The sequence below is a fragment of the Geodermatophilus sp. SYSU D00708 genome (assembly GCF_054050115.1).
Window position 1 is genome coordinate 225,658 of record NZ_JBJGYS010000002.1, and the last position, 107,868, is coordinate 333,525.

A 107,868-nucleotide genomic window follows, 5' to 3' on the forward strand; every position below is an offset into this window, starting at 1 on the left:
CGCAGCGGGGAACCGGGCCGACCACCCGGACCGTCGCCCCGCCCAGCCGGACCCGCCGGCCCACCCAGGTGTCCTCCTCGTGCACCGCGCACCCGTCCACCTCGACGAGCATCCGGAAGCGCCGGTGGTCCAACCGCTCGCCCCCGGGCGTGACGCTGCGCAGGTGCTCGATGGTGGCCGAGGAGACCAGCGTCACCGGGTGCACGTCGACCGCGTCGCCGGGGGTGTCGGCGGCGACCAGGTGGACCGGCTCGCCGACGAACTCGGTGAGGGCCGCCGACCAGGGGCCGGTCACCAGGTGACCGGCCACGTCGCGGCCGTAAAAGTCGGTGACGACCGGATCGCCGAGATCGGTCGTCGTCCCCCGTACCGGCTCGCGGCCGGGGACCTGCAGGGACAGGTGTCCCCGCTGCCGGTCGTACTGCGCGGTGAGCCGCACCAGTGGCCCGTGCTGTTTGCCGTTGACCAGCCGGTGCCGGGCATCGACGAGGTAGAACCGCCGGTTGTCCTCGACGCCGTTCCGGGTGAGCGTCAGTCCGGTCGGGTGGTGGAGGGCGCTGCCCTTGACGGGGGTCGTCGAGAAGCGCGAGACGACGGGCATGGGTCTCCATCCGGTCAGGCGTGGCTGGGGCGAGCGTAGGGAGCAGCGGCGCGCGCCACGCGGGCCACCGGGAGCTGCCGTGGCCGAACCGGCGGGGACACGCGGCCGGCGGCGGACCGGATCGGGTCAGCGCAGGTGGGCGAGCACGTTGACCACCGTGCCGCTGGGGTCCTCCACGAAGAAGCGACGCACGCCCCACGGCTCGGTGCGGAGTGGGTACACGACGCGCAGTCCGCGGCGCACCGCCTCGGCGTGCGCGGCGTCCACCGCCTCCGGGTCGCCGACGTCGACCCCGAAGCGTGGTGGAGGGTCCTCCATGCCCCGCGGGGGGATGAGGACCTGAGCGGAGGGGTTCGTCGGCGAGGACAGGCCGAGGACGGGATCCTCCATCGCGACCCTGAAGCCCAGGACCTCGACGTAGAAGTCCCGGGACGCAACAGGGTCGTCTCCGTCCGCGTAGGCAACGACTCGATCGACCACGGGGACACGATCGCAGCCACCTGGACCGGACGGCTTGGACGAATGGGAACCCCAGGTGCCGCGGTGCTCAGTCGCCGTGGGAGGCGGCCCGGTAGGCGCCGGCCGTGCCGCGCTCGCCGGCCGGGCGGTGCGCCCGGGCCCGTGCCAGCTTCTCCTGGCGCCGCGCGAAGAGCACCGTCCCGATCAGGAAGAGCCCGGAGAGGATGAGCACGACGGCGGTGAACGCGTTCATGAACGGCAGGTCCACCCCGATGAGGGCGAGCACGCCCAGCGCGACGAGCACCAGCGCGGCCAGCACCGCCCCGGCCGCCCGCCACGGGCTCTTCGCGACCTCCTCGACACCCTGCTGCGCCTTGTCCTTGGCGTAGTCCAACGGCTTCTGCGCCCAGGAGAACCGGGTGGCCAGCACGGCCAGGCCGGCGGCGACCAGCACGAAGCCCGGACCGGGGAGGACGAGCAGAGCGATGCCGGCGAGGGTCAGCACGCCGCCGAGGACGGCGACCACAGCGGTCTTCACCCCCGGGTGATGCCCGACCGGCCCGGTCGGCATGCGACACACCTGCCTCGGTGCACACGCACCCGGCCGGCACCGCACCTGCTTGCCGGGACACGGGTCCGCTGAGAGGTTGGCCCCATGCCGCCCGACGCCGTGGGCCCACCGCTCGACCAGCCGCCCGCAGCCGCCGGGGCAGTCGCTCGTCTGCGGGCCGAGGCGTCCCCGGACCCAGCGCGCCGGTTGCTCGACCGGGTCACGCACGCCCTCCCACACGAGCGACTGCGCGAGGTGCGCATGTTCGGTGTCACCGCGGTCATGGCGGACGACGCGATGGCGGTTGCCGTGCACCGCGACGGCAGCCTGCTCGTCCGGGTCGACCCGGCAGAGGACGCCACACTGCTCGAGCGTCCCCATGCCTCCCGTGCCGAGATGGGAGCAGGACGCTCCATGGGTGAGGGGTGGATCCGGGTGGGGGCGAGCGCAGTGGAGACCGATCAGGGGCTCAGCAACTGGCTGCAGCCGGTGATCCGCTTCCTCGGATCACCCGGCCGCTGAGCCCTCCGTCGGTTCCGCGACCGGCAGCCGGTCGGACGTTCCCCGCTGCGCCGGTGCGGCCGGGGACCGTACCCACCGGCGCGGAGGCCGGCGCTCAGGGCAGCAGGTCACGCAGCGGTGGCCTGGCCCGCCAGGCCTCCACCAGCGGGGCCAGGCCGTCGAGCAGGCCGGGCAGCTCGACGTCCAGCGGCAGGACGGCGAGCAGTTGCAGGTCACGGCCCCGCTCGGCCACGGCGGTGAGCGCCTCGTCCAGCGGCGGCAGCCCCAGCCGCTCGGCCTCGGCGACGTACCCCGTGCGCACGGCCGGGGGCGCCCCGGTGAGGTCCCACTCGCGCAGCCCGAGGTGCACGTGCTCGAGGTCGGCGGCCACCGGTCCGCCGGCCGTGGGCAGGAGGTTGTAGAACGGCGCGTCCCCGTGCACCGGCTGGAGGTGCGCAGCCGGGAAGGCGGCCGAGAACGCGGCCCGGTCCTCGGCCAGGGGGCGGAGCAACGCCCACTCGGCGCGAGCCCGCTCGACGTCCTCCTGCGGCAGGAAGGCGTCGAGCTGGTCGATCCCGTCGGCGACGGACGCGTCCAGCGGGAACCACCAGGCCAGCCGCAACGGGCAGTCGGCCAGCTCCGCGTGCAGCCGCGCAGTCGCGGACCCCTGCTGCTCCGCGGGCACCGGCTCGGCGACCACCTCCACGAACTGCCACGCGGTCATCGCCTGCCCCTCGTGCACCCACGGCCGGGCCGCTGCCGGGCGCACCACCGGGAAGCCCCGCGCGGCCAGCCAACCGGCGACGGCGAGCTCGGTGGCCATCTGCGTCACCTGACCGGCAGGGTCGGCGCGGACGGTGCGGGGCAGCACGGTGGGCACCCGCACGACCACTGGTGCCGGTGCGAGGTGCACGACGACGGAGAAGACGTCGTAGAGGACCCGCGGCTCGATGACGTCGAGGCCTGACTCGCGCCCGGCGGCGACCGCGGCCGCGACCGCCTGCGCCCGGCGGGCGGCCACGTGTCCGGAGCTCACGTCCCGACCCTGGCACGGGCCCGCCGGCGTCCCGACACCCCTCACGGATCGCGCCGCGGCGTCCCGACCGGTAGGACGGGGGAGCGGGACGCCGCGGGCGGCCTGACCCATCTCCAACGAAGGGAGGGCCTCGGTGACCGCCCCGAGACTGGACACCGCTCCATGGCTGGTCCGCGAGCCGCGCGTGGATCCCGGGACGCTCGCCGTCACCGAGTCCCTCTTCAGCCTCTGCAACGGCTACCTCGGGATCCGGGGGACGCTCGACGAGGTCGAGCCCTCCGGCATGCGCGGCACCTACCTGTCCGGGGTGCACGAGACCCATCCGCTGTCCTATCCCGAGGGTGGCTACGGGCACCCCCAGGAGGGGCAGGCGCTGCTCACCGTCGCCGACGGCACGCCGCTGCGCCTGCTGGTCGACGGCCTGCCGCTCGACGTCCGCGAGGTCCGGCCGCAGGTCCACGACCGCACACTCGACCTGCGCGCCGGCACGCTCGACCGCCGCGTGCGCTGGACCGCGCTGTCGGGCACGACGATGGAGGTGTCCTCGCAGCGGCTCGTCTCCCTCGTCGAGCGGTCGGTGTGCGCGGTGCGGTACGAGGTCCGCGCGGTGGACGGGCCCGCACACGTCGTCGTGCGGTCCGAGCTCGCCGCGGGGGAGGTCACCCCCACGGGCGTGGAGAACGACGACCCGCGCGTCGCGGAGTGCCTGGACGACGCCTTCGAGCCGCGCGCCCAGATCCGCTCCGAGCACGGTGGCGCCCTGGTGGAACGGACGCGCCGGTCGGGCATCACGATCGCCACCGCGGTCGGCCACGAGGTCGACGGCGGGCGGGTCACGACGCAGGTCGACGAGCAGCACGTCGTCGTCACGGCCGCGGCCGACCTGCTCCCCGGGCAGAGCCTCACGATCGTCAAGGCCCTCGGGTACAGCTGGTCCTACGACGCCGGGTCCGACTCCGTGCTCGCGGAGGCCTCGGCCGCCGTGAGCTCCGCCCTCGACCTGGGGTGGGACGGTCTGCTCGCGGCTCAGCGTGCCGCGCTCGACGAGCTGTGGACGACGGCGGACGTGGAGGTCGACGGCGATCCCGAGCTCCAGCAGGCGCTACGCTACGCCGTCTTCCAGCTGTTCTGCTCCGCCGCCTGCATCTCGCAGGCCCCCATCGGCGCCAAGGGCCTGACCGGCATGGGCTACAGCGGCCACACCTTCTGGGACGTCGAGGGGTTCGTCCTGCCCGCCCTGACGCTGCTGCGCCCGGACGCGGCGGCCCGTCTCCTGCGGTGGCGCTCCGGCACGCTCGACCACGCCCGGGAGCGCGCCGCGACGCTGGGACTGACGGGGGCCGCCTTCGCGTGGCGCACCATCAGCGGGCCCGAGGTCTCCGCGTACTGGCCCGCCAGCACGGCGGCGATGCATGTCAACGCCGACATCTCCCGCGCCTTCTGGCTCTACCAGAACGTCACGGGCCGGGACCTCGCCTCCGTGGGAGGTCTGGCGGTGCTCGTCGAGACGGCCCGGTTGTGGATGTCGATCGGCCACGAGGACGCGGCCGGCGGCTGGCACCTGTTCGGCATGACCGGGCCGGACGAGTACACCGGGGTGGTCGACGACAACGTCTTCACCAACCTCATGGCCCGGGCCAACCTCCGGCGCGCCGCCGACGCGTGCCGGCGACACCAGGAGCGCGCCGCGGAGCTCGGGGTGGACTCCACCGAGACCTCCGCCTGGCGGGCCGCGGCGGACGCCGTGCACGTGCCGTGGGACGAGGGCCTGCGAGTGCACCCGTCGAACGCGAACTTCACCACCTACCGGGAGTGGCCGTTCGAGGACCAGCGCGACGCCTACCCGGTCCAGGAGCACCAGCACTACGCCACGTTCTACCGGCGGCAGGTGCTCAAGCAGGCCGACCTCGTGCAGGCGCTGTGGTGGTGCCGGGACGAGTTCACCGCCGAGGAGGTGGCCCGCGACCTCGAGTACTACGAGGCCCGCACCGTCCGGGACTCCTCGCTCTCGGCCGCCGTCCAGGCGGTCGTGTGCGCCCAGGCGCAGCACCCCGACCTCGCCCTGCGCTACCTGCGCGAGGCCGCCCTCGTGGACCTGCGCAACGTCACCGGCGGGACCGCCGACGGGCTGCACATGGCCTCCGTGGCCGGCAGCTGGCTGGCGTTCGTCGCCGGTCTGGGCGGACTGCGTGAGGACCACGAGGACCTCGAGCTGGCGCCGCTGCTGCCGGCCTCGCTCTCGCGCACCGCCTACCGGGTCACCTGGCGCGGGAGGCTGCTGCGCGTCGAGACGACCCAGGAGGGCACCACGGTCACGATGCTCCGCGGCGAGGAGCCGGTGACCGTCGTCGTGGACGGCGAACGGCTGTCGGTCACGGCCGCCGCACCCGTCTGCGTGCCGCTGCGCGCGCCCACCCCGTTGCTGGACGAGCCGAGGCAGCCGGTCGGGCGTGAGCCGCGCACGTGAGGGGCCTCCCGTCCGTCAGCAACGACGCGGCGCCGAGTGCGAGGACCGCGGCACCTGCCAGCACGGGCAGGCGCGCCCCGGGCAGGAGGGGAGCGCTCAGCAGCGGTCCGACCACCCCTCCGACGCCCGTGGCCGCGGCCAGGCGCCCCAGCGCGCGGCCGAGCTGCTGCGGAGGGCACGTGGCGGCCAGCACCGCCGGTCCGAGGGACAGCCAGGCGCCGTAGCCCGCGCCGAACAGCACGGCGAAGCCGAGCAGCATCGGGAAGGTCCCCACCCCATCGGTGACGGCCCAGACGGCCAACCCGGCGGCCATCAGGAGGTGGCTGCCGCGGTACAGCGCGGGCAGACGCCGCGGTGTGGCCAACCAGCCACCGCCCAGTCGTGCCAGCGCGCTGGTTATGCTGATGACGGCCAGCACGGCGGCACCCCGGCCGGCGGAGAGCCCGAGGTCCACGGCGCTGCCGACGACGTGCACCACGGGGAGGAAGACCACCAGGCTCATCACCAGGGCCGCTGCGTAGAAGCGGCGCAGGCCCGGCGCGGCGGATCGCGACGTGCGGTCGGAGGCCGAGGCGGTACGTGCCCCCCGCCCCGGCGGGCGGTCGGGCAGGAGCACGGTCGCGACCGCGCAGACCCCTGCCCCGAGGGCGGCGAGGACCGCGCACGTCACCCGCGGTCCCTGGGCCTGGATCAGCGCGGTCAGCGCCGGAGCGAGCAGGGTGCCACCCGCTGCAGGTCCCGCCAGGAGGAGCCCGAGCGCGGCGGATCGGCGTCGGTCGAACGCCGCGCTGACGCTGACCGTGGTGGCGACCCAGGTGGCAGCCGCGGCCAGACCCAGCCCGAGCTCGTAGCCGACGACGGCTACCTCCAGCTCCGAGGCGATGGCCGGCGCCAGGAGCCCGATCGCCGTGCCCAGCCCGGCCACGGCCAGCAGGGGCCGTGGTCCCCAGCGGTCCACCGCGGCACCGGCCACCGGTGCGGTGACCGCGTGCACGAGCAGCGCCAGGGGGAAGAGCAGGACCAGGTGGGCGCGTGGCGCACCGAACTCGTCGGCCAGCGGGTCGATGAGCACGCCGACCGTGCCGAAGACGCCGAGCACGACGGCCAGGGCGGTGGTGGCGGCCACGGCGACCAGCCACGGCGCCGCGCCGGCGCCGGGAGGGGCGTGGTCGGGCGAGGTCGCCGGGTGCGCCGGATCGGTGTCTGCCGGCGAGCGGACGGCGGTCATCGGGAGTCCCTCTCCAGGCCCGGGACGCGGCCCGTGGATGCGGTCGAGCCCGAGCGTGGACCCCGGCTGTCCCACCGCGCTGTCAGGCTCCTGCTCGACCGTCGGCCCCCGTGCCCGTGCCGTGACAGCGCGGTGGCAGGGCCGGTTGGCAGTCTCCGATCCCTCCCGCTGAACAGGAGACGACGATGTCCGACCCGACCCTGCGCAACCGGCGTCCCCGAGCCGCCGACGGCCCGTCCGTCGAACCCCGGCCGGCCACCTCTCCCGCGATCCGTCGGCCCGCCGACGTCTCCATGCTGGGGACGGTGCTCGGGGTGTGGGCCCACCCGGACGACGAGGCCTATCTCTCCGGGGGGTTGATGGCCCTCGCCGCCGGGTTCGGGCAGCGCGTGGTGTGCGTGACCGCGACCCGCGGAGAGCTCGGTACCCCCGACCCGGAGACGTGGCCGCCGGACCGGCTGGCCGCCGAGCGCACCGCCGAGCTGGCGCGCTGCCTGGCGGTCCTCGGAGTTCCCGAGCACCACTGGCTCGGCTACCGGGACGGGGAGTGCGCGGCCGTGCCCCTGCCGGAGGCCGTCGGGCGGCTGTGCGACGTCATCGACGCCGTCCGCCCGGACACGGTCCTGACGTTCGGCCCGGACGGCATCACCGGTCACCCCGACCACCGAACGGTGTCGGCCTGGACCACCGCGGCCTTCGAGCGGGCGGCCCCGGAGGGGGCCCGGCTGCTGTACTCCGCGGTCCCCGACTGGCGGGTGCCCCGGTGGAAGGACCTGGACGACAGCCTCGGCGTGTACCTCCCCGGCTACCCGGTCACCACGCCTCGCGAGTGCCTGGCGGTCGAGCTGGAGCTGCCCCCGGACGTGCTCGCGCGGAAGGTCCGTGCGTTGAGCGCCCAGACGACCCAGACCGCCGGGCTCATCGCCGCCATGGGCATCGACCGGTACACCGCGTGGGTCGCGGACGAGTCCTTCGTGGCGGGTGGGCGGTCGGCGCCCGTGGTCGAGCGGCCGGCCGCGGCGGTCATGCGCGGTTGAGGTGGCGCTCGATGGCCCGCCGGGCCAGGTCGAGGACGGCGGCCCGGCCGGGGACCTCCTCGGGGGACGGCCTCGGCGGGGAACCCCGGGCGGGGGCGTCCGGGGCCCGGTCGGCGGCGGCGTCGAGCACGTCGGCGGTCTGCTCGTCGCCGAGTCGCCGCAGGAGGTCGGCGAGGTTGCGCAGCGTCGTCCACTGGTGGGTCCAGTTGCCGGTCCGCGCGAAGTAGTCCACCACCTCCCGGTAGCCGAGGAACGCCTCACGCACCCGGCCGGCGTCGGCGCGCGCCGCGAGCAGCCCCACCGACGCGACGCCGACGAGGAACGTCGCCCCCGCCGTCCGGGCCAGCTCGACGGCCCGGACGTAGTGCGGCTCGGCGAGGTCCCGGCGGCCGACGGCGGTCTCGATCTCCCCCGTGACGTAGGCGTGCCAGGCGCGCATCGAGGGTGAGACCGCGCCGGCGGATCCTCGCTCGTCGAGCGCCCGCGCCCGGTCCGGGTCGCCCGAGTAGGCCAGTGCCAGCGCGGCGATCCCGAGGTTCTCGCGGGCCCCGGGAGCCACCGCGGCTGCGGCCAGGGAGTGCTCCACGCACTCGGCGTACGCGCCGCGGGCCAGCGCGACCACCGACAGCGGCGACAGGCACACCCAGGTCCCGGCCGTGTCGGTCGCGTGTGCGAGCCCGGCGCGGGCGAGCTGCTCGGACCGGTCCAGGTCGCCGCGGTGGTAGGCGGCCTCGGCGGCGGTGCCGAGCACCCGCGCCTCGTGCGGGTGGCCGGCCAGGGCGGGGTCGCCGGCCAGCTCCTCGGCCCAGGTGCGGATCTCGACGAGGTCGCGGTAGGTCATCGCGTCGTAGAGCGCCGTGACCATCGCGGCGGCCTCGTCGAGGGCTCCCCGGCTCCGGGCCGACCGCCAGGCGACCCGGAGGTTGGCGCGCTCCCGGCGGAGCTTCGCGTCCGCCTCCGGCTCCCGCTCGGTGGTCAGGACGGCGGCGATCTCCGCGGTCACCTCCACCGCCCAGCGCAGCATGCGCTCGGTGGCAGCCGCCAGCTCGCCGGCCGCGGCCAGCCGGTCGAGCCCGTAGGCCCGCAGAGTCTCCAGCATGCGGTACCGGGTGCCGTGTCCGAGGTCGGCCTCGACCATCGAGGCGTCGACCAGGCGGGCGAGGACGCTCCCGGGGTCGCCGGCCAGGCCCAGGTCGGCGGCGAGCCGCTCGGCGTCCTCCAGGTCGACGCCGTCGACGAAGACCGACAGGTGCCGGAAGAGGCGTTGCTCGTCGTCGGCGAGCAGCCGGTAGGACCACTCGACCGTCGCCCGCAGCGTCCGGTGCCGGGCGTCCCCGCTGGGCCGGCCGCCGCCCAGCAGGTCCAGCGAGCGGGCCAACCGGCTGCGCAGGTCGGCCAGGGAGAAGGTCGACAGCCGCCCGGCGGCGAGCTCGATGGCCAGCGGCATCCCGTCGAGCCGGTGCACGATGTCGGCGATCGTGCGCAGCTCCCCGGCGGTAGGCGCGCACCCGGGCCGGACCCGACCGGCCCGGTCGAGGAAGACCGCCACGGAGGGGACCCGGGCGAGGTCCCGCTCGCCGGCCGGCAGCGGCAGGGGAGGCAGCCGGACGACGCACTCGGCGGCCACGCCGAGCGGTTCGCGGCTCGTGGCGAGGACGGTCAGCCGCGGGCAGGCGGAGAGGACGGCGTCCACCAGTTCGCGGGCCGCGTCGAGCAGGTGCTCGCAGTTGTCGACCACCAGCAGGCCCGGGCGGTCGCCCAGGACGGCGAGGCAGGCCGCGAGGACGTCGCCCTGGACCGCCTCCAGGCCGAGGGCTGCCGCGAGCGCGTGCGGGACCGCGGTGGGGTCGGTGACCGGGGCCAGCAGCAGCACCGCTGCCGTCTCGGCGCGCTGCGCGACCTCCAGGGCGACCCGGGTCTTGCCGATCCCCCCGGGTCCGGCGAGCGTGACCAGACGCTCGCGCTCCAGCTGCCCGTGCAGCGCCGCGACCTCCGCTTCCCGGCCGATCAACCGGGTGGTGGGCCGTGCGGTTCCCCTGGGGCCGCGCCCGGGACGAGGGGCCGGGCCGGCGACGCCCCCGGCGATGTCCCGTTCGAGCCGGCCCAGCTCGGCGGACGGGTCGAGGCCGGTCTCCTCGGCCAGCCGGTGCCGGTACTCGCGCGCCCTGCGCAGCGCCTCGGGTGCCTGCCCGGTGGCCGCCAGCGCGCCCATCAGCTGCAGGACCGCGGGCTCGCGCAGCGGGTCGTCAGCCAGGGACGCCGCGGCCAGGCCGAGGACCTGGTCCGCCTCTCCCGCGGCGACCGCGGCGCCGATCAACGCGTCGGTCACCTCGCGGTGCAGGCGGACGCACCCCTCGGCCGCGGTCGCGATCGGCGCGACGTCGGCGAGGTCGGCCAGCACCGGCCCCCGCCAGAGCGACCGGGCCTCGCGCAGCAGCCCGAGAGCACCGGCCGGGTCCTGCGGCAGGCGGGTCCGCGCCGCCGCCAGCAGCGTCCGCGCCCGCGCCACGTCCAGACCGCCGTCCCCGAGCAGGAGGCGGTAGCCGTCCGGGACGGTCTCCAGCCGATCCGCGGCCGGGCCGAGGTGTCCGCGCAGCCGGGACACGTGGCTGTGCAGGGCCTGGCGGCCCGACTCCGGCACCTCCGCCGGCCACAGCGCGCCGACCAGCGAGTCCACCGGCACGGTCCGCCCCTCGGCCAGCGCCAGGAGGGCGAGCACCGCCCGACGCTTGGGGCCCCGGACGTCGACCGCCGCGCCGTCGACGAGCAGCCGCAGGGGGCCGAGCACCTCCACCCGCACCGGCGCCTGTCCGACCGCCATCGCCACCTCCCGCGGCCAGCGTGCTCGCGTCCGTGCCGGGACGGGAAGCCCCGCTGCCCTGCCAGCGCGCTGCTCGGGCGTGCCAGCGCCGTGACAGCGCCCCCGTCGACAGTCCGTCGGGACCGGCAGGAGCCGGGAGGACAGCGGAGGAGAGCAGAGATGGACCAGAGCAAGGTGGAGGCGTTCCTGGGGCAGTTCGTCACGGATGCCGGGGCGACCGGCGCGGCCGGACTGGTGGTGATCGGCCACCGGCTCGGCTTGTACCGCGCCCTGGCCGAGGGCCCGGCGACCGACGAGCAGTTCGCCGAGCGCACCGGGTACGCCCGCAGGTACCTCACCGAGTGGTTGCGCGGTCAGGCCGCCGGGGGCTACGTGAGCTACGACGCTGCGACGGGGGAGTTCTCGCTCACGGAGGAGCAGGCGTTCTGCCTGGCCGATCCGAACGGGCCGAACCTCCCGGCCGCGTTCCTCACCGTGCTCGGGTACCTGCGGGCCGAGCGGCAGATCACCGAGGCCTTCCGCACCGGTGAGGGCTTCGGCTGGCATCGACACGACGACGACGTCTTCGTGGGGGTCGACGCGTTCTTCCGCCCCGGCTATGTCGCCGCCCTGGTGCCGGAGTGGATCCCGGCGCTGGAGGGGGTGGAGGCGAAGCTGACCGCCGGGGCGCGGGTCGCCGACCTGGGCTGTGGGCTGGGCTCGACGTCGGTGCTGATGGCCCAGGCCTTTCCGCGTAGCAGCATCGTCGGCTCGGACTACCACGCCCAGTCGATCGAGCTGGCGCGCAAGAACGCTGCCGAGGCCGGGGTCGGCGACCGGGTCACCTTCGAGGTGGCCACCGCGCAGACCTTCGGCGGCACGGACTACGACCTGGTGACGATGTTCGACGCCCTGCACGACATGGGCGACCCGGTGGGGGCCGCCCGGCGGATCCACGAGGCGCTCGCGCCCGACGGCACGTGGCTGCTCGTCGAGCCCTTCGCCTCCGACCGGGTCGAGGACAACCTCAACCCGGTGGGCCGGCTGTACTACGCCGGCTCGACGTTCCTCTGCGTGCCGAACGGGCTCTCGCAGTCGGGTGGGCACGCGCTGGGAGCGCAGGCCGGTGAGGCCGCGGTCCGGGAGGTCGTGGCCGAGGCGGGCTTCACCCACCTCCGCCGGGCCGCGCAGACCCCCTTCAACCTCGTCTACGAGATCAAGCCGTAGCCGTCCAGGAGGGTTACGCCTCGGGCCGCCGCTGGCGGACACGCAGGCACAGGACCGAGGCCCCGCGGTCGACGACCGCGGGGCCTCGGTCACGGGTGCCGGGGAGCCGCCTCGCTGCCGGACGGGTCGGGGCCGTTCCCAGTAGACCTCCACCCGCCAGCCGTCGGGGTCCAGGCACTCGAACGAGACCAGGTCCGGCACGACGTCCGCTGCGACGTCGCGGGACAACTCCTGGCCTGGTCGACGATCCCCTCGCGACTGTGCGGCACCGGGATCGCGCTCTCGCGTCCTCCCGAGGGAACCGCAGGGAGTGGAGCAGGACCAGGCGAGGTCCTCACTCAGGAGGTCGCCGACGTCCGCCATGGTCGCCCCGGTCGCCATGGTCGCCATGGTCGCCCCGGTCGGGGTGGTCGGAGACGGTGGTGCGAGCCCGTCTCGTGATGCGGTGGACGCGACCACGGGTGTGGGGCAGCGCGTGGACCGAGGGGCCGGCGAAGCCGCGGGGGTTGAAGTCGGTGTCCGAGGGGCGACTTGCCACACACGCACACGGCTGCGGCCGGGATGCGTGTCCGGTCAAGGGCCTCAGGCAACGCCGACTGACCGATGCTTCAGGCAACGCCGACTGACCGATGAGGTGTCGCCGGTCGAGGAGGCCGAGGCGAGCGTCGCCTCGTAGCCAGCGACGTCACCCAGGACCGGGGAGCGACTGGTCCCGTGTGTGACCGTGGTGTCGCGGTCGTCGAGGCTCCGCTCGAGACGGGCGAACGCTCTTCCCGGCGTCACGCTCCTGTCGGTTGGGATCCAGTCGGGTGACTTCCTGTTCGAGCGCCGTTGTCCGCCGGCGCCGGTCAGCGCGGGAGTCGTGCGGCCTTCCCGGACCAGGGACAGCCGTTCTACCGTGGACCACCCACCGTTTCGCGCTGTCCCGCAGGCGGGGCTCGGCGACCCGGGTTCGCAGGGTGGTGGCTGATGGGAGCAGAGGCGGCCCTCGGGGACTTGCTGCGAGCGGCTCGTCGCGATGTGGAGTCGATTCAGGTGAATGGCGCCGAGCGCGCCGTTTCGAGCGCCCGATCGGTCGGGGACCTCGAACCGAGAACCGATGTCGCGCTCGTCCACGACCGGGCGGCCTCCGGCGCGTACGCCGTCCTCGAGGCGGTGGGACGAGCCTCGTGCCGCCAGGACGCCGACAGCGCGGACGTGACGCGCGTTCGAGTTGAGCGTCTCCTGCGAAGGCGACTGTCGAGGCACGGGAGGGAGTTGACGGTCGGCTGCCCCTGGTTGGTGTTCGGTGAGGTAGACCCGGTCGCAGGCACGAAGATCGAGGAGGCGAGTTCCTCGTTCCCCGAGAGGTGCCGACCAGATCCGGGCCCCTCGGGATGACGGGCGCCTCGGTCCCGCCCGGAACCGAGGTGGGGCCCTACGTGGTGGACGCGCTCATCGGCCGAGGCGGGATGGGAGAGGTCTACCGCGCCACCCATCACCGCCTCGGTCGCCCAGTGGCCCTGAAGCTGCTCCGACCGGCCCTGGCGCTGCAGGACGCGTTCGTGGCTCGGTTCGTCCGGGAGGCACGGGTGCTGCGGAGTCTCGAGCACCCCGGTATCGCCACGGTCTACGACGCGGGGGAGTGCGACGGACACCTGTACCTCGCCATGCGTCTGGTCACGGGCGCGACCTTGAAGGAGCACCTGGCCCAGGGGCCGTACCCGCCCCAGCGAGCGCTCGCGCTGCTGGCGCCCCTGGCGGAGGCGCTGGACTACGCCCACAGTCGCGGTGTCATCCACCGGGACCTCAAGCCGTCCAACATCCTCGTCGACGAGCAGGATCGCCCGGTCCTCGCCGACTTCGGGCTCGCCAAGGCGCTGGACGACACGTCCGTCACCGCCAGCAGCCAGTACCTGGGCACCCCGAGGTACATGGCCCCGGAGCAGGCCACCGGCCAACCGGTCGGTCACCGCGCCGACCTCTACGCCTTCGCCTGCCTGGCCTTCGAGGTGCTCACCGGCACCCCGCCGTACACCCAGGACACCTCCATGGCGCTGTTCCTGGCGCACGGGCACGGCGAGATCCCGCGCGCCAGGGACCGGAACCCCTCGTTGCCACTGTCCGTGGAGGCCGTCTTCGAGCGGGGACTCGCCAAGGCCCCGACACAGCGCCATCCTTCCGCCGGCGCGTTCGTGGAGGCACTCACCGACGCACTGGAGAAGGGGGACGGTCGAGGTCGTGCCACTCGCCGGCGCATCCAGGTCCTCGTCGCCGCGGCGGTGGCCGTGGTCGCCATCGCGGGTGGCGTCGCGGCCGCGTGGGGGACCGACCCTCCGGAGGCGACCCGGGAGCCCGAACGGACCTCCGCTCCCGCGGACGTGGCCCGTGGGCAGCTGGTCTACCGAGCCGCTCTCGACGAGGACGGGGCGAGCTTCGTCGACCTGGTGGGACGCGGCACCGATCCCGCGGCCGGGGTGGTCCGGCACCTGCCGGATCGGCTGGAGCTGGCCGCGCTGGCACCTCGGACCGCCGTCGGTACGGACCTGAACCTGGCCGAGGGCGTCACCACGTTCGTCGGGGACATCGACCTGTCGGTCACGCCCGGGTCCGACGCGCTGTTCTGCTGGGGCCTGCGGTGGGCGGTGCAGGGGCGCCTGGCGTACGAGATGTGCATGGACACCAAGGCCGAGTTCGCGCAACTGGACGTGTGGAACGGCGAGCACCACGTGCCCCTGGCCCCGCGGGTGGATGTGCCGGGGCTCGACACCGGCCGGACGGTGAGCCTCACGGTCGTCGTCCTCGAGAACCGGCTCGGCCTGTGGGTCGACGGGGAGGCGGCCGTGGACGTCGAGGACCACCAGGTGCCGCCGGCCCCCACCTACCCCGGGCTCGACGTCTACAGCCGCCAGGCGGGTGGGACCGTGGTGGTCCACGGGCTGAGTCTCTATGAGGTCGCCTAGCCTCGTCACTCGGTCACGGCCGCGCAGCCGGCCCTGCATCCCCGTTCGTACCGGCGTCGGTCACGAGCCCGACCGCGGGAACCGCCGGGCGGTCCGGACGCCGACGAGGCATCGTGGTCAGGATCCCCTGGTGGGTCAGGCGGCCTGCAGGTGCCGCGGTCGCGTGTCAGGAGCGGTGTCCACGACGCGGGTGCCGGCACGGCGGGCCATCTGCCGGGACAGGTGCCAGGCGGTGCAGATCTCGCAGTTCGCGATCCAGGCTCGCCGGGAGTGGCGGTAGCAAGGCTCGGTCATGGCACCGCTCCTGCAATTGGTGATGAAGAGGATCTCGAGGGGCCGGACGACTTCTTGCCTTCCGCCCGAGTTCCTCAGGGACGTCCACCAAACTCCTCTTCCCGTCCATTCATTCGTATACATGTCGAAGGGAGAGTTGCTTCTCCCCGAGGTGAGAGTTTGCTTTCCCTTCCGTAAGACGCCGCGTCGCCGTTGAAGGGGCATCGCGAGACCTGGCTCAGGCAGAGAGAACGCCGCGCGTGGCCGACCTCCGACGGCGGCTGTGTGCGGCGCCGACCGCCGGGGACCGTGACGGTCACCCAGGCCGTCCGCCGCACTCCTGGGACCCGGTGTGGGGACCCGGCCGACTCATCGACCCTTGACCGGCAGGCCCGACGGCACCACCGTGGACGCGGGCAGGGCGCTCCCATCCGTCGGCCAGGTCACCCGAGGGGGGATGCAGCGTGATGCCGGCCTATCTGGAGATCTGGAGACCTTGCGGCCCCGAACTGGTTGCGTTGACCGGCCCGCGGGTCACCATCGGCAAGGCCGACTCGAACACGGTCGTCCTCACCCACGACCGGACGGTGTCCCGGCTGCACGCGATCCTCGAGGACTACGGGGCAGGCTGGTCGGTACGGGATCTGGGCAGCCGGAACGGCACCTTCGTCAACGGCGAGCAGATCCACACCGAGCACGCCCTGCATTCGGCGGACGAGGTGCGCGTCGGGCACTCACGCATGGTCTTCCGAGGCGAGCAGTTCACCGGGGATGCGCTGAGCGTGACCGCGGCCCCCGAACCCGCCCCGGAACTCACTCGGCGTGAGCGTGATGTGCTCGACGCACTGTGCCGACCGCTGTTCTGCGGCGAGGCGTTCCCCCAGCCGGCGTCCACTCGGCGGATCGCCTCGGAGTTGGTGATCACGGATGCTGCGGTCAAGCAGCACCTGCTGAACCTCTATGACAAGTTCGGGATCTTCGCGCAGGACGAGCGGCGGGTCGCCCTGGCGAAGGAGGCCATCCAGCGGGGCGCCGTCAATCCGGCCAACCTCAGGCGGCAGTCGGCCGCACGTTGACAGGGCGTGCACGCGGAGCGTCGCGGTGGGGGTGGTGTCGGTGCAGCGGGCAGGCGACCGCCTTTCGGCAACAAGGCGTCGGCCAGGGCTATCCGGCGTCCGCCAGGAGGGTCCTGGTGCGAGGCCCGGCCGGTGTCCCCGGGGAGGCTGCGGCGCGTTCGGCCGGCGGATGCCCCGGATGCCACGCCGGCAGGCCCGAGATCTCTCCCCGCCGGGCCGCCCGGTGCCAGCGGTGCACCGTGGTGGTGCCGGCGTGCAGGCGCCGCAGTACCGGCGACTGCAGGAGCCGGGGGTGGTCCCGCGGAGGCCGGGACGAGCAGCGGCCGACCATGGCGGAGGCCGCCTCGATCGGATCGGAGCCGTTGAGGTGTTCGTCGGCGTGCTCGTACCAGTCCATGCTCCTGCGCGCCATGGCCTGGATCCGCTGCAGATTCGGCCGGGCCCGGTCGTCGAAGTCCTTCAGTGCCGCGGTGAGGTCTCCCGAGAAGTCGTCGAGGCTGCGGACCAGCTCCGCGGCGTCGATGACCGCCAGCCTGGTGCCCGATCCCAGGGTGTAGTGCGTGGTGTGGGCGGCATCGCCGATGAGCACCACGTTCTGGTGCCACCACGTCCGGTTGCTGATTTCCTTGAACCGCAGCCAGCGGGCCGAGTCCCCGCGCGCGCGGCTGATCAGCGAGTGGCCCTCGAGCGGCCCGGCGAAGATCTTCTCCAGCAGCCGGAGGCCGTCGCCCTCGTCGCACCGGTCCAGGCCGAGGCCATGCCAGGTCGCCTCCGAGCACTCGACGACGCAGGTGCTCACGATGTCGCTCGATGGATAGGCGTAGAGCCAGATCCAGCCGGCGGGGGTCTCCTCGAAGGCGAAGACGAAGCTGTCGAAGACCTTGTCCGTCCCCAGCCAGATGTAGGGGTTCGCGCCGGTGCGCACGTGCGTGCCGAAGCGGTCCTCGAGCAGCTGCCGGATGCTGCTGCCCGCGCCGTCGGCTGCCACGATCAGATCGGCGTCGGGGAGTTCGGACAGGTCCTCGATCGGATGGTCGTATTCCACCTGCACGCCCAGGTCCGCCGCCCGTTCGGCGAGCACCTCCAGGAGCGCCGGGCGCTGGGCGGCGAAGCCATAGCGGCTGAGGTAGACCGCCGTGCTGCCGATCCGGATCTGCTGGTCCTTCCACAGTGTCGAGGCCTGACGCACCGCCCGGGCGCTCACCGGGTCGGTGAGGTGGAGCAGGTCCAACATGTCGTCCCAGTAGCCGACACCCCAGCCGTAGGTCGCACCCCGTGGATCCCGTTCGACGACGGTGATCTCGCGGCCGGGGTCTCGCAGCTTGGCTGCGATGGCGAAGTACAAGCCGGCGGGACCACCACCGACGCAGGTGATCTTCATCGACGTCCTCCGGGGACGAGCGTGTGCGTTTCGGTCGCGCATGCCCTGCGGGGCACCGACAGAACGAGGTCCGGGCGCAGCCGCGCTGCGCCGCTCTGACCTGCGGCGGGACAGCTGCGCGGCGGGGGCGCCCGAGGGCCTCGTGGCAGGCACGCAGCCGAGCCAGGTGGGTCACCGGATGTCTGCGGGCGGTCCCGAGGCCACGGGTCAACGGCCGGTCCAGTCTCCGCTCGCAGCGACCGCGGGTCGTGGGCCAGGTCGGGAGGGGGCCGCTTCGGAGCCCCCTCCCGACCGCCTGTTCGATGCAGGTGTCCTGCGGACGGGTAGGTCAATGCCTTCGGCTGGGCGGCGTGGGAACTGGACCGCACTCCCGTCCGCCCAGCGCTGCGCCGCTGTCCCGTTCCTGTCCGAGAGGGTCAGTCACCAGCAGTCGTAGGTGTACCCGTAGTCCCACCACCCGCAGCTGTCGGACGGCTGCAGGGAGGACGCCGACCCGGTGGTACCGGGAGACGCCAGCGCCGCCGACGCGGTGGTGCCGTGGCTGGCTGCGGTGACGCTGTCCGCGGGCGCGGTGGCCGCCATCGCGCCCCCGCCCGGCAGCAGCACGCCACCGAGACCCAGGGCGCTGGCGACGGTGGCCAGAGCGATACGTCGCTTGGAAAGGCCCATGACATTCTCCTGATCGTCCGTGGCATGGCCGAAATGGTCTGCCGATGGTGGTGGATGAGCTGTGCCGGCCAAGACCTGCTGTGCATTTCCTGTTGTGTGTTCAGGACCAGGTCTTGACTGATGACGATCGTGCTCTGTTAGGCAGGCCCCCACCATGTCCCGACCGGCCCGCTTCTGCTCACCCAGGGGTCAGCATTTCCTTACCCGCGGGTGAGGCGGACGAGGGATCAGTGGCCCGGTACACAATTGGCGACGCCTCGGTCGGGCTCCCTCTCCTGTCCGTCCGGCAAAGGGGAGGCCCCAGCTTTCGCCCCGCGCGGACATGGGTGCAGGAGTTGCTCCGGTGTATGGCGTGAGAGGCCCTTGAAGGCCACGGTGCCGCGAGGAACGGGTGTTGAGGGCCGGGCAGCCGGGATCTCCACCGTGTGCGGCGCGGTGGCAGTGACGAGCAGCCGCGGCCGGGGGCGAGCTCATCGGCCCACTGGTGGAGCACGAAGCGGGTGCAGTCCCCGGGGCAGGGGCGCCTCCACGTCGTCGGTGACCTGACGTGCACGCGCGTCTTCCGCCCCGAGGTCGCGGTAGGCGGCCCGAGTCCGTCCGGCACCGAGGGACGGCGTCCCCGGAGTGCCAGAAAGCCGGCGCGTCAGGAGCGTGGAAGTGGCGTGCCAGGGAGCTTGTCGTCCCCTGACAGAGGAATACCCGCTCTCGAACAGCCCGCTCGGGGGACCGGTCGGCTCCCTCACCACGGCGTCCAGCTCGGCCATGGCGCCGACGTACCAGTCCACGCCGTGGTCGTGCGCCACGTCCTCGACCACGGCCACCGTGGTCGCCGGCGCGCCACGCAGCTGGACGGGCCAGCGGGGCCGGCTCGGCCGCAGCAGCCGGCGCAGGAACGCGGCGGCCCCGCGGGTGTGGTGGAGCTCGGACTCCAGCCGCTGCAGGTGGTCGGCGACGAGGGCGGCACGGGTTCCCGGGTGGGGGGAGCGCCGGACGCGGACGGGCCCGTCCACGGGTGGTCCCGGCTCCCGGAGGCCACGGCTCGGGAAGTGCGTCGGCCGGCGCCGAGCGGCCGAGGCTGCTCGACGTCGTCAGCCGCTGAGTCCGCCGTCGATCGTGAACGTCGTGGCGGTGACCATGGCGCTGGCGTCCGAGGCGAGATACAGCGCGGCCTGTGCCATCTCCTCCGGGGTCGTGTGCCGGCCCAGCGGGATCATGCCGTTGAAGACCTCAGCGGCCCGGGCCTGCGGCAGACCGGTCGCCTCCATCTCGATGGCGTCCTGGAACGCCGTCGAGGTCGGCCCCGGATGGAGGGTGTTGACCCGGATCCTGCGGTCGGCGACCTCCTTCGCCGCCGCCCGCATGAGCCCCACCTGGCCGTGCTTGGCCGCGACGTACGCGCTGATGTTGGCGAATCCGACCAGGCCCACGACGCTGGACGTGATGATCACACTGCCGCCGTCGGTGAGCCGAGGGAGCCCGTGCTTGAGCACGTGGAAGGCGCCGCTGACGTGTACCGCCAGGGTCCGCGTGAAGACGTCCCCGGGATAGTCGACGATCGGCCGCACTGCGCCGCTGATGCCGGCGTTGCTGAACAGCACGTCGAGGCGGCCGAAGCGCTGGTACCCGGATTCGATGGCATCGTGGACCGCCTGCTCGTCGGTCACATCAGCGACCGAGGCGAAAGCACGGTCAGATTCGAGTTGATCGACTGCCTCCTTGAGGCCGCCTTCTTGGATGCCGATCAGGTGCACCCGGGCTCCCTCGCGGCTGAAGAGCCGTGCGCAGGCGAGTCCGATGCCGCTCTCTCCTCCGGTGATCACAGCGACCTTGTCGTCCAGCTGGCCCACAACAGTCGCCTCCTCGCGTGGTGCCGGGAGTCGCGCCCACGGGGCGTGGGAAGGCGAGTATTCGCGGCTGGACCGGCTCAGGGAACCGTGAGGCGCCCTCGATCCTCGAGAGGCTGCGGGGGCGCGTCGGGCGTCGGCGGCTGACCTGCGTGTGCCGTGGAGGTGCGAGGCCAGGACGTGCGGGAGAGAGCGCGACTGGCATGTGACGGCCAGACGCCAACGTGGCCGCCGCCATGGCTGCGGCCGCCGCGACCTGGTTGGCGGCCCTGGACGACGACCAGCGGGCGCTGGCCTCCCGGCCGGCACCGGGGAGTGACGCGCAGACCGAGGACGAGCGGTTGCGCTGGTGCTACGTACTACTGACCACGGCGGGCTGCCGCTCGCCCAGCAGCGGCCGCCCCAGCAGTCGCTGGCCATGCAGCTGCTCGCCAGCGAGCTGTCGACGGCCGGCTACGTCACCGTGGCGACGATCCTGGGCTGGCAGAACGTCCTCGACCAGCTCGAGGGCTTCACAGTCGACTGCAGCCGCGAACGTGACCGCGACCCGGGGTTGTACTACCTGCACTACCTGCGCGTCTTCGGCGAACCGGGGGCACCGGGCCGCGGGGGGCTGGCGCTTCGGCGGCACCACGTCTGGCTGAACAACCTCGTGGTCGACAACGAGGTCCGCTCGGTCACCCCGTGCTTCCTCGGCGCCGAGCCGGCGACTGCGCCCGGCCTGGGCGGTGGCACCCTGCGCCGCTGGAGCGGGTCGAGGACCTCGCCCACGAGGTGGTGCCCTCGCTGTCACCGGAGCTGCGGGACGTGGCCGTGCTCCTGGACCGGCCGCCGTCAGGCATCGTCGGCGGCAACCGCACGCGCGTCGCCGACGGCGACCATGCTCCTGCTGCCCGACATCTGGAACGGGCGTGTCACCGAGCCGCGGCTGCGCGACCGGGTCGAGGCCATGACCGCCGCGGCGGAGGCGGCCACCGGGTACGGCCCCGAGGAGCACCGTCGGCTGGCCCTGACCTCGCGGCCCCGCGGCGTTCCGGGCTCGCGCTGGACCAGGCCAGCGGGAGCTGCTGGCGGCGCTGCTGTCGGCCCACCGGGGACGGGTCCCCGACGGGCCGGCCGCTCCGGTCGACCGGGAGCAGGTGCACCTGGCCTGGGCCGGGTCGCTCGAGCCGGGGGAGCCGCACTACCGGCTCCAGGGCCCCGGCTGCTGACCGAGTGGGACGACACCGCCCGCGACGCCGACCACGCGCACTCGGCCTGGCGGGACCCGGAGGCCGACTTCGGCACGGACGTCCTGGTGGAGCACCGGCACGTACACCACGGCGGCTGAGCAGCCCGTCCCTCGTCGCCGCGGAGGCCTGTTCGGTCGATCCGGACCGGCTCCGTTCGACACCTCGAGTGGGGACGTCCGAGCCCGTTGACAGGGGATGGCCGCTCGTGGAGGGTCGTGGCCCGCACGTGATCCAGGTCACTCTCACGGCACGGGCCAGGTGGGCCGCGTCGTATCCGGAGCCGACAGCCGTCGCGCCCGCCGTCGCCACGAGACGGGTGGCGGCGGACGACGTCCGGCGCGCTGGCACCCGGCCGGGACGCCGTCCGCCCGCACCTCTCGGAGACAGCGATGAAACCCGCACCGTTCCGATACCTCGCCGCGAGGACGACGGACGAGGTGGTCGAGCAGTTCGCCGAGCACGGGCCGGATGCCCGGATCCTCGCCGGCGGCCAGAGCCTCGTCCGCCTGATGAACACCCGGCTCGCCGAGCCCTCGCTGCTCGTCGACATCAACGGGGTCGAGGAGCTGGACCGCATCGACCGCCGCGACGGCACCGTCGTGATCGGCGCCCTGACGCGGCAGCGGACGTCGGAGCTGTCGGACACGGTCCGCGCCGCAGTGCCCCTCCTCGCCGAGGCCGGAGCGCTGGTGGCCCACCCCTCCGTGCGCTCGCGCGGCACCGTGGTCGGGAGCGTGTGCTTCGCCGACCCGGCCGCGGAGCTGCCCACGGCGCTGCTGGCGCTCGACGGGGAGGTCGTCGCCCGGAGCGCCCGCGGTGAGCGCGTCATCGCGGCGGAGGACTTCTTCGTCGCCGCTCACGAGACCAGCCTGGAACCGGACGAGTTCGCCGTCGAGGTCCGCGTCCCGGTGTCGCCCGGGACCCGCACCGGATCGGCCTTCCTCGAGCTGTCCCGCCGCCACGGCGAGCTGCCCGTGTGCGGCGTCGCCGTCACGGTGGCGCTCGACCCGTCCGGCCACCTGTCCGACGTCCGCATCGCGCTGGGCTCGGTCGCCGGGCGGCCGGTCCGCGCCCGCCGGGCCGAGGCCGCGCTGGGCAACGCCCAGCCCTCGGCGGAGGCCATCGCGGAGGCCGCGGACCTCGCCGCCGCCGATCTCTCCCCGGTGAGCGACTGCCACGGTTCGGCCGCGTTCCGCAGGCACCTCGCGGTCGCGCTCACGAAGCGCGCCCTGACCCGAGCCATCGCCCGAGCCGACGGAGAGCAGACGGATGCCTGAGAAGGTCCACCTCACCCTCACGGTCAACGGGGCCGAGCACGAGGCCCTGGTGGAGCCGCGCACCCTGCTGACCGACTTCCTCCGCGACACGCTGGGGCTGAAGGGCACCCACGTCGGGTGCGAGCAGGGCGTCTGCGGCTCGTGCACGGTCCTGGTCGACGGGCAGAGCACCCGGGCCTGCCTGTTCTTCGCCGTGCAGGCGAACGGCCGCAGCGTGCAGACCGTCGAATCACTCGCGCGGGCCGACGGCACGCTGCACCCCCTCCAGCAGGCGTTCAGCGAGCGCCACGGGCTGCAGTGCGGCTTCTGCACTCCCGGGATGCTCATGGCCGCCACCGAACTGCTCGCCGGCAACCCGACGCCCGGGCCCGAGGACGTGCGCCTCGCGATGTCGGGCAACCTGTGCCGTTGCACCGGCTACCAGAACATCGTCGAGTCGGTGTGCCGCGCCGGAGAGCTCATCAGCCAGGCCCACACGTACGCGGTGCCGCAGCAGGAGGTCCGGGCATGACCGCCACCGAGGACGTCACCCACCCCGCCACCGGCGACGGGAACTACCGGTGGGTCGGGCGCAGCGTTCCCCGCAAGGAGGACCGGAAGCTGCTCACCGGGCGCGCGACGTACGTCGCCGACGTCGTCGTCCCCGGGATGCTGCACGCCGCGGTCCTGCGTAGCCCGCACGCCCACGCGCGGATCGTCTCCATCGACACCTCCCGCGCCCGCGCCCTCCCCGGCGTGTTCGCCGTGCTGACCGGCGAGGAGGCCCAGCAGCACGTCGGCCCGATGACGGCGTTCTGCGCCGAGCCGGTCCCCCAGCACGCGATCGCCGTGGAGAAGGTGCGCTTCCCGGGCGAGGCCGTCGCGGCCGTCGCGGCCGAGAGCCGCTACATCGCCGAGGACGCCCTCGCACTGATCGACGTCCGCTACGAGCTGCTCGATCCCGTCGTGGATCCCGTGGCCGCCATGGCCCCCGGGGCCCCCCGGGTGCACGACACGCTCGACAGCAACGTCGTCTTCCACCGGGCGATCGACTTCGGCGACGTGGACGGTGCCTTCGCCGGCGCGCACCGGGTGATCCGCCGGCGCGCGCGGTGGCACCGCATGGGCGCCCAGCCGATCGAGACCGCCGGTGCCGTGTGCTCCTTCGAGCCCTACACCGGCGAGATGACGGTGTGGTCCAACACCAACTTCCACAACTTCCTGCCGTGGGCGTTCGCCGGCATGCTCGGGGTGCCGACCAGCAGGCTCCGGCTCATCCCGTGCACCGTCGGTGGCAGCTTCGGCAGCAAGCACCTGCTGACCAAGGTCATCTCCATCGCCGGGAGCCTCAGCAAGGCGACCGGACGACCGGTCCAGTTCCTCGAGGACCGCCTCGACTGCCTGGCCGCCAACGACAACGTCGGCTGCGACCGCATCTACGACGGCGAGCTGGCGGTCGCCGAGGACGGCACCTTCCTCGGCCTGCGGCTGACGATCGTCGACGACTACGGCGCGTACTTCCAGTTCGCCCACGGCCAGCACGGCAACGCCATGGCCCAGCCCACCGGCCCCTACACGATCCCGGCCCTGGGCTACGACGTCTCCTGCGTGCTGACCAACAAGGTCCAGCAGGGCTTCTTCCGCGGCGCAGGGGCGGACCCGGGCAACTTCGTCCTCGAGCGGCTCGTGGACGCGGCCGCCCTCGAACTGGGCATCGACCGGGTGCAGATCCGGCGGCAGAACTTCATCCGGCCCGAGGACTTCCCGTACAAGATCCCGACCGGCAACGAGTACGACTCGGGCAACTACGACCGGGTGCTCACGCGCGCGCTCGAGGTCTCCGACTACGACTTCTGGATGCGCGAGAAGGAGCGGCTGCGGAAGGAGGAGGGCCGCTACATCGGCGTGGGTCTGGCCAGCTGCCAGGAGCGCAGTGGGTACAACGCCAGCGAGTGGTGGTTCCTCTACGACCAGCCCCCGCTCGGCGCGACGAGCACCCCGGAGTCGGTGAAGCTCGACGTCGACGCCACGGGCGGCATCCGGGTCGAGGTCGGCTGCCCGCTGTGGGGCAACAGCCCGGAGACGGTCATCGGCCAGGTCGTCGCCGAGGAGTTCGGCGTGCAGCCGGACGACGTGACGGTCGTCTACGCCGACTCCACCTCCGGGAGGTTGTCGGCGGGCCCCGGCGGCAGCCGGCTGACCATCATGCTGTCCGGGGCCTCCCGCACGGCCGCGCGGCGGATCAAGGAGAAGATGACGCGGATCGCGGCGCACATGATGGAGTCGGACCCGGACGACGTCGAGTGCATCGACGGCACCTTCCGGGTCCGCGGCGTGCCCGGCAGCGAGGTCGGCATGGCGGCGGTCGCGATGCGGGCCCACCTGTTCAAGCACGACAACCCGGAGGGCGAATCCAGCGGCCTGGTCGAGAGCTGCACCTACGACCACCCGCACTCGACGCCGCCGGCGAGCGACCGCAGCGACATGGGGATCTTCTACCCGATGGTCAGCCACGGCTGTCACATCCCGATCGTCGAGGTCGACCCCGAGACGGGCTCCGTGGAGGTCCTGCAGTACTACGCGGTCAACGACTGCGGCACCGTGATGAACCCCAAGCTCGTCGAGGGTCAGGTCATGGGCGGCATCGTCCAGGGCATCGGTGCGGCGACGATGGAGGAGTACGTCTACGACGCGGACGGGCGCCTGGGCACGCCGACCTTCCGGGAGTACCTCATCCCGTCAATGAACGAGGCGCCGCCCATGCACGTGGTGCACGAGCAGACCCCGTCACCCTGGACCGAGTACGGCGTCAAGGGCGCCGGCGAGGGGGGCCGGCTGATCGCGCCGACGGCGATGGCCAGCGCGATCAACGACGCCCTGTCCCCGTTCGAGGTGTGGGTCGACGAGCTCCCGATGACCCCCGAGCGGGTCGTCGGCCTGCTCGCGGCGGCCGACCGGACGGGGCCGGCGGACCGCACCGGGTGAGCGCCGGAGGCTGCTCCTCCCCGCCGCCGGTATCGGTGACGAGGTGCGCGTCGTCACCGAGCCCGACCTGGGCCGCCGCATGCTGCAGCGCGCGCCATCGATGCCGGAGTGCCGCCCGACTGACCGCCGGCGAGGTCTACGGGCAGGACGACGACGAGAGGGACGTCCCGTCCCGGGAGGCGTCCCCTGACCGGCACCACATCGCCGCCGTGTGCCCCGCCGCGGAGGCCTCTGTGGGTGGCCTGGCTTCGGCGGGGAGCCGCCTCAGCCGCGGACCGGCTCTGAGACCGGTCCGCCGGCGGATCAGGCGGTCGCTTCCTCGGGCTCGTCGTCGCCCGTGGCGGTCGCCTGCGCCTCCTGCGTCAGCTGGGTCCAGAACCGCAGGGCCGCGTGCTCCATCTCCAGTCCGAGGCGCAGGGTCACCAGCCGCCCGGCCACGCCTTCCACGTCGGAGTAGCGCCGCTGCATGTTCTCGTAGACCTTGATCCGCTCCTCGTGCTGGGCGATCTGTTCCCGGGCCAGCCGCTGGACGTTGCCCGGCTCGCCGAGCTCGTTGAAGAAGAGTTTCAGCTCGGCGATGTCGCGCAACTGGAAGTGCTCGTTGGTCGGCGCGGCGAGCCAGGCGCGCAGCTCCCGCAGTCCCTCCTCGGTGATCGAGTAGGTGCGCCGGCGGCGGCCGTCCTGCTCGCTGGACGCGGCGAGCAGGCCCATCGTCACCAGTCGCTGCGGCTCGGAGTACAGGCCGGCGTGCGGGAACACCCAGAAGTAGCCGATCGACCGGCTGATCGCACGCTTGAGGTCGTAGGAGGTCGAGGGCCCGCGCAGGCCCACCATCCCGAGCACCACATAGGAGGTCGGGGACAACCGCTCTGACGCCACCCTTGCCACCTTAATAATCGGCTCTGTATGGTCCAGTTCAGATCATCCAGGTCACCCAACGGAGGGCGCAATGGATCTGGCCACGGCGTTGGCGTGGACAGCGGATCGGCATCCGAATCGCCGAGCCGTCGGTGGTGCCCGGCCCCTGACCTACCGCGAGTGGGATGCGCGGACCAACCAGCTCGCCCGCCTGCTGGCGGAGCAGGGCGTCGGTCCCGGCGACCGGCTGGCCCTCTTCCTCGCCGGCGGGGAGCCCCTGGCCACCCTCCACCTCGCGGCCCAGAAACTCGGTGCGGTCTCGGTGCCCCTCTCCACGCGACTGAGCCCGGAGGAACTGGCCTACTGCCTCGGCGACGCGGACCCCGCGCTGCTCGTCACCGACGAGACGACGGCATCCATCGCGGAGAAGGCCGGCAGCGCGGCGCCCCATCGCGACGTGGGCGAGCTGACGCCCGACGGGCAACCCGACGGGCCCCTCGGTTCGACGCCGTCCGAGGACGCCACCAGCGTCATGCTCTACACGTCCGGCACGACGGGCCGGCCCAAGGGCGTGCCGCGTTCGCACCGTGCCGAGCACAGCGCGGCGGTGGCGCACCTGGTGCAGGCGCAGCTGCGCCAGGGCGAGGTCGTGCTCGGGGTCATGCCGATGTTCCACACCATGGGTCTTCGCTCGCTGATCGCCAGCGTCGTGTGCGGTGGCACCTGGGTACCCCAGGCGCGGTTCGACGCCGCGGAGTCCGTGCGGCTGCTGCGCGAGGAGGGAGTGACCTCGCTGTACCTGGTCCCCACCATCTACTGGTCGCTGCTCCGCGAGGAGGGGTTCGCCGAATCCGGCGTGCAGCGACTGGCCTACGCCGGTGCCGCGATGACGCCGGCCCTGGCCGAGCAGCTGGCCGACGCCCTGCGACCGCAGGTGCTGGTCAACCACTACGGCAGCACCGAGATCTACACCTTCACCATCGGCCCCGACGGGATGCGCAAGCCCGGTTGTGCCGGCCGCGCGGGGGTCTTCTCCCGCGTCCGGCTCGTGGCGCCCGAGATCGGTGCCCCGCCGGACGCGCTCGTCCGCCCCGGCGAACAGGGGCAGGTCATCGCCTCCCTGGCCAGCCCCGAGGCGTTCGCCGGCTACTGGAAGCGGCCCGACGCGGACGAGAGGTCCATCCGCGACGGCTGGTACTACACCGGTGACCTGGCCACCGAGGACGAGGACGGCGACCTGTGGGTCGCCGGCCGCGTCGACGACATGATCAACTCCGGCGGCGAGAACATCTACCCGGACGAGATCGAGGCCGCCCTCGTGCGGTGCCCGGCCGTCGCCGACGTCTGCGTCGTCGGGTTGCCGCACGAGCGTTGGGGGAGTGCGGTCACCGCGTTCGTCGTCCCCGCCGACGGCGTCGCGCCGGACGCCGCGCTCCGCGAGCTGCAGGGCTACATCTCCGGGCCGAGCGGCCTGCCCTCCCTCAAGCGGCCGAAGCGGGTCGTCGCCGTCTCGGCGATCCCGCGCTCGGCCGTCGGCAAGACCCTGCGGCGCGCGCTGACCGCGGGGGACTACCAGCCTCTCGCCGAGTTCGACCTCGGAGGTCCCCGTGCATGACCAGTCCACCGTCGCCGACGCGCCCGTCGTCCCCGAGGAGGCCGCGCCGACCGATGCCGCGACCCCCAGCGAGCACACCGGGGGGACCGGCGCACCGCGCTGGACCCCGAGCCGGGTCGAGGACGCGCCGCTGGTGACCGGGGAAGGTCGGTTCCTCGACGACATGGACCCCCTGCCGGGAACGCTGACCGCCGCCATCGTCCGGAGCCCCCACCCGCACGCCCGGATCCGCAGCGTCGACCTCAGCCGCGCTCGCCGGCACCCCGGGGTCGCCGCGGTCATCGGCCCCGAGGAGGTGCTCGCCACGCTGCGACCGTTCCCGCTGTCCGTCAGCACCCAGATGCCGTACTTCCCCACGGGTACCGACAAGGTCCGTTACGTGGGGGAGCCGGTGGCCGTCGTGGTCGCCACGGACCGGTACGTGGCCGAGGACGCCGCCGAGCTGGTGGACGTCGACTACGAGCTGCTCGACCCCGTCGTCGGCATCCGCACCGCCCTGGCCGCGGACGCGCCACTCCTGCACGAGGGCCAGGGGTCGAACGTCGCCACCGACCGGACGTTCACGTTCGGGGAGGTGGACCAGGCCTTCGTCGAGGCCGCCCACGTGGTCAGCGGCGAGTACGACTTCCCGCGGTACTCCGGCGCACCCATGGAGTGCTTCTCGGTCATCGCCAACTGGACCGAGGACTCCGCCGGCCCGGCGGTCGAGGCCTGGGCGAACTTCCACGGCCCGTTCACGATGGTCCCGGTCATGTCCGGCGCGCTCGGCATCCCGACGTCGCGGGTGCGGCTGCACGTGCCGGCCGACATCGGCGGCAGCTTCGGCATCAAGGCCGGCATCTACCCCTACGTCGTCCTGCTGGCGCTGGCCTCCAAGCACGCCCGGACGCCGGTCCGCTGGTCCGAGGACCGTGTCGAGCACCTGCTGGCCAGCTCCTCGGGCGCGGATCGGATGATGCGGTTCGAGGCCGCCGTGGACGCCGACGGCGTGATCACGGCCCTGCGGACCGATCTCGTCGACAACGTCGGCGCCTACATGCGCCCGCCGGAGCCGAGCACCCTGTACCGCTGCTACGGCAACATCACCGGCGCCTACCGGATCCCGGCCGTGCAGATCCGGGCGCGGGCGGTCGTCACCAACACCATGCCCACCGGTCTCATCCGCGGGTTCGGCGGCCAGCAGCTGTACTTCGGCCTGGAGCGGCTGATGGACGACATCGCGGCGCAGACGGGGCTGGACGTGGTGGATCTCCGCTGCCGGAACCTCGTGCCGCCGGACGCGTTCCCCTACGAGACCCCGACCGGCGGTGTCTACGACTCCGGCAACTACGAGGAGGCCGTCCGCCTCGCGGTGGAGAACGCCGACCTCGCGGAGCTGCGCCGGCGCCAGGCGGAGGCCCGCGCGCGCGGCGAGCTGTACGGGATCGGCATGGCCGTCGTGGTGGACCCCTCGGGCACCAACATCGGGTACGTGGGTCTGGCGACGCCTCCCGAGGCGCGCAAGGCCGGCCGCGACAAGTCCGGCTCCACCGAGCACGTCCGGGTCAGCGTGGACGTGCAGGGCGTCGTGACGGTGATGCTGGGCAGCGTGCCGCAGGGGCAGGGCCATGCCACGATCGCCCGGCAGATCGCGGCCGCCCGGCTCGGGCTGCCCGAGGAGTCGGTGCGTGCCGTCATCGACATGGACACGGCGACGACACCGTGGACGGTGACCACCGGCAGCTACTCCTCCCGCTTCGCCCCGCTCGTCACCAGCGCGGTGATCGAGGGCTGCGACCGCATCGCCCGGACCATCCGGGCTGCCGCCAGCGTGCTCCTCGGGGCCGAACCGGACGAGCTGGAGCTGGCCGAGGGCCGGGTGCGGGTGGAGAGCGACCCCAGCCGGTCCGTCGAGTTCCGGCATGCCGCGGGAGTCGTGCACTGGGACCCGGGTTCCCTCCCCGAGGGCACGTCGGCCCGGCTCTACGAGGAGGCTGCGTTCACCCCGGCCGCCCGCGCCGCCACCCGCGACGAGCGGATCAACTCCAGCCTCTGCTACGGCCTGGTGGTGGAGTTGATCGCCGTCCGGATCGACCCCGACACCCTGGAGATCGACATCGACCGGGTGTCGAGCGTCCACGACGCCGGCACGGTTCTCAACCAGACCCTCCTCGACGGCCAGGTGTACGGCGCACTGACCCAGGCGCTCGGCGGGGCGATGTACGAGGAGTTCACCTACACCCCGGGTGGCCAGCCGACCGCGGCGACGTTCCTGGACTACCTCTGCCCGACCACGGCCGAAGCCGGCTTCCCGCTGGTGACCGACCACGTGGTCACCCCGTCACCGCTCACCCCGCTCGGTGCCAAGGGCAGCGGGGAGGGCAGCTCGATGAGCTTCCCCGTGGCGCTGGCCAACGCCGTCACCGACGCCCTCTCCCCGTACGGCTTGAAGATCGACCAGTTGCCCGTTCACGGCAACGTCCTCCACGACATGCTCGACGGCGTCCGCCGTCCGGCCTGACCCCACCCCCTCTGACAAGGAGCTGGCGCATGCCCACCACCGGTGGAGACGTCCTTCTCGACTACGGCCACGACGGCCAGGTCGCGTACCTGACGCTGACCCATGGCGGCTACACCATCGTCACGATGGAGATGCGGGCCAAGATGGCCCAGCGCTTCGCCGAGATCGACAGGGACGACAAGGTCCGCGCGGTGGTCGTGCGGTCGGACGGCAAGCACTTCACCTCGGGCGGGGACATCGCCGGCTTCATGGAGATCGACCCGATCGACTTCACCGACCTCGGCCACGACATCACCGCGGCTTCCCGCAGCACCAAGCCGGTCGTGGCCGCGATCGACGGCTACTGCTTCGGCGTGGGCCTGGAGCTCGCGCTGTCCTGCGACATCCGGCTGGCCACGAACCGCAGCGAGTTCGCGCTCCCGGAGATGAACCTCGGGATGATCCCCGGCAGCGGCGGCACGCAGCGGCTGGCCCGGCTCATCGGGCTCTCCCGCGCCAAGTTCCACATCATGACGGCCACGCGGATCCAGGCGCAGCAGGCGCTGGACTGGGGCCTGGTCGCCGGGTTGTACGAGGACCGCGACAGCCTCTACGCGGGCACCGAGGAGCTGGTCGCCAAGCTGGTCGACTTCAGCCCGGCGGCGCTGCGGACCGCCAAGGAGGTGCTCGACCGGGGGATCGACGGGCCGCTCTACACCGGCATCGAGCTCGAGCGGAAGGCCTACTCGATGCTGCGGGCGACGCAGGACTTCGCCGAGGGCGTCAAGGCCTTCGGCGAGAAGCGCAAGCCCGTCTTCACGGGGCGCTGATCGGCGATGAAGGCAGCCCCGTTCGCCTACGTGCGCCCGGCGACCCTGGACGACGCCGTCGGCGAGCTCGCCGCCACCGCCGGGGACGGCAAGGTGCTCGCCGGCGGGCAGTCCCTGGTCCCGGTGCTGGCCATGCGCCTGGGCCGCCCCGGAACGCTGGTCGACATCAACGGCGTCGCGGGGCTCGACACCATCGAGCGACAGGGCGCGGTCCTGCGAGTGGGCGCCACTGCCCGGCAGCGCTCGCTGGAGCGCAGCCCGGAGGCGGCCGGCGTGCCGCTGGTCCGGCTCGCCCTGCCCTTCGTCGGGCACCGGGAGCTCCGCAGCCGCGGCACGGTGTGCGGCAGCCTGGCCCACGCCGACCCCGGCGCGGAGCTCCCGGCCGTCGCCTCCTGCCTGGGGGCGGCGCTCGAGGTCCGTGGTCCGTCCGGCACGCGGAGAGTGCCCGCCGCACACTTCTTCCAGGGCGCCATGACCACCGCGATCGGCGCCGACGAGATCCTCACCGCCGTCGAGTTCCCCGTGGCCGGTCCGGGAGAGGGCTTCGGGTTCGCCGAGCTGGCCCGCCGCCACGGCGACTTCGCCCTGGCCGGGGTCGTCACGCGGGTCCGCTCGGCCGACGGTGCCGTTGCCGAGGCGGTCATCAGCGGCTTCGGCGTCTCCGACCGCGCCGTCACCCGCGACGTCACCGACCTGGTGCGCTCGGTGGCCGACCGCGACGACCTGGAGGCGGCGCTGCGGCCGGGGACCGAGGAGCTCGCCCGCGACGTCGTCGACACCTCCGGTGACCAGCACGGCTCCCAGGGCTACCGCCGCCGTCTCTTCGCCGTCCTGGCCGCCCGCGAGCTGGCCCGCGCGTACCGCCGATCCACGGGAGGCACACCATGACCACCACCACGCCGACCGGGGCCGCCGGTTCCCGTCCCGCCGACCGACCGCCCCAGCGGCCGGTGCGAGCGGCCGCCGACGAGCTGGTCGAGGTCTCGTTCACCGTCAACGGGACACCGGTCAGCATCCGCGTGCCCGCCCGCATGCACCTGGCCGACGCGCTGCGCACCAACCTGGGGCTCACCGGCACACACCTGGGGTGCGAGCACGGGGTGTGCGGCATGTGCACCGTGCTCATCGACGGCGACGCCGCGCGGGCCTGCCTGGTCTTCGCCGTGCAGGCCGAGGGCACCGACGTCGTCACCGTCGAGGGGCTGGGCACCCGCGACCGGCAGCACCCGCTGCAGCAGGCATTCAGCCACCACCACGGCCTGCAGTGCGGCTTCTGCACGCCCGGCTTCCTGCTCAGCTCCTACGACCTGCTGGCCCACAACGAGGGGCCGCTCGACCCGGAGACCCTGCCGGAGGAGATGTCCGGCGTCATCTGCCGCTGCACCGGCTACCGCGGCATCCTCGCCGCGGTCTCGGACGTCGCCGAGGCCCATCCCGACGGCGTCCCCGAGCCGATGAACTGCGCCCCCCGCACGCTGGTGGGCCGTGGCGGCGGCATGTCGGCGTCCGCGGTCGCAGAGGAGGCGCCCGCCGAGGATGCCGCACTCGAGGTGCCGGCCGCGCTCACCCGGCCGACGGGGACGCCGACGATCACCGTGACCGTGACGCGGCAGCTGACCAGCCCGGTCGAGGACGTGTGGGCGGTCATGGACGACGTCGACCGGCTGGCCCGCTGCCTGCCCGGCGCGGAGATGACCGCCGACCTCGGTGACGACCGGTACCGCGGCCGGGCCAAGGTCGCGCTGGGCCCGGTGCGGCTGGCCTTCGAGGGCCTGGCCCAGATCACCGAACGTGACGCCGCAGACCACCGGCTCGCCCTGCTGGCCCAGGGCGCCGACACCGGCGGCAACCGCACCGCGGCCGACATCGGGCTGCGTGCGGTCGCCGTGCCCGACGGCGGCACCGAGCTGCGGGCCGACGCCGCGGTGTTCCTCTCCGGCCGGATCGCCCAGTTCGGCCGGGCGCTGGCGGGGGACGTGAGCCAGCGGCTGTTCGAGCAGTTCGCCGACGCGGTGGACGAGACCGCCCGCACCGGGACCGCGCCGGACGTCGGCGCCGGTCCCAGCGCGCTGGCGATCGGCGTCCAGGCGGTGCTCGGTGCCCTCCGGCGCCGGGCCAGGGCGGCGCGGACCGCGCTGAAGGCCCGGCTGTCCCGCCGCCGGCGGGACTGACCGCCGCGCGGACCGGGGCGGCCATCGCGATCCGCCCACACGACGACGGCCGCCGACCCACACCTGTGGGTCGGCGGCCGCAGTCGTCGTGCCGGTCGGAGCTCAGGCCGGTGCCGGCCCGCCCTCGTCCGTGGCGAGCTGCCGCTGCCAGTCGGCGGGCGCCGGGGCGGTCATGGCGTCGAGGTCGAGCTCACGCTCCCCGGGCACCCGGATGCGGGTGAACTTCCCGGGCGGTGCGCCGCGCGGGACCGTGGCGTCGAGCCCCATCTTCGAGCCGACCCCCTGGTCGTCGGTCGAGGGATCCAGCTTCGAGCCCTGGCTCTCGTGCACGAGGACGAGGTCGCGATCGGCCTGGAACCGCGTGGCGACCGCCCACTCGACCTCGGTCGGGTCGTGGACGTCGACGTCGGAGTCGACGACCGTCACGTGCTTGATGTCGTAGTGGGTTCCCAGCGCACCCAGGATGACGTTCTTCGCCTCGCCAGGAGCCGGGTTCTCCACCTGGACGTACAGGTGGTAGCGGCAGGTCCCGCCCCGGGGCAGGTGCACGTCACGGACGCAGGGGAAGCTGCGCCGCAGGTGGTTGAGGAAGGATGCCTCGCGCGGGATGCCGCCGAGGAGCAGGTGCTCGAGCGCCCCCCCGACGATGGTGTGGTACAGCGGGGACTCGCGATGGGTGATCGCGTCGATCTGGATGACGTGCCGTTCGGCCCGCTCGCCGTAGTACTGCGGGAACTCGCCGAACGGTCCCTCGGCCTCGCGGACCTCGGCCAGCAGGCGCCCCTCGAGCACGATCTCGGCGTCGGCCGGCACCCGGACCTCGTTGGTGAGGCAGCGGGTCACCGGCAGGGGCGACCCGCGCAGGGCCCCGGAGATCTCCAGCTCGTCGTGGTCGATGGGGACGATCGCCTGCGAGGCCATGAGGGTGAGGGGGTCCACGCCGATGACGACGGCGACCTCGAGGTCCTCGCCCACGGCCTCACGCTCGGCGAAGAACGCCAGCGCGTGGCGGGGGAGCAGCAGGGCGCCCAGCCGGTCGGGACCGTTGACCTGGAGCCGGTGGATCGACACGTTCTGCACGCCGGTGCCGGGCCGCCGGGTGATCAGCAGACCCGCGGTGATGTACGCGCCGCTGTCGAGCTCGTTGTGGGTCGGGATGGGCAGCATCGACGTGAGGTCGGGGTCCTTGTGCACGACCTGCTGGCAGGCCGCGCCGGTCACCTCCGTGCTGGGCACGGGCTCGGAGCAGGCGGCCTCGAAGCGGGCCAGGAGCTCGTCCTGCCGCACGCCCATCGCCTCGGCCATCCATGCGCGGTCCGACAGCAGCCCCGAGACGACGGGGACGGGATGGCCGCCCGGCCGGGGGAAGATCGTCGCGCTCCGGCCGTCGAGCCGGTTGGCCACGCCCGCGACCCCGAACCGCAGGTCCACGCCGGGACGGGAGACCGTCAGGCGCCGGGTCTCCTGCAGGCGGTCCAGCCAGCCGCGCAGGGTCGCCCCCACCGGTGCGGGGAACTGCTCCATCGTTCCTCCTGTCTCTGCCGCCGTCATCGGGCGAGCGAGGTCGCGCCGGAGTCGGTCCGGCCCGCGGACTCGTCGGCGAGGTCCGTGGAGCCCGTGCGGTCCCTGCTCGCGGCGGTCCGTGCGGTCAGCTGGGCCACGGTCATGACCACCAGGGGGGTGGCGACCGCGATGTAGGCGTTGTCGATGCCGAACGGGTCTCCGGCGAGGAACCAGCCGATGGTCGTCGCGATGGAGAGCAGGATCGACAGCAGGGCGCCGCGGCGGGAACCGTACCGGGGCGCGAAGAACATCATGACCACCAGCACGGCGAGGGCGGCGCGCAGCGACTTGGCCAGGAACGTCACGGCCAGGACATCACTGGCGAACAGCGCCAGGGTGATCGGCACGACGCCGGCGGCCAGGGTCGCCACGCGGATGAAGACGAGGTTCTTGCGGTCGTCCCCGGCGCGGTTGAAGTACGGCTGGTAGAAGTCCTTGAGCAGCAACGTCGCCGTGCCGATGGCCAGCGCCGCGCTGGTCCCGAGGATGGCGCCGGTGAGCCCGCACATGACCAGCCCCGTCAGCACCGGGTCCAGGTCCACCGCGAGGACCGGGAGGGCGTCGAGGGAGTCGATGCCCGGGTAGAGCACCGCACTCGCCATGCCGACCAGAGCCGCGAAGAGGCCGAACGGCACCAGCATCGCGGCGGTGTAGAAGCTCGCCCGGCGAGCCCTGCCGGGATCGCGCACCGTGGCCACGGCCTGGACCACGTACTGGGTGGCGAAGATGGCACCCACCCCGGCGATGATCCAGGCGAAGATCTGTGCCCAGCCCACGCCGTCGACGGCGAAGCTGGTGGCGGGCAGCCGGGCCCGCAGCTCGTCGAGGCCGCCGACGCGCATGGTGCCGATGACGGCGAGCAGCACGACGGCGCCGAACTTGAAGACGGCGTGCAGCACGTTCGTGTAGACGACCGAGCGCATGCCACCGACCGCCACGTAGACGGCGGCCAGCACCCCGACGATCACGATCGCCCAGGTCCGGTCGATCCCGAGCAGGTTGGCGAGGATGGCGCCGCCGCTGGCGTAGATGGCGACCGCGACGATCAGCAGGGCGCAGATCATGATCACCGACGTCGCGGTGCGGACCCGCTCGCCGTAGACGCGGGCCAGGGCGCCGGAGATGGTGTTCTCACCGTGGGCCTTGAACTTCTTGGCCAGGAGGACCGAGAAGAGCACGAACCCGACGGAGAGTGCGACGACGTTCCACGCCGCCGAGATGCCGACCGAGTAGGCCTCCTGGGCGGTGCCCAGGGTGGCCGACGTCCCGATGAACTCCGACATCAGGAGGAAGCCGATCAGGATGGCCGGGAACGTCCGGCCCCCGCTGGAGAAGCCCTCGGAGGTCCCCGAGGACCGGCGGGCGAGGAAGCTGATCGCGGCGACCACCAGCATGTAGCCGGCGACCATCAGCAGGGCGATCCAGGCGGAATCCATGCGAGACCTCCGGAGTGCGTGCGTGTGAGCCCGGTGTTCGGAGGCCGCGTGTGCGCCGACCGGCGGGAGGAGTGGGCGCCGGCCGGGCCGGGGGAAGTCCCGGCCGGCCGGCGCGCGGGCGTCAGGCGGCGGACCCGGGCACGCCGCTCCGCTCCTCGACGGTGATCCGTCCCCGGGTCTCCTTGGACAGCAGCGCACCCACGAGGTAGACGGCCGCGGCGACGGCGGTGAACAGAACCAGTCGCTGCGGGATGTCGCTCACCGTCGGGCTGGCGAGGGTCACGAACGTCGGCATCATCCCGCCGACGGCGAACCCGACGTTCCAGGAGACGCCGGTGCCCGTGGCCCGGATGGCGGTGGGGAACCGCTCGTTGAGGTACACCAGCACCGGCGCGTAGCCGATGTTGCCGAAGAAGCCGAGGCCCAGCGCGATCAGCGTGATGGCCGTCAGCGAGGTCGCCGACTCCATCAGCAGGGTCATCCCCGGCACGCCGACCAGCGCCAGGGCGCCGAGCAGCAGGAAGGCCCGCTTGCGGCCGATCCACTCGCTGACCTGTCCGGCGCCGATGGCCGCGACCACCACGACGACGCTGGACGCAGCCAGGATCAGCGCCGAGGTCTGCGGGTCGACCTGCTTGATCGCCCCCAGATAGGTCGGCAGGTAGCCCGACGTCAGGTAGTACAGCGTGGCGCCGCCGGCGACGATCAGCAGGTTCAGCGCGAAGACCGGCAGGTACTCGCCGGAGAGGAGCCGCTTGATGGGTGCCTTCTTCGGCGTGCCGGAGTCGTGCGCCGCCGCCTCCCGGAACAGCGGCGACTCCTCGAGGATGCGGAACAGCCACACGCCGAAGATCGAGCTGATGATCCCGCTGGCGAACATGATCCGCCAGCCGTACGAGGCGAACTGCTCGGCGGTCAGCGCGGTGGAGACCACGAAGAAGACGATCGAGGCCAGCAGCGCGCCCAGCCCGGCGCCACCGCCACCGATCAGGCCCGACATCGCGCCGCGGTACCGCTCGGGCACCGACTCGGTGCCGATGGTGTGCGTCGAGGCGACGACACCGCCCACGAACACGCCCTGGACCAGACGCAGGACGAGGAACAGCAGCGGCGCCAGGACGCCCACCGCGGCGTAGGTCGGCAGCACGGCGAACGCGGCGGTCGCCAGGCCGACGCCGACCACCGCGACGATCATGGCCCGCCGCCGGCCCCGGGTGTCGGCCATGTGCCCGAAGATCGCCGAGCCCACGGGCCGCATGACCAGGGTGACCGCGAACGACGCGTACGTGGCCGCCAGGGACAGGGTCTCGCTGTCGCTGGGGAAGAACAGCGGCGCCACCGTCGGGGCGACGAAGAGCAGGATGAAGAGGTCGAACAGGTCGAGGGACCAGCCGAGCGTCGACGCGACGACGGCGATGACGCCCTGCCGCCCGACCACCTGGGGCGGCGCGCTACCGCCGTGGGGGTTCTCCTGCGCTGTGGACACGCCCTACCTCCTGTGTGAGCGCCCGACGGCGCCTCCGGTGGATGACCGGGCACCCGCGACGCGCGCAGAGGTGAGGTGGCGCTGCGTCGGCCGGAGCCGGGATGCCGGTGCGCACCGCCGTGAGGCGGCTCACCGGGCACTGGGAGAAGGCTCACCGACCGCGGAGAACAGTGTCAACGGTCACACCATAGGACTTGACAACTGCTCGTATAGGCAGCTCGGTATCGCCGTCCCATGGCCCGCGGTGTCGAATCGGGAGCAGCGACGTACGGGCCCGGCGGGGGCCCCGGCGGCACGGTCCCGGTGGATCCGCCGTGCGTCACCCGACCACTCGAGGAGGACGAAGCGATGGCGGTTGCCGGTCTCGACGGAGCGACGGTGATCCTGACGGGCAGTGCAGGGGACATCGGCGTCACGTATCTGCAGGCGCTCACCGCGGCGGGCGCGAACGTCGTGGCCGCGGACATCCCCGCCGCGGCGGAGCAGGGCCAGGCCGCCGTCGACAAGGCGAGCGCGTCGGGCCCCGGCCGGGCGGTGTTCGTCGGTTGCGACGTCACCGAGGACGACCACTGGGCGGCGGTCGTCGAGCGCGCGCAGACGGAGTTCGGCCGGATCGACGCGCTGGTCAACAACGCCGCCATCTACCGCGCGCTCGGCGACAAGCGTCCGCTGACCGAGCTGCGCAACGACGACTGGGACCTCGTCCTGCGCGTCAACGTCCGCGGGACCTGGCAGGGCATCAAGGCCGTGGCCGGCCCCATGGCCGACTCCGGTGGCGGCCGGATCGTCAACATCTCCTCGGTCGTCGCCCGCACCGGCGCGGTCGGCTTCGCCCACTACGTGGCCTCCAAGGCCGCCGTGGACGGGCTGACCCGAGCGGCCGCGCGGGAACTGGGTGGACGGGGCATCACGGTCAACGCCGTCGCCCCCGGCCTGGTCACCGACGAGGCGACCCGCACCCTCAACGCCGACGAGTACATCGCCGCCGCGGCGAAGAGCCGCTCGGTGCCCCGCGAGATGGTCCCGGAGGACCTCGTGGGCGCCGTCCTCTGGCTGGCGTCCCCGGCAGCCGGGTTCGTCAGCGGCCAGACCGTCATCGTCGACGGCGGGGGCGTGTTCGCGTGACCGCGGGCGCCCTGGCCGGTTCGCGGCCGGCGGCGGTCGGCGACGAGGACGCCCGGCCGACCGACCCCGCGACGCTGGAGCCCCTCGGGCACGTCCCGGCCACCACCGCGGCGGAGCTGGACGACCAGGGCCGTCGGGCCCAGGCCGCCCTGACCGGGGGCTGGGCCACCGACAGCCGGCTGCGCGCCGAGGTCCTGCACGGCTGGGCACAGCAGCTGCTCGCCCACACCGACGAGCTCGTGGCGGCTCTGGTCGCGGAGACCGGCAAGCCGGTGACCGAGGCGCGGGTCGAGCTGCGGGCGTCGGTCGACGCGCTGCTCTACAACAGCGGGCTGACCCGCTACGTGGGAGGACGTGCGGGCACGCTGCCCGACGGGAACGTCGCCCACCTGGTGCGCGAGCCGGTCGGCGTGACCGCCTTCATCGTGCCGTGGAACTGGCCGGTGCTCCTGCTGCTGCGCGATCTCGCGCCGGCGCTCGCGGCCGGCGTCACCGCGCTGGTCAAGCCCGCGCTGCAGACCACCCTCGTCACCCGGCGGGTCCTGGAGCTGGGGCGGGCCGCCGGCGTTCCGGACGACGTGCTCCACCTCGTCGTCGGTGACGGCCGGGCGGGCAGCGAGGCGATCCGGCACCCGCTGGTCCGCGCCGTGGCCTTCACCGGGTCGACCCCGGTGGGCACGCAGATCATGCGGACCGCCGCCGAGGGGATGAAGCGGCCGCTGCTGGAGCTCGGCGGCAAGGGCGCGTCCGTGGTCTTCGCCGACGCGGACGTGGACGCCGCCGTCTCCGCCTCGGTGGCCGCGGCGGTCATCACGGCGGGGCAGATGTGCATGGCCTGCACCCGGATCCTGGTGGAGCGCCCCCGCTACGAGGAGGTGCTGGAACGGGTCGTCGACGGCGTGCGCGCCCTGCGCGTCGGCGCGCCGGCCGAGGAGGCCACCCAGGTCGGGCCGCTGATCTCGCCCGCCGCCGGGGAACGGGTCGCCGCGCAGCTGGCCGCAGTCGAGGGTGCGGCGCGCATCGCGGCCGGTGGTGAGCGCGTGCAGGTGGGCGGGCTCGCCGGCTGGTTCCAGGCCCCCACGGTTGTCACCGACGTCGCACCGGACTCCCCGCTGGTGCAGCAGGACCTCTTCGCGCCGGTGGTCACGGTGGAGCCGTTCGACGACGAGCGGGGCGCCGTCCGGCTCGCCAACGCCACCCACTACGGGCTCACCGCCGGCGTGTGGACCTCCGATGTCGCGCGCGCGTGGCGGGTGGCGCGCGGGCTGGAGTTCGGCACCGTGTGGGTGAACGGCTGGAACAAGTCCTACCCGGAGATGCCCAGCGGCGGCTTCAAGTCCTCCGGCATGGGCCGCACCCGCGGCGTCGAGGGCGTCGAGCAGTTCACCGAGCTCAAGCACGTGCACTTCACCGTGCCCGGCCTGCCCGGCCCGGACGGGGGCTGACGCGGGTGCCCGGGACCCTGCCGGCCACGGCGCCCTGGCCGGCCGCGCCCGACCTGCGCGGCTGGCTGACCCTGGTGCAGGCGGACGGGCAGCTGGGCGTCGTCGGGTCACCGATCGATGCCGACCAGGACGTGGCCGCGGTGCTGGAGCAGGCGGACGGGCGCCGCGCGGTGCTGTTCACCGACGTCCTCGGTGCGGACTTCCCCCTCGTGGGCAACGCGGTGCTCGACCGGGCGGGGCTGGCCCGCGCGATGGGGTGCGGCCCCCGGGAGGCCGCCGCGCGGTTCGCGGCGGCTCTGGACGCCCCGCGGCCGTGCCGCGAGGTGGGACGGGACGACGCCCCGGTCCTCGCCAACCGGATGGACGGCGACCGGCTCCTCTCCCGGCTGCCCATCCCGGTGCAGCACGAGCGCGACGCGGGGCGCTACCTCACCTCGGCGCTGCTGGCGGTGCGTGACCCGGTCAGCGGCGTGATGAACCTGTCGATCAACCGGATGCTGGCCGTGGGGGAGCGGGAGCTGCGGGTGCTGGTCCTCGCCGGCCGGCTGCGGGGCATCCTGGCGCAGGCGGAGCGGGAGGGGCGGGATCTGGACGCCGCCGTGCTCATCGGTGTCGACCCGCTGCTGGAGCTGGCCAGCCAGGCGCCGGCCGACCGGGACCTGGCCGACCTGGAGGTGGCCGGCGCGCTCGGTCCCGGGCCGTTGCCGGTGGTGGCGTGCCCGACGGTGGACGCCGTGGTCCCGGCCGGCGTGGAGTTCGTCCTCGAGGGCCGGTTCCGCGCCGGCGCCCGCGCGCCCGAGGGCCCGTTCGGCGAGTTCCCCCGGACCTACGGTCCGGGTGGGCCGGTGCCGGTCCTGGAGCTCTCGGCCGGCTGGCACCGGGACGACGCGGTGGCGCAGACCGTGCTCTCCGGCGGGCGCGAGCACTTCCTGGTCGGCGGCGTCCCGCGCGAGGCGGCGCTGGCCCGCGGGCTGGCCCGGACCTTCGCCTGCGTGACCGGTGTGCGGTTGCCGGAGTCCGGCTCCTGCCGGCTCACCGCGGTCGTCGCGCTGCACGAGCCGGGGCCGGGGACCGCCGTCGACGTCGTCATGGCGGTGTTCGCGCTGAGCACCCTGGTGAAGTCCGTCGTGGTCGTCGACGACGACGTGGACATCCACGACGACGAGGACGTGGCGTGGGCGGTGGCCACCCGCGTGCGGGCCGAGCGCGACCTGCTGGTCGTGCCGCGGTCGCGGGGCAGCAGTCTGGACCCCACGACGGTCGACGGCACCGTCACGAAGTTGGGCATCGACGCCACCGTGCCGCCGTCCGAGCGGGAGCGCTACGCGCGGATGCGGGTGGCACCCTCGGATGTGCAGACCATCGGGCGCTACCTCGCCGAGGCGGGCGTCCCCGTGCGGAGCAGGGGGTGAGGCAGTGACCCGTCGGATCATCGTCGCGATCACCGGCGCATCGGGCGTCCAGTTCGGGATCGAGGCGCTGCGGTCGCTGCGGGAGGAGCCGGGGGTCGAGACGCACCTGATCCTCACCCGCGCGGCCCGGGCCACCGTCGCGGCCGAGACCGACATGTCGGTCGCCGACGTCCGAGCCCTGGCCGACGTCGTGCACGGCGACCACGACCTCGGCTCGGCGATCGCCAGCGGCTCCTTCAGGACCGAGGGCATGCTGGTCGCACCGTGCAGCGTCAAGACCCTGTCGGGCATCGCCAACTCCTACGACGAGACCCTCGTCGTGCGGGCCGCCGACGTGGTGCTCAAGGAACGCCGCCGGCTCGTGCTGCTGGTCCGGGAGACGCCGCTGCACGCCGGCCACCTGCGCCTCATGGCCGACGTGACCACCGCGGGGGCGATCGTGATGCCGCCGGTGCCGGCCTTCTACACCCGCCCGAAGACGGTGGACGACATCGTGGCGCACACCGTCGGCCGAGCCCTGGACCTGTTCGGCATCGAGACCGCTGGGGTGCAGCGCTGGACCGGCGAGCGGGAGCCGGCGCGTGGGTCGGTCCGGGCGCTGGACCGGCGGTAGGGGCCGCGCGGTGGGAGAGCACCGGCCCGGTCACCGCGCCGTGCGGCACTCCTCCGGCGACGGCGACGGCGACGGCGACGGCGACGGGACGTCGTCGCCGGCTCCGCGGAGCGACGTGCGCAGCAGGCGGAGGAACGCGGCCGTCGGCGGGGACACCGGGGACCGGGCCCGCCACACCACACCCAGGTCGCGGTAGGCGAAGGGGTCGGTGAGCGGCACCGTGGCCACCTGGTCGCCGACGGCGATCCTGGGCAGCACCGAGACCCCGACGCCGGCCCGCACCATGCCGCAGACGATGGACAGCTGCCCTGTCTCCACCGTCACCCTGGGGGTGAAGCCCGCGCGGCGGCAGACGTCCTCCATGAGCCCGCGCAGGCCGTGACCCGGCCGCATCCCCACGAACTCCTCACCGGCGAGCTCGTTGAGGGACACGTGTGGCCTGCCGGCCAGCTCGCTGTCCGGCGGCACGACGGCCATCAGGGGCTCGCGCACCAGCGGGGCGTCGGCCAGGTCCTCCCGCGTCCGCGGCAGCCGGATGACGGCGAGGTCGAGTTGCCCGTTGTGGACCAGTCGCTCCACGTCGGCGGAGACGTCCAGCTCGACCAGCGAGGTCTCCACGCCGGGGTGGGCTCGCTTGAAGGCTGCGAGGACGCACGGCAGCAGGTGCGCGCCCACGCTGGGCAGCGCGCCGAGGGCCAGCCGCCCGTGCCGCATGTCGCGCACCTCGGCCATCCGGTCGCGGGCCTCGGCCACCTCGAACAGCGCGCGCTGCGCGTGTTCGAGGAAGACCTCGCCGGCATGGGTGAGCTGCACGTTGCGGCCGAGGCGTTCGAAGAGCCGGACGCCGAGCTCCTGCTCGAGCTTGCGGACCTGCACCGACAGCGAGGGCTGCGCCAGGTACAGCTCCTCGGCAGCCCGGGTGAAGTTCCCCGCCTTGGCGACCGCGACCACGTACCGCAGCTGGTGCAACTCCACGGTTCAGATCCCGGCTGGTCGTTGATCGGCAGTGTTCATCTGCTGCCCGCCTCCTAGGACGTGGTTCTGGCAGCATAGTCTGCAACAGACCATCCGAAATGACCAGCGTCACCGCGGGGGCCGTGACCCGCTCGGGGTGTCGGCACGTCTGCGGGGGCTCGGGCGGCTCACCATGCGACGGGGAGTCTGCGCACCCCCAGGTGGCGCCCGCCGCCCTCGAGCGGCGAGGTGCGGGCGACGTCCCCGTCGACGCGGAAGCCCGAGACCCGGCGCAGCAGCGTGCGCACGGCGATCCCGATCTCCGCCCTCGCCAGCGCCATGCCGGGGCACGCGTGGATGCCGGCGCCGAAGGCGAGGTGCCGGTTGGGACTGCGGTCGATGACCACCTCATCGGCGCGATCGAAGACCTCGGGGTCGCGGTTGGCCGAGCCGAACAGCAGCATCACCCGCTCGCCTGCCCGGATCCGCTGACCGGAGACGACGGTGTCCTCGGTCGCGACGCGGGGGAACCAGTGCAGGGGCGCCTCGTAGCGGAGGATCTCCTCCACCGCGCGCGGGATCGCCGCCTCGTCGCGGGCCAGACGCTCCTGCACCTCCGGGTGCTCCGCGAGGTACAGGAGCATGTTCCCCAGGCCCAGCGCCGTGGAGTCGTGCCCGGCGTAGGTGAGGATGAACATCATGTTGGCCAGGACCTCGTCCGGGACCTCGAGGTCGGCGTTCATGCTGACGAGCTCGGAGATGAAGTCGTCCTGCGGGTGGGCCCGACGCTCGCGGAAGATCCGCATCCAGTAGTCGGCCACCTGGGCGATGACCCGCTGCCCCGCCTCGCCGGAGGCGTGGTCGAGGAACTCCAGCGAGTACGCCCGGATGGCCTCGGTGTGCTCGGGGCCGAGTCGGTACAGCTGGATGATCACATCGAGGGGCAGCGGCACGGCCAGTTGCTCGACCAGCTCGGCCCGGCCGGCGTCGGCGAAGCCGTCCACGAGCCGGTCGGCGATCGACTGGATGTGCGGCTCCATCCGTCGGGCAGCGGCCGCGCTGGTCAACGGCGCGATCAGCTTCCGGAACACGGTGTGCTCCGGAGGGTCGTAGTCGATCGGCGGGAAGCGGTGTTCCGAGACCGGGGGGACGTAGACCCCTCCCGAGGACGAGAACCGGGCGTGGTCACAGGCGACCGCGCGGACGTCGTCGTACCGCGAGACCGCCCAGTAGCCGCCGTGGGCCTCGCTCCTGGAGACGGGGCACTCACCGCGGAGTTGCTGATAGAGCTCGTACGCGTGCTCCGGGGTGAGGTCGGGCGAGTGGGGGTCGAAGGTCGGGAGGTCGGTCCGGCTCAGGTCCTCGGTCGTCATGTCGACTCCCAATCGTCCGCGGCTGCCCTGCGGCGCGGGTCCCGTGCCGCTCAGGAGGGGGTCGCTGACCCCTGGCCGAGTATCGAAGCCGGGGATGGTGACGGCCATCACAGATGTCCTATGCATCCGGTAGGGAGTCCCTATCCCATCCCGGTGCCGACGACCCGGGACGAGGCCTGTAGCACGCGCCGCGAGCGGGAGCTGGAGGCAGACCCGGCGGTGCGCCGGCCCGCTGGCGAGCCGGCTCTGTCGCCTCCTCCACCACCGGCGCTGTTGGCGGGCGGACGCGACGGGCGAGGTGTCACGGGGGTGTCACGAGGGCCTCAGGAGCCCCGACAGCAGAACACCCCGGGTTCCTCACCTGAAGGAATCCCCGGGGTGAGGCTGTGTCCGAGGGGCGACACGCTACATACGCACACGCATCGGACGACCGGCCACGGGATCATCGGGAGCGCTGTGAGCCCATCGGTGGCGAACCGATCTGCTGCGCCCTGCGCATCGGGTCCATGGTCTCGTCGACTGTCATCGGCACCGTCGTCTCGAGCGGGGTAAGCGCACCGCCGGCGCCGATTGCCAGGACCGCGACGGCCATGGAGACGTTGACCGACGGGTCAGTGCCGCAACTTCGGCCGGTCGCCGGCGTGTGCACTCACTTCATGATCTCCCGTCCCTTGCCGACCACGGTGATGCCTGCCTCGGAGACCACGAGGCCGCGGGCGCGGTCGTCGTCCTTGTCGACGCCGATCTCGACGCCCTCGCCGATGCGGACGTTCTTGTCGACGATCGCGTCGCGCACCACGGCCCGGCGGCCGACGTGCGTGCCGTCCAGGACCACGGACCGCTCGACCGACGCCCAGCTGTGCACGACGACGCCGGGGGAGAGCACCGACTCACGGACGGAGCCTCCGGAGACGATGACGCCGTTCGACACGATGCTGCTGATCGCCCGGCCGACCCGGTCGCCGTCGTCGTGCACGAACTTCGCCGGCGGCCGGGACGGGATGTGGGTGAGGATCGGCCAGCGCTCGTTGTAGAGGTCGAACGCCGGGATCGTGGCGCAGAGGTCCATGTGGGCGTCGAAGTAGGAGTCCAGCGTGCCGACGTCTCGCCAGTAGCGCTCGGTGCCGGGCTTCTCCCCGGGAACGTCGTTGGTGTTGAAGTCGTACACCTGCGCCGCGCCCTGCCCGACGAGCATGGGGACGATGTTGCCGCCCATGTCGTGCTTGCTGTCCTCGTCGGCGGAGTCCGTGCGCAGGGCGTCGAGCAGCGCCTCGGTGCTGAAGACGTAGTTGCCCATGGATGCGAAGGTCTCGTCGGGGCGGCCTGGCAGCGCAGGGGGGTCGGCGGGCTTCTCCAGGAACGCCTCGATCCGCTGTCCGTCCTCCGCGGTCTGGATGACGCCGAAGGCGGTGGCCTCCCGGCGGGGGACGGGGATGCCCGCGACCGTCACCCCGGCGCCGCCGTCGAGGTGCTGGCGCCACATCTGTCCCGGGTCCATGCGGTACACGTGGTCGGCACCGAAGACGACGACGAGGTCGGGGCGCTCGTCGTTGATGAGGTTCAGCGACTGGAGGATGGCGTCAGCCGAGCCGGTGTACCAGCGTGGTCCGAGGCGTTGCTGCGCTGGCACCGTGGTGACGTAGTTGCCGAGCAGGTTCGACAGTCGCCACGTCGTCGTGATGTGCCGGTCGAGGCTGTGGCTCTTGTACTGCGTGAGCACAGCGATCTTGAGGATGCCGGCGTTGACGAGGTTGGACAGGGCGAAGTCGATCAGCCGGTAGAGGCCGCCGAACGGTACGGCGGGCTTTGCCCGGTCCTCGGTCAACGGCGCGAGCCGTGTGCCCGCACCACCGGCCAGCACGATCCCGAGGATCCTCGGCTGCGCCATCCCGCACCTCCTGAGCCGCCCGCGAGGGGCCTCGACGATCTGTCGTCCCGTGGTGGATGAGCGTGTGACCCCCGGACCTCGAGCGCGGCCTCCTGGTGAGCCGGGTCACATCATGCTCGTGGGGGCTCGCGATCGAAACCGGAGCCGGGGACGTCGGTCGGGGTGACGAGGCCGCCGTTCCAGGGCTCCGGTTCGACCACCGGACGGCGACCGTCAGCCGGAGGGACACGACTGCGCCGCCGGTCTCCCCGACCGGCTTCCGGTGGCATCGGGTGCGGGGAGGGAGCAGAGTTCACAGTGCTCTGGATCACACCGCACCCAGTACCGGGGGGCGACCATGGCACTCGCGATCGGCGTGGACATCGGCGGCACCAAGGTCGCCGCCGGCCTGGTCGACGAGCAGGGCGGCATCGTCGCCAGCGCCCGGCGTGACACACCGTCGCACGACCCGGCCTTGATCGAGGAGATCATCGCCGACGTCGTCGGGGAGCTGCAGGCATCCCACGAGGTCGAGGCCGTCGGCATCGGGGCGGCCGGGTTCGTCGACGCCGCCCGGTCCACGGTGGTCTTCGCGCCCAACCTGGCCTGGCGCGACGAGCCACTGCGCCTGAACCTCGAGAAGCGGTGCGGGCTGCCGGTCGTCGTCGAGAACGACGCCAACGCGGCGGCCTGGGCCGAGGCCCGCTTCGGTGCAGGGCGGGGGCAGCAGTACCTCGTCGTCCTCACCGTCGGGACCGGCCTCGGCGGCGGGCTGGTCATCGGCGGGGAGCTGTACCGGGGGCGGCAGGGGATCGCCGCGGAGTTCGGGCACGTGACGGTGGAACCCGGCGGACGGCGGTGCGGCTGCGGTGGCCGTGGTTGCTGGGAGCGCTACGCCAGCGGCCGGGCGCTCATCCTCGAAGCTCAGGAGCTCGCCACGGTCTCGCCGGCCATTGCCGGTCGATTGCTGGAGCTGGCCGGTGGCCGGCCGGAGGCGATCACCGGGCTGCACGTCACGCGCGCGGCCCAGGATGGGGACGAGGCCGCGCTCGAGGCGTTCCGGGTGATCGGCACCTGGCTCGGTCAAGGCATGGCCGCCCTCACCGCGGTCCTGGACCCGGAGGTGTTCGTCCTCGGCGGTGGGGTCTCCGCCGCCGGAGAGCTGCTGCGCGAGCCCGCAGAGCGGTCGTTTCACGAACGGATCACGGCGCGCGCGTACCGGCAGGTACCGGACGTACGGCTCGCCGAGTTCGGCCCCGAGGCCGGGATCGTCGGCGCGGCCGACCTGGCACGACTCCGGTGAGGCAGGACGGGGGGAGGGACTCGCGGGGGTGTGAGACGGCACGACCAGGCGGCACAGGGGTGTGGCGCGGGGGACAGCGGAGGGGGATCCGGTGAGCGAGCACGGTTCGTTCGATCAGCACGCGTCCATCTACGACGAGACGGACACCGGCAGCGGTCGCAGCGCGGTGCGGATCGCCTCCGTGGCCGCGCTCGGCGGATTCCTCTTCGGCTACGACAGCGCGGTCATCAACGGTGCCGTCGCCGCCGTCGAGGACCGGTTCAACGCGGCCCCCGGCCCCCTCGGCTTCGCCGTGGCCTCGGCCCTGCTCGGCGCCGCGGCCGGCGCCCTGACCGCCGGGAGGTTCGCCGACCGCTTCGGCCGGCTGTTCACCATGAAGGTGGCCGCGGTGCTGTTCTTCGTCAGCGCGCTGGTCACCGGGTTCGCGCCCAACCTGATCGTCCTGATCATCGGCCGCATCGTCGGCGGCATCGGCGTCGGCGTGGCCTCGGTCATCGCCCCGGCCTACATCGCGGAGGTCGCGCCGGCGCGGATCCGGGGCCGACTCGGCTCGCTGCAGCAGCTGGCCATCGTCAGCGGCATCTTCCTCTCCCTGCTGGTCGATTTCGCCTTCGCGGCCGCGGCCGGCGGCTCGCGGGAGCCGTTCTGGTTCGGTCTCGAGGCGTGGCGGTGGATGTTCCTCGCCATGGCCGTCCCGGCTGTGGCCTACGGCCTGCTCACCCTGACCATCCCCGAGTCGCCGCGCTACCTCATCGCCACGCACCGGATCCCCGAGGCGCGGCGGATCCTCAGCGCCCTGCTGGGCGAGCGCGGTCTCGACATCAAGATCAATCGGATCCGGCAGACGATGGAGCGCGAGAAGCCGCCCTCCTGGGCCGACCTGCGCGCGCCACGGAGCGGGCTGCTGCCGATCGTCTGGGTGGGCCTGGGCCTGTCGGTCTTCCAGCAGTTCGTCGGGATCAACGTGATCTTCTACTACTCGAACGTCCTGTGGGAGGCCGTCGGCTTCAGCGAGGCCGACGCCTTCGTCATCACCGTGATCACCTCCGTGGTGAACATCGCGACCACCCTGATCGCGATCGCCACGGTCGACCGCTTCGGTCGCAAGCCCCTGCTGCTCATCGGCTCGGTCGGCATGGCCGTCACGCTCGGCACCCTGACGGTCATCTTCGGAACCGCACCGCTGAACGCCGAGGGCAACCCGGTGCTCTCGGGTGCGACCGGCCCGATCGCGCTGATCGCGGCGAACCTGTTCGTCGTGGCGTTCGGCATGTCCTGGGGGCCGGTGGTGTGGGTCCTGCTCGGCGAGAAGTTCCCCAACCGGATCCGCGCCGCGGCGCTGGCCTTCGCCGCCGGCGGTCAGTGGGTGGCCAACTGGCTGATCACGGTCAGCTTCCCGGTGTTGAGCGACGCGTCCCTCGGCCTGGCCTACGGCTTCTACACCGTCTGCGCGGTGCTGTCCTTCGTCTTCGTGCTGCGCTGGGTGCGGGAGACCAAGGGCGTCGAGCTGGAGGAGATGCACGACGACGCCCGGGCGGTCCGTGGCGGTGCTGGTCACTCCGGCTGACGACGGTTCTCACGCTCGTCCCCGCACGGCGGGCGGATCCCTGGCCCGGCGGCGGGCCGGTTCCTAGACTCCTCCTGGAGGTCGACAGGCGGAGGTCGATCACATGCGCAGGTATCTCGTCGTCGCGAACCAGACCCTCGGTGGGCGGGAGCTCCGGGAGGAGATCCGCAAGCGGGCGGTGGCGGGTGAGTCCTCGTTCTACGTGCTCGTGCCCAACACCCGCGCCGCCCACTACCACGTGGTGCCTGCGGCCGGCGGCGTCGTCCCCATGCCGAGCCTGGCCACGAGCTACGGCGGGCCCGAGACGGACGAGGAGGCGACCGAGGAGGCCCGGGAGCGACTGTCGCAGATGCTGGCCGACCTCGCCGAGTCAGGAGTCGAGGCCGAGGGGCATCTGGGCAATCCCCACCCCCTGGCGGCCATCGAGGAGGCCCTCGGGGACCGTGAGTTCGACGAGGTCATCGTGGCGACCCTGCCCAAGCGGGTCTCACGCTGGCTCGGTTCGGACATTCCGCACCAGGTCGAGCGCCGTTTCGGTCTGCCGGTCACCACGATCGTCAGTCGAGGGTGACCGGCAGACTCCAGGGCGGCCGCCGCCGTCACTGCCATTGGAGCGATCGGGAGGAGACTGCCGTCACCGCGTGGGATCGGCGGCGTCGCGTAGGTGGTCCTCCTCCAGGCATGGCCAGAACCGGCGCCGGTCTCCGAGGCGACGAGCGCCCCAGGTGCTGGGGTCACGGTGGGGACATCGGTGCTGCAGGGGCGATCCCGCGGCAGCACGGATGGTGCCACCGTCCGCATGCTCGTGGTCGAGCAGTGGGTGGGCGTGCCGGGTGAAGGTGGTTCGGAGCGCCTGGGCCACGCCATCGCCACCATCACGCTCACCGTCCACCAGCACGTCCACCCCGGCATGGGCCGCGAGGCGGCCGACCGCTTCGCCGCGCTGCTTGACGCTGATGCGCGGCGCGGAGTACCACGCGGGTATCACGAGGGCCTCAGGAGCCCCGACAGCAAGACACCCCAGGCTCCTGACCTGCAGGAACACCGGGGCGAGGCTGTGTCCGAGGGGCGACACGCTACATACGCACACGCCTTCAGTGACGGGAACGCACTTCGCGTGCTCCTCGCGGTGGCTGCGCCTGACCGAAGAGCCGGGCGGAGGAGGCGTGTGCCGCCTCCGCCCGGGCCGGGGTCAGGCGTCGTCGGTCTTCTCCTTCGATCCGAGCGCTCCGCTCAGGTGGCCGGTGACGTCGTCCCCTCCCCCCTGCGAAACGGGTCACCGCGCAGGACCTGCAGACCAGCGGCCGAGCGGCCACGATCACGGGGCCTGGCTTCTCGCCTCGGCCGCCGCAGCCAGGTCGGTCAGGTACTGCTCGACGAGACGGCGCAGCCGGCGAGGCGGCTGACCGTCGAATTCCAGGGTCAGGGTGGCGCGGGTTGCCGGGGCCGCGTAGACGGCGCCCATCGGGGTCAGGCGCAGTGACCCCGAGATCGGCGGGCCACCCCCGACGGCGACCGTGACCGGCAGCAGAACCGCGCCGCCCGAGCGCACTGAGCTGCCGACCTCCACGGCTGGCCTCCGCGGTTGGCCATCACGGCGCCGGCCACGCCGTGCCCGGCCATACCGCTGGACCGGTGCGCGGGCCGGCCACTGATGCCCGGCCGCCGCTCCGGCCATCAGCAGCGCCACGCCGAGCGGGTCGGCCGCGATGGTGCGCTCGGCGCTCAGGGTCGCTACCGGGCGACTCGACCCTCGTCCACCAGGGGGGCCGTAGAGGCTGCTCATGAGGCCTTCTCGGGCACGGTGTGGCTCCTCCCACGGGCCCCGGGCTCGTGTCCGTTGCACAACTCGGAGCCAAAGGGGACCCGCGAGGCGAGGCATGACGGCGGGCCGCTCGTCAGTGCCGATGGGCGTGCGCGGGCCTGGTCAGCTGGGCGAGTCGGTCAGCGCGGGCCGCCTCCGCCGGGGTGAACGGGTCCCCGGGGCGGTCCAGGATCACCGGCTCGCCGTCGGGAACCAGCACTCGTAGCCGGGTGTCGCGCAGCGCCAGGTCCTGCGGTGCCCCGGGATCGGGGTCGTCGGTCGTGTCCGCCGCCGGTGTCGGCCGGACGCGCGCGCCCAGCAGCTCGGCGAGGGCCATCGGAAGCTCCTCCGGGTCGGCCGCCACCCGGGCGGCCACGGTCAACGCTCGAGTCTGGCCGTCGGCGAGCGCCAGCACCGTCGTCGGCCACACACGCACCTCGGACCCGCCGGCGGCGACGACGGCCCGCTTGATGGCCCCGTCGTCCATGTGTCACGGGGCGGCCAGCACGAACTCGTCGAGCACACGGTGGGGCAATGTGTGCGAGTGGACGCCGAGCACGTTCAGGTCGTGTGCGGCGAACGCGTGGGCGAGGCGCTCCAGGGCTCCCGGCTGGTCGCGCACCGTGACCCTGACCCGCCACAGCGAGCTCGCCTCGTGCAACCGCCTGGTACCCGCACCGCCCGGTACCTGCAGCCAGGCTCTCAACGCCCGTACCGCCGCCGGTTCGAAGACCCACATCGCCAGGGCGGTGGAGGCCGTCGCGAGCAGCAGGGCGCTGAACGGGTACGGCGGATGAAACCACAGGACCAGCAGGTGCAGCCCCAGCTCGAGCGGTGACACCGCGAGGAGCTTGACGACAGCCATTCGCGTCTTGCGTGGCTCCGGTAGGCGACCACAGGAATCGCATCGGGCATGTTCGTCGGCTGGGTGTGTCCGTTGTCGCAAGGGCTCGTCCTGTTCATGGTCGTCTTCCTCCGGCCGCGGGCTCACCTGTTCGGCCGCATCGTCCGGGGAGAGGGCTCGGCGTGGCGCTCAGCGCCCCGACTCCTGCCGCGTACTGATCGGCCAGGCGGTGGCCCTTGCCTTGGCCTCGGCGGCATCGCTGGCCAGCCGCTGCGCGGCCGTGACATCACCGTTCTCCCGGGAGATTGCGGCCGCGTGTCCCACGCCTGAACGGCGGTGACCGGGGTGGCCGCCGCCCTTGCCGGAACGTTTCCTCCGCAGGTCAGACGGCCGGATCGCCGCTATGTGTGCTTGCCCACGCCCACTCTCGCCGTCCTCGAGCCACGGCCGCTCGCGTGCCTGTCCCTCGGTCGTCCCGGATCGGCAAGGCGTCGCCGAGGTCGCCGCGGGGTATGTCCGGGCCACGCGCAGCAGGTGCTCCGCTCGGCTGCCGGCCACGGCGCCGACCCGATCGCCGGGGTGCGGGCGGGCTCGCCGCGGTCCTGCGGCTGACCGGGCCGCGGAGTATCAAAGTGGTATCACGGGGCCCTCCGGACCCCGGGGATGCCAACGCCCCGGGCTCCAGACCTGCTGGAACACCGGGGCGATGCTGTGTCCGAGGGGCGACACGGTACTTCCGCACACGGCTCGGGCATCGCTGAATCGACGCTGGCTCAGGGTTGCGTGCCCTCGGCCGTGTGGATGCGGCGTGCTGGCGCTGCTCGCTCATGGCCGCCCGAACCGCGACATCGCCGCGGAACGCTTCATCAGCGAGGCAACGGTGAAGACCCACCTGGGACACATCTACGACGACTCGGCGTCGCCCCTCGTGGGCGTGCGCGTACGAGGAAAGTCAGGGCCACACCGGCTGGCCGGTGGCCTCGAGGACCGACAGCCACAGGTCCCCGTGCGGATCCACCTGATTGCGGCTGGCGGTCACCAGGGAGATCGGCAGGTGGACGAAGCGCCCGTGCCAGCGACCGACGACGGTCGCTGTTCGCCCGGCCATCGCCGCGTGGACGGCGGCTTGCGCGAGCCGAGCACAGTAGACACTGTCGAAGGCGTTGGCCGGCACGCTGCGAATCGCGTAGCCAGGGTCGACGTAGCGCAGACTGATCTCCCGGCCAGCGGCCGCCGCGTGCGCGGTGAGCTGATCGCGCAGCAGGCCGCCGATGTCGTTCAGCCGGGCGTTGCCTGAGGCGTCCCGTGCATCGGATGCGAGGAAGAGGTCCTGGCCCGCGCCCTCGGCGACGACGATCACTGCGTGTCCCTGCCGGTCGAGCAGCCGGTCGACCTGCGCGAGCAGGCCGCGCGCGCCGTCCAGCAGTACCGGCACCTCGGGTATCAGCACGACGTCGACGCCCTCGCTGGCCAGGCTGGCGTAGCAGGCGATGAAGCCGGAGTGCCGGCCCATGAGCTTGATGAGGCCGACGCCGTCGGGGGTGGAGCGGGCCTCGGTGTGTGCCGCGCGAATGGATTCGGCTGCCCGGGCGAACGCCGTCTGGAAGCCGAAGGTGCCATCGATCCAGGGAATGTCGTTGTCGATCGTCTTCGGCACGCCGACCACCGCGATCGGCACGCTGCGGCGGGCCGCCTCGTCGGCGATCCGCTCGGCGCCGCGCAGCGAGCCGTCGCCACCCACGACGAACAGTACGTCGATGCCTTGTTCGACGAGCGTGTCCACCATCGCCGCCGGGTCCTGCCCACCGCGGGAGGTGCCGAGCACCGTGCCGCCCCTGTCATCGATGCCTTCGACAACGGCCGGGGTGAGCGCGACGGCGTCCGCGGCCCCGGTCCGGGTCAGCCCGCGGTAGCCGTTGCGGAAGCCGGAGACCGAGCGGACGCCGTAGTGCTCGAAGAGCTCGACCACCAGACTGCGGACGACGTTGTTCAACCCCGGGCACAGGCCCCCGCAGGTCACGATGCCGGCCCGGGTACGCGCAGGGTCGAAGAACAGCCGCGACCGTGGGCCTCCAGGCTCGAAGGCTGGGAGCTCGCGGGTGGGGACCCGGCGCCGCACCGCCATGTCGAGGGTGTCGTCGAGCAGCACGCGGTCGGTCTCGGCGACGTAGTGGACGCTGTCCTCCCGGCGCAACAGTCCGCCGTCCAGTGGAGAAGGAAACGTGGCCGGCCCGAGCGTGCGCACGGCCAGGTCGGCCGCAGTCAGCGAGAGCTGGTCGCCCGTGTGCATGCCACGCGATGCTGCCCGCTCCATGTTCCCCAGACGTGAACCGGCCGCTCGAACGGCCGGCGTGCCTGCGCGGCGCAGGGCGGATCGGGGAGTCGGCAGTCCCGCTCACCGCCACACGTTCGGCGGCGACCGTCCGGTTCCTCCGACTCCACGTCGAGGCCTGGAGTACGACCACGCCGGCCTCACCACATGGAAAGCACAGGAGCTCCGCGACTGGCTCCGTGCGGCTGCCGACGGCCGCCCTCCGGCGGCATCAAACCCGTGACGCTTCAGGGCGCCCTCAACGTTCGGCACTGGCGTGAGCCAGTGATCATGTGTCCGAGGGGCGACACGTCACATACGCCCACGCCCGCGGGTAAGCCGGTGAAGCCGTTCCCAGCAGTGAAGGATGGCGAAGAGGCATCGTCTCTCGGCATCGATGTTCAGCGGCGGGAGCACTTCCTCCACAGTGAGCCGAGGTCACAGTGGGTCCACGCGCCTTGAGCCGACTCCGCGATCGACCGGCCAGCGACCTCCGCGGCGCGGCCGAGCTTCCGGCGAAGGCAGCGCCGAACCCGCTCGTGGCGCCGGCCGCGCATCTGGGCTTGTCGTCCAGGCCTTCGCGACTCATAGGGTCGCGGCGATACAGGCACGGCCCGGCGTGCCGCGCGCGACCCGGACCGGTACCTCATCGTCGTGCACCGAACGAGTGATGCAGTACTCGCCCCGGCGTGCAGACCTGCAGCCCTCCAGCTCGCACCGGACCGGCTGGCCGCGGTGCCAGGGACGGCTGGACGGTCGTCAGCCGCGAGTGGTCACGGCCGTGTCGACCAGGAACCGAGCATGCTGCAGGCCCGGCACCTGGCAACGGTGATGACGTCGCACCAGGCCAAGTCCAGCCGTTCGAGTTGCTGCTGCGTGAACGCCTCGCACAACGAGGCGCCGTCCCCGTCGACGAGGTGGAGGTGAGCGTCTCGGGTCCTGGCGCCGATCGTCCGGGCGACCGGGAAGGGAGCGGGACGGAAGCTGCCCCCTCCGGTGACCCGCTGGTCGATGGGCGCGGTCAGGAACGCGGTCGAACTCGGCATGGGTCGATCCACTTCGCATCTGCTGCGTGGTGTCGCCGAGGACCGGAGCGACAGGACTCCACCGAGGACCGGAGCGGAGGGCCGCTGGGCGACCGAACACCACGGTAGTCGCCCCCGCCGACGCCGGGCCACGCGGGCGGCATGCCGCCGGTGTGCTCGGGGCTCAGGGGGACAACCCGAGAGTGACCACTGCGGTCGCTACCTCGTGCAGGGACGCGTTGTGGTCGCGAGCGTGCTTGCGAAGCACCTGGAACGCCTCCTCGACGGAGGTTCCGCGGCGCTCGGCCAACATGCCCTTGGCCTGCTCGATGACGACCCGTGACTGGAGGGCGCTTTCCAGCTGTTCGTTCAGCTCAGTCAGCCGCTCCTGCGCGCTCCGTCGCTCGGTGACGTCCCGGATGTTGCAGATCCGGCCCCGGACGGCTGGGTCGTCGAGCAGGTCCGAGACGACCATCTCGACCCAGCGCCAGGAGTCGTCGGGGCAGCGGAGGCGGCACTCCAGCGCGGGGGGCTCGTCCCGCTGTTCCAGGGCGGGCGCCTGCATGACGACCGGTCGGTCGTCGGGGTGCACGAGGTCCCACAGGCGCATCCCGAGAACGCTCTCCTCAGCCCAGCCGAACAGCCGGGTGAAGGCGGGGCTGGCGTACGAGACGGTGCCGCTTCGGGACATGACCAGGACTGCGTCCGACGAGCGGGCAAGTAGTGGGCGAAGCGCGTGGCCGAGGTCCGTGGAGACCCCCACGATGCCGACCAGGCGACCATCGTGAGTCCGCACACCGACGTCGGTCACGAGCGCGGAGAAGGTCGAGCCGTCCTTGCGGACGACGGTGAAGCCGCCGGACCAGGACCTGCCCTCTCGCAGCGACTGCATGATGTCGTCGCCGTGTTCCTGCCCGGCCTCCGGGACGGTCACCTCCCTGATGTTGCGGCCCAGGATCTCCTCGGCGGTCCAGCCGTACAGTCGCTCGGCCGCGGCGTTCCACCGGACGATGTGGCCGCCCAGGTCCGTGGCGATGACCGCGTGGCCCAGAAGGTCGAGCAGCCGGTCGGCGTCAACCCAGTCGCTCGTCACCCCACTGGAGGCGAGGTCGTCGTCCGGAGCCAACCCGTCACCTCCCGACCGGATCGGCGGTCCGGGCTTTCCCCCGAGAGAATCGTGACGCCGCCGTCCGAAAGCGGCAATCGCAGACCCGCTCCGCGCCGGATTTTCCGTGACGCGGCCTGCCGGCAGCGGGAAGGCCGTCCGGCCACCGCCTGCTCGGCAGTCCCTCCCAGCACACGCCGCAGCGCCGCCTCGTCGCGGGCGGTCGCAGACGCGAGGGAGGGAGGTGGCCGAACCGGGTCGGCGGAGACCCTGGTGGTCGTAGAGGGCCGAGCCGAACTGTGGGCCAATCGAACTGTGGTCCAAACGGGGGAAGGCACCCCACTTCGACGTGTCCGAGGGGCGACACGGTACATGCGCACACGCCTGCTGCGCCCTGACGGACCCCGTCGACGGGTGCAGGCCGAATGGGGTCGGTGGCCCGCCCTCGGGGTCTGTGGCGCGGCTGCCTCAGCGCGCAGTCGGTGACGCGCCGGTGAGGCTGCGGACGATCCCGCCGAGGAGCGCTGCGCGGGCCGCTGGGTCCGGTACCTGTTCGATCCCGAATCCGAGGAGGACGGTGTCCTCGGTGGTGATCGCCGCCCCGACCTGCGACTGTGCCCGCACGAAGTCCCCGACGTTCGGCGGGCTGGCCTCGGGCGCACCCGGCACCGTCCACGTCCCCAGGTCGGTCTCGAAGCCCTCCGGCTCGCCGGCCGTGCCCCCGATCAGCAGCCGCGTCTGGTCCACGAACACCCCGGCCCCGCCGGTGGACGCGTCGGTCACGTAGCTGATCGCCAACTCGACCTGCCCGCCCGCATACGCGGACAGATCGAAGCCGACCTGCTGCCAGCCCGCGGAGGTGCCGGTGATCCGGTGCCACGCGCCCGTGGTCCCGGTCGGCCGGCAGGGGGTGCCGCCGGTCAGGTAGTGCGAGAGGAACGGGTGTCGCTCCAACAGGAAACCGACCTCGCACGCCGTCGGCGGTCCAGCGTCACTCTGTCCGCCGATCTCGGGCAGCGTCGTCCAGGCGTCGGTGCCGACGGGGTGGGCCTCGACGATGACGTTGTCGTAGCCGGCCTCCACGTCGTAGGACAGCGCGAACTCGAGCGTCGGATTCTGCGCCGAGGTGACGTCGTTGAGATCGACGGTGCGGGTGAGCCGCATGTACGAGCCGTCGGCGTGCTCCGCCGCGGCGAACCAGTCGCCCTCGAAGGTCTCGAGGTTGCCCGGCGGTCCGCCCCGGTACTCGCCGGACACGGCACTCGCGAACTGCGGGAACCGGTCGGAGGGCAGCACGGCGCTCGTGGGCACGAACGTCCCGGCCTCATCGATCGGGTTGCTCGGCGTGGACGCCAGGACCGTGCTCGTGCCGAGGAGCGGCGCGCCCGTCCCGTCCAGGAACTCCGGCGCCGCGCGCGGCGACCGGGTGAACGCGCCCAGGTAGTACTGGGTGAAGTCGTCGGCGAGCAGCAGGCAGTCGCTGAAGGGGTCGACCGTCACCACGCAGTCCTGGTCCGGCGCGCCGTCCAGTCCGTAGTAGATGCCCCCGAGCCCCGTGCCAAGCGCGCCGTGGTAGCCCGCCGTCTCACCGGCGAGCGCCAGGGTGCCCCCTGCGTTGAGGTAGTCGCGGACTACGAGCGTCAGGAACTGCTGTCGCTCCGCGACGGCCGCGTCCTCCAGCGGTGCGCCGAGGACATCGGTCAGGACGTCCTCGGCGTCCTGGGTCAACCGGTTGTCGCCGAGATACCAGACCACGCTGTCGAAGTGGCTGAGCACCCCGAGGTCGTGGGGCACACCCTGGGCGGACACGTCCCACACGGCGGAGTCGATGCCGGCGTCGGCGAGCGCGTCGACGTACTCCTGCGCGTACCGAGGAGCGGTGGTGGCACCCGGCTCGCCGGGGTTGTGGCCCTCGTAGTCCTCGTTGGCCAGCACCAGGACCGATCCGCCGTCGTGTGCCACGGTGAAGCTGAAGCGCTCGCTCGTCACCGGGCCACGACCGGGCCGCACGCCGGTGAACCACACCTCGACGTCCTGCCCCGGGCCGGCCCCGCGGACCTCTCCGCGGATCTCCGCGTAGTGGGTGTCGCCCTCGTCCCCGTAGCGCTCCCCGCCGTCCCACTCGCGCACGGGCGCGCGCCGTTCGGCCCCGCCGTCGATCCGAAAACGCAGCTGGACGTCGCTCAGGTCTCGTCGGGCCGTGACGGCGACCGTCTGCGGGGTTCCGTAGGAGACGGGGAAGGGGTCGAGCACGAAGTCCGGCACCGTGCGGCCGACGATCGAGACGGGGGTCGACGGATCCTGCGCCGATCGGGCCACGGCCAGCGCGAAGGGGAGGTTCTTGTCGAAGTCCGCCTGGACCAGCGGTTCGGAGTCGGGGAACTCGAAGATGCTCCCGCAGGCGTCGGGCTCGAAGGCGTCGCCGGGGTCGGCTGCGCTGGCCGTCTGGCACGTCGACATCTCGAGGGTGAAAGCAAGCGTGCCGTACGCCTCCTCGGCGTGCTCGGTCGTGTCGCCGTTCGTGGTGTACAGCTCCGCGGAGATGTCCGGGTCGTAACCGGGTACCGCGGGGGTCGCGTCGTCCCCGGCCATCACCTCGTAGATGATGTCGTCGGGCGTCGGGGTGGCGACCTGCCAGCCCGTGCCGTAGAGCAGCAGCTCGGCCGCGGAGTGGTAGTTCACGAGGAACTCGGGACCGATCCGGCGCATGAGCCCGTCGAGAGCCTGCGTCTCGGGCTCGGACGAGGGGGCCGGGCCCCGGTAGACCTCGCTGTCCGGCGACGGGGACGAGCCCTCGTCGTCGTATCCCCAGTGGGTCGGGAAGTTTCGGTTGGGGTCGACGCCGTCGATCGCGGTGATCGCGCCGTCGCCGTCGTTGTCGCGCAGGTTCTTGCGCCACAACCGGTCGGTGGTGAACGTGTAGTCGTAGCCGTCCGGGTTCGCCACGGGGACGAACCACAACTCGGTGCGGTCCAGCAGTCCGCGGAGCTCGGCGTCGGTGCCGTAGCCGTCGACCACGTGTCGCATCAGCCGCCGGGTCATCTCCGGGGTGATCCACTCGCGGGCGTGCTGGGCCGAGACGTAAAGCACCGCGGGGCGACGACCGTCGGGCACCCGTCGGGCGTCCGTGGTCACCTTGAAAGCGAGGATCTCCTGCCCGGTGACGGATCGGCCGATCACGACCTGCTCCACCAGGTCCGGGTGGGCCCCCGCGAGCGCGACGAACTCCTCGCGGAGCCCACCCGCCCCGCTCCACGGGCGGAACACGGCCGCCGTGGCCTCCGACTGGGCGGGAGCCGCCCGCGTCTGCAGTGGCACGCCCTGCGCCAGCAGCGCGTGCGCCCTGCGCTCACCGAGCACGACCTCGACCCTGACCGAGCCGGGTTCACCGCTGGGCGCGGTCAGCACCTCGCGGCGGTCGAGCCCGCTGTCCAGCACCAGGGCCAGCTGCTCGGGTTTCAGCTCGCCGGTGTAGGCGACCGCGCCCTTGCCGCCGGGCGGCGGTGCGGCGCTCGCACCGGTCCCCGTGCCGACCAGCAGCCCGAGCACGAGCGACAGGACTGTGAGGAGGGCGGGAACAGACCCGCCGGGAGGGCGCTCAGCCGCACGCACCATGTCGACCGTCCAGACCGTGAGACGGGGGAGCGGGACGGGTCCAGCATCACCTGGCCGACTGCCCTCACATCTCGTGCTCACCTGCGTACCGGGCGCTGCGAGTGTGCGATCGGGGCGTGCTGCCGCAGCATGTGCGTCCGGCCACGCGGCGTGACGGGACGGGCTGGCTCAGTGCAGGGCCCCGGCACGTGGCGGGAAGACCGGTCGACAGCCGACCCCCAAGAATCACCGGACGGCGTGGACGTCTCCTCGACCGCGCACCGCGTGAGTGTGCGCGGTGAGACACCGTCCCCGAGCAGCTCCGACGGTCCGCAACGCGATCGCGGCCACCCGTTCCGGGGCGAACTCGCGGTGCATCTCGGTGTCGTGTCCCCGTCGCCCCCCGACCAGGAACCAGCGGACGCCGGGCGGCTCCCCGGCCAGCCGGTCCAGGGACCCGCGCTTGTGCGCCTTGCCACTGCAGAACAGACGCCCGGGCTGATGCCCCAGTCGGTCAGGACGGCACCCCGCGGAAAGCTGTGCCGCTCGAGGAACTGGGTGATCGGGCCGGCGAGGTTCCAGGGCCCGTTGTCGAGGTAGACCGGGGCGTGCGGGGCACCCTCGACGAGACGGTTCGCCAGCGCGGCCATGCCGGCCACCGGACGCCGGGTCGAGCCGTTGCCCATGAACGTGCGCCACGCGGCGCGGAGGGGATGCCGGATACCGGTGATCCACACCGTGTCGTCGAGGTCGCAGACGACGCCGCGGTTGGCGTCGGGCGAGGCGACATGGACCGGAGCCGGCACCGGCGGCGTCCCTCCACGTGCAGCACTGCTGCGGCCGGCCCTGGAGGTAGCGCGACCGGGATGTTGACGTCGATCAGCAGTCGCCGCCAGCCGGGGATGTCACGGCGGGCGTTCGGGTCGGTACCCGCGGGGGCGAGCAGCAGGCGCCCCCGCACTCGCGCCCGGCCCTGTGCTGCGCAACCCGGGTAGCCGAGGACGGTGATCGTCCGGCCTCGGCCACGGGCGCGGTCCGACAGCGCCCGGTTGACCCGGGTTTTGGGGCGGTACGGTAGGCGACCGGCGCGAGTCGCAGCGACCAGCTCGCGGGAGCAGCGGGCTGCCGCGGCATGAACGCCTCCGTCCCGACGAGCGACGGGCCGACCGTACCGACCTCGGGGAGCCGCTGGCGGCATGTCCGTCGGGCCCTCGGCCATGGCCGGCGCCACGGCCAGCTCGGCGCATACCAGCAGGCGTCCCTGCACGGGCAAGGAGGCGGGCTTCGGCGGGCTGCTGGAGAGTGGCTCAGCAACCGGATACAACGCGGGGATCGCCGGACCTTCGTAGGCCACGACACACACAGACCGCCGGCTCCTGACCTGCAGGAACCACAGGGTGAGGTTGTGTCCGAGGGGCGACATGCCACATACGCACACGGCTTCGCGGGAGCCGATGAGCGGTCGGAGGGTGTCCCTGGAGTCGTGGCCATCGAGATCTCCACGGAGATGGCACGTCGCCCGAGGAGGTGCGGAGCGGTTGCCGACGGGCGTTGTGCCGCACCGCTCCTCCGCGGTCACGCCCGTCCGCGGAGGATGCGGCGCCAGTAGACCTGCGGGAGCGCGTAGCGGTCGAACCACCACGTCGCCCGCCGGGGCTTCATCGGATCGACGAACGGCACGGACGCGGTCGGCCGGCCGTCGCGGGTGAACTCGGCGAGCATCAGCGCCCGGCGGCGCACCGTGATCGGTGTGACCGTGTACCCGTCGTACCGCTGCATCGGTGCCCCGCTCCGGTCGGCCGCCAGGTTGTGGGCCAGGATCGCGACCTGGCGCCGCAGGGCTCCGCCGGAGGGGCGCGTCGCCACGGCGGCGGCGTCGCCGAGCCCCCAGATCGACGCGTGCGAGCAGTGCCGCAGGGTGTACGGGTCGACGTCGGCCAGGCCCGGCACCGCGTCGGCCGCGAGGCCGCTGTCGGCGATCCAGCGTGGAGCCCGGTAGTGGGGGACGGCGTGGGCGACGTCGACGTCGTCGATCACCCGCCGCCCGGTGCGTGTAGCGACCGTGACGGCGTGGGCATCCGGGTCCACGCGCTCGATGCGGGCCTCGCGCAGCACCTCGACGCCGTAGGTGGCGAGAGCCCGGTCCACGACCTCGTCGGCCTCCGGAACGCCCACGGCGGACCGCTCGGGGAGGACGAGCCGGACCCGGAGGTCGCTCAGGACACCGGTGCGCCGCCAGTGGTCGCAGGCCAGGAAGAGCGGCTTGAGCGCGGTCGGACCACAGGACGCCGGCTCCGGCGGCACGGTGAAGAGCGCGGAGCCGGCGCGCAGCGACGCCAGGCTCGGCCAGACCCGCGGCGCGGCGCCAGGGACGTAGGTGGAGGTGGCCCACCCGTCGTGGTAGGCCGCCTGCAGCCCCGGAGTGGCCTCCCAGTCCTCCACCAGGCCGGGGCACAGGACGAGCGTCGAATACGGCAGGGTGCGCCTCGCACGCGTGCGCACGGTCCTGGCGACCGGGTCGACCGCCTCGACGGCGTCGCGGATCCACGCGCACCCGTCGGGGATGACGTCGGCCATCGGGCGTTCCAGGTCCGCCATCGTCGCCTGCCCACCGCCGACGTAGTTGAGCAGGGGCTTGTAGCGGTGCACCGGCTGTGGGGCGACGACGGTGACGCCCGGGGTGCCGTCGCGGACCAGTCGTGCCGCCAGGGAGATGCCGGCGTTGCCCCCTCCGACGACGAGCACCTCGTGTCGTTCCACGTCCCCTCCGGTCACGGGTTCAGGGCGGCCGGCGTCCTCGGTCGGCACGATCATCCGGCCGATCGATCCGAGCCGTGCCGGGTGGACGGCCACCGGCGCAGCCGAGGGCAGCGAGCCGACGCGGTCACGGCGCGGTGCCCGTCGGCGACGGTGTCGAAGGCGAGTCGGAACACGAGGGTCCCGATCTGCTTCCCACCGAGGCCGGCGTCGAGCAGCGGCTGGACGACCCGACGTTGCTGGGGCGAGAACTCCGCATGCAGCGTCCTTCCGGAAGACCGGCGCCGCCGGATGCACGGCAGGAACTTCCGCGAGCGGATGGCCGGACGAGTGGGATCACCCGTGCACCGCACGCCTCCCGCGGACGACGCGCCCGGGGCCGGGTCCTGCTCCGGACGATGGCGCATCCCGCGTCCGTCCGGGATCTCAGTCCCCGACGGTGGGGAGGAACTCCGGAGCCCGGCGTGCCCCGACCTCGGACTCGAAGTCGAGGGCCAGGTCCAGCACGGCGGCGTCCTCCCATCGGCTGCCGATGAAGGAGATCCCGATCGGCAGCGCCTCCTGTGGGCCGGCGAAGCCGGCCGGGACAGTGACGCTGGGGTAGCCGGCAACCGCCGCGGGGGTGGAGGACTCGTAGCCGAACGCGTCACCGATGCCGTCGATGTGCTCGTACCTGGTGACCCAGCCGGGCGTGTTCGTCAGGGCCACGATCGCCTCGAGGTCGTCCTCGGGCCCGGGCCCCTGGGCCAGAGCGTCGTCGATGGAAGCCCGGGCTGACGTGCGGATGGTGTCGCGCAGCTCGCGCACTGCCGGGTCATCAGCCGGGACGGCCGCCGCCTGCGCCTGCTCGAAGGTCTCCTGGTCGAAGGGGACCAGTTCGAGCGAGTCCTGCCGGTTGAAGGCGATGAGGCCGGCGAGATCGGCCGGGTGGTCGCCGGGGGTGGCCGCGAGATAGGCGTTGATGTCGCGGTGGAACTCGGCCAACAGCGCCGGGAACTCGCCCTCGTCGATCTCGGCCTGGTTCGCCAGCCGCACCGGGATCGGCGTGGCCCCCGCGGCCTCGATCGACTTGATCGCGGTCCCGAAGACCGCCTCGGTGGCGTCGTCGACGGCCACGGACTCCTCGGGCGTCAGCGTCAGCACGCCGATCCGCGCGCCTTCCAGCGCGTCGTCCTCCGGCTCCGCACCGCGGAGTTCTCGCCTAGGAGCCGCCAGGGTTGCTGGATCAGCAGGGTCCGGCCCGGAGATGACCTGCACGAGCAGCGCCGCATCGACGACGTGCCGGGCGATGGGTCCAGCAGTGTCCTGCTCGGCGGAGATGGGGACGACTCCGGTGCGGCTGACCAACCCGAGGGTGGGTTTGAGGCCGACGACGCCGGTGGCGCCGGCCGGGCTGACGATGGATCCATCGGTCTCGGTCCCGATGGCCACCTGGGTGAGGGAGGCGGCGACGGCCACGGCCGAGCCGGAGGAGGAACCGTTGGGGTTGCGGTCGAGAACGTGGGGGCTGTTCGTCTGCCCGCCCACAGCGCTCCAACCGCTGGTGGCATCGTGCCCGCGGAAGTTCGCCCATTCCGACAGGTTCGCCTTGCCCAGGAGGACCGCGCCGGCCTCGCGGAGCTCACGGGTGATCGTCGCGTCGTCGGGCCGGCTCCCGAGCAGGGCGCGGGAGCCGGCCGTGGTCGGCATGTCCGCGGTGTCCACGTTGTCCTTCAGCAGCACGGGGATCCCTTCGAGGGGGCTGCGCGCGCCGCTCTCCCGGCGGACCTGGTCACTGGCAGCGGCCTCGGCCACGGCGTTCGGGTTCACGAAGAGCACCGAGCCGAGCACGTCGTCGAGCTCGGCGATCCGGGCCAGGTAGGCCTGGGTGAGCTCGACCGCGGTGAAGTCCCCGGCGTCGATCCGGGACTGGATCTCGGGGATGGTGGCGGCATCGAGGTCGAGGCCGCCCAGCGACGGTGCGACGACGGCGGGACCTGTCGTCCCGGGCACCGGGTCGGCGCCGGACGACGGGACCGCCACGGCGCCGGAGAGGACCAGCAGCACTCCGGCCATGGCAGCGGTCACCGTGGCACTTCTGCTCCAGGGACAGGGGTCGAGGGCCACACGCATGGTTCCTCCCAGGCGTTCCGCGGGATGCCCCGGAGCGCACGTGCCTGGTGCCTCAGTCGGGCATACAGGACCGTCCAGCAGACGCACAGGAGACGCAGACACGGACCTCGACGGCGTCGCGTTGCGGTTCGGGAGCCGTCACGCTGCGTGGTTCGCTGGGCACAGCGCAGGCAGCGGCTACTCCGGTGGCGATGAACAGATGGCTCACCGGCGAGGCGGGCGCGTCAGATGGGACGGCGAGGCGACCGGACGCCCACCGAGCCCTCCACGGGCGCTTCCGGCACCCCGGGAGGGCACGGCACGGGGAAGCGCGTCGGCCGGCGCCGAGCGGCCGACGCGCGGCTTCTCGACGTCGTCAGCCGCTGAGTCCGCCGTCGATCGTGGAGGTCGCGGCGGTGACCATGGCGCGGGCGTCCGAGGCGGGACCGCGCGGCCCGTGCGATGCCTGCTCCGGCGATGCGATCCCAGGAGGTGCGGGGAAGGGTGCGGACCCTCGCACGGGAGGGCCTGGAGCCCCGCATTGGATGACACGATCCGGGCCATGGCATCGCCAGGGACGCCAGCGGGCACGGGCGGCACGGCGTTCGTCCTCGGTGGCGGGGGAGTGCTCGGGGCGGCCGAGGTCGGGATGCTGCAGGCGCTGTTCGAGCACGGGGTCCGGCCCGACCTGGTCGTGGGCACGTCGGTGGGCGCGATCAACGGCGCGCTCGTCGCCGCCGACCCCGCGCCGGGAACCGTGGACCGATTGCGCGGCGTGTGGGAGGAGATGGCCTCCCGGCGGATCTTCGCCGGGTCCGTGCTGGGCCGGGCACGCACGTTGGTGCGGACCCGCACGCACCTGCACCCCAGGGAGCCGCTGCGGGACCTGCTCACCGAGCACCTCCCGGTGCGCACCTTCGCCGAGCTGCGCGTGCCGTTCCAGTGCGTCGCGGCCAGCATCGAGCGGGCCGCCGAACACTGGTTCACCGAGGGTGCGCTGGTCGAGGGCGTGCTCGCCTCGTGCGCGGTGCCCGGGTTGTTGCCGCCCGTGGAGATCGACGGCGAGCACTACCTCGACGGCGGCCTGGTGCACAGCATCCCGGTCGGCCGGGCGGTCGCGCTCGGCGCCGACACCGTCTTCGTGCTGCACGTCGGGCGGATCGACCGACCGCTCCGCCCACCGACCGGGCCGTGGGAGGTCGCGCAGGTCGCCTTCGAGATCGCGCGGCGGCACCGCTTCGCCGCGGACATGGCCGCCCTGCCGCCCGACGTCACGGTGCACGTGCTGCCCTCGGGTGACCCACCTCCGTCCGGGGCGGCCAACCTGCGCTACCGCGACTTCTCCGGAGTACAGGCCCGGATCGACCAGGCGTTCCGCGCGACCCGTACCCATCTGAACCGGATCGGCGCGTCCCGGGACGGGGGAGCCTGAGGTGCTGCCGCCCCGCCGCGTCCGCCGGGTCACCGGTCCTCTCCTGGTCGCCGCACTGGTGGCCGCGGTCGGCCTGCTGCCCGCGCTCCTGGTCGTGGCGGTGGTCGCCTCGGTCTTCCTGCCCGGCCGGCTGCGCGGGCTCCGGCTGCTGGCCTTCGCGCTGGTCTACCTCGGGCTGGAGGTGGCCGGGCTCGTGGTCGCGGCGGTCCTGTGGGTGCTCAGCGGCTTCGGCCGCCGGTTGGGCACACCGCGGGCCCGGGCGGCGCACTACACCGTCCTGCGCCTGCTGCTCGACACGCTGATGCGGGTGGCGCAGCGGCTGTTCGCGCTGCGGCTGGTCACCGACGGCACGTCCTGGTCGCCGCTGGACGACGGGGTGCCTGGCTCGACCAACGCCATGGTCGTGCTCTCCCGGCACGCCGGCCCGGGCGACTCGTTCCTGCTCGTGCACACGCTGATGAATCGCGACCACCTGCGTCGGCCGCGGATCGTGCTCAAGGACGTGCTGCAGTTGGACCCGCTGATCGACGTCTACCTCAACCGGCTGCCCAACCACTTCGTCTCGGCCGATCCGGCGGCGGGGCCCAGCTCCGAGGCGGCGATCGCCGACCTGGCCCGTGACCTGGGGGAGGAGGACGCGCTGTTGATCTTCCCCGAGGGGGCGAACTTCACGGTGCCGCGCCGGACGCGGGCCATCCAGCGGCTGCGCGACCGGGGTCTGCTGGCCGCGGTCGGCCGGGCCGAGGCGATGCGGAACCTGCTGCCGCCGCGCCCGGGTGGGGTCGCCGCGGCGCTGCGCGCGGCCCCGCATGCCGATGTCGTGTTCGTCGCGCACACGGGGCTGGAACACCTGAGCACGGTCCACGATCTGTGGCGCAGCCTGCCCATGGACAAGACCCTGCACCTGCGCTGGTGGTTCGTCCCGGCCACCGAGGTGCCGCGGGACGACACTCAGCTGACGGACTGGCTGTACCGGTGGTGGGAGGCGATCGACGACTGGATCACCACCACCTCGGCAGCTCAGCGGGCGCAGGACGTACGTGGGGCCGGTGTGCCGCGGGCGCCCGACGCCGGCAGCCCGCTCAGCAGCGAGCCGACGTAGCGAGCCGGCGTCCTCGACCCACGTCACCCACCATGCCGGCCCCCGCACCGCCGGGCTGTCGGCCGACAGGGCTGCCGCGGTCCAGTGCAGCGGTCCGGCCCGGAGGAACTTGTGTCAGACGGCCGCTGGGCTCGACGACGCGGAAGCAGGGGTGGAACGTGTGACCGCTCGAGGGCTGATCGTGGCGCGCAGCACCCCCCTGGTGTCACGGGCCCTTCTCGTGGCCCGACACGAGAACGCCCCGGGCACCTGACTCGCAGGAACGCCGGGGCGAAGGAGTGTCCGAGGGGGGACTTGAACCCCCACGCCCGATAAAGGGCACTAGCACCTCAAGCTAGCGCGTCTGCCATTCCGCCACCCGGACAGGTGGGCCGCCCTCGCGAACGACCGGAGTCAGCATAACCGAGCCGCCCGGGGGGTCGGCACACCCCCGGTGGCACGATCGTCGGCATGTCGGAGCCCACCGCCGTCCCCCTCGCCCGAGCCCAGGCCGAGGTCGCCGAGCTGCTGTCCGAGCTGATCCGCATCGACACGACCAACACCGGCGACACCGCCACGGGCAAGGGCGAGCGGAAGGCGGCCGAGTGGGTCGCCGGCAAGCTCGACGAGGTCGGGATCGGCAGCGTCGTCCACGAGTCGGAGCCGGGCCGGGCCAGCCTGGTGGCCCGCATCCCGGGCGCCGACCGCAGCCGGCCCGCGCTGCTCGTGCACGGCCACCTCGACGTCGTCCCCGCCGACCCCGCCGAGTGGAGCGTCCACCCGTTCTCCGGTGAGGAGCGCGACGGCTACGTCTGGGGCCGCGGCGCGGTCGACATGAAGGACATGGACGCGATGGTGCTGGCGCTGGTCCGCGACTGGGCGCGCACCGGCGTCGTGCCCCCGCGCGACATCGTGCTGGCCTACGTCGCCGACGAGGAGGCCGGCGGCCGGCTGGGCGCGCGGTTCCTCGTCGAGGAGCACCCCGACCTGTTCGAGGGCTGCACCGAGGCGATCAGCGAGGTGGGCGGCTTCAGCATCACCGTCCGCGACGACCTGCGCCTCTACCTGGTGCAGACGGCGGAGAAGGGCCTGGCCTGGATGCGGTTGACCGCCGGCGGCAAGCCCGGCCACGGCTCGTTCGTCCACGACGACAACGCCGTCACCCGCCTGTGCGCGGCCGTGGCCCGGCTCGGCGCGCACCGCTTCCCGACCGTGCTGACCCCGCCGATGCGCCAGTTCCTCGCCGCCGTCGAGGACGCCTACGGCATCGAGATCGACCCCGACCAGCCCGAGCAGGCCCTCGCCCGCCTCGGCAGCATCAGCCGGATGATCGGCGCTGCCCTGCGCAACACGGTCAACCCCACGATGCTCGAGGCCGGCTACAAGGCCAACGTCATCCCCGGCACCGCCGCCGCCACCGTCGACGGCCGCTTCCTCTACGGGCAGGAGGAGGAGTTCGAGCGCCAGCTCGCCGCCCTCGTCGGGGAGGGCGTCCAGCGGGACTGGATCGTCCACGACCAGGCCGTGGAGACGACGTTCGACGGCCCGCTGGTCGAGCAGATGGTCACCGCCCTCAAGGCCGAGGACGACGGCGCCCGGCCGGTGCCGTTCACGATGAGCGGCGGCACCGACGCCAAGAGCTTCGAGCGCCTGGGCATGCGCTGCTTCGGGTTCTCCCCGCTGCGGCTGCCGCCCGACCTGGACTTCGCCTCGCTGTTCCACGGCATCGACGAGCGGGTGCCGGTCGAGTCGCTGCGCTTCGGCATCCGCGTGCTCGACCGGTTCCTCCGCGCCGCCTGAGCGCCGTCGGCCCGGTCCGCCCGCGACGATCACGGAGTCCGGGAGGCGACACGCCGGCGCGCGTCGGGGTGTCGCCTCCCGGACTCCATGATCGCGGCCGGCCGGCCGGCCGGGCGCGGCGGCGCGCGGGGCGGCGGGGCCGGTCGGGGCGCGGCGCGGTGCCGACGTGATGTGATCTCGACGTGACCGCCACCACACCCGGCCCCGGATCCGTCGCGCTCATCACCGGAGGGACCGGCGGTTTCGGCCGCGCCCTCGCCGGCCGGCTGCGCGAGGCGGGCGTCACCGCCGTCCTCACCGACCTCGACAGCGAGCGGGCGCGTGCCGCGGCCGCCGACCTCGGCTGCCCGTTCATGCCGCTCGACGTCACCGACCGCGCCGCCAACCGCGCGGTCGTCCAGCAGGTCGAGGCCGAGCACGGCCGCCTGGACGCGGTGTTCCTCAACGCCGGCATCGCCGGGTTCGAGTCCGCCGCGCTGTTCGACGTGGAGAGCTTCCTGCGGGTGGTCGACGTCGACCTGTTCGGCGTCGTCTACGGCACCGAGGCGGCGCTGCCGGCGCTGCAGCGGGCCGGCGGCGGCGCGATCGTGGTCACCGCCTCGCTGGCCGGACTCTCCCCGATGGCCACCGACCCCGGCTACAGCGTCGCCAAGGGCGGTGCGGTGGCCTTCGTCCGGTCGATGGCCCCCCGCCTGGCCGCGCAGGGCATCCGGATCACCGCGATCTGCCCCGGCTTCGCCGACACGGCGATCATCGACCCGCTCCGCGCGGAGTTCGAGAAGGCCGGCTTCCCGGTGCTGTCCGCCGGCGAGGTGGCCGACGCGATGCTCGCCGCCTGGGCCTCGGGCGAGCCGGGCGCGGCCTACGTCGTCCAGCCGGGCGTGGGCGCCGTCCCGTACGCGTTCAAGGGCGTGCCCAGCGCGAGGACGGCGACCGGCGAGACCGCCGTCGTCCCGGAGGCGCTGCGCCCGCCGTCCATGCGCTGACCCGCGCCGGCCCGGCCGCGATCTGCGGCAGACTGCACCATGGCCGTAGCGCGGACCCACCGCCGCACCCGGATGGGCGGGCGCGACCCGCACGAGGACCACCGGACGGCAACCCCTCTCGAGCTGCTGTTCGACCTCACGTTCGTGATCGCCTTCGGCACCGCCGGCAACGAGCTGGCGCACCTGCTCGCCGAGGGCCACGTCGGCGCCGGCGTGGCCGGGTTCGCCTTCGCCACGTTCGCCATCTCCTGGGCGTGGATCAACTTCGCCTGGTTCGCCTCGGCCTTCGACACCGACGACTGGGTGTTCCGCCTGGCCACGATGGTGCAGATGCTCGGCGTGCTGGTCCTGGCCCTCGGCCTGCCGGCGATGTTCGCCTCGATCGACGAGGGGGCCACCGTCGACAACGCGGTGCTGGTCGGCGGCTACGTGGTCATGCGGGTCGCCATGGTCTCCCAGTGGCTGCGCGCGGCCCGGCAGGCCCCCGAGCGGCGCCGCGCCTGCCTGACCTACGCGACCACGATCCTCGTCGCGCAGGCCGGCTGGATCGTGCTGCTGGTCGCGCAGACGTCGGTCGGCGTCATGTTCCTGTGGGCGGTGGTGCTGGTCCTGGTCGAGGTCACCGGCCCGGTGCTCGCCGAGCGGCGCGAGGGCGGCACCCCGTGGCACGCCCACCACATCGCCGAGCGCTACGGCCTGCTGGTCATCATCGCGCTGGGGGAGGGGCTGCTCGGCACGACCGTCGCGCTGGCCGCCGTCGTCGGGCCGGAGGGGCCCGGCTGGTCGGTCGACGTCGCCGTCCTCGGGCTGGCCGGGACGGCGCTGACCTTCGGCATGTGGTGGAGCTACTTCGTGCTGCCCTGCGGGGAGCTGCTGGCCCGCCACCGGGATCGCTCGTTCGGCTGGGGCTACGGCCACATCGTGCTCTTCGGCGCGCTGGTCGCCGTCGGTGCCGGGCTGCACGCCGCGGCGTACCTCCTCGAGGGCGCCAGCGTCCTCGGCGTGCTGGGCACGGTGCTGGCCGTCGCCGTCCCGGTGGGGGTGTACGTGCTGTCGGTGTTCGCGCTCTACGGCCAGCTGACCCGGACCTCGGACCCGTTCCACCTGCTCCTGCTGGCCGGGTCCGCCGTGCTGGTGGTGGCGGCGGTCGCCATGGCCGCGGCCGGCGCGGCGCTGGTCTGGTGCCTGGCGGTGCTGGCGCTGGCGCCGTGGGTGACCGTCGTCGGCTACGAGACCCTCGGCCACCGGCACCAGGAGCGGCTGCTCGCCGACCCCTGACCGCTACAGCCGGCAGGCGAACAGGAACGCCGGCGGCACGTTCCACGGCGAGATGCGCCCGCGGACCGAGCCGAAGCGGCGCCGCAGCTCGCCGAGCATCAGCGGCGAGTACTGGATGACCAGCACCGTGCCGCCGGGCGCGAGCACGGCCGGCAGCAGGTCCAGCACGCGGGTCCGCAGCGGCGAGGGCATCGAGGTGTAGGGCAGGGCCGAGACGACGACGTCGGCCCGCTTGCCGCCCAGGTGCACGTCGAGCTCCTCGGCCGAGTCGCACACGACCTGCAGCCGCGGGTCGTCGAAGCGCTCCTCGAGCAGCCGGGCCAGGTCAGGGTCGATCTCGACGGAGACCAGGCGGGCGTCGGGGCCCAGCCGGGCGAGGATCTCCCCGGTCTGGACGCCGGTGCCCGCCCCCAGCTCGACGACGAGGTCGGCACCGGGGACGTCGGCGAGGTCGAGCATGTCCCGGACGGCGGCCCGCGACGTCGGCAGGACGGCGCCGACCTGCCGCGGGTGGGCCAGGAAGGCCCGGAGGAAGCGCAGCCGGTCGGTGAGGTGGTCGATCATGGGTCCTCCGGGGAAGCGGGCCGCGTCCAGCGCACCCTGTCACGGCCCGGGGCACCCGGCACGCCGAACCGGTCGACTCCGGTGACCGCGGTCACCCCCGGTCTGGCAAGGTCCCCGGGTATGCGTGCATGGCGGGTCCACGAACTCGGCGAGCCCTCGGACGTCCTGACCCTCGACGAGGTCGAGCAGCCCACCCCCGGTGAGGGGCAGCTGCGGGTGCGGGTGCGGGCGGCCGCGCTGAACTTCCCCGACGTCCTGGTGGTCCAGGGCAGGTACCAGGAGCGCCCGGCGCTGCCCTTCACCCCCGGCGTCGAGCTGTGCGGGGAGGTCGTCGAGACCGGTCAGCGGGTCATCGGCTCGCCGTCCGGCGGGTTCGGGGCGTTCGCCGAGTACGCGCTGATGGACGCCGCCAACGCCTGGCCGGTACCCGAGGGGATGCCCGACGAGAAGGCCGCTGCGCTGTTCCTGACCTACCAGACCGGTCACGTGGGCCTGCACCGCCGGGCGAACCTGCAGCCGGGGGAGTGGCTGCTGGTGCACGCCGGCGCCGGCGGGGTCGGGTCGGCCGCCATCCAGCTGGGCAAGGCCGCCGGGGCACGGGTGATCGCCACCGCCGGCGGCGCCCGCAAGGTCGAGGTGTGCCGCGAGCTCGGCGCCGACCACGTCGTCGACTACACGGCCGAGGACTTCGTCCCGGTGGTCAAGGAGGTCACCGGCGGGCACGGCGCCGACGTCGTCTACGACCCGGTCGGCGGGGACGTGTTCGACCGGTCCCGCAAGTGCATCGCCTTCGAGGGCCGGCTGGTCGTCGTGGGGTTCACCAGCGGGCGGATCCCGGAGGCGCCGGCCAACCACGCGCTGGTCAAGAACTACAGCGTCGTCGGCCTGCACTGGGGCCTGTACCGCACCAAGGAACCGTCGCTGATCGCCAGCACCCACCAGGCGCTGACCGAGCTGGTCGAGAGCGGCCAGGTGGACCCGCTGGTCAGCGAGGTGCTCCCGCTCGACCAGGCCCCGCGGGCGCTGGCCAAGCTCGCCGACCGCAGCACCGTCGGCAAGGTCGTGCTGGTGCCCTGAGCCGGGACGGCGGTGCGAGGGGGATCGGGAGCCGCCGCCCCGGGGCTCAGTGCGCCGGCGCCCGGCCCAGCCGCGCCGTGGTGGCCTCGACGTCCATGCCGTGCAGGCGCAGCAGGTTCTCGCCGAGGATCTTCCGCTTGGCCACGTCGGTGAGCTGCGGGTAGCCGTAGCCCTCGCACAGGTCCTGCGGGATGGTGAAGTCCATGAAGGCGCGCAGCGCCCACTGCGGGTGGAAGATCGGCGCCTCGGAGCCGTAGACGATCTTGTCCTCGCCGCACCAGAACAGCAGCTTGCCGAGGATCTCGGCGAACATCCGCGGCGCCCGCACCAGGAAGTTGATCGTCGCCGCGAGCGAGGCGTAGAGGTTCGGGAAGCGGATCAGCTGCCAGCACGTCTCGTCGATGAACGGCAGCCCGACGTGGAAGATCACGAAGTTGAGGTCGGGGAACGCCGCGGCCGCGCCGTCCATGTCCCAGGGGCCGGCTTTTCAGATGACGACTCGGCGGTTCCCAGCCCCGCGACCCTCAGCCGGCCCGGCGGCCGTCAGCCGGCCCGGCGGCCCAGGCCGAGCGCGCGGGACACCCGGCGGGCGCCGGTGAGCAGGGTCCGGTGCACCGAGGGCCGCCCGACGGCCGACGGCCGCACCACCACGCCGACGGCGCCGGCACCGTCGGCGTCGACCGCGGCGGCCACGCAGCTCACCCCCACGGCGTACTCGCCGTCGTCGCACGCGACGCCGTCGAGCGGGGGCAGGCACAGCCGCCGGGCGTCGACGACGGTGCGCGGGGTCAGGTCGTGCAGAGGGTGCCGGGCCAGGTAGTCCTCCCGCGCCGCGGCGGGCAGCTGCCCCAGCACGGACTTGCCGATCGCGGTGGCGTGCCCGGCGTCGGGGATGCCGACCCACAGGTCGATCCGCGGGGCCCGGGGGCTGTCCACGATGTCGTCGACGACGATCTCGCCGTCCTCCCAGCGGGCCAGGTACACCGCGCCGGCCAGCTCGTCGCGCAGCCACTCCAGGGCGGGCCGGGCGTGGGCCAGGCCGCGGGCCGCCGTGCCGTGCTGCCGGACCTGGTCGATGCGGTGCCCCAGGACGTAGCTGCCGTCGTCCAGCCGCTGCAGCCAGCCCTCGTGCGGGCAGGTGCGCAGCAGGTGGTAAGTCGTGGCCAACGGGAGCCCGGCCGCCCGGGCGATCTCCTTGGCCCGGGCGCGGCCGTTCCGCTCGGCCACGACCTCCAGCATCCGCAGCGCCCGCTGTACCGACTGGATGAGCGTCGGGTGTGCGCCCATGGCCGCCCCCTCGCGGTGAGGGCCACACGATGGCCCGCGGGCGTGCCGGCGTCTAGATGTGCGGTTTCGGCAGGTAGGACAACCGCGCCCGGCGGCGCAGGATGGCCTTCCGCGTGCCGTCGGCGTGCAGCTGGAGCCGGGCGAGTTCCCAGCCCCCCGTGTCCGCCTGCAGGCTCAGCATGGTCGCCGCCGCGGACCGGGACGTGCCCGGTGGGATCCGCAGCGGCGCGAACTCGTACTCCCCGGCGACCGCCTCCACCCGGCCGATTGTGCCCCGCCCGACGCCTCCTGGTCACGTGGTCGTCATCTCCCCGCCGCCCGGGGACGGCGCACCCGGTCTGCCGTGACCTGCGCCGGACGGCAGGATGGGGACCGATCGCAGCTGCCGAGCGAGACGGAGGACCAACCGTGACCGAACCCGGCACCGACGTGCCCGACGCCGACCGCGCGGAGCAGGAGGCGCTGCTGGACCCGCCCGCCGTGTCGCTCGCCGGGGACGCGACGCCGCCCGGTGCGGACGTCCCCGAGGCCGACGCCCTGGAGCAGCAGCTCGCGGCCCGGCCCGGCGAGTCCGGCAGCCCGCTGCGATCGGTCGGGGACCGCGAGGCCGACGACGCCGACGTGCTCGAGCAGGAGGCCGACGTCCCCGTCGACGACGACGAGGGCCCGCTCTGACCTGAGCTCACCCCGCCGCGGACAGCGGCGACGGCAGGGGCTCGGGCGGGGGCACCGGCTCGGGCGGCGGCGCCGGCGTCGGCCCCGGCTCGGGCACCGGGAGCGGCGGCTCCGGCGCCGGCGGAGGCGGCCCCGGAAGCGGCGGCGGGATCGGCGGCGGGCCCGGCACGGGCGGGGTGGTCAGGCCCCCGGCCCGTCCCGGGGCCCGGTGGACGCGCGCGGACACGTCTCCCATCGCAGCCGAGGCCGACCGGGGTGCCCAGGGCCGAAAGGTGTGGTGGGGTCCTCAGGGGCCGGCGAGGAGCACGCGGGAGGCCGCCGCCGCCCCGGTGGGCACCGGCTGCGGCGCGGTGAACGGCACCTCCTGCCGGCACACCGTCGCCTCGGCGGGGAGCGTGCCGTCGATCAGGTAGGCCTCGGTGGCGGCGTCCACGCAGGGGGAGTTGCCGCCGTAGGCGGTGTGCCCGTCGCCCTCCATGGTGAGCAGCCGGGCGTTGCCCAGGTCGGCCACCAGGGCCTCGGCGCCGGCGTAGGGGGTGGCCGGGTCGTAGGTGGTGCCGATCACCAGCGGGGTCGCGGCGGACTCGGGCACGTCGAACGGACCGAGGAAGGCGTCCTCGTCGCGGGCCGGCCACAGCGCGTAGCTGACCTCGGCGTAGCCGCTGTTGGACCAGAAGTGCGGGAAGGACGCCCACGACTCCGCGCCGCGGTCCAGGTAGACCTGCAGGTCGTCGGTCGGGTACTGCTGCTCCGCGGCCCCGATGGTGAAGTAGCGATCCAGCCCGGGGTCGAACGTCCCGTCGTCCCGGCGCCCGTAGTAGGCGTCAGTGAGGGCCCGGACCGCCGAGCCGTCCCCGGCGGCGGCGTCGGCCAGCGCGGCGCCGAGCTGGCCCCACAGCTGCTTGGCGTAGATGAGCCAGAGGGTGGCGGTGCGGATGTCGTCGCCGGTGACCGGGCGCGGGTCCGCGGCGAACCCGTCGGCCGGGATCGGTGTGGTCTCGGCCGCGGCGACCAGCTGGTCGTAGGCGAGGCGGGGGTCGGCGCCGCCGAACCCGGAGCAGGCGACCTGGTCGGCGGCGCAGGCCTCGACGAAGCGGGCCAGGGCGGTCTCGAACCCGGCCGTCTGGGCGGCGATGGAGCTGAACGGGTCGTTGACGTACTGGTCGGCGTCGAGGGCGCCGTCGAGCACGAGGGCCCGCGCGCGGTCGGGGAACAGGCTGGCGTAGGTGGCGCCCAGGAACGTCCCGTAGGAGAAGCCCAGGTAGGTGAGCTGCTCGTCGCCGACGGCCGCGCGGAGGGCGTCCATGTCGCGCGCCACGTTGGCGGTGGAGACGTGCTCGAGGATCTCGCCGTTGTTGGCCAGGCAGGCGTCGACGTAGCCCTGCGCCTTGGCCACGAGGGCGTCGGCGTCGACGTCGAGCGGGGTGGGGACGGGGACGGAGTAGATGCCCTGGGTCTCCTGGTCCGCGTGGCAGTCGATGGCGGGGGTGCTCTGGCCGACCCCGCGCGGGTCGAAGCCGACGAGGTCGAAGCGGGCGTTCAGCGCGGGGAACAGGCCGGCCCCGCGGGCCTGCAGGACGTCGACGGACGCCCCGCCCGGCCCGCCGAGGTTGAGGAACAGCGAGCCGATGCGGTTGGCCGGGTCGGTGGCCGGCACCCGGGCCACGGCGATCTGCACCCGGTCGCCGTCGGGCTCGTCGAAGTCCATGGGCAGGTCCGCGGTCGCGCACTGCACGCCGGCCGCGGTGCCCTCGGGGGTGGTCCCGCAGTCGGCCCAGGTCAGGGTCGGCACCGGATCGGCCGCGGGCGCGGCGCCGGCGACGGCGGTCCCGGAGGCCGAGACGAGGGCGACGAGGGCGCCCAGGACGGCGCTGCGACGACAGGTCATCGTGATCACGGGGCCCCCAGGGACGCCGTCCGGGCGACGTCGGGGGAGCGCCCGGGGATGGCCGTCATGCAACTCCGCCGCCGGGCCCCCGGCAACACGAGAACGGCACCGGGCCGTTCCGGTCGGCCGCCGCGCGGCCCCGGGCCGACGCCGGGCGCCGTCGGCTTCCCCTCGACCGCGAAGGTTGGTTAGGCTTCCCTTACCTACGTGTCGTCGATCGCAGAGGGAGCGCCCCATGACGACGAGTCCCGGCCGGAGCCCCGCCCCGCCCGCCGCGCTGGCCGACGCGGCCGAGCGGGCCCGCACGGTCGCCTGCGGGGCCGCCGCCGCTCTCTGCGTGCGCGGCCTGGCGCCCAGCCGCCCGCTGGCGCACACCACGACGGCCGCGGGCCGGGTCCTCGTCCTCGTGCCGGCCGACGGCGAGGTGGCCCGCGCCCTGGAGGAGGAGACCGACCGGTCCACGGTGCTCATGGTCAGCGACCGCTCCCCGGTGCCCCTGCGGGACTCGCTGCGGGCCCAGCTGTGGCTCTCCGGCTGGCTGAGGCCGGTGCACCCGGTCGACCAGCGGGCCGCGTCGCTGGAGTTCGCCGACGTGCGCCCGGCCGAGCACCTGCTCGACGTCGGCCGCGAGGCGCTGCTGCTGCGGCTGGACCTCGCCGAGGTGGTCGTGCGGGAGGGAGAGCGGTGCGCCGAGGTGAGCCCGCCGGAGTACGCCGCCGCCCGGCCCGACCCGCTGGCCGGCGTCGAGGCCGCGATGCTGCGGCACCTCGACCGCGACCACCCGGAGGCCCTCGCGCTGCTGCGCGGCTGCATCCCCGCCGAGGAGCTCGGCCCCCGCGACGTCGTCCGGCCGCTGGGCATCGACCGCTTCGGCTACCGCTTGCGGATCGAGCGCCCGACCAGCTCGCGGGACCTCCGCATCCCCTTCCCGCGGCCGCTCACCTGCCCCGGGCAGCTGCAGGCGGTCACCCGCCAGCTGCTCTGCGCCGCCCGCGCCGCCCAGGCCGGCCGCGCCTGAGCGGAGGAGGTCCGTGCGGGTCACCCGTACGGACCTCCTCCGCTCAGCCGGCGGTGTCGGCCAGCAGCGTGGCCAGGCGGGTGCGCCGCGGCCGGACGTCGACCTGGCTCACCGCCCGGGCCAGCGCCGCGCCGGTGGCGTGCACGATCGACAGGTGGCGCTGCGCGCGGGTGAGCGCGGTGTAGACCAGCGGCCGGGACAGCATCCCGCCGGCCTCCGGCGGCAGGACGACGACCACGCCGGGCCACTCGGAGCCCTGCGCGCGGTGCACGGTGATCGCCCAACCGTGCCGCAGGTCGCTCATCGCCGAGCCGCTCACCGTCACCGGCCCGGAGGCGAAGTCGACGTCCAGCGTGCCGTCGCCGGTGCCGGTGACCACGCCGACCTCACCGTTGGCGAACCCGATCGGCTCGAGGTCCAGGTGGTTGGCGGTGGCCACCACGCGGTCGCCGACGTCGAAGCCCCACACCGTGCCGTCGCCCGGGTTCAGCTTCTCCTTGAGCGCCTTGTTCAGCTCGATGGTGCCGGCCGGCCCGCGGTGCACCGGGGTCACCACCTGCACCGTGGCCGGGTCGATGCCCAGCGCCCGGGGGATGGAGTCGGTGACCAGCTGCACCACCCGCTTGGCCGCCTCCCCACTGCCGGTGGCCGGGACGACGACCACCTCGCGGTCGGGGGAGTCCACCGGCGGCAGCTGCCCGCCCCGGACGGCGTTGGCCAGCCGGGCGATCGCGCCGCCCTCGGCCTGCCGGTACAGCGTGGTCAGCTCGGTGACCGGCACGGCCCCGGAGTCGATCAGGTCGCCCAGCACGTGGCCGGGGCCGATGGAGGGCAGCTGCGCGGGGTCACCCACCAGCAGCAGGTGGGTGCCGTCCTGGCAGGCCTCCAGCAGCGCCGCGGTCAGCTCGACGTCGAGCATCGAGGCCTCGTCGACCACGACGACGTCGGCGTCCAGCGGCCACTCCTCGTTGCGGGCGAAGCCGCCGGTGGTGCCCTGGGCGCCCAGCAGCCGGTGCACGGTGACCGCGGGGTGGTCGGTGAGCTCCTCCAGCCGCTTGGCCGCCCGCCCGGTGGGGGCGGCCAGCGCCACCTCGGTGCCCTTGGACCGCAGCAGCGTCACGATGGCCGCGACCGTGCGGCTCTTGCCGGTGCCCGGCCCGCCGGTGAGCAGCGAGACCCCGGCGCCGAGCACCTGCGCCACGGCCCGCTTCTGCGCCTCGTCCAGCCCCTTGGCCACCGACCGGACGGCGGCCGGGTCGGCGATCCGCTCGGCGGTGGCGGCCAGCCGGGCCACGTTCTCCGCGACGGCCTCCTCGGCCATGCCGTAGCGGGCCAGCGACAGCATCCGCAGCGCCGGGTCGGGCTCGGGCAGCTCCTCGAGATCAGCGTCCTCGTCGAACTCGGGCTCCGGCGGCTCGTGCTCCAGCACGTCCCCGGACTCGACCGCGGCGACGATCGCCGCGGCCGGGTCGGCGATCTGCTCGGCGCGCAGCGCGGCCACCACCAGGTCGACCGGCAGCACGGTGTGCCCGTCGCGGGTCGCCGTCCGCAGGGTCATCGCCACGATCGCCCGGCCGCGGCGGCTGTCCTGCCGGTCGGCCCCCGGGAGGACGGCGATGGCCAGCCGGTCGGCGTCGGTGAGGGTCACCCCGGTCAGGCCGAGCAGCGCCCACGGGTCGTCGCGCAGCCGGCGCGCGGCGTCGGTGCCCAGCGCGTCGGCCGCGGTGGCCGCCAGCTTCGCGTCGAGCCCGGCGCCGACCAGCAGCTCGACCACCTCGTAGGTGGGCGCTGCGGCCAGGAAGCTGGAGAACAGCCGCTCGGCGCGCTGCCGGCCCACCCGGGGCAGCTTCTGCAGCCGGTCGGCGGTGACGTCGTCGGGCGAGGTGATGCCGGCCGCGGGCAGCTCGGCGGCCGCCCGCTTGCCGAGGCCCGGCCACAGGCCCGCGGTGCAGAACGCGGAGAAGACCGGGTCGGCGGCGACGGCGGGCCTGGTCATCGGCGCTCCGGGTAGCCGAAGTAGGGCGCCGAGACGTCCTCGAGCGCCGTGCGGATCGCCGCGGGCAGCCGCACCGCCTCCGCGTCCAGCGAGGCCTGCAGCTGCTGGGCGGTGCGCGCCCCGACCACCGGCGCGGTCACCCCCGGGCGGTCGCGCACCCACGCGAGGGCCACCGCCAGCGGGGTGGTGCCCAGCCCGTCGGCGGCGGTGATCACCGCCTCGACGATCCGGTCGGACTTCGGGGTCCGCAGCTCGTCGATGAAGCCCTGCCACTGGGCGTTGGCGCCGCGGGACTCCGTCGGGGTGCTGTGCCGGTACTTGCCGGTCAGCAGCCCCCGGCCCAGCGGCGACCAGGCCAGCACGCCCAGGCCCAGCGCCTCGGCGGCCGGCACCACCTCGCGCTCCACCCCGCGCTGCAGCAGCGAGTACTCGACCTGGGTGCTCACCATCGGCGCCCGCCCCGGCCAGGCCCGCTGCCAGGTGGCCGCCTGCGCGGTCTGCCAGCCGGTGAAGTTGCTGACACCGACGTAGCGCACCCGCCCGGAGGTGACCGCGGTGTCGCAGGCGGCGAGGGTCTCCTCGAGCGGGGTGGTGTCGTCCCAGGCGTGCAGCTGCCACAGGTCGACGTGGTCGAGGCCCAGCCGGTCCAGCGAGGCGTCGAGGGCGGCCAGCAGGTGGCCGCGGGAGCCGCCGCGGCCCATCGGCCCGGGCGACGTGCGGCCCACGGCCTTGGTGGCGATGAGCAGGTCGGAGCGGGGGACGACGTCGGACAGCAGCCGGCCCAGGGTGCGCTCGCTGTCCCCGTCGCAGTAGACGTCGGCGGTGTCGACCAGCGTGCCGCCGGCGTCGACGAAGGCGGTCAGCTGCATCGCGGCCTCGTCCTCGTCGGTGTCGCGGCCCCAGGTCATGGTGCCCAGCGCGAGGCGGGAGACGACCAGACCGCTGCGCCCCAGCGCGCGTTGTTCCACGGGGGGCCAACCTACCGTCGGGGCCCCGACCGGGCCGGGGAGCGACGGGCCCGGAGCGGCGCGCCGGGATCGGCCCGGGCCCGCCTACGCTGGCCTCCCGTGCTCCGAGGAACTCTTCCCGCCCCCGGCCGTTCCGATCGCTCCGGACGGGGGGCGGCCGCCCGATGAGCTGGATCGAGGCCGTCGTCCTGGGCCTGGTGCAGGGACTGACGGAGTTCCTGCCGATCTCCTCCAGCGCGCACCTGCGCGTGGTGGGGGAGGCCTTCGGCTGGGGTGACCCCGGCGCGGCGTTCACCGCGATCACGCAGATCGGCACCGAGGCCGCGGTGCTGCTCTACTTCCGGCACGACATCTGGCGGATCGTCTCCGCCTGGGTGCGCTCGCTGGGCGACCGCCGGCTGCGCCGCGACCCCGACGCCCGGATGGGCTGGCTGATCATCGCCGGCAGCGTGCCGATCGTCGTCCTCGGGCTGCTGCTGCAGGACCGCATCGAGACCACCTTCCGCAGCCTGTGGATCGTGGCCACCGCGCTGATCGCCTTCTCGCTGGTGCTGTTCTGGGCCGACCGGGTGGGGTCGAAGAAGCGGGAGCTGGACCAGCTGACCGTCGGGCACGGCATCGCCTTCGGGTTCGCCCAGGCCATGGCGCTGGTCCCCGGCGTCTCCCGGTCCGGCGGCACGATCACGATGGGGCTGTTCCTGGGCTACTCGCGGGCGGCGGCGGCCCGCTACTCGTTCCTGCTGGCCGTCCCGGCGGTGCTCGGGTCCGGCGTGTTCCAGGCCTACGAGGCGCTGACCGGCGGCACCGAGGGCGAGCCGGTCGCGTGGGGCCCCACGCTCCTCGCCACCGTGCTGGCCTTCTTCGTGGGCTGGACGGTCATCGCCTGGCTGCTGCGCTACCTCGACCGCGGCAGCTTCACCCCGTTCGTCGTCTACCGGGTGCTGGTGGGCGCGCTGATCCTCGTCCTGCTCGGCACCGGCGTCATCGCCGCCACGTGATCGCTGACCGGCGGCCGTAAACTCGCAGGTCGTGACCACCGTCATCCTCCTGCGACACGGCCGGACGACGGCCAACGCCGGCGGCGTCCTCGCCGGCTGGACCCCGGGCGTGCAGCTCGACGAGACCGGCCAGGCGCAGGCGGCGGCGGTGGGGCAGCGGCTGGCGCCGGTGCCGCTGGCCGCGGTGGTGAGCAGCCCGCTGGAGCGCTGCCGCCAGACCGCCGCGGCCGTCCTCGACGGGCGCTCGCTGGAGCTGCAGACCGACGACCGGCTCGGCGAGGCCCGGTACGGCGACTGGACCGGCCGGCCGCTCAAGGAGCTGGCCAAGGAGCCGCTGTGGAAGGTGGTCCAGGCCCACCCCTCGGCGGCGGTCTTCCCCGGCGACGAGGGCGAGGGGCTGGCCCAGACCCAGGCCCGGGCGGTCGCCGCCGTCCGGGCCTGGAACGCCGCCCTCGGACCGGACGCGGTGTGGCTGGCCTGCAGCCACGGTGACGTGATCAAGGCCGTGCTCGCCGACGCCCTCGGCCTGCACCTGGACCAGTTCCAGCGGATCGTCGTCGACCCCGCGTCGATCTCGGTGGTCACCTACACCGAGACCCGCCCGTTCGTCGTCCGCGTCAACGACACCGGCGGGGACGTCGCCGCGCTGGTCCCGCCGACGAAGAAGGGCCGGCGCCGGCGGAAGGCCGACTCCGACGCCGTCGTCGGCGGCGGCGCGGGCGCGACCGTGTGACCTGCGTCTCGGCTCGCTCCGGACGGCCGTCCGCGTAACCTGGGGCCGTGCCCCGCCAGGTCCACCTCTTCGAACGCCCGTCCCGGTTCGTCGCCGGCACGGTCGGCCAGCCCGGCGAGCGCACCTTCTACCTGCAGGCCTCCGACGCATCGGGCCGGGTGGTCAGCGTGGCGCTGGAGAAGACGCAGGTGCAGGTGCTCGCCGACCGGATGAACGAGCTGCTCGACGAGATCGCCACCCGCCCCGGCGTCGTCGTCCCGCCCGACGCCGAGGTCGACGACCTCGAGCCGCTCGCCGCGCCGGTCGACGAGGAGTTCCGGGTCGCCGCCATGGGCCTGGCCTGGGACGGCGAGACGCAGGCCGTCGTCGTGGAGGCGGTGGCCGCCGGCGAGGAGCCGGTGGACGAGGACGCGATCCTCTCCGACAGCGAGGAGGGCCCCGACGCGCTCCGGGTGACGATCACCCCGGCCGCCGCCCGCGCGTTCGTCGTCCGCGCCCGCCGCGTGGTGGCCGCGGGTCGGCCGGCGTGCCCGCTGTGCTCCCTGCCGTTGGACCCCAGCGGGCACGTCTGCCCGCGGCAGAACGGCTACCGCCGCTGAGCCCGGCCCCGCGGCGCCGATGACCGAGCAGCCAGCCGCCCCCGACCTGCGCTCGCCGGTGGACGACGCCGAGGCGCGGACCCTGCTGCTCGACGGCGAGATCGACCTCGAGGGCCGGATGCTCGACGCCAGCAACGTCACCCTCGTCGGGACCATCCGCACCGACGAGCTCGAGGGCGAGTGCGTCTACAAGCCGGTCGCGGGGGAGCGGCCGCTGTGGGACTTCCCCGACGGCACCCTCGCCGGCCGGGAGGTGGCCGCGGCGCTGGTGTCGGAGGCCACCGGCTGGCGCGTCGTGCCGCCCACCGTGCTGCGCGACGGCCCGTTCGGCCCCGGCATGGTGCAGCTGTGGGTGGACGGCGACCCCACCGTCGACCTGGCCGCCTTCGTCCGCTCCGACCACCCGGGCCTGCGCCGGATGGCGGTGTTCGACGCGGTCGTCAACAACGCCGACCGCAAGGGCGGGCACATCATCCCCACGCCCGAGGGGCACGTGTACGGCGTCGACCACGGCATCTGCTTCTCCGTCGACCCGAAGCTGCGGACCCTGCTGTGGCGCTGGGCCGGCAAGCCGCTGCCGGCCGAGGCGCTGGAGGTGCTGGAGCGGCTCCGCGACGACCTGCTCGGCGACCTCGGCGAGCGGCTGCACGAGCACCTCACCCGACGCGAGGTGCGCCGCACCCAGCAGCGGGCCGCCGACCTGCTGCGCACCGGCTGCCACCCGCAGCCCAGCGGCGACTGGCCCGCCCTGCCCTGGCCGCCCTTCTGAGTGTCCTGCCGAGTGGGGGCCGGAGGCTCCCCGAGGCAGGGCACGAAGGCGCTCCTGCGAGGGTCGTCGCGCCGAGCGGGGGCCGGAGGCCTCCCGAGGGGTGACGAGGTAGGGCTCAGCGCAGGTCGGGACGGCTCCTGGCCGCGGTCGGAGCCCGGTAGGGCGACAGTGGGCTCATGCCGCATCGTTCCCGCCTGGCGATCCTGCTGCTGGACCTCCCGCCGGACACCCACGACGCCGGGCGGGACTTCTGGTCCGCCGCCACCGGCCGGCCCGCCGAGCCCGACCCCACCGACCCCGACTGGACCTCGCTCGGCTCGTTCGCGGACGGCTTCCACCTGGAGGTGCAGCGCACCGGCACCGGGACGCCGCCGCGCTGGCACGTCGACGTCGAGACCGACGACGTCCTCGCCGAGGTGGTCCGCCTGGAGGCGCTGGGCGCCACCCGCTTCGCGGACATGGGCGGCTTCTGGCAGATGAAGGACCCGGCGGGGCTGGTGTTCTGCGTGGTCGGCGTCCAGACCGGTGAGGAGTTCGACCGGTACGCGACCACCTGGCCCTGAGCGGATCGCGGCGGCTACTCCAGCTTCACCAGGTCGATCATCGCGGCGGCCTGCAGCCCGTCGCCGTCCACCGTCAGGACCTCCAGCGGCAGCCGGCGCCACACCGCCAGCAGCAGGTCGCCGGCGGTCCCGGTGAGCGCGGCGATGGGGAAGGGGCGCGACCCGGGGAAGAGGGTCCGCTCGGCGTCGGCGTCGACCGCGTGGAAGACCACCGGGTGGGCCGTGTCCGGCGGCCCGGAGGGGAGGACGGCGGGGACCATGACCTCCAGCCACTCGTCGAGCCCGTCGAGGCCGACGTCGGCCGGGATCGGGCGGACGTCGCCGAGCACCTCCTCGACGTCGTAGGTGTGCACCACCGCCTCCATGGCCTGGCGGCGCAGCACGAACGCGACGTCCTGCCGCGCCGCCCACGTCCACACCCGCTCGGCCGGGTCGGCGCCGGCCAGGACCGTCTCCAGCTCGGCGGACTGGGCCAGGCCGTAGCCCAGCAGCTCGTCGTCGGGGTGCCGCACGGGCTCGACGTAGCCGCCGGGGTCCACGGCGCGGGTGCGCACCACCCAGGCCCAGAAGTGCTGCACCTCGGCCAGGTGCCAGACCAGGTCGGCCAGCGTCCAGCCGGGGCAGCCGGTCACCGGCGCGGACCAGCCGCGGGCGAGCACCGCCTCGGCGGCGGCCTCGGCGAAGCGCGCGTCCGCCTTCTGCAGGACCGGCAGGTACTGGTCGAGCTCCACGATCCACCTCCGACGGGGCCGCTGTCGCACACCCAGGATGAGGGCCGCCGGGCGTCGTCGGAAGCCGCCTCTAGGCTCGGGGCGTGCTCGCCTGGCCTGCTCCGCTCCTGCCGACCCTCCCGGGCACCGGTCCCGCGCTCAAGCTGTACGACACCTCCCGGGGGGAGGTCGTCGCCACCTCGCCCGCGGACACCGCCCGCATGTACGTCTGCGGGATCACCCCGTACGACGCCACGCACCTGGGCCACGCCGCGACCTACCTGGCGTTCGACCTGGTCAACCGCGTGTGGCGGGACGCCGGGCACGCGGTCCACTACGTCCAGAACGTCACCGACATCGACGACCCGCTGCTCGAGCGCGCCGAGCGCGACGGGGAGGACTGGATCGTCCTGGGCATGCGCGAGACCGCGCTGTTCCGGGAGGACATGACCGCGCTTCGGGTGCTCCCGCCCGAGGACTTCGTGGGCGCGGTCGAGTCGATCCCGCGGATCGTGGCGCACATCGAGGACCTGCTCGACGACGGCCTGGCCTACGTCCTCGACGACGGCACCGGCGACGTCTACCACGACGTCGCCCAGGCCCCGGGCTTCGGCGGGGAGTCCCGCTACGACGAGCCGACCATGCTCCGCTTCTTCGCCGAGCGCGGCGGCGACCCCGACCGCGCCGGCAAGCGCAACCGGCTCGACCCCCTGCTGTGGCGCGGCGAGCGCCCGGGGGAGCCCTCCTGGCCCGGCCCGCGTGGCACGGCCGGCCGGCCCGGCTGGCACATCGAGTGCGCCACGATCGCGCTGGAGACCATCGGCATGGCCTTCGACGTCCAGGGCGGCGGCAGCGACCTGGTCTTCCCGCACCACGAGTACTCCGCCGTCCACGCCGAGGCGCTGACGGCCACCAAGCCCTTCGCCCGGGCCTACGTGCACGCGGCGATGATCGGCCTGGACGGCGAGAAGATGAGCAAGAGCCGCGGCAACCTCGTGTTCGTGTCCAAGCTCCGCGGCGAGGGCGTGGACCCGATGGCGATCCGCCTGGCGTTGCTGTCGGGCCACTACCGCACCGACCGGGCCTGGACGCCGGACCTGCTGCGGGAGGCCGAGCAGCGGCTGGTCACCTGGCGCCGCGCCGTGGCCCGGGCGGCCGGCGCGCCGGCCGCACCGGTGCTGCAGGGCCTGCGGGAGCGGCTGTCCGAGGACCTCGACACCCCTGGCGCGATCGCCGTGGTCGACCGCTGGGCGGCCCGGACGCTGGCGGCCGGGGACGGCGACGACCTGGAGGACGGCGCCCCCACGGTCGTGTGCGACGCGGTCGACGCGCTGCTGGGTGTCGCGCTGGACTCGTGCGCCACGGGTAGCGCGCTGCAGGACTGCTGATGGCGTCGGGGCCCTTCCGGCTGGTCGACCGGGCGGCGCGCGAGGCGGCCGAGGAGGACCTCGCGCCGTCGGCCACCCGGTCGGCGGCCACGCGGGGCCGGGCGGTCGCCGAGCCCGAGGACCCCCTGCGGACGGCGTTCGAGCGCGACCGCGACCGCATCCTGCACGCGAAGGCCTTCCGCCGGCTCAAGCACAAGACGCAGGTGTTCCTCAACCCCGACGGCGACCACTTCGTCACCCGGCTGACCCACACCCTCCAGGTCACCCAGGTCGCCCGCTCCCTGGCCTGCGCGCTGGGCCTCAACGAGACCCTGGCCGAGGCGATCGCGCTGGGCCACGACCTGGGCCACTCGCCGTTCGGGCACATCGGCGAGGACGCCCTCGAGCCCTACGTGCCCGGCGGGTGGCACCACGCCGCGCAGGGGGTGCGCATCGTCGAGGTGCTCGAGCGGCTCAACCTCACCTGGGAGGTCCGCGACGGCATCCGGGCGCACAGCTGGAAGATCGACCCGCCGCCGGACACCCGCGAGGCCGAGTGCGTCCGCTACGCCGACCGGATCGGGTACCTGTCCCACGACGCGCTGGACGCCGTCCGGGCCGGGGTGCTGCGGGTGGGCGACCTGCCGGCCCGCGCCCGCGCCGCGTTCGGGGACCCGGGCAGCCAGATGGTCGGCGCGATGATCGACGCGGTCGTGGAGGGGTCGCTGTCCCCCGGGAACACCGCCGGGGCCGTGGTGATGGCGCCCGAGCAGCTGGCGGCCATGCACGAGCTGCGGACGTTCATGTTCGAGCGGGTCTACGCGTCGGAGACCGCGGCCGGGCAGAAGCAGCTGGCCATCGACGTGACCCGTCGGCTGGTCGACCACCACCTGGCCCACCCGGAGCTGATCCCGGCGTCCTACCGGGACACCGAGGCCGACCCGGTCACCCAGGTCGTGGACTACGTGTCGGGGATGACCGACCGGTTCGCCCTGACGATGCACGACCGGCTCTTCGACGCCGACGCGGCGTCGGCGATGCGCCCGCTGCTCCGCCTGCCCTAGCCGTCCTGCCCGGACCGCGCCGTCGACCGCCGGCACGCGGCGGTCGACGGCGCCGGCCGGTCAGCCGGCGGGAACGGCCCGGCGGCGGGGGAGCCTGTCCAGCAGCCAGCCGCTGGTCAGGCCGAGCCCGGCCCACAGCACGGCCAGCTGGCCGAGCGAGGCGAGCCGGAAGTCCCACACCACCGCGGCCGGTACGTCGGCGGCGATGGTGTCGGGGTTGTCCGGCACGAGCACCAGCACCAGCGCCAGCAGGACCGCGCCGGCCACGGTCGCGGCGATCGCCGTGACCGCGTCACCGGCGCCGCGGCTGCGCAGCCAGCTGACCAGCGCGGCCACCAGCATCGCGCCGACGACACCGCACAGCAGCACGCCGCCGTAGATCGCGGTGCGGGTGCCGACGGTGGCCGGGTCGCCGACGGCCGGCGGGTTGGCGGGGATCTTCAACGCGGGCAGCAGCGCGAGCACGGCGAAGCCGACGGCGGCCAGCAGCGCGGTCCGGGCGACGTCGGTCCGGCCGGGCAGCCGGTGCCGCACGAGGCCGTAGACGGCCGCGAACACCACCGCCAGGACTACGCCCGCCAGCACGGTGCCCAGGAACCCGCCGAATAGCTGCTCGGGGCGGCTGAACAGCTCCGCGCCGTGCTCGTGGCCGCCCTCGGTGGCCGCGCGGGCCTCCTCGACGGCGAGGGCGGGCGCGATGGCCCGCTCGGTCACCAGCAGCGAGTACAGGCCGGCCAGCACGCCGGCCACCAGGCCGGCGAGCACGATCCGGCCGAACAACTGCCCGAAGCGGAGCGGCTGCCCGACGGCGGGACGGTCGAGGGTCCCGGTCACGGGGGCGCCGCTCAGTGGCACGGCATGCCCAGCGAGTGCCGGGCGTCGTGGAACAACTCGTGCGCGGTGTCGCCGAGGGAGGCGAGCACGGCGCCGTTGTCCTGGGCGATCAGGTACAGGCCGAACAGCGCGAGCAGGGCCAGAGCCCAGGCCCAGGCGGGGACGGCGATGCGGGCGCGCGACGGAGCGGACTGGGCGTGCGGAGAGGTCATGCGGAGGAACCCTTTCTTCCATGCCTCGTGGAATGACGTGGTGCGCGCCGCAGCCGGTCTCCTGACTCCCGGATCGACGCTCGCCCCGACCTTCCCGGCGTCCCCCGACTCGGCGAGGGGCACCAGTGGTGCCGTGGGGGTCCGCTCCCCGGTCACAGTGGCGAGGACCGTGCCGGACTTGAACCGGCTTCCCTGACACTGCGGCGGCGCGAACGCTACACCCCGCGACTCGCGCCGGGCCCGGGTCGGGTGAGGACGCAGTCGCCGCAGGTGCCGGCGCCGGGCAGCCGGTAGAACAGGCAGCAGGAGCGGCGGACGAAGCTGCCGTCGCCGCGGCGGGCACCGGTGCCGGCCAGGGTGCCCTCGGCGAGCACGGCGTCGAGGGTCGCCGCGGCGAGGGGCGCGAGCTCCGGGACGGCGGTGGTCGCCATCCGCAGCGCACCGGCGACCGCGGAGGTCGCGTTGCCGTCGAGCACCTGGGTGGACAGGCCGGTGCGCGCGGCCACCGCCGCCGACAGGGGCTGCACGGCCGGCACGAGCCAGCACCGGTCCAGTGCCCCGGCGAGCGCGTCCGGGCCGGCCGCGGGGACGGTCCCGGCGGCGGGCAGGGCCAACGGCAGCGGGTTGGCCCCGGCGAGGTGCAGGTGCACGTCCTCCGGCGCGGCCACCGGCAGGACGCCGCGCGCCAGGGCGGCGCCGAGCACGGGGGAGAGGAGGCGGGCCACCAGCCCCAGGTGCGCGAGGGACGCGGCGACCCGCCGGTCCACGTCGGGCGCGCCGGGTGCTGCGGCGAGGGCGGCGCGCACGTCGGCGATCCGCTGTTCCAGCGGGCCGCCGTCGACGAGGGCGGCCCAGGTGACCCAGCCCGGTCCGGCCTCGGGCGCGACGGCGAAGAACGGGCCGAGCGCCCCGGCCGCGGTCAGCGCCTGCACCGCGGCGGATCCGGTCACCGGGCCATCGTCCCGCACCCCCGACGTCGACCGTTATCCCCAACACAGCCGCGTCACGCGTCGGCGGTCGACCACTGCGACGACGGCGAGGGGGAGCCCCGCGTGAGCCGGACGGACGTCAGTTGGGGGGAGCCGCCCCGGCGGCGCAGCGGGAGGACCCCGTCGCCCACCACTCACACGGTCGTGGCGGGCCCCTGCGACAGGGCCGACGTCAGTTCGTGCCGCCCCGGCGGCGCAAGTAGCGCTCGAACTCGCGGGCGATGGCGTCGCCGCTGGCGTTGGAGAGGTCGACCTCGGTGGCCCGCTCCTCGAGGGAGCGCACGTACTCCACGACCTCGGCGTCCTCGTTGGCCATCTCGTCGACGGTCTTCACCCAGTCCTCCGCCTGCTGCGGCAGCGCGCCGAGCGGCACGGCGAGCTCCAGGACCTCCTCGACCCGCTGCAGCAGCGCGACGGTGGCCCGCGGCGACGGCGGCTGGGAGACGTAGTGCGGCACCGCGGCCCAGAAGCTGATCGCCGGCAGGCCGGCCTGCACGCAGGCGTCCTGGAAGACGCCGAGGATGCCGGTCGGGCCCTCGTACCGGGACGTCTCCAGACCCCACCGCTCGGCGGACTCGGTGTCGTAGGCCGACCCGGTCACCGGGGTCGGGCGCGTGTGCGGGGTGTCGGCCAGCAGCGCGCCGAGCCCCACGACGGTGCGGGCGTCGAGCTCCTGGCACAGCTCGATGAGCTCCTCGCAGAAGCCCCGCCAGCGCATGTTGGGCTCGATGCCCCGGATCAGCACGACGTCGCGGTCGGAACCCGGCGGGCGGGCGACGGAGATGCGCGTGGTGGGCCACTCGATCCGGCGGCTGACCCCGCCGATGAGCGAGACGGTGGGCCGGTTGACCTGGAAGTCGTAGTAGTCCTCGGGGTCCAGCGCGGCGAGCGGGGTGGCGTCCCAGATGAGCTCGAGGTGCTCCAGCGCCCCGGTGGCGGCGTCCCCGGCGTCGTTCCAGCCCTCGAAGGCGACGACCACGACGGGGTCGTTCAGCCGGGGCAGGTCCTCAGGGGTGGACTTCGGGTCGATCACCCCTCGAAGCCTACGTCGCGGGGGAGGACACGCCGCGTGTTCGCCGACCCGTGCGTGTGGCCCACGTCCCCCGCAGGAGCGACTCGCCGCCCCGGGGACCGATACCCTGACTCGGTGTCGTCCCGCAACACGTCTTCCGCCACCGGGACGTCGTCCCTCCGCCCCGATGCGACCGCGGAGCTCACCGCCCTGCTGCAGCAGCGCATCCTGGTGCTCGACGGCGCCATGGGGACGGCGATCCAGCGCGACCGGCCCGACGAGGCCGGCTACCGCGGCGAGCGGTTCGCCGACTGGCCCACCGACGTGCAGGGCAACAACGACCTGCTGTGCCTGACCCGGCCCGACCTCGTCGCGGGCATCCACCGCGAGTACCTCGAGGCCGGCGCGGACCTGGTCGAGACCAACACGTTCAACGCCAACCGCATCTCGCTGGCCGACTACGGCATGGCCGACCTCGCGCACGAGATCAACATCGCGGCGGCCCGGCTGGCCCGCCGCGAGTGCGACGCGATGACCGCGCGCACCCCGGGCCGGCCGCGATTCGTCGTCGGCGCGCTCGGCCCGACCAGCAAGACGGCGTCCATCTCGCCCGACGTCAACGACCCCGGCGCCCGCAACGTCACCTACGACGAACTGGTCGAGGCCTACCTGGAGCAGGCCTCCGGGCTGGTGGACGGCGGCTGCGACGTCCTGCTCGTCGAGACGATCTTCGACACCCTCAACGCCAAGGCGGCGGTCTTCGCGCTGGAGACGCTGTTCGAGCAGCGCGGCCGCCGCTGGCCGGTGATGATCTCCGGCACCATCACCGACGCCTCCGGGCGGACGCTGTCCGGGCAGGTGACCGAGGCGTTCTGGCACTCGGTGCGGCACGTCCGCCCGCTGCTGGTCGGCCTCAACTGCGCCCTGGGTGCCAAGGAGATGCGGCCCTACCTCGCCGAGATGGCGCGGGTCGCCGACACGTTCGTCTCCTGCTACCCGAACGCGGGCCTGCCCAATGCCTTCGGCGAGTACGACGAGTCGCCGGAGGAGACCGCCGCGCTGGTCGGGGAGTTCGCCGCCAGCGGCCTGGTCAACCTCGTCGGCGGCTGCTGCGGCACGACGCCCGAGCACGTCGCCGCCCTCGCCGCGGCGGTCGAGGGGACGGCGCCCCGCACCCCGCCGCAGGTGGCGCCGGCGCTGCGCCTGTCCGGGCTGGAACCGCTCACCGTCACCGACGAGAGCCTGTTCGTGAACGTCGGCGAGCGGACCAACATCACCGGCTCGGCCCGCTTCCGGAACCTGATCAAGGCCGGCGACTACACCACCGCGCTGGCCGTCGCCCGCCAGCAGGTCGAGGCCGGCGCGCAGGTCATCGACGTCAACATGGACGAGGGCATGATCGACGGCGTCGAGGCGATGGACCGCTTCACGCGGCTGGTCGCCGCCGAGCCCGACATCTCCCGCGTGCCGATCATGATCGACTCCTCGAAGTGGGAGGTCATCGAGGCCGGCCTGAAGAACGTCCAGGGCAAGGCGATCGTCAACTCCATCTCGCTGAAGGCGGGGGAGGAGGACTTCGTCCGGCAGGCCCGGCTGTGCCGCAAGTACGGCGCCGCGGTCGTGGTGATGGCCTTCGACGAGGCCGGCCAGGCCGACTCGTTCGAGCGGCGCACCGAGGTCTGCCGCCGGGCCTACGACGTCCTGACCCGGGAGGTCGGTTTCCCCGCCGAGGACGTCATCTTCGACCCGAACGTCTTCGCCGTCGCCACGGGCATCGAGGAGCACGCCCGCTACGGGCTGGACTTCATCGAGGCCACCCGCTGGATCAAGCAGCACCTGCCCGGCGCGCTGGTCTCCGGCGGGATCTCCAACGTCTCCTTCTCCTTCCGCGGCAACAACCGCGTGCGGGAGGCCATCCACGCCGTCTTCCTGTTCCACGCGATCGCCGCCGGCCTGGACATGGGCATCGTCAACGCCGGCGCCCTCGAGGTCTACGACGAGGTGCCGGCGGAGCTCCGGGAGCGGATCGAGGACGTCGTCCTGGCTCGCCGCCCGGACGCCACCGAGCGGCTGCTGGAGATCGCCGGCGACTACGCCGGGGACGGCGCGGCCCGCGAGGTCGCCACCGACGAGTGGCGGTCGCTGCCGGTGGCGGAGCGGATCACCCACGCGCTGGTGAAGGGCATCGACGAGTTCGTCGAGGCCGACACCGAGGAGCTGCGCGCGCAGATCAGCGCCCGCGGCGGCCGGCCCATCGAGGTCATCGAGGGCCCGCTGATGGACGGGATGAACGTCGTCGGCGACCTGTTCGGCGCCGGGAAGATGTTCCTGCCCCAGGTGGTGAAGTCCGCCCGGGTCATGAAGAAGGCCGTCGCCCACCTGATCCCGTACATCGAGGCCGAGAAGCAGCCCGGCGACGCCGAGCGCAGCAACGGCAAGGTCGTGATGGCCACCGTCAAGGGCGACGTGCACGACATCGGCAAGAACATCGTCGGCGTCGTCCTGCAGTGCAACAACTACGACGTCGTCGACCTCGGCGTCATGGTCCCCGCGCAGAAGGTCCTCGACGCGGCCAAGCACGAGGGCGCCGACATCATCGGCCTGTCCGGGCTCATCACGCCGTCCCTCGACGAGATGGCCGGCCTCGCCGCGGAGATGGAGCGCCAGGGCTTCGACATCCCCCTGCTGATCGGCGGCGCCACCACCTCGCGGGCGCACACGGCGGTCAAGGTCGCCCCGCGCTACCACGGGCCGGTCATCTGGGTGAAGGACGCCTCCCGGTCGGTGCCGGTGGTCGCCGCGCTGCTGTCGGACGAGCAGCGCCCGCGGCTGCTGGCCGAGACCGAGACCGACTACGCGGCGCTGCGCGAGCGGCACGCCGCCCGGCAGGACACCCGGACCATGCTGCCGCTGGCCGCCGCCCGCGCGGCCGCGCCGCGCATCGACTGGAGCGGCTACACCCCGCCGCGGCCGCGGATGCTGCTCCAGCAGGCCCGCGACACCGGCTCCGAGCACCCGCACGGCGTGGCCACCCAGTTCGTGCGGGTGGTCGCCGACCAGCCGATCGAGGAGCTGCGCCGGTACGTCGACTGGCAGCCGTTCTTCACCGCCTGGGAGATGCGCGGCCGGTTCCCCGACATCCTCAACAACCCCGCGACCGGCGAGGCCGCCCGGCGGCTGTACGAGGACGCCCAGGCGATGCTCGACCGGATCGTCGCGGAGCGGTGGCTGCGGGCCGCCGGCGTCTTCGGCCTGTTCCCGGCCAACCGGGTGGACGGCGAGGACATCGCGGTCTACACCGACGAGTCGCGCCGCGCCGTCCGGGCGACCCTGCACCAGCTGCGCCAGCAGACCGAGGGCCGGGACGGCGCGCCGCGCACGTCGCTGGCCGACTTCGTCGCCCCGGCCGACAGCGGCCTGCCCGACTTCGTCGGCGCGTTCGCCGTGACCGCCGGGCTCGGCCTGGCCGACCGGGTGGCGGCGTTCAAGAAGGCCAACGACGACTACAGCGCGATCCTGCTGGAGGCGCTGGCCGACCGGCTGGCCGAGGCGTTCGCCGAGCGGCTGCACCAGCGGGTGCGCACGGAGTTCTGGGGCTACGCGGCCGACGAGCGGCTGGACAACGACGCGCTGATCGCCGAGCGGTACACCGGCATCCGGCCGGCCCCCGGCTACCCCGCCTGCCCGGAGCACACCGAGAAGCGGACCATCTGGGAGCTCCTCGACGTCGAGGCCACCACGGGCATCGAGCTCACCGAGAGCATGGCGATGTGGCCGGGCGCAGCGGTCAGCGGCCTGTACTTCTCGCACCCGCAGGCGCGCTACTTCAACCTGGGGCGGATCGGCCGCGACCAGGTCGAGGACTACGCGCGGCGCAAGGGCTGGACGGTCGCCGAGGCCGAGCGGTGGCTCTCGCCCAACCTCGGCTACCGCACCGACGAGGACTGAGCCCGCGCCGGCAGTGCGGCGACGATCACGCCGCCGTCGCGGCCGGCACCCCCTCCCGCCGCCGTAGGGTTGATCCAGTGCACACCCCCGACACCTCCGGCGTGAGCGGCACGGCCCTCTCGCCCGCCGGCCGGCTGCAGGCGGTGCTGTTCGACATGGACGGCACGCTGGTGGAGACCGAGCAGTACTGGGGCGAGGCGATGTTCGCCCTGGCCCGCGAGCTGGGCGGCGAGTTCTCGGAGCAGGCCCGGGAGCGGACCGTCGGCACCAGCATGCACGTGGCGATGGACATCCTGTACGCCGACCTCGGCGTGGAGCGCACCGAGGAGCAGTTCCTCGCCGACAGCCGGTGGATCGAGGACCGGGTGGCCGTGCTGCTGGGCGGGGAGATCCACTGGCGCCCGGGTGCGCGGGAGCTGATCGCCGAGGTCCGCTCCGCCGCGACGCCCACCGCGCTGGTGACGACCACGCCGCGGCGGCTGGCCGACGTCGTGCTCGCCGCGATCGGCCGGGCCTTCCCCGACCTCCCGCCGTTCGACGTCACCGTCTGCGGTGACGAGGTCCCCGCGCGCAAGCCCGACCCGGCGCCCTACCTGCAGGCCATGGCCGCGCTCGGCGTGGACCCGGCCGGCTGCGTGGTGCTGGAGGACTCCGTCGCCGGCGCCACCGCCGGCCTCGCCGCGGGCGCCGCGGTGCTCGGCGTGCCCTCGCTGCAGCCGCTGCCGCCGGCGCCCGGACTGGTGCTGCGGGACACGCTGGACGGCGTGGGCCTGGCCGACCTCGTCGACGTGCTGGCCGCCCGCGACGCGGTCTCTGCCTAGGCCCGAGCGGCCGGCGCCACCTCGCGGCCCCGGGACAGCACCAGCCGGGGGCGCTGCAGCCCGGTGACGTCGCGGGTCACGTCCCCGTCGGCCAGCAGCAGGTCGGCGTCCAGACCGGCCGCCAGCCGCCCGGTGCGGTCGCCCAGCCCGCACGCGCGGGCCGCCCGGCCGGTGGCCGCCGCCAGCGCCTCGGCCACCGGGACGCCGCAGCCCACCAGGTCGGCCACCGCCATGGGCACCAGGCCGTGCCGCTTGGGCGGGGAGATGCCGGCGTCGGTGCCGGCCAGGAGGGTCACCCCGGCCTCGCGCAGTCGGGCCACGTTGGCCAGCTGCGCCTCGACGGTCGCCCCGGCCGCCGCCATCCGCGCCTGGACGTGCGGCGGCGGCTGCGTGCCGGGACACCAGCCGAGGGTGGGGCACACCAGGGTGCCGGCCCTCGCCAGGCCGTCGGCCAGCTCCCGCGGCGTCCGCACGCCCTGCGGGGTCAGGCAGCTGCAGTGCTCGATGCCGTCGACCCCGGCGGCGAGGCACTGCTCCACGGCGGTCAACGCGTGGGCGTGGGCGGTGACCGGCAGGCCGTGCCGGTGCGCCTCGTCGACGACGGCCCGCAGCTCCGCCAGGGAGAACTGGCCGGCGGCCAGGTCGGTCCCGGGGGTCATCAGCCCGCCGCTGGCCATCACCTTGACCACGCCGGCGCCCCGCTCGGCGCGCTCGCGCACCGCCCGGCGCAGCTGGTCGATGCCGGTGGCCTCGCCGCCCATGGACCAGCAGTGCCCGCCGGGGGAGGTGATCGGCGGCCCGGCGGCGACGACCGTCGGGCCGCCGTCGTCCCGCCGGTCGCGCTCGAGGACCGCCCACCGGTGGTCGCCGAGGTCCCGGACGGCGGTCACCCCGGCGCGCAGCTGCTGCCGCCCGGCCTCGGTGACGATCGCGTCGAGCTCGTGGGCGGACAGCTCGGGGAGCTGGTCGAGCGCCCGTGGCCCGCTGTCGCCGCACAGGTGCACGTGCGTGTCGACCAGGCCGGGCAGCAGCGTGGTGCCCGGCAGCTCGGTGACCGGGCAGCCGGGCGGCGCGGGGGCGTCGCCCGGCTCGACGCCGGCGATCGTGCCGCCCTCGACCAGGACCAGGACCCCGCCGGGCAGCACCTGCTCGCCGTCGAAGGCCCGCTGGGCCCGGTACGCCCGCACGCCGCCCACTGTCGACCCGCAGGACCGGTCAGCGGAAGGGGACCCCGGCCAGCCACTCGTCGAGCAGCCCCCGGTCGCCGAGGACCTCCAGCCCGCCGTCGTCGACGCGCCGGCGGCCGTAGACGAGCAGCAGCAGGTCGGCCACCGGGCCCCGGACGGCGACGGCGGACCGCTCGTGCGCCCGCCGCCAGGCCTGGTGGGCGCCGGTCAGGTCGGCCACCCACTCCGCCCCGGGGGTGTCGATCGCGTGCAGGTGCACGGTCCGCCCGGGCCCGAGCAGCCCGCGCCGCTCGGGGTGGAACTCGAGCATCTGCGGCAGCGAGCCGAGCTCCAGCCACTCGTCGACCGCGTCGACGGCGACGTCCGGGTCGAGGGAGAACGGCTCGCCGGCGGCGAGAGTGGCGTCGGCGCGGTGGACGACGGTCTCGAAGGCGAAGCGGCGGGCCCAGAAGCGCATCGCGCCCGAGCCCGTCGGCGTCCAGACCGCCGCGTCCGGCCCGGCCGCCCGCAGCGCGTCGGCCAGCGGCTCGGCGGCGGCCAGCTCCCCGGCCAGCTCGGCGGCCGGCGGCTCGGCGTCGCGGACGACGTCGCGGAAGAAGCCGTCCGGCGGCGGCCCGCTCGCGCGGGTGGCGACCACCGTCTCGGCCCACCGCTGCCCGCCGCCGAGGTGCCGGACCAGCGCGCCGATCGTCCACCCGGGGCAGGAGGGCACCGGCGTGGCCGGGTCCGCCCCGTCGGCCAGCAGGCCGCGCAGCAGCCGGGTCTGGGTGACGATCTCCGCGCAGTGCCGCTCGAAGCCCAGCCCGGTCTCTGCGCCGGGCGCGTCCGGCCCCGTCCCGGGTCCCGTGTCGAGCTGGCGAGGCATGGGGAGAACGGGTCCTCTCTCAGTCGCGCTCGACGATCGGCAGGGTGTGCCAGCCGGCCGCGGCGGCGGCCTCCGCCGGGAACGGCGGGGGAGTGCCGCCGAAGGACGGGCACAGCGCCTGGTGGTCGCACCAGTCGCACAGCCGCGTCCGGTTGGGCCGGAAGTCGCCGGTGGCCACCGCGCGCTCGATCGCCGCCCAGATCGCCTGCAGCGTGCGCTCGAAGCGGACCAGCTCGCCCTCGTCCGGCGCGTAGGTCAGCGCGTCGCCGTCGCCGAGGTAGAGCAGCTTGAGCTGGCTCGCCACCACGCCCCGGGTGCGCCACAGCACCAGCGCGTAGAACTTCATCTGGAACAGGGCCTTGGCCTCGAAGGCCTCGCGGGGCATCGATCCGGTCTTGTAGTCGACCACCCGCAGCGCGCCGTTGGGCGCGACGTCGAGCCGGTCGACGTAGCCGCGCAGCAGCAGCCCGTCGGGCAGGGTGACCTCGACCAGCTGCTCCCGGCCGTCCGGCTCGATGCGCGACGGGTCCTCCAGGGAGAAGTAGGTCTCCACCAGCGTGCCGGCCGACGCCAGCCACGCCTCCAGGGACTGCCCGGCCGGTGCGTCGTCGGCCGCGCCGCCCTCGGCGAACAGCTCGGCGACCTCGGGATCGGCCCGCAGCTCCTCCCACGCCGGCGCGACCAGCTCGCGGGCGGCGGCGGGGGTGCGCTGCCGGGCGGGCAGGTCGTAGAGCTTCTCGAGCACCGTGTGCACCAGCGTGCCGCGCACGGCGGCCAGGCTCTTGCGCTCGGGCAGCCGGTCGATGGTGCGGAACCGGTAGAGCAGGGGACAGGTCTTGAAGTCCGCCGCCCGGCTCGGGGAGAGCGAGGGGCGGCGCGGGGTCGCCGTCGGGTCGACGGGCGAGTCCGGGGAAGGGGCAGCGGCCGCCTCGGCCGGCTGCGCGGGAACCGTCGCCGTCGTCATGCCCTCGAGGCTAGGCGGGCCCACCGACAGTTCCGAGTGCGCGCGCCGGGACGCCGACGGCGGCTCCGTAGGCTGGCCGCCCGTGGACGTGCAGCAGCAGACCCCCGAGACCCCCGACGAGCCCGCCGCGACCCCGGCCCCCGGACCGGTGCCGGGCGCGTTCGTCGCCGGCGACCGGGTCCAGCTCACCGATCCCAAGGGCCGGCTGCACACCGTCGTCCTGGAGCCGGGCAAGCAGTTCCACACCCACCGGGGCGCGATCGCGCACGACGACCTCATCGGCGCCCCCGAGGGCTCCGTCGTCCACTCCACGGCCAACACCGGCTACCTGGCGTTCCGGCCGCTGCTGGCCGACTTCGTGCTGTCCATGCCGCGCGGCGCGCAGGTCATCTACCCGAAGGACGCCGCCCAGATCGTCGGGTTCGGCGACGTCGGCCCGGGCATGCGGGTGCTGGAGGCCGGCGCCGGGTCCGGGGCGCTGACCTGCTCGCTGCTGCGCGCGGTCGGGGAGCGGGGGAGCGTCACCAGCTACGAGCGGCGGGAGGACTTCGCCGACGTGGCCCGGGCCAACGTCGGGGCCTTCTTCGGCGAGGTGCCGCCGACCTGGTCGCTGCGCCTCGGCGACCTCGCCGAGCACCCCGCCGAGGAGGTGGTCGACCGCGTCGTCCTGGACATGCTGGAGCCGTGGGCGGTGCTGCCCACCGTGGCCGCGGCGCTGCGGCCCGGCGGGGTGCTGGTCGGGTACGTCGCGACGGCCACCCAGCTGTCGACGTTCGTGGAGGCGCTGCGCGCCCAGGGCGTGTGGACCGAGCCGCACGCCTGGGAGACGCTGCTGCGCCCCTGGCACGCCGTCGGGCTGGCCGTCCGGCCCGAGCACCGGATGGTCGCGCACACGGCCTTCCTGGTGACCGCGCGGCGGCTCGCGGAGGGCGTCGTGGCGCCCGTCCGGCAGCGGCGCGCGCAGAAGGGATGACCCCGGGCGGGGAGCCTGGGACGATTCGCAACCCAGCTGTTCCCTCCTCGTGACCGGGGTGCCCGTGAGCCCCCGGCAGGCTGTCGCCGGGCGTGTATAGATTTGCCTCCTGGCTCTCCCGATGTGTGCGGAGGTGCGCGATGGGCCTGGGTCCCGACGAGTTCCGAGCGCGGCGTGAACGTGACGTCTCTGCGCTGCTCAGCCAGATCTCCTACCTGGAGGAGGAGATCGGGCTGCTGCGTCGCAAGGTGGCCGAGAGCCCCCGGCAGGTGCGGGCGTTGGAGGAGCGGATCGCCGAGGCGGAGGGCCGCGCGGCCTTCCTCTCCGAGCGCAACGACAAGCTGGCCGCCACCCTGCGCGAGGCGCGCGAGCAGCTGGTGACGCTCAAGGAGGAGGTGGACCGGCTCGGCCAGCCACCGTCGGGTTACGGCGTCTTCCTCGCTCGCCACGAGGACGGCACGGTCGACGTCTTCACCGGCGGCCGCAAGCTGCGCGTCTCGGTCTCCCCGGCGGTGGAGGTCGACTCGCTGCAGCACGGCCAGGAGGTGATGCTCAACGAGGCGATGAACGTCGTCGAGGCCTGCGGCTTCGAGCGCGCCGGCGACATCGTCATGCTGAAGGAGCTGCTCGAGCCGATCGACGGCGTGACGCCGCGCGCGCTGGTCATCGGGCACACCGACGAGGAGCGGGTGGTCTACCTCGCCGACTCGCTGACCGGCCAGCCGTTGCGCAGCGGCGACTCGCTGCTGCTGGAGACCCGTTCGGGCTACGTCTACGAGCGGATCCCGAAGAGCGAGGTCGAGGAGCTCATCCTCGAGGAGGTCCCCGACATCGACTACGGCGACATCGGCGGCCTGGCCCGGCAGATCGAGCAGATCCGGGACGCCGTCGAGCTGCCGTTCCTGCACGCCGACCTGTTCCGCGAGTTCGAGCTGCGCCCGCCCAAGGGCATCCTGCTCTACGGCCCGCCCGGCTGCGGCAAGACGCTGATCGCCAAGGCGGTCGCCAACTCGCTGGCCAAGAAGGTCGCCTCGGTGAAGGGGGAGGGGCAGGCGAAGTCCTACTTCCTCAACATCAAGGGCCCCGAGCTGCTGAACAAGTACGTCGGGGAGACCGAGCGGCACATCCGGCTGGTGTTCCAGCGGGCGCGGGAGAAGGCCAGCGAGGGGACGCCGGTCATCGTCTTCTTCGACGAGATGGACTCGATCTTCCGCACCCGCGGGTCCGGCGTGTCCTCCGATGTCGAGAGCACGATCGTGCCCCAGCTGCTCAGCGAGATCGACGGCGTCGAGGGCCTGGAGAACGTCATCGTCATCGGCGCCTCCAACCGGGAGGACATGATCGACCCGGCGATCCTGCGGCCGGGCCGGCTGGACGTGAAGATCAAGATCGAGCGGCCGGACGCGGAGGCCGCCCGCGACATCTTCAGCAAGTACCTGACCACCTCGCTGCCGATCCACCCCGACGACCTCGCCGAGCACGGCGGCAGCCGCGAGGCCACGATCGCCGGGATGATCCAGCGCACCGTCGAGCGCATGTACACCGAGAGCGAGGAGAACCGCTTCCTCGAGGTGACCTACGCCAACGGCGACAAGGAGGTCCTGTACTTCAAGGACTTCAACTCCGGCGCGATGCTGCAGAACATCGTCGACCGCGCCAAGAAGATGGCGATCAAGGAGCGCCTGGAGGCCGGCCCCGGCGGCGGTCTGCGGGTCGGTCACCTGATGGCGGCCTGCCTCGACGAGTTCAAGGAGAACGAGGACCTGCCCAACACCACCAACCCCGACGACTGGGCGCGGATCTCGGGCAAGAAGGGCGAGCGGATCGTCTACATCCGCACGCTCATCAGCGGCAAGGGCACCGAGTCCGGCCGCGCGATCGACACCGCGACCAACACCGGCCAGTACCTGTAGGAGGACCCTGCTGCCCCCCACGCCTCGCACGCTCGGCGTGGGCCCCTGCAGCAGGGCCGCCCCGGCACGTCACGAGGCCCGGTCCCCGTTCTCCACGAGGGCCGGGCCGTCGCCGTCCGTGCCGCGGAGGTGGTCCCGGACGGTGTCGGCAGCGCGGCCTAGGGTTGGTGCATGAGCGTGCGTCGGGTCATGGGCACCGAGGTCGAGTACGGCATCTCGGTGCCCGGGCAGCCGACGGCGAACCCGACCACCCTGTCCAGCCAGGTGGTCAACGCCTGGGCGGTCGCCGAGGCGCCGGCGCCGCGGCGCCCGCGCTGGGACTTCGAGGAGGAGTCGCCGCTGCGCGACGCGCGCGGGTTCGACCTGTCGCCGGCGCAGGCCCTCGACCACAACGACCTGGACGAGGACTCGGGGATGGCGAACGTCATCCTCACCAACGGCGCGCGGCTCTACGTCGACCACGCCCACCCCGAGTACTCGACGCCGGAGGTCACCAACCCGCGCGACGTCGTCCTGTGGGACAAGGCGGGGGAGCAGGTGATGGCCGAGGCCGCCCGGCGGGCCGCGCGCATCCCGGGCACCCAGCCGATCCAGCTGTACAAGAACAACACCGACGGCAAGGGCGCCTCGTACGGCGCCCACGAGAACTACCTGATGGACCGGCGCACGCCGTTCCTCGACATCATCCGCGGGCTGATCCCGTTCTTCGTGACCCGCCAGGTGGTCGCCGGCTCCGGCCGGGTGGGCATCGGCACCGAGGGGCGCACCCAGGGCTTCCAGCTCTCCCAGCGGGCCGACTTCTTCGAGGTCGAGGTGGGCCTGGAGACGACGCTCAAGCGGCCGATCATCAACACCCGCGACGAGCCGCACGCCGACGCCGACAAGTACCGCCGGCTGCACGTGATCATCGGGGACGCCAACCTCGCCGAGCTGTCCACCTACCTCAAGGTCGGGACGACGTCGCTGGTGCTGGCGATGATCGAGGCGCGGACGCTCACCCAGGACCTCTCCCTCGAGGAGCCGGTGGAGGCGCTGCAGGCGATCAGCCACGACCCGTCGCTGACCCACCAGGTGAAGCTGCGCGACGGGCGGCGGATGACCGCGCTGGAGGTGCAGGAGGCCTACCTGGAGATGGCGCAGCGGCACGTCGACCGCACCGGGGAGGCCGACGAGCAGACCGCCGACGTGCTGCGCCGCTGGGCCGAGGTGCTCGAGGACCTCGCCGTCGACCCGATGCGGTGCGCCGACCGGCTGGACTGGCCGGCGAAGCTGCGGCTCCTGGAGGGCTACCGCTCCCGCGACGGGCTGGGTTGGGGCGACTCCCGGCTGCACCTGGTCGACCTGCAGTACTCCGACGTCCGGCCGGAGAAGGGGCTCTACCACCGGCTGGTGGCCCGCGGCTCGATGCGGCGGCTGCTCGACGACGACGAGGTGACCCGCGCCATGCTGCGCCCGCCGACCGACACCCGAGCGTTCTTCCGGGGCGAGTGCCTGCGCCGTTACCCCGCCCAGGTGGCGGCCGCGTCCTGGGACTCGGTGGTGTTCGACCTGGGCCGGGAGAACCTGGTGCGGATCCCGACCATGGAGCCGTTGCGCGGCACCCGCGACCACGTGGGCGCGCTGTTCGAGTCGACGTCCTCGGCGCAGGAGCTGGTCGACACCATCACCGGCGGCTGAGCGCCTCCGCGGGCCGTCCACGGCGGCCCGCGGTCGACACCCGTTCGTCACCCCCCGCGGGTAGCTTCTGCTCACAGCACCAGCCACGCACCGACCTGGAGGCAGCCATGGCCACGAGGGACACCGGCGGTCAGCAGCGCACGACGCGCACCCGCGAGGAGACCGAGGAGGTCGAGGCCTCGGTCGACACCGAGGTCGCCGAGCGCCACAAGGAGATGACCGAGGACGTCGACTCGATCCTGGACGAGATCGACGAGGTCCTCGAGGAGAACGCAGAGGAATTCGTCAGGAGTTATGTACAAAAAGGCGGGGAGTGACCATTCCTTTCGCTATTCTCTCCGCATTTCAGAATGGCGAAGGAGAAGTACTGCCCTGACTGCGGTGAGCACCGGCCATTGACGGAGTTCACCAAGGACAAGCGGCGCGAGGATGGTCTCGCCTTCTACTGCCGTGCTCACGCTCGGCAGCGTGTCCGCGAGTCGAAGTTGCGACGTCTTGGACCGCCGAAGTCTCGGCACGTCCTCGACCGCGTCGTCCCCGACGGATCCAGGTGGTGTCCGGACTGCGACTCCGTCAAGCCCCTCGAGGACTTCCCGACCACGCCGACAAGCCGTACGGGGAGGCACACCTACTGCAAGCCCTGTCACAGTGCGCGTGGGCGGGCTTCCGTCGCGAAGGTCGGTGGGTCACGGACGTACCACCTGAAGCGGCGTTACGGGATCAGTGCAGAGGACGCCGACGCGATGCTCGAGGCGCAGGGCGGTCTCTGTGCCCTCTGCCGGGCCGCTCCCGCGGCGCACGTCGACCACGACCACGAGACCGGCGCTGTGCGGGCACTGCTGTGCTTCAACTGCAACGGCGGCCTGGGGCAGTTCCGCGACGACCCGTACCTGCTCCGGGTGGCCGCCTTCTACGTCGAGGGGCACCGGCAGCGCCAGGCTCTGGCGCTGCTCCAGGACGGGGCAGGCAACGCCCCGGGTGAGCCCCGCCGGCCGGGGAGCCCGCCGGTAGGGTCGCAGCGACGCCCGGGCAGCACGCGCAGCACGGGCCGGAGCAGCGGGGAACGCCGTCAGCGGGCGGCGGGAGAGGCGGATACGTGAGCGAGTCGTCAGCTGGCCGGAGCGGGTTCCCGCCCGCCTACCTGGACCGGGTGGGCTCCTCGTTCACCGACTTCCTCGCGGTCACCGCCCCCGACCTGCTGCCCGGCCGGCGCCCGGTGCCGCAGATCCCGGTCGGTGACATCACCCCGCACGGCACGACGATCGTCGCGGTCACCTACGAGGGCGGCGTCCTCATGGGCGGCGACCGGCGCGCCACCATGGGCAACCTGATCTCCAGCCGGGACATCGAGAAGGTCTACCCGGCCGACACCTGGTCGGTCATCGGCATCGCCGGGGCCGCCGGCATCGCCATCGAGATGGTCAAGCTCTACCAGGTCGAGCTCGAGCACTACGAGAAGATCGAGGGGCTGACGCTGTCGCTGGACGGCAAGGCCAACCGGCTGGCGCAGATGATCCGCGGCAACCTCGGCGCGGCCCTGCAGGGGCTGGCCGTCGTCCCGCTGTTCGCCGGGTTCGACCTCGACGCCCCGCCCGACGCCGCCCCGGGCCGCATCTTCAGCTACGACGTCACCGGCGGGAACTACGAGGAACGTGGCTACGCCGCGGTGGGCTCGGGCTCGCTGTTCGCCCGCAACTCGCTGAAGAAGACCTGGCGGCCCGGGCTGGACGGCGAGAGCGCCACCCGCAGCCTGGTCGAGGCCCTGTACGACGCCGCCGACGACGACTCCGCGACCGGGGGCCCCGACCCGGTGCGCCGGCTCTACCCGATCGTCTACCGGGTCGACGCCGAGGGCGCCGTCCGGCTGACCGACGACGAGGTCGCCGCCGTCGCCAAGACCATCGTCGACGAGCGGTCCGCCGCCGAGGGACAGGGCTGATCGCCATGACCATGCCGTACTACGCCTCGCCCGAGCAGCTGATGCGCGACCGCTCGGAGTACGCCCGCAAGGGCATCTCCCGCGGCCGCAGCGTCGCCGTGGTCACCTACGCCGACGGCGTGCTGTTCATCGCCGAGAACCCCAGCTCCACGCTGCACAAGGTCGGCGAGCTCTACGACCGGATCGGCTTCGCCGCCGTCGGCCGGTACAGCGAGTTCGAGAGCCTGCGGGTCGCCGGCGTGCGGCTGGCCGACGTCCGCGGGTACTCCTACAACCGGCGCGACGTCACCGGCCGGGTGATCGCCAACGCCTACGCGCAGACCCTCGGCGAGATCTTCACGCAGCAGATGAAGCCCTACGAGGTCGAGCTGTGCGTGGCCGAGGTCGGCGACACCCCGGAGACCGACCAGCTCTACCGGCTCACCTTCGACGGCTCCGTCGTCGACGAGCCCGACTTCGTGGTCATGGGCGGCCAGGCCGAGGCCGTGAGCGCCCACCTGCGGGAGCACTACCTCCCCGGCATGAGCCTGGCCGAGGCGCTGCAGGTCGGCGTCCGGGCGCTGTCGGCGGTCAGCCCGGCCACCAGCGGCAGCAACGGCAGCGGCCCGTCGCTGCTGAGCGCCGAGCAGCTCGAGGTCGCCGTCCTCGACCGGCGCCGGCCCAAGCGTGCCTTCCGGCGGGTCGTCGGCGCCGCGCTGCGCACGCTGCTCGACCGCGGCGACGCCGCCGCCGCCGAGACCGCGGTCGAGTCCGCTGAGGAGCCGCACACCGCCTCGCACGCCCCCAGCACGCCCGCCCCCGGCACGCCCGCCGGCCTCGGCGAGCCGAGCGCGCCGGACACCGGCGGCACCGCGGGCAGCGGGGGAGAGGCGCCCACGACCTGAGGGAGGGCCTCCCGCCCCTCGCAGGCCGGGGCGGCGGCCCTGCGGCGGCTGGGCGAGCGGCGGGAGGAGCCGCGCGCGGCGACCGGGCCAGGGTCGGCCTCGGCGCCTAGAGTCGGATCGTGGAACGACGGATCTTCGGCATCGAGACCGAGTACGGCGTCACGTGCACCTTCCGCGGGCAGCGCCGGCTGTCCCCGGACGAGGTCGCCCGCTACCTGTTCCGCCGCGTGGTGTCGTGGGGGCGCAGCTCCAACGTGTTCCTGCGCAACGGCTGCCGGCTCTACCTCGACGTGGGCAGCCACCCGGAGTACGCCACCGCCGAGTGCGACGACCTCACCGAACTGGTCGTCCACGACAAGGCCGGCGAGCGGATCCTCGAGGGGCTGCTGGTCGACGCCGAGCAGCGGCTGGCCGAGGAGGGCGTCACCGGCGACATCTACCTGTTCAAGAACAACACCGACTCGGCCGGCAACAGCTACGGCTGCCACGAGAACTACCTGGTCGGCCGGCACGGGGAGTTCAGCCGGCTGGCCGACGTGCTGATCCCGTTCCTCGTCAGCCGGCAGATCGTCGTGGGCGCCGGCAAGGTGCTGCAGACCCCGCGCGGCGCCATCTACTGCGTCAGCCAGCGGGCCGAGCACATCTGGGAGGGCGTGTCGTCGGCCACCACGCGCTCCCGGCCGATCATCAACACCCGCGACGAGCCGCACGCCGACGCCGAGCGCTACCGGCGGCTGCACGTCATCGTCGGCGACTCCAACATGAACGAGACGACGACGCTGCTCAAGGTCGCGATCACCGACCTGGTGCTGCGGATGATCGAGGCCGGCGTCCCGATCAAGGACATGGCGCTGGAGAACCCGATCCGGGCCATCCGCGAGATCAGCCACGACATGACCGGGCGGCGCAAGGTGCGGCTGGCCAACGGCCGGGAGATGTCGGCGCTGGAGATCCAGTCGGAGTACCACAGCCGCGCCGCGGAGTTCGTCGACCGCGAGGGCTTCGGCCCGGTGCACCGGCAGATGCTCGAGCTGTGGGGCCGGGTGCTCAAGGCCGTCGACTCCGGCGACCTGTCGCTGATCGACCGCGAGATCGACTGGGCCACCAAGTACACGATGATCGAGCGCTACCGGGCCAAGCGGGACCTGCCGCTGTCGCACCCGAGGATCGCCCAGATGGACCTCGCCTACCACGACATCAGCCGCCGGCGGGGCCTGTACTACCTGCTCGAGCGCAACAACGCCGTCGACCGGGTGGCCCACGAGCCGCGGGTCTTCGAGGCCAAGAACGTGCCGCCGCAGACCACCCGCGCCCGGCTGCGCGGGGAGTTCATCCGCCGGGCCCAGGAGAAGCGCCGCGACTTCACCGTCGACTGGGTGCACCTCAAGCTCAACGACCAGGCCCAGCGCACCGTGCTGTGCAAGGACCCGTTCAAGGCCGTCGACGAGCGCGTCGACAAGCTCATCGCGAGCATGTGAGGTCGAGCGGAGTGGGGGGGGGGGGGGGGGGGGGGGGGGGGGGGGGGGGGGGGGGGGCGGCGGGGCGGGCGGGCCCCGGGGGGGGGGGGGGGGGGGGGGGGGGGGGGGGGGGGGGGGGGGGTGTGGG

Annotated in this window: 92 protein-coding genes, 1 tRNA gene, 1 pseudogene and 1 riboswitch (1 of these 95 only partly in view); of the genes and pseudogenes, 49 read left to right on the forward strand and 45 right to left on the reverse strand. The window is 73.6% G+C overall.

From position 1 onward, the window contains the following. The 3 genes from ACI79D_RS02970 to ACI79D_RS02980 all read right to left on the reverse strand — a co-directional run. Nucleotides 1–601: the 5' portion of an MOSC domain-containing protein gene (locus ACI79D_RS02970; protein ID WP_456916811.1), read on the reverse strand. The gene continues 224 nt to the left of window position 1, outside the view; 601 of the gene's 825 nt are visible here — the first part of the coding sequence; it begins with the start codon at nucleotides 599–601; its stop codon lies off the left edge, out of view. Between the two features lie 126 nt (nucleotides 602–727). Then, on the reverse strand, nucleotides 728–1,081 hold the full coding sequence (locus ACI79D_RS02975; protein WP_456916812.1) for a VOC family protein: 354 nt from the start codon (nucleotides 1,079–1,081) through the stop codon (nucleotides 728–730). 67 nt (nucleotides 1,082–1,148) lie between these two features. Continuing rightward, nucleotides 1,149–1,598, reverse strand: a complete 450-nt coding sequence (locus ACI79D_RS02980) for a PGPGW domain-containing protein (RefSeq protein WP_456916813.1) — start codon at nucleotides 1,596–1,598, stop codon at nucleotides 1,149–1,151. Nucleotides 1,599–1,715: 117 nt separating this feature from the next. Here ACI79D_RS02980 and ACI79D_RS02985 point away from each other — a divergent pair, with 117 nt between their 5' ends. Further along, nucleotides 1,716–2,132, forward strand: coding sequence for a TfoX/Sxy family protein (locus tag ACI79D_RS02985; protein ID WP_456916814.1), 417 nt, complete (start codon nucleotides 1,716–1,718; stop codon nucleotides 2,130–2,132). A gap of 94 nt (nucleotides 2,133–2,226) precedes the next feature. Here the strand turns inward: ACI79D_RS02985 and ACI79D_RS02990 are convergent, their stop codons facing one another. Next, a complete protein-coding gene (locus tag ACI79D_RS02990) occupies nucleotides 2,227–3,147 on the reverse strand; it encodes a hypothetical protein (protein WP_456916815.1) in 921 nt (306 codons plus the stop codon). A 133-nt stretch (nucleotides 3,148–3,280) separates the two neighbouring features. Between ACI79D_RS02990 and ACI79D_RS02995 the strand changes: the two genes are divergently transcribed. Then, a complete protein-coding gene (locus ACI79D_RS02995; protein ID WP_456916816.1) occupies nucleotides 3,281–5,614 on the forward strand; it encodes a glycoside hydrolase family 65 protein in 2,334 nt (777 codons plus the stop codon). On the opposite strand, the gene ACI79D_RS03000 is transcribed toward ACI79D_RS02995, so the two are convergent. Next, a complete protein-coding gene (locus ACI79D_RS03000; protein ID WP_456916817.1) occupies nucleotides 5,520–6,842 on the reverse strand; it encodes an MFS transporter in 1,323 nt (440 codons plus the stop codon). The two genes, ACI79D_RS02995 and ACI79D_RS03000, sit on opposite strands and share 95 nt — an antisense overlap. Nucleotides 6,843–7,027: 185 nt before the next feature. Between ACI79D_RS03000 and ACI79D_RS03005 the strand changes: the two genes are divergently transcribed. Continuing rightward, a complete protein-coding gene (locus ACI79D_RS03005; protein ID WP_456916818.1) occupies nucleotides 7,028–7,879 on the forward strand; it encodes a PIG-L deacetylase family protein in 852 nt (283 codons plus the stop codon). On the opposite strand, the gene ACI79D_RS03010 is transcribed toward ACI79D_RS03005, so the two are convergent. Next, entirely contained in the window at nucleotides 7,866–10,700 is a 2,835-nt protein-coding gene (locus ACI79D_RS03010) for a BTAD domain-containing putative transcriptional regulator (protein WP_456916819.1), read from the reverse strand. The two genes, ACI79D_RS03005 and ACI79D_RS03010, sit on opposite strands and share 14 nt — an antisense overlap. Before the next feature lie 159 nt (nucleotides 10,701–10,859). On the opposite strand from ACI79D_RS03010, the gene ACI79D_RS03015 reads away from it, so the two are divergent. The 3 genes from ACI79D_RS03015 (at nucleotide 10,860) to ACI79D_RS03025 (ending at nucleotide 14,848) form a co-directional block, all read left to right on the forward strand. After that, nucleotides 10,860–11,906, forward strand: coding sequence for a class I SAM-dependent methyltransferase (locus ACI79D_RS03015; protein ID WP_456916820.1), 1,047 nt, complete (start codon nucleotides 10,860–10,862; stop codon nucleotides 11,904–11,906). Nucleotides 11,907–12,875: 969 nt separating this feature from the next. Beyond that, nucleotides 12,876–13,286 (forward strand): hypothetical protein, encoded by a 411-nt coding sequence (locus ACI79D_RS03020; protein ID WP_456916821.1) that lies wholly within the window; start codon nucleotides 12,876–12,878, stop codon nucleotides 13,284–13,286. After that, nucleotides 13,283–14,848: a serine/threonine-protein kinase gene (locus ACI79D_RS03025; RefSeq protein WP_456916822.1), complete on the forward strand. Its 1,566-nt coding sequence runs from the start codon at nucleotides 13,283–13,285 to the stop codon at nucleotides 14,846–14,848. The genes ACI79D_RS03020 and ACI79D_RS03025 overlap by 4 nt, the downstream gene beginning before the upstream one ends. Nucleotides 14,849–14,983: 135 nt before the next feature. On the opposite strand, the gene ACI79D_RS03030 is transcribed toward ACI79D_RS03025, so the two are convergent. Continuing rightward, the gene (locus tag ACI79D_RS03030) at nucleotides 14,984–15,142 is read right to left on the reverse strand and encodes a hypothetical protein (protein ID WP_456916823.1); all 159 of its coding nucleotides are present in this window, start codon (nucleotides 15,140–15,142) and stop codon (nucleotides 14,984–14,986) included. Between the two features lie 446 nt (nucleotides 15,143–15,588). On the opposite strand from ACI79D_RS03030, the gene ACI79D_RS03035 reads away from it, so the two are divergent. After that, nucleotides 15,589–16,197, forward strand: a complete 609-nt coding sequence (locus tag ACI79D_RS03035; protein WP_456916824.1) for an FHA domain-containing protein — start codon at nucleotides 15,589–15,591, stop codon at nucleotides 16,195–16,197. Nucleotides 16,198–16,285: 88 nt separating this feature from the next. Here the strand turns inward: ACI79D_RS03035 and ACI79D_RS03040 are convergent, their stop codons facing one another. From ACI79D_RS03040 to ACI79D_RS03050, 3 genes are all read right to left on the reverse strand, one after another. Then, the gene (locus tag ACI79D_RS03040) at nucleotides 16,286–17,578 is read right to left on the reverse strand and encodes an FAD-dependent monooxygenase (RefSeq protein WP_456916825.1); all 1,293 of its coding nucleotides are present in this window, start codon (nucleotides 17,576–17,578) and stop codon (nucleotides 16,286–16,288) included. Nucleotides 17,579–17,998: 420 nt separating this feature from the next. After that, on the reverse strand, nucleotides 17,999–18,247 hold the full coding sequence (locus ACI79D_RS03045) for a hypothetical protein (protein ID WP_456916826.1): 249 nt from the start codon (nucleotides 18,245–18,247) through the stop codon (nucleotides 17,999–18,001). Nucleotides 18,248–19,335: 1,088 nt separating this feature from the next. Continuing rightward, on the reverse strand, nucleotides 19,336–20,094 hold the full coding sequence (locus ACI79D_RS03050; protein WP_456916827.1) for an SDR family NAD(P)-dependent oxidoreductase: 759 nt from the start codon (nucleotides 20,092–20,094) through the stop codon (nucleotides 19,336–19,338). Between the two features lie 346 nt (nucleotides 20,095–20,440). Here ACI79D_RS03050 and ACI79D_RS03055 point away from each other — a divergent pair, with 346 nt between their 5' ends. The 4 genes from ACI79D_RS03055 to ACI79D_RS03070 all read left to right on the forward strand — a co-directional run bounded on the left by ACI79D_RS03055 (nucleotide 20,441) and on the right by ACI79D_RS03070 (nucleotide 25,564). After that, nucleotides 20,441–21,421: a DUF3500 domain-containing protein gene (locus ACI79D_RS03055; protein ID WP_456916828.1), complete on the forward strand. Its 981-nt coding sequence runs from the start codon at nucleotides 20,441–20,443 to the stop codon at nucleotides 21,419–21,421. 291 nt (nucleotides 21,422–21,712) lie between these two features. Continuing rightward, a complete protein-coding gene (locus tag ACI79D_RS03060) occupies nucleotides 21,713–22,600 on the forward strand; it encodes an FAD binding domain-containing protein (RefSeq protein WP_456916829.1) in 888 nt (295 codons plus the stop codon). Beyond that, nucleotides 22,593–23,111 (forward strand): (2Fe-2S)-binding protein, encoded by a 519-nt coding sequence (locus tag ACI79D_RS03065; RefSeq protein WP_456916830.1) that lies wholly within the window; start codon nucleotides 22,593–22,595, stop codon nucleotides 23,109–23,111. The genes ACI79D_RS03060 and ACI79D_RS03065 overlap by 8 nt, the downstream gene beginning before the upstream one ends. After that, nucleotides 23,108–25,564, forward strand: a complete 2,457-nt coding sequence (locus ACI79D_RS03070) for a xanthine dehydrogenase family protein molybdopterin-binding subunit (RefSeq protein WP_456916831.1) — start codon at nucleotides 23,108–23,110, stop codon at nucleotides 25,562–25,564. Before ACI79D_RS03065 ends, ACI79D_RS03070 begins: the two co-directional genes overlap by 4 nt. Nucleotides 25,565–25,867: 303 nt before the next feature. On the opposite strand, the gene ACI79D_RS03075 is transcribed toward ACI79D_RS03070, so the two are convergent. Further along, entirely contained in the window at nucleotides 25,868–26,443 is a 576-nt protein-coding gene (locus ACI79D_RS03075; RefSeq protein WP_456916832.1) for a PadR family transcriptional regulator, read from the reverse strand. A 70-nt stretch (nucleotides 26,444–26,513) separates the two neighbouring features. On the opposite strand from ACI79D_RS03075, the gene ACI79D_RS03080 reads away from it, so the two are divergent. Genes ACI79D_RS03080 through ACI79D_RS03100 form a run of 5 tightly spaced genes read left to right on the forward strand, consistent with a single transcriptional unit; the run spans nucleotide 26,514 to nucleotide 33,517 of the window. Then, entirely contained in the window at nucleotides 26,514–28,037 is a 1,524-nt protein-coding gene (locus tag ACI79D_RS03080) for a class I adenylate-forming enzyme family protein (protein WP_456916833.1), read from the forward strand. Then, nucleotides 28,030–30,537 carry a xanthine dehydrogenase family protein molybdopterin-binding subunit gene (locus ACI79D_RS03085; RefSeq protein WP_456916834.1) on the forward strand — a complete coding sequence of 836 codons (2,508 nt, stop codon included), beginning with the start codon at nucleotides 28,030–28,032 and terminating at the stop codon, nucleotides 30,535–30,537. The genes ACI79D_RS03080 and ACI79D_RS03085 overlap by 8 nt, the downstream gene beginning before the upstream one ends. Nucleotides 30,538–30,566: 29 nt before the next feature. Continuing rightward, the gene (locus ACI79D_RS03090; RefSeq protein WP_456916835.1) at nucleotides 30,567–31,346 is read left to right on the forward strand and encodes an enoyl-CoA hydratase/isomerase family protein; all 780 of its coding nucleotides are present in this window, start codon (nucleotides 30,567–30,569) and stop codon (nucleotides 31,344–31,346) included. 6 nt (nucleotides 31,347–31,352) lie between these two features. Beyond that, the gene (locus tag ACI79D_RS03095; RefSeq protein WP_456916836.1) at nucleotides 31,353–32,234 is read left to right on the forward strand and encodes an FAD binding domain-containing protein; all 882 of its coding nucleotides are present in this window, start codon (nucleotides 31,353–31,355) and stop codon (nucleotides 32,232–32,234) included. Further along, entirely contained in the window at nucleotides 32,231–33,517 is a 1,287-nt protein-coding gene (locus ACI79D_RS03100; RefSeq protein WP_456916837.1) for a 2Fe-2S iron-sulfur cluster-binding protein, read from the forward strand. The genes ACI79D_RS03095 and ACI79D_RS03100 overlap by 4 nt, the downstream gene beginning before the upstream one ends. Nucleotides 33,518–33,619: 102 nt before the next feature. On the opposite strand, the gene ACI79D_RS03105 is transcribed toward ACI79D_RS03100, so the two are convergent. From ACI79D_RS03105 to ACI79D_RS03115, 3 genes are all read right to left on the reverse strand, one after another. Beyond that, on the reverse strand, nucleotides 33,620–35,041 hold the full coding sequence (locus ACI79D_RS03105) for a UbiD family decarboxylase (RefSeq protein WP_456916838.1): 1,422 nt from the start codon (nucleotides 35,039–35,041) through the stop codon (nucleotides 33,620–33,622). A 23-nt stretch (nucleotides 35,042–35,064) separates the two neighbouring features. Beyond that, nucleotides 35,065–36,516, reverse strand: coding sequence for a sodium:solute symporter family protein (locus ACI79D_RS03110; RefSeq protein WP_456916839.1), 1,452 nt, complete (start codon nucleotides 36,514–36,516; stop codon nucleotides 35,065–35,067). A 121-nt stretch (nucleotides 36,517–36,637) separates the two neighbouring features. Further along, entirely contained in the window at nucleotides 36,638–38,002 is a 1,365-nt protein-coding gene (locus ACI79D_RS03115) for an MFS transporter (protein WP_456916840.1), read from the reverse strand. A 348-nt stretch (nucleotides 38,003–38,350) separates the two neighbouring features. Here ACI79D_RS03115 and ACI79D_RS03120 point away from each other — a divergent pair, with 348 nt between their 5' ends. From ACI79D_RS03120 to ACI79D_RS03135, 4 genes are read left to right on the forward strand one after another with little or no spacing between them, the layout of a single operon-like run. Next, nucleotides 38,351–39,127: an SDR family NAD(P)-dependent oxidoreductase gene (locus ACI79D_RS03120; protein ID WP_456916841.1), complete on the forward strand. Its 777-nt coding sequence runs from the start codon at nucleotides 38,351–38,353 to the stop codon at nucleotides 39,125–39,127. Next, nucleotides 39,124–40,572: an aldehyde dehydrogenase family protein gene (locus ACI79D_RS03125; RefSeq protein ID WP_456916842.1), complete on the forward strand. Its 1,449-nt coding sequence runs from the start codon at nucleotides 39,124–39,126 to the stop codon at nucleotides 40,570–40,572. The genes ACI79D_RS03120 and ACI79D_RS03125 overlap by 4 nt, the downstream gene beginning before the upstream one ends. 5 nt (nucleotides 40,573–40,577) lie before the next feature. Further along, the gene (locus ACI79D_RS03130) at nucleotides 40,578–41,984 is read left to right on the forward strand and encodes a UbiD family decarboxylase (RefSeq protein ID WP_456916843.1); all 1,407 of its coding nucleotides are present in this window, start codon (nucleotides 40,578–40,580) and stop codon (nucleotides 41,982–41,984) included. A 4-nt stretch (nucleotides 41,985–41,988) separates the two neighbouring features. Further along, entirely contained in the window at nucleotides 41,989–42,597 is a 609-nt protein-coding gene (locus ACI79D_RS03135; protein ID WP_456916844.1) for a UbiX family flavin prenyltransferase, read from the forward strand. Nucleotides 42,598–42,627: 30 nt separating this feature from the next. Here the strand turns inward: ACI79D_RS03135 and ACI79D_RS03140 are convergent, their stop codons facing one another. The 4 genes from ACI79D_RS03140 to glgC all read right to left on the reverse strand — a co-directional run bounded on the left by ACI79D_RS03140 (nucleotide 42,628) and on the right by glgC (nucleotide 46,812). Next, a complete protein-coding gene (locus ACI79D_RS03140) occupies nucleotides 42,628–43,572 on the reverse strand; it encodes a LysR family transcriptional regulator (RefSeq protein WP_456916845.1) in 945 nt (314 codons plus the stop codon). A 167-nt stretch (nucleotides 43,573–43,739) separates the two neighbouring features. After that, complete coding sequence (locus ACI79D_RS03145) at nucleotides 43,740–44,924, reverse strand: cytochrome P450 (protein ID WP_456916846.1); 1,185 nt, start codon at nucleotides 44,922–44,924, stop codon at nucleotides 43,740–43,742. A gap of 442 nt (nucleotides 44,925–45,366) precedes the next feature. Further along, the gene (locus ACI79D_RS03150) at nucleotides 45,367–45,573 is read right to left on the reverse strand and encodes a hypothetical protein (RefSeq protein ID WP_456916847.1); all 207 of its coding nucleotides are present in this window, start codon (nucleotides 45,571–45,573) and stop codon (nucleotides 45,367–45,369) included. Beyond that, complete coding sequence (gene glgC / locus ACI79D_RS03155) at nucleotides 45,574–46,812, reverse strand: glucose-1-phosphate adenylyltransferase (protein WP_456916848.1); 1,239 nt, start codon at nucleotides 46,810–46,812, stop codon at nucleotides 45,574–45,576. It lies immediately after the preceding gene. A gap of 337 nt (nucleotides 46,813–47,149) precedes the next feature. Here glgC and ACI79D_RS03160 point away from each other — a divergent pair, with 337 nt between their 5' ends. From ACI79D_RS03160 to ACI79D_RS03170, 3 genes are all read left to right on the forward strand, one after another. Beyond that, complete coding sequence (locus ACI79D_RS03160) at nucleotides 47,150–48,094, forward strand: ROK family glucokinase (protein WP_456916849.1); 945 nt, start codon at nucleotides 47,150–47,152, stop codon at nucleotides 48,092–48,094. Between the two features lie 91 nt (nucleotides 48,095–48,185). Next, nucleotides 48,186–49,661 carry a sugar porter family MFS transporter gene (locus tag ACI79D_RS03165; RefSeq protein ID WP_456916850.1) on the forward strand — a complete coding sequence of 492 codons (1,476 nt, stop codon included), beginning with the start codon at nucleotides 48,186–48,188 and terminating at the stop codon, nucleotides 49,659–49,661. 103 nt (nucleotides 49,662–49,764) lie between these two features. Next, the gene (locus tag ACI79D_RS03170) at nucleotides 49,765–50,232 is read left to right on the forward strand and encodes a hypothetical protein (protein WP_456916851.1); all 468 of its coding nucleotides are present in this window, start codon (nucleotides 49,765–49,767) and stop codon (nucleotides 50,230–50,232) included. Nucleotides 50,233–50,295: 63 nt separating this feature from the next. Here the strand turns inward: ACI79D_RS03170 and ACI79D_RS03175 are convergent, their stop codons facing one another. From ACI79D_RS03175 to ACI79D_RS03190, 4 genes are all read right to left on the reverse strand, one after another. Continuing rightward, nucleotides 50,296–50,706 carry a hypothetical protein gene (locus ACI79D_RS03175; RefSeq protein WP_456916852.1) on the reverse strand — a complete coding sequence of 137 codons (411 nt, stop codon included), beginning with the start codon at nucleotides 50,704–50,706 and terminating at the stop codon, nucleotides 50,296–50,298. A 273-nt stretch (nucleotides 50,707–50,979) separates the two neighbouring features. Next, nucleotides 50,980–51,231: a hypothetical protein gene (locus tag ACI79D_RS03180; RefSeq protein ID WP_456916853.1), complete on the reverse strand. Its 252-nt coding sequence runs from the start codon at nucleotides 51,229–51,231 to the stop codon at nucleotides 50,980–50,982. Between the two features lie 328 nt (nucleotides 51,232–51,559). Then, on the reverse strand, nucleotides 51,560–51,952 hold the full coding sequence (locus ACI79D_RS03185; RefSeq protein ID WP_456916854.1) for a hypothetical protein: 393 nt from the start codon (nucleotides 51,950–51,952) through the stop codon (nucleotides 51,560–51,562). Between the two features lie 3 nt (nucleotides 51,953–51,955). Beyond that, entirely contained in the window at nucleotides 51,956–52,306 is a 351-nt protein-coding gene (locus ACI79D_RS03190) for an ACT domain-containing protein (RefSeq protein WP_456916855.1), read from the reverse strand. Between the two features lie 709 nt (nucleotides 52,307–53,015). On the opposite strand from ACI79D_RS03190, the pseudogene ACI79D_RS03195 reads away from it, so the two are divergent. After that, nucleotides 53,016–53,204: pseudogene (locus tag ACI79D_RS03195) on the forward strand (LuxR C-terminal-related transcriptional regulator); the annotation flags it as partial. Nucleotides 53,205–53,261: 57 nt separating this feature from the next. On the opposite strand, the gene ACI79D_RS03200 reads toward ACI79D_RS03195, so the two are convergent. From ACI79D_RS03200 to ACI79D_RS03230, 7 genes are all read right to left on the reverse strand, one after another. After that, nucleotides 53,262–54,599: an ATP-dependent 6-phosphofructokinase gene (locus ACI79D_RS03200; RefSeq protein WP_456916856.1), complete on the reverse strand. Its 1,338-nt coding sequence runs from the start codon at nucleotides 54,597–54,599 to the stop codon at nucleotides 53,262–53,264. 794 nt (nucleotides 54,600–55,393) lie between these two features. Next, nucleotides 55,394–55,666, reverse strand: a complete 273-nt coding sequence (locus ACI79D_RS03205; RefSeq protein WP_456916857.1) for a hypothetical protein — start codon at nucleotides 55,664–55,666, stop codon at nucleotides 55,394–55,396. A gap of 163 nt (nucleotides 55,667–55,829) precedes the next feature. Then, on the reverse strand, nucleotides 55,830–56,771 hold the full coding sequence (locus ACI79D_RS03210) for a PAS domain S-box protein (RefSeq protein ID WP_456916858.1): 942 nt from the start codon (nucleotides 56,769–56,771) through the stop codon (nucleotides 55,830–55,832). Between the two features lie 447 nt (nucleotides 56,772–57,218). Continuing rightward, nucleotides 57,219–60,299 (reverse strand): M14 family zinc carboxypeptidase, encoded by a 3,081-nt coding sequence (locus ACI79D_RS03215; protein ID WP_456916859.1) that lies wholly within the window; start codon nucleotides 60,297–60,299, stop codon nucleotides 57,219–57,221. A gap of 143 nt (nucleotides 60,300–60,442) precedes the next feature. After that, nucleotides 60,443–61,150, reverse strand: a complete 708-nt coding sequence (locus ACI79D_RS03220) for a phosphatase domain-containing protein (protein WP_456916860.1) — start codon at nucleotides 61,148–61,150, stop codon at nucleotides 60,443–60,445. 769 nt (nucleotides 61,151–61,919) lie between these two features. Next, nucleotides 61,920–63,104: an NAD(P)/FAD-dependent oxidoreductase gene (locus tag ACI79D_RS03225; RefSeq protein ID WP_456916861.1), complete on the reverse strand. Its 1,185-nt coding sequence runs from the start codon at nucleotides 63,102–63,104 to the stop codon at nucleotides 61,920–61,922. A gap of 423 nt (nucleotides 63,105–63,527) precedes the next feature. Then, on the reverse strand, nucleotides 63,528–65,168 hold the full coding sequence (locus ACI79D_RS03230; RefSeq protein WP_456916862.1) for an amidase family protein: 1,641 nt from the start codon (nucleotides 65,166–65,168) through the stop codon (nucleotides 63,528–63,530). A gap of 586 nt (nucleotides 65,169–65,754) precedes the next feature. On the opposite strand from ACI79D_RS03230, the gene ACI79D_RS03235 reads away from it, so the two are divergent. Then, nucleotides 65,755–66,624: a patatin-like phospholipase family protein gene (locus ACI79D_RS03235; protein WP_456916863.1), complete on the forward strand. Its 870-nt coding sequence runs from the start codon at nucleotides 65,755–65,757 to the stop codon at nucleotides 66,622–66,624. Between the two features lies 1 nt (nucleotide 66,625). Next, nucleotides 66,626–67,726 (forward strand): lysophospholipid acyltransferase family protein, encoded by a 1,101-nt coding sequence (locus ACI79D_RS03240; RefSeq protein ID WP_456916864.1) that lies wholly within the window; start codon nucleotides 66,626–66,628, stop codon nucleotides 67,724–67,726. Nucleotides 67,727–68,005: 279 nt separating this feature from the next. Here the strand turns inward: ACI79D_RS03240 and ACI79D_RS03245 are convergent. Next, nucleotides 68,006–68,090, reverse strand: a tRNA-Leu gene (locus tag ACI79D_RS03245). An 86-nt stretch (nucleotides 68,091–68,176) separates the two neighbouring features. Here ACI79D_RS03245 and ACI79D_RS03250 point away from each other — a divergent pair. From ACI79D_RS03250 to ACI79D_RS03260, 3 genes are all read left to right on the forward strand, one after another. Beyond that, entirely contained in the window at nucleotides 68,177–69,505 is a 1,329-nt protein-coding gene (locus ACI79D_RS03250) for a M20/M25/M40 family metallo-hydrolase (protein WP_456916865.1), read from the forward strand. A 182-nt stretch (nucleotides 69,506–69,687) separates the two neighbouring features. Next, a complete protein-coding gene (locus ACI79D_RS03255; RefSeq protein WP_456916866.1) occupies nucleotides 69,688–70,491 on the forward strand; it encodes an SDR family oxidoreductase in 804 nt (267 codons plus the stop codon). A 39-nt stretch (nucleotides 70,492–70,530) separates the two neighbouring features. Then, entirely contained in the window at nucleotides 70,531–71,769 is a 1,239-nt protein-coding gene (locus ACI79D_RS03260; RefSeq protein WP_456916867.1) for a low temperature requirement protein A, read from the forward strand. Between the two features lie 3 nt (nucleotides 71,770–71,772). On the opposite strand, the gene ACI79D_RS03265 is transcribed toward ACI79D_RS03260, so the two are convergent. Beyond that, on the reverse strand, nucleotides 71,773–72,333 hold the full coding sequence (locus tag ACI79D_RS03265; protein ID WP_456916868.1) for a class I SAM-dependent methyltransferase: 561 nt from the start codon (nucleotides 72,331–72,333) through the stop codon (nucleotides 71,773–71,775). 120 nt (nucleotides 72,334–72,453) lie between these two features. Here ACI79D_RS03265 and ACI79D_RS03270 point away from each other — a divergent pair, with 120 nt between their 5' ends. Next, entirely contained in the window at nucleotides 72,454–73,410 is a 957-nt protein-coding gene (locus ACI79D_RS03270) for an NADPH:quinone oxidoreductase family protein (protein ID WP_456916869.1), read from the forward strand. A gap of 46 nt (nucleotides 73,411–73,456) precedes the next feature. Here the strand turns inward: ACI79D_RS03270 and ACI79D_RS03275 are convergent, their stop codons facing one another. The 3 genes from ACI79D_RS03275 to ACI79D_RS03285 form a co-directional block, all read right to left on the reverse strand. Further along, nucleotides 73,457–73,879 carry an amidohydrolase family protein gene (locus tag ACI79D_RS03275; protein ID WP_456916870.1) on the reverse strand — a complete coding sequence of 141 codons (423 nt, stop codon included), beginning with the start codon at nucleotides 73,877–73,879 and terminating at the stop codon, nucleotides 73,457–73,459. A 74-nt stretch (nucleotides 73,880–73,953) separates the two neighbouring features. Further along, complete coding sequence (locus ACI79D_RS03280) at nucleotides 73,954–74,697, reverse strand: IclR family transcriptional regulator (RefSeq protein WP_456916871.1); 744 nt, start codon at nucleotides 74,695–74,697, stop codon at nucleotides 73,954–73,956. A gap of 52 nt (nucleotides 74,698–74,749) precedes the next feature. Beyond that, nucleotides 74,750–74,956, reverse strand: coding sequence for a DUF5703 family protein (locus ACI79D_RS03285; RefSeq protein WP_135140221.1), 207 nt, complete (start codon nucleotides 74,954–74,956; stop codon nucleotides 74,750–74,752). 149 nt (nucleotides 74,957–75,105) lie between these two features. Between ACI79D_RS03285 and ACI79D_RS03290 the strand changes: the two genes are divergently transcribed. Further along, nucleotides 75,106–75,372: a hypothetical protein gene (locus ACI79D_RS03290; protein ID WP_456916872.1), complete on the forward strand. Its 267-nt coding sequence runs from the start codon at nucleotides 75,106–75,108 to the stop codon at nucleotides 75,370–75,372. A 286-nt stretch (nucleotides 75,373–75,658) separates the two neighbouring features. Here ACI79D_RS03290 and ACI79D_RS03295 read toward each other — a convergent pair whose 3' ends face one another. Then, nucleotides 75,659–77,260, reverse strand: coding sequence for an alpha/beta hydrolase (locus ACI79D_RS03295; RefSeq protein ID WP_456916903.1), 1,602 nt, complete (start codon nucleotides 77,258–77,260; stop codon nucleotides 75,659–75,661). Between the two features lie 235 nt (nucleotides 77,261–77,495). Between ACI79D_RS03295 and ACI79D_RS03300 the strand changes: the two genes are divergently transcribed. Beyond that, nucleotides 77,496–78,278 carry a DUF2470 domain-containing protein gene (locus ACI79D_RS03300; RefSeq protein ID WP_456916873.1) on the forward strand — a complete coding sequence of 261 codons (783 nt, stop codon included), beginning with the start codon at nucleotides 77,496–77,498 and terminating at the stop codon, nucleotides 78,276–78,278. A 43-nt stretch (nucleotides 78,279–78,321) separates the two neighbouring features. Here ACI79D_RS03300 and ACI79D_RS03305 read toward each other — a convergent pair whose 3' ends face one another. Further along, complete coding sequence (locus ACI79D_RS03305) at nucleotides 78,322–80,274, reverse strand: AAA family ATPase (RefSeq protein WP_456916874.1); 1,953 nt, start codon at nucleotides 80,272–80,274, stop codon at nucleotides 78,322–78,324. Further along, entirely contained in the window at nucleotides 80,271–81,242 is a 972-nt protein-coding gene (locus tag ACI79D_RS03310) for an aldo/keto reductase (RefSeq protein ID WP_456916875.1), read from the reverse strand. Before ACI79D_RS03310 ends, ACI79D_RS03305 begins: the two co-directional genes overlap by 4 nt. A gap of 164 nt (nucleotides 81,243–81,406) precedes the next feature. Here ACI79D_RS03310 and ACI79D_RS03315 point away from each other — a divergent pair, with 164 nt between their 5' ends. From ACI79D_RS03315 to ACI79D_RS03335, 5 genes are all read left to right on the forward strand, one after another. Continuing rightward, a complete protein-coding gene (locus tag ACI79D_RS03315; protein ID WP_456916876.1) occupies nucleotides 81,407–82,240 on the forward strand; it encodes an undecaprenyl-diphosphate phosphatase in 834 nt (277 codons plus the stop codon). 31 nt (nucleotides 82,241–82,271) lie between these two features. Next, nucleotides 82,272–82,973, forward strand: coding sequence for a histidine phosphatase family protein (locus tag ACI79D_RS03320; protein ID WP_456916877.1), 702 nt, complete (start codon nucleotides 82,272–82,274; stop codon nucleotides 82,971–82,973). A gap of 47 nt (nucleotides 82,974–83,020) precedes the next feature. Beyond that, nucleotides 83,021–83,572, forward strand: coding sequence for a DUF3090 family protein (locus ACI79D_RS03325; protein ID WP_456916878.1), 552 nt, complete (start codon nucleotides 83,021–83,023; stop codon nucleotides 83,570–83,572). Nucleotides 83,573–83,591: 19 nt separating this feature from the next. After that, nucleotides 83,592–84,341, forward strand: a complete 750-nt coding sequence (locus tag ACI79D_RS03330) for an SCO1664 family protein (RefSeq protein WP_456916879.1) — start codon at nucleotides 83,592–83,594, stop codon at nucleotides 84,339–84,341. A gap of 176 nt (nucleotides 84,342–84,517) precedes the next feature. After that, entirely contained in the window at nucleotides 84,518–84,904 is a 387-nt protein-coding gene (locus ACI79D_RS03335; protein ID WP_456916880.1) for a VOC family protein, read from the forward strand. Between the two features lie 14 nt (nucleotides 84,905–84,918). Here ACI79D_RS03335 and ACI79D_RS03340 read toward each other — a convergent pair whose 3' ends face one another. Continuing rightward, nucleotides 84,919–85,635, reverse strand: coding sequence for a maleylpyruvate isomerase family mycothiol-dependent enzyme (locus ACI79D_RS03340; protein WP_456916881.1), 717 nt, complete (start codon nucleotides 85,633–85,635; stop codon nucleotides 84,919–84,921). 83 nt (nucleotides 85,636–85,718) lie between these two features. Here ACI79D_RS03340 and mshC point away from each other — a divergent pair, with 83 nt between their 5' ends. Then, nucleotides 85,719–87,002 (forward strand): cysteine--1-D-myo-inosityl 2-amino-2-deoxy-alpha-D-glucopyranoside ligase, encoded by a 1,284-nt coding sequence (mshC, locus tag ACI79D_RS03345; RefSeq protein WP_456916882.1) that lies wholly within the window; start codon nucleotides 85,719–85,721, stop codon nucleotides 87,000–87,002. Beyond that, nucleotides 87,002–88,045, forward strand: coding sequence for an HD domain-containing protein (locus tag ACI79D_RS03350; RefSeq protein WP_456916883.1), 1,044 nt, complete (start codon nucleotides 87,002–87,004; stop codon nucleotides 88,043–88,045). The genes mshC and ACI79D_RS03350 overlap by 1 nt, the downstream gene beginning before the upstream one ends. A gap of 60 nt (nucleotides 88,046–88,105) precedes the next feature. On the opposite strand, the gene ACI79D_RS03355 is transcribed toward ACI79D_RS03350, so the two are convergent. The 4 genes from ACI79D_RS03355 to ACI79D_RS03370 all read right to left on the reverse strand — a co-directional run bounded on the left by ACI79D_RS03355 (nucleotide 88,106) and on the right by ACI79D_RS03370 (nucleotide 91,113). After that, on the reverse strand, nucleotides 88,106–88,879 hold the full coding sequence (locus tag ACI79D_RS03355) for a CbtA family protein (protein WP_456916884.1): 774 nt from the start codon (nucleotides 88,877–88,879) through the stop codon (nucleotides 88,106–88,108). A gap of 11 nt (nucleotides 88,880–88,890) precedes the next feature. Then, nucleotides 88,891–89,091: a CbtB domain-containing protein gene (locus ACI79D_RS03360; RefSeq protein WP_456916885.1), complete on the reverse strand. Its 201-nt coding sequence runs from the start codon at nucleotides 89,089–89,091 to the stop codon at nucleotides 88,891–88,893. 35 nt (nucleotides 89,092–89,126) lie between these two features. Beyond that, nucleotides 89,127–89,309: riboswitch (cobalamin riboswitch) on the reverse strand. Beyond that, nucleotides 89,307–90,041, reverse strand: a complete 735-nt coding sequence (locus tag ACI79D_RS03365) for a (2Fe-2S)-binding protein (RefSeq protein ID WP_456916886.1) — start codon at nucleotides 90,039–90,041, stop codon at nucleotides 89,307–89,309. It overlaps the preceding riboswitch by 3 nt. Nucleotides 90,042–90,252: 211 nt before the next feature. Next, nucleotides 90,253–91,113 carry a PAC2 family protein gene (locus ACI79D_RS03370; protein WP_456916887.1) on the reverse strand — a complete coding sequence of 287 codons (861 nt, stop codon included), beginning with the start codon at nucleotides 91,111–91,113 and terminating at the stop codon, nucleotides 90,253–90,255. 114 nt (nucleotides 91,114–91,227) lie between these two features. Between ACI79D_RS03370 and metH the strand changes: the two genes are divergently transcribed. Further along, entirely contained in the window at nucleotides 91,228–95,040 is a 3,813-nt protein-coding gene (gene metH, locus ACI79D_RS03375) for a methionine synthase (protein WP_456916888.1), read from the forward strand. 77 nt (nucleotides 95,041–95,117) lie between these two features. Next, the gene (locus tag ACI79D_RS03380) at nucleotides 95,118–95,861 is read left to right on the forward strand and encodes an HAD family hydrolase (protein ID WP_456916889.1); all 744 of its coding nucleotides are present in this window, start codon (nucleotides 95,118–95,120) and stop codon (nucleotides 95,859–95,861) included. Here ACI79D_RS03380 and ACI79D_RS03385 read toward each other — a convergent pair. From ACI79D_RS03385 to ACI79D_RS03395, 3 genes are read right to left on the reverse strand one after another with little or no spacing between them, the layout of a single operon-like run. Beyond that, the gene (locus ACI79D_RS03385; RefSeq protein ID WP_456916890.1) at nucleotides 95,858–97,048 is read right to left on the reverse strand and encodes an amidohydrolase family protein; all 1,191 of its coding nucleotides are present in this window, start codon (nucleotides 97,046–97,048) and stop codon (nucleotides 95,858–95,860) included. The two genes, ACI79D_RS03380 and ACI79D_RS03385, sit on opposite strands and share 4 nt — an antisense overlap. A 28-nt stretch (nucleotides 97,049–97,076) precedes the next feature. Then, nucleotides 97,077–97,913, reverse strand: coding sequence for a maleylpyruvate isomerase family mycothiol-dependent enzyme (locus ACI79D_RS03390; protein WP_456916891.1), 837 nt, complete (start codon nucleotides 97,911–97,913; stop codon nucleotides 97,077–97,079). A gap of 19 nt (nucleotides 97,914–97,932) precedes the next feature. Further along, a complete protein-coding gene (locus ACI79D_RS03395) occupies nucleotides 97,933–98,877 on the reverse strand; it encodes a RecB family exonuclease (RefSeq protein WP_456916892.1) in 945 nt (314 codons plus the stop codon). A gap of 82 nt (nucleotides 98,878–98,959) precedes the next feature. On the opposite strand from ACI79D_RS03395, the gene ACI79D_RS03400 reads away from it, so the two are divergent. The 8 genes from ACI79D_RS03400 to pafA all read left to right on the forward strand — a co-directional run bounded on the left by ACI79D_RS03400 (nucleotide 98,960) and on the right by pafA (nucleotide 107,741). Then, nucleotides 98,960–99,850 (forward strand): tRNA (adenine-N1)-methyltransferase, encoded by an 891-nt coding sequence (locus ACI79D_RS03400; RefSeq protein ID WP_456916893.1) that lies wholly within the window; start codon nucleotides 98,960–98,962, stop codon nucleotides 99,848–99,850. A gap of 140 nt (nucleotides 99,851–99,990) precedes the next feature. Next, the gene (gene arc, locus ACI79D_RS03405; RefSeq protein WP_456916894.1) at nucleotides 99,991–101,763 is read left to right on the forward strand and encodes a proteasome ATPase; all 1,773 of its coding nucleotides are present in this window, start codon (nucleotides 99,991–99,993) and stop codon (nucleotides 101,761–101,763) included. Between the two features lie 171 nt (nucleotides 101,764–101,934). Beyond that, entirely contained in the window at nucleotides 101,935–103,440 is a 1,506-nt protein-coding gene (gene dop / locus ACI79D_RS03410; protein WP_456916895.1) for a depupylase/deamidase Dop, read from the forward strand. A gap of 107 nt (nucleotides 103,441–103,547) precedes the next feature. Beyond that, nucleotides 103,548–103,757 (forward strand): ubiquitin-like protein Pup, encoded by a 210-nt coding sequence (locus ACI79D_RS03415; RefSeq protein WP_456907156.1) that lies wholly within the window; start codon nucleotides 103,548–103,550, stop codon nucleotides 103,755–103,757. A 33-nt stretch (nucleotides 103,758–103,790) separates the two neighbouring features. Then, complete coding sequence (locus ACI79D_RS03420) at nucleotides 103,791–104,540, forward strand: endonuclease VII domain-containing protein (RefSeq protein WP_456916896.1); 750 nt, start codon at nucleotides 103,791–103,793, stop codon at nucleotides 104,538–104,540. Further along, a complete protein-coding gene (gene prcB / locus ACI79D_RS03425) occupies nucleotides 104,537–105,379 on the forward strand; it encodes a proteasome subunit beta (RefSeq protein ID WP_456916897.1) in 843 nt (280 codons plus the stop codon). Before ACI79D_RS03420 ends, prcB begins: the two co-directional genes overlap by 4 nt. A gap of 5 nt (nucleotides 105,380–105,384) precedes the next feature. Further along, on the forward strand, nucleotides 105,385–106,263 hold the full coding sequence (gene prcA, locus ACI79D_RS03430) for a proteasome subunit alpha (protein WP_456916898.1): 879 nt from the start codon (nucleotides 105,385–105,387) through the stop codon (nucleotides 106,261–106,263). A 119-nt stretch (nucleotides 106,264–106,382) separates the two neighbouring features. Beyond that, nucleotides 106,383–107,741: a Pup--protein ligase gene (gene pafA, locus ACI79D_RS03435; RefSeq protein WP_456916899.1), complete on the forward strand. Its 1,359-nt coding sequence runs from the start codon at nucleotides 106,383–106,385 to the stop codon at nucleotides 107,739–107,741. Nucleotides 107,742–107,868 lie beyond the last annotated feature (127 nt).

What these genes read in the sequence shown, in the direction of transcription:
- ACI79D_RS02985 (WP_456916814.1), top strand. Translation starts at nt 1,716, where the DNA reads ATGCCGCCCGACGCCGTGGGCCCACCGCTCGACCAGCCGCCCGCAGCC.
- ACI79D_RS03000 (WP_456916817.1), bottom strand. Translation starts at nt 6,842, where the DNA reads ATGACCGCCGTCCGCTCGCCGGCAGACACCGATCCGGCGCACCCGGCG.
- ACI79D_RS03005 (WP_456916818.1), top strand. Translation starts at nt 7,028, where the DNA reads ATGTCCGACCCGACCCTGCGCAACCGGCGTCCCCGAGCCGCCGACGGC.
- ACI79D_RS03010 (WP_456916819.1), bottom strand. Translation starts at nt 10,700, where the DNA reads ATGGCGGTCGGACAGGCGCCGGTGCGGGTGGAGGTGCTCGGCCCCCTG.
- ACI79D_RS03015 (WP_456916820.1), top strand. Translation starts at nt 10,860, where the DNA reads ATGGACCAGAGCAAGGTGGAGGCGTTCCTGGGGCAGTTCGTCACGGAT.
- ACI79D_RS03020 (WP_456916821.1), top strand. Translation starts at nt 12,876, where the DNA reads ATGGGAGCAGAGGCGGCCCTCGGGGACTTGCTGCGAGCGGCTCGTCGC.
- ACI79D_RS03025 (WP_456916822.1), top strand. Translation starts at nt 13,283, where the DNA reads ATGACGGGCGCCTCGGTCCCGCCCGGAACCGAGGTGGGGCCCTACGTG.
- ACI79D_RS03030 (WP_456916823.1), bottom strand. Translation starts at nt 15,142, where the DNA reads ATGACCGAGCCTTGCTACCGCCACTCCCGGCGAGCCTGGATCGCGAAC.
- ACI79D_RS03035 (WP_456916824.1), top strand. Translation starts at nt 15,589, where the DNA reads ATGCCGGCCTATCTGGAGATCTGGAGACCTTGCGGCCCCGAACTGGTT.
- ACI79D_RS03040 (WP_456916825.1), bottom strand. Translation starts at nt 17,578, where the DNA reads ATGAAGATCACCTGCGTCGGTGGTGGTCCCGCCGGCTTGTACTTCGCC.
- ACI79D_RS03045 (WP_456916826.1), bottom strand. Translation starts at nt 18,247, where the DNA reads ATGGGCCTTTCCAAGCGACGTATCGCTCTGGCCACCGTCGCCAGCGCC.
- ACI79D_RS03060 (WP_456916829.1), top strand. Translation starts at nt 21,713, where the DNA reads ATGAAACCCGCACCGTTCCGATACCTCGCCGCGAGGACGACGGACGAG.
- ACI79D_RS03065 (WP_456916830.1), top strand. Translation starts at nt 22,593, where the DNA reads ATGCCTGAGAAGGTCCACCTCACCCTCACGGTCAACGGGGCCGAGCAC.
- ACI79D_RS03070 (WP_456916831.1), top strand. Translation starts at nt 23,108, where the DNA reads ATGACCGCCACCGAGGACGTCACCCACCCCGCCACCGGCGACGGGAAC.
- ACI79D_RS03080 (WP_456916833.1), top strand. Translation starts at nt 26,514, where the DNA reads ATGGATCTGGCCACGGCGTTGGCGTGGACAGCGGATCGGCATCCGAAT.
- ACI79D_RS03090 (WP_456916835.1), top strand. Translation starts at nt 30,567, where the DNA reads ATGCCCACCACCGGTGGAGACGTCCTTCTCGACTACGGCCACGACGGC.
- ACI79D_RS03095 (WP_456916836.1), top strand. Translation starts at nt 31,353, where the DNA reads ATGAAGGCAGCCCCGTTCGCCTACGTGCGCCCGGCGACCCTGGACGAC.
- ACI79D_RS03100 (WP_456916837.1), top strand. Translation starts at nt 32,231, where the DNA reads ATGACCACCACCACGCCGACCGGGGCCGCCGGTTCCCGTCCCGCCGAC.
- ACI79D_RS03105 (WP_456916838.1), bottom strand. Translation starts at nt 35,041, where the DNA reads ATGGAGCAGTTCCCCGCACCGGTGGGGGCGACCCTGCGCGGCTGGCTG.
- ACI79D_RS03110 (WP_456916839.1), bottom strand. Translation starts at nt 36,516, where the DNA reads ATGGATTCCGCCTGGATCGCCCTGCTGATGGTCGCCGGCTACATGCTG.
- ACI79D_RS03120 (WP_456916841.1), top strand. Translation starts at nt 38,351, where the DNA reads ATGGCGGTTGCCGGTCTCGACGGAGCGACGGTGATCCTGACGGGCAGT.
- ACI79D_RS03145 (WP_456916846.1), bottom strand. Translation starts at nt 44,924, where the DNA reads ATGACGACCGAGGACCTGAGCCGGACCGACCTCCCGACCTTCGACCCC.
- glgC (WP_456916848.1), bottom strand. Translation starts at nt 46,812, where the DNA reads ATGGCGCAGCCGAGGATCCTCGGGATCGTGCTGGCCGGTGGTGCGGGC.
- ACI79D_RS03160 (WP_456916849.1), top strand. Translation starts at nt 47,150, where the DNA reads ATGGCACTCGCGATCGGCGTGGACATCGGCGGCACCAAGGTCGCCGCC.
- ACI79D_RS03170 (WP_456916851.1), top strand. Translation starts at nt 49,765, where the DNA reads ATGCGCAGGTATCTCGTCGTCGCGAACCAGACCCTCGGTGGGCGGGAG.
- ACI79D_RS03185 (WP_456916854.1), bottom strand. Translation starts at nt 51,952, where the DNA reads ATGGACGACGGGGCCATCAAGCGGGCCGTCGTCGCCGCCGGCGGGTCC.
- ACI79D_RS03200 (WP_456916856.1), bottom strand. Translation starts at nt 54,599, where the DNA reads ATGCACACGGGCGACCAGCTCTCGCTGACTGCGGCCGACCTGGCCGTG.
- ACI79D_RS03205 (WP_456916857.1), bottom strand. Translation starts at nt 55,666, where the DNA reads ATGCCGAGTTCGACCGCGTTCCTGACCGCGCCCATCGACCAGCGGGTC.
- ACI79D_RS03235 (WP_456916863.1), top strand. Translation starts at nt 65,755, where the DNA reads ATGGCATCGCCAGGGACGCCAGCGGGCACGGGCGGCACGGCGTTCGTC.
- ACI79D_RS03250 (WP_456916865.1), top strand. Translation starts at nt 68,177, where the DNA reads ATGTCGGAGCCCACCGCCGTCCCCCTCGCCCGAGCCCAGGCCGAGGTC.
- ACI79D_RS03260 (WP_456916867.1), top strand. Translation starts at nt 70,531, where the DNA reads ATGGCCGTAGCGCGGACCCACCGCCGCACCCGGATGGGCGGGCGCGAC.
- ACI79D_RS03265 (WP_456916868.1), bottom strand. Translation starts at nt 72,333, where the DNA reads ATGATCGACCACCTCACCGACCGGCTGCGCTTCCTCCGGGCCTTCCTG.
- ACI79D_RS03270 (WP_456916869.1), top strand. Translation starts at nt 72,454, where the DNA reads ATGCGTGCATGGCGGGTCCACGAACTCGGCGAGCCCTCGGACGTCCTG.
- ACI79D_RS03275 (WP_456916870.1), bottom strand. Translation starts at nt 73,879, where the DNA reads ATGGACGGCGCGGCCGCGGCGTTCCCCGACCTCAACTTCGTGATCTTC.
- ACI79D_RS03280 (WP_456916871.1), bottom strand. Translation starts at nt 74,697, where the DNA reads ATGGGCGCACACCCGACGCTCATCCAGTCGGTACAGCGGGCGCTGCGG.
- ACI79D_RS03295 (WP_456916903.1), bottom strand. Translation starts at nt 77,260, where the DNA reads ATGACCTGTCGTCGCAGCGCCGTCCTGGGCGCCCTCGTCGCCCTCGTC.
- ACI79D_RS03300 (WP_456916873.1), top strand. Translation starts at nt 77,496, where the DNA reads ATGACGACGAGTCCCGGCCGGAGCCCCGCCCCGCCCGCCGCGCTGGCC.
- ACI79D_RS03305 (WP_456916874.1), bottom strand. Translation starts at nt 80,274, where the DNA reads ATGACCAGGCCCGCCGTCGCCGCCGACCCGGTCTTCTCCGCGTTCTGC.
- ACI79D_RS03315 (WP_456916876.1), top strand. Translation starts at nt 81,407, where the DNA reads ATGAGCTGGATCGAGGCCGTCGTCCTGGGCCTGGTGCAGGGACTGACG.
- ACI79D_RS03330 (WP_456916879.1), top strand. Translation starts at nt 83,592, where the DNA reads ATGACCGAGCAGCCAGCCGCCCCCGACCTGCGCTCGCCGGTGGACGAC.
- ACI79D_RS03335 (WP_456916880.1), top strand. Translation starts at nt 84,518, where the DNA reads ATGCCGCATCGTTCCCGCCTGGCGATCCTGCTGCTGGACCTCCCGCCG.
- ACI79D_RS03350 (WP_456916883.1), top strand. Translation starts at nt 87,002, where the DNA reads ATGGCGTCGGGGCCCTTCCGGCTGGTCGACCGGGCGGCGCGCGAGGCG.
- ACI79D_RS03360 (WP_456916885.1), bottom strand. Translation starts at nt 89,091, where the DNA reads ATGACCTCTCCGCACGCCCAGTCCGCTCCGTCGCGCGCCCGCATCGCC.
- ACI79D_RS03390 (WP_456916891.1), bottom strand. Translation starts at nt 97,913, where the DNA reads ATGCCTCGCCAGCTCGACACGGGACCCGGGACGGGGCCGGACGCGCCC.
- ACI79D_RS03395 (WP_456916892.1), bottom strand. Translation starts at nt 98,877, where the DNA reads ATGACGACGGCGACGGTTCCCGCGCAGCCGGCCGAGGCGGCCGCTGCC.
- arc (WP_456916894.1), top strand. Translation starts at nt 99,991, where the DNA reads ATGGGCCTGGGTCCCGACGAGTTCCGAGCGCGGCGTGAACGTGACGTC.
- dop (WP_456916895.1), top strand. Translation starts at nt 101,935, where the DNA reads ATGAGCGTGCGTCGGGTCATGGGCACCGAGGTCGAGTACGGCATCTCG.
- ACI79D_RS03415 (WP_456907156.1), top strand. Translation starts at nt 103,548, where the DNA reads ATGGCCACGAGGGACACCGGCGGTCAGCAGCGCACGACGCGCACCCGC.
- ACI79D_RS03420 (WP_456916896.1), top strand. Translation starts at nt 103,791, where the DNA reads ATGGCGAAGGAGAAGTACTGCCCTGACTGCGGTGAGCACCGGCCATTG.
- prcA (WP_456916898.1), top strand. Translation starts at nt 105,385, where the DNA reads ATGACCATGCCGTACTACGCCTCGCCCGAGCAGCTGATGCGCGACCGC.